The 115,343-nt window shown below is 47.8% G+C and carries 105 protein-coding genes (2 of these 105 cut by a window edge); 97 read left to right on the top strand and 8 right to left on the bottom strand.

The genetic code is table 11. The features are described from left to right. The 23 genes from murD to pyrE all read left to right on the top strand — a co-directional run. Positions 1–991: the 3' portion of a UDP-N-acetylmuramoyl-L-alanine--D-glutamate ligase gene (gene murD, locus ACFFLE_RS10200; RefSeq protein ID WP_380571717.1), read on the top strand. 344 nt of this gene lie to the left of the window's left edge; 991 of the gene's 1,335 nt are visible here — the last part of the coding sequence; the start codon falls outside the window, past its left edge; its stop codon occupies positions 989–991. Between the two features lie 17 nt (positions 992–1,008). Continuing rightward, entirely contained in the window at positions 1,009–2,166 is a 1,158-nt protein-coding gene (locus ACFFLE_RS10195) for a cell division protein FtsQ/DivIB (protein WP_380571715.1), read from the top strand. 109 nt (positions 2,167–2,275) lie between these two features. Continuing rightward, entirely contained in the window at positions 2,276–3,706 is a 1,431-nt protein-coding gene (gene ftsA / locus ACFFLE_RS10190; protein WP_380571713.1) for a cell division protein FtsA, read from the top strand. Between the two features lie 36 nt (positions 3,707–3,742). Then, positions 3,743–4,870: a cell division protein FtsZ gene (gene ftsZ, locus ACFFLE_RS10185; protein WP_380571711.1), complete on the top strand. Its 1,128-nt coding sequence runs from the start codon at positions 3,743–3,745 to the stop codon at positions 4,868–4,870. A 55-nt stretch (positions 4,871–4,925) separates the two neighbouring features. Beyond that, entirely contained in the window at positions 4,926–5,717 is a 792-nt protein-coding gene (locus tag ACFFLE_RS10180) for a purine nucleoside phosphorylase YfiH/LACC1 family protein (protein WP_380571709.1), read from the top strand. Next, positions 5,698–6,339, top strand: coding sequence for a YggS family pyridoxal phosphate-dependent enzyme (locus ACFFLE_RS10175; RefSeq protein ID WP_380571706.1), 642 nt, complete (start codon positions 5,698–5,700; stop codon positions 6,337–6,339). Before ACFFLE_RS10180 ends, ACFFLE_RS10175 begins: the two co-directional genes overlap by 20 nt. A 5-nt stretch (positions 6,340–6,344) precedes the next feature. Next, the gene (locus ACFFLE_RS10170; RefSeq protein ID WP_380571704.1) at positions 6,345–6,908 is read left to right on the top strand and encodes a cell division protein SepF; all 564 of its coding nucleotides are present in this window, start codon (positions 6,345–6,347) and stop codon (positions 6,906–6,908) included. An 11-nt stretch (positions 6,909–6,919) separates the two neighbouring features. After that, on the top strand, positions 6,920–7,225 hold the full coding sequence (locus ACFFLE_RS10165; RefSeq protein WP_380571701.1) for a YggT family protein: 306 nt from the start codon (positions 6,920–6,922) through the stop codon (positions 7,223–7,225). 102 nt (positions 7,226–7,327) lie between these two features. Then, positions 7,328–8,107, top strand: a complete 780-nt coding sequence (locus ACFFLE_RS10160; RefSeq protein ID WP_380571699.1) for a YlmH family RNA-binding protein — start codon at positions 7,328–7,330, stop codon at positions 8,105–8,107. Between the two features lie 26 nt (positions 8,108–8,133). Continuing rightward, positions 8,134–8,649 carry a DivIVA domain-containing protein gene (locus tag ACFFLE_RS10155; RefSeq protein WP_380571697.1) on the top strand — a complete coding sequence of 172 codons (516 nt, stop codon included), beginning with the start codon at positions 8,134–8,136 and terminating at the stop codon, positions 8,647–8,649. A gap of 268 nt (positions 8,650–8,917) precedes the next feature. After that, complete coding sequence (gene ileS, locus ACFFLE_RS10150; protein ID WP_380571695.1) at positions 8,918–11,656, top strand: isoleucine--tRNA ligase; 2,739 nt, start codon at positions 8,918–8,920, stop codon at positions 11,654–11,656. 9 nt (positions 11,657–11,665) lie between these two features. Further along, positions 11,666–12,151 (top strand): signal peptidase II, encoded by a 486-nt coding sequence (gene lspA / locus ACFFLE_RS10145; protein ID WP_380571693.1) that lies wholly within the window; start codon positions 11,666–11,668, stop codon positions 12,149–12,151. After that, positions 12,138–13,046, top strand: a complete 909-nt coding sequence (locus ACFFLE_RS10140) for an RluA family pseudouridine synthase (protein ID WP_380571691.1) — start codon at positions 12,138–12,140, stop codon at positions 13,044–13,046. The genes lspA and ACFFLE_RS10140 overlap by 14 nt, the downstream gene beginning before the upstream one ends. A gap of 199 nt (positions 13,047–13,245) precedes the next feature. Continuing rightward, on the top strand, positions 13,246–13,767 hold the full coding sequence (pyrR, locus tag ACFFLE_RS10135; protein ID WP_380571689.1) for a bifunctional pyr operon transcriptional regulator/uracil phosphoribosyltransferase PyrR: 522 nt from the start codon (positions 13,246–13,248) through the stop codon (positions 13,765–13,767). Between the two features lie 16 nt (positions 13,768–13,783). Beyond that, on the top strand, positions 13,784–15,136 hold the full coding sequence (locus tag ACFFLE_RS10130; RefSeq protein ID WP_380571687.1) for a uracil-xanthine permease family protein: 1,353 nt from the start codon (positions 13,784–13,786) through the stop codon (positions 15,134–15,136). Further along, positions 15,099–15,980: an aspartate carbamoyltransferase catalytic subunit gene (locus ACFFLE_RS10125; protein ID WP_380572127.1), complete on the top strand. Its 882-nt coding sequence runs from the start codon at positions 15,099–15,101 to the stop codon at positions 15,978–15,980. The genes ACFFLE_RS10130 and ACFFLE_RS10125 overlap by 38 nt, the downstream gene beginning before the upstream one ends. Next, entirely contained in the window at positions 15,980–17,251 is a 1,272-nt protein-coding gene (gene pyrC, locus ACFFLE_RS10120; RefSeq protein WP_380571685.1) for a dihydroorotase, read from the top strand. Before ACFFLE_RS10125 ends, pyrC begins: the two co-directional genes overlap by 1 nt. Positions 17,252–17,253: 2 nt before the next feature. Continuing rightward, on the top strand, positions 17,254–18,336 hold the full coding sequence (carA, locus tag ACFFLE_RS10115) for a glutamine-hydrolyzing carbamoyl-phosphate synthase small subunit (RefSeq protein ID WP_380572125.1): 1,083 nt from the start codon (positions 17,254–17,256) through the stop codon (positions 18,334–18,336). Beyond that, entirely contained in the window at positions 18,329–21,505 is a 3,177-nt protein-coding gene (carB, locus tag ACFFLE_RS10110; protein ID WP_380571682.1) for a carbamoyl-phosphate synthase large subunit, read from the top strand. The genes carA and carB overlap by 8 nt, the downstream gene beginning before the upstream one ends. Before the next feature lie 8 nt (positions 21,506–21,513). Next, entirely contained in the window at positions 21,514–22,263 is a 750-nt protein-coding gene (locus ACFFLE_RS10105; protein WP_380571680.1) for a dihydroorotate dehydrogenase electron transfer subunit, read from the top strand. Beyond that, positions 22,260–23,186, top strand: a complete 927-nt coding sequence (locus ACFFLE_RS10100; RefSeq protein ID WP_380571678.1) for a dihydroorotate dehydrogenase — start codon at positions 22,260–22,262, stop codon at positions 23,184–23,186. The genes ACFFLE_RS10105 and ACFFLE_RS10100 overlap by 4 nt, the downstream gene beginning before the upstream one ends. Beyond that, a complete protein-coding gene (pyrF, locus tag ACFFLE_RS10095; RefSeq protein ID WP_380571676.1) occupies positions 23,186–23,884 on the top strand; it encodes an orotidine-5'-phosphate decarboxylase in 699 nt (232 codons plus the stop codon). Before ACFFLE_RS10100 ends, pyrF begins: the two co-directional genes overlap by 1 nt. After that, a complete protein-coding gene (gene pyrE, locus ACFFLE_RS10090) occupies positions 23,885–24,499 on the top strand; it encodes an orotate phosphoribosyltransferase (RefSeq protein WP_380571673.1) in 615 nt (204 codons plus the stop codon). A 42-nt stretch (positions 24,500–24,541) separates the two neighbouring features. On the opposite strand, the gene ACFFLE_RS10085 is transcribed toward pyrE, so the two are convergent. Both ACFFLE_RS10085 and pulA read right to left on the bottom strand, forming a co-directional pair. Further along, the gene (locus ACFFLE_RS10085) at positions 24,542–26,224 is read right to left on the bottom strand and encodes a phospho-sugar mutase (protein WP_380571671.1); all 1,683 of its coding nucleotides are present in this window, start codon (positions 26,222–26,224) and stop codon (positions 24,542–24,544) included. Next, entirely contained in the window at positions 26,187–28,280 is a 2,094-nt protein-coding gene (pulA, locus tag ACFFLE_RS10080; RefSeq protein ID WP_380571668.1) for a type I pullulanase, read from the bottom strand. The genes ACFFLE_RS10085 and pulA overlap by 38 nt, the downstream gene beginning before the upstream one ends. A gap of 158 nt (positions 28,281–28,438) precedes the next feature. Here pulA and glgB point away from each other — a divergent pair, with 158 nt between their 5' ends. From glgB to glgA, 4 genes are read left to right on the top strand one after another with little or no spacing between them, the layout of a single operon-like run. Then, the gene (glgB, locus tag ACFFLE_RS10075) at positions 28,439–30,364 is read left to right on the top strand and encodes a 1,4-alpha-glucan branching protein GlgB (RefSeq protein ID WP_380571666.1); all 1,926 of its coding nucleotides are present in this window, start codon (positions 28,439–28,441) and stop codon (positions 30,362–30,364) included. 1 nt (position 30,365) lies between these two features. After that, positions 30,366–31,523, top strand: a complete 1,158-nt coding sequence (locus tag ACFFLE_RS10070; RefSeq protein WP_380571663.1) for a glucose-1-phosphate adenylyltransferase — start codon at positions 30,366–30,368, stop codon at positions 31,521–31,523. Beyond that, positions 31,516–32,616 carry a glucose-1-phosphate adenylyltransferase subunit GlgD gene (gene glgD, locus ACFFLE_RS10065; protein WP_380571661.1) on the top strand — a complete coding sequence of 367 codons (1,101 nt, stop codon included), beginning with the start codon at positions 31,516–31,518 and terminating at the stop codon, positions 32,614–32,616. Before ACFFLE_RS10070 ends, glgD begins: the two co-directional genes overlap by 8 nt. Before the next feature lie 24 nt (positions 32,617–32,640). Continuing rightward, positions 32,641–34,041 carry a glycogen synthase GlgA gene (gene glgA, locus ACFFLE_RS10060; protein WP_380571658.1) on the top strand — a complete coding sequence of 467 codons (1,401 nt, stop codon included), beginning with the start codon at positions 32,641–32,643 and terminating at the stop codon, positions 34,039–34,041. A 42-nt stretch (positions 34,042–34,083) separates the two neighbouring features. Here glgA and ACFFLE_RS10055 read toward each other — a convergent pair whose 3' ends face one another. Further along, positions 34,084–35,784 (bottom strand): Rqc2 family fibronectin-binding protein, encoded by a 1,701-nt coding sequence (locus ACFFLE_RS10055; RefSeq protein WP_380571656.1) that lies wholly within the window; start codon positions 35,782–35,784, stop codon positions 34,084–34,086. A 140-nt stretch (positions 35,785–35,924) separates the two neighbouring features. Between ACFFLE_RS10055 and gmk the strand changes: the two genes are divergently transcribed. The 10 genes from gmk to ACFFLE_RS10005 all read left to right on the top strand — a co-directional run bounded on the left by gmk (position 35,925) and on the right by ACFFLE_RS10005 (position 47,857). Continuing rightward, positions 35,925–36,548, top strand: coding sequence for a guanylate kinase (gene gmk / locus ACFFLE_RS10050; RefSeq protein ID WP_380571654.1), 624 nt, complete (start codon positions 35,925–35,927; stop codon positions 36,546–36,548). Beyond that, entirely contained in the window at positions 36,548–36,742 is a 195-nt protein-coding gene (gene rpoZ, locus ACFFLE_RS10045) for a DNA-directed RNA polymerase subunit omega (RefSeq protein WP_380571652.1), read from the top strand. Before gmk ends, rpoZ begins: the two co-directional genes overlap by 1 nt. Positions 36,743–36,812: 70 nt before the next feature. After that, positions 36,813–38,003, top strand: coding sequence for a bifunctional phosphopantothenoylcysteine decarboxylase/phosphopantothenate--cysteine ligase CoaBC (gene coaBC, locus ACFFLE_RS10040; protein ID WP_380571650.1), 1,191 nt, complete (start codon positions 36,813–36,815; stop codon positions 38,001–38,003). After that, a complete protein-coding gene (gene priA, locus ACFFLE_RS10035; RefSeq protein ID WP_380571647.1) occupies positions 38,003–40,384 on the top strand; it encodes a primosomal protein N' in 2,382 nt (793 codons plus the stop codon). The genes coaBC and priA overlap by 1 nt, the downstream gene beginning before the upstream one ends. Positions 40,385–40,396: 12 nt before the next feature. Beyond that, positions 40,397–41,341 (top strand): methionyl-tRNA formyltransferase, encoded by a 945-nt coding sequence (fmt, locus tag ACFFLE_RS10030; RefSeq protein WP_380571644.1) that lies wholly within the window; start codon positions 40,397–40,399, stop codon positions 41,339–41,341. Next, the gene (gene rsmB, locus ACFFLE_RS10025; RefSeq protein ID WP_380571642.1) at positions 41,341–42,636 is read left to right on the top strand and encodes a 16S rRNA (cytosine(967)-C(5))-methyltransferase RsmB; all 1,296 of its coding nucleotides are present in this window, start codon (positions 41,341–41,343) and stop codon (positions 42,634–42,636) included. Before fmt ends, rsmB begins: the two co-directional genes overlap by 1 nt. A gap of 2 nt (positions 42,637–42,638) precedes the next feature. Next, positions 42,639–43,742 (top strand): dual-specificity RNA methyltransferase RlmN, encoded by a 1,104-nt coding sequence (gene rlmN / locus ACFFLE_RS10020; RefSeq protein ID WP_380571640.1) that lies wholly within the window; start codon positions 42,639–42,641, stop codon positions 43,740–43,742. Between the two features lie 2 nt (positions 43,743–43,744). Further along, entirely contained in the window at positions 43,745–44,491 is a 747-nt protein-coding gene (locus ACFFLE_RS10015) for a Stp1/IreP family PP2C-type Ser/Thr phosphatase (protein WP_380571638.1), read from the top strand. Further along, positions 44,488–46,515 (top strand): protein kinase domain-containing protein, encoded by a 2,028-nt coding sequence (locus ACFFLE_RS10010; protein ID WP_380571636.1) that lies wholly within the window; start codon positions 44,488–44,490, stop codon positions 46,513–46,515. Before ACFFLE_RS10015 ends, ACFFLE_RS10010 begins: the two co-directional genes overlap by 4 nt. A 70-nt stretch (positions 46,516–46,585) precedes the next feature. Beyond that, positions 46,586–47,857: a cytochrome P450 gene (locus tag ACFFLE_RS10005; RefSeq protein ID WP_380571634.1), complete on the top strand. Its 1,272-nt coding sequence runs from the start codon at positions 46,586–46,588 to the stop codon at positions 47,855–47,857. A 145-nt stretch (positions 47,858–48,002) separates the two neighbouring features. Here the strand turns inward: ACFFLE_RS10005 and ACFFLE_RS10000 are convergent, their stop codons facing one another. Next, complete coding sequence (locus tag ACFFLE_RS10000) at positions 48,003–48,308, bottom strand: rhodanese-like domain-containing protein (protein ID WP_380571631.1); 306 nt, start codon at positions 48,306–48,308, stop codon at positions 48,003–48,005. Between the two features lie 87 nt (positions 48,309–48,395). Between ACFFLE_RS10000 and rsgA the strand changes: the two genes are divergently transcribed. From rsgA to ACFFLE_RS09980, 4 genes are read left to right on the top strand one after another with little or no spacing between them, the layout of a single operon-like run. Further along, positions 48,396–49,262 (top strand): ribosome small subunit-dependent GTPase A, encoded by an 867-nt coding sequence (gene rsgA / locus ACFFLE_RS09995; protein WP_380571628.1) that lies wholly within the window; start codon positions 48,396–48,398, stop codon positions 49,260–49,262. Then, a complete protein-coding gene (rpe, locus tag ACFFLE_RS09990; protein WP_380571626.1) occupies positions 49,263–49,907 on the top strand; it encodes a ribulose-phosphate 3-epimerase in 645 nt (214 codons plus the stop codon). A gap of 4 nt (positions 49,908–49,911) precedes the next feature. Continuing rightward, positions 49,912–50,538: a thiamine diphosphokinase gene (locus ACFFLE_RS09985; RefSeq protein WP_380571624.1), complete on the top strand. Its 627-nt coding sequence runs from the start codon at positions 49,912–49,914 to the stop codon at positions 50,536–50,538. A 12-nt stretch (positions 50,539–50,550) separates the two neighbouring features. Next, positions 50,551–51,252 carry a DUF554 domain-containing protein gene (locus ACFFLE_RS09980; RefSeq protein WP_380571622.1) on the top strand — a complete coding sequence of 234 codons (702 nt, stop codon included), beginning with the start codon at positions 50,551–50,553 and terminating at the stop codon, positions 51,250–51,252. A 47-nt stretch (positions 51,253–51,299) separates the two neighbouring features. Here ACFFLE_RS09980 and rpmB read toward each other — a convergent pair whose 3' ends face one another. Beyond that, positions 51,300–51,488 carry a 50S ribosomal protein L28 gene (rpmB, locus tag ACFFLE_RS09975; RefSeq protein WP_344701326.1) on the bottom strand — a complete coding sequence of 63 codons (189 nt, stop codon included), beginning with the start codon at positions 51,486–51,488 and terminating at the stop codon, positions 51,300–51,302. 203 nt (positions 51,489–51,691) lie between these two features. On the opposite strand from rpmB, the gene ACFFLE_RS09970 reads away from it, so the two are divergent. From ACFFLE_RS09970 to rplS, 20 genes are all read left to right on the top strand, one after another. Continuing rightward, a complete protein-coding gene (locus ACFFLE_RS09970) occupies positions 51,692–52,060 on the top strand; it encodes an Asp23/Gls24 family envelope stress response protein (RefSeq protein WP_344701328.1) in 369 nt (122 codons plus the stop codon). 21 nt (positions 52,061–52,081) lie between these two features. Further along, on the top strand, positions 52,082–53,731 hold the full coding sequence (gene fakA / locus ACFFLE_RS09965) for a fatty acid kinase ATP-binding subunit FakA (RefSeq protein ID WP_380571562.1): 1,650 nt from the start codon (positions 52,082–52,084) through the stop codon (positions 53,729–53,731). A 56-nt stretch (positions 53,732–53,787) separates the two neighbouring features. Further along, positions 53,788–54,453 carry an L-serine ammonia-lyase, iron-sulfur-dependent subunit beta gene (gene sdaAB, locus ACFFLE_RS09960; protein WP_380571560.1) on the top strand — a complete coding sequence of 222 codons (666 nt, stop codon included), beginning with the start codon at positions 53,788–53,790 and terminating at the stop codon, positions 54,451–54,453. Positions 54,454–54,464: 11 nt separating this feature from the next. After that, entirely contained in the window at positions 54,465–55,337 is an 873-nt protein-coding gene (sdaAA, locus tag ACFFLE_RS09955) for an L-serine ammonia-lyase, iron-sulfur-dependent, subunit alpha (RefSeq protein ID WP_380571532.1), read from the top strand. Further along, positions 55,337–57,304 carry an ATP-dependent DNA helicase RecG gene (gene recG / locus ACFFLE_RS09950; protein ID WP_380571406.1) on the top strand — a complete coding sequence of 656 codons (1,968 nt, stop codon included), beginning with the start codon at positions 55,337–55,339 and terminating at the stop codon, positions 57,302–57,304. The genes sdaAA and recG overlap by 1 nt, the downstream gene beginning before the upstream one ends. Positions 57,305–57,549: 245 nt before the next feature. Next, positions 57,550–58,122, top strand: a complete 573-nt coding sequence (gene fapR / locus ACFFLE_RS09945) for a transcription factor FapR (protein ID WP_380571404.1) — start codon at positions 57,550–57,552, stop codon at positions 58,120–58,122. Beyond that, positions 58,115–59,098 (top strand): phosphate acyltransferase PlsX, encoded by a 984-nt coding sequence (gene plsX / locus ACFFLE_RS09940; protein WP_380572123.1) that lies wholly within the window; start codon positions 58,115–58,117, stop codon positions 59,096–59,098. The genes fapR and plsX overlap by 8 nt, the downstream gene beginning before the upstream one ends. After that, positions 59,095–60,000: an ACP S-malonyltransferase gene (gene fabD / locus ACFFLE_RS09935; protein WP_380571315.1), complete on the top strand. Its 906-nt coding sequence runs from the start codon at positions 59,095–59,097 to the stop codon at positions 59,998–60,000. Before plsX ends, fabD begins: the two co-directional genes overlap by 4 nt. Then, positions 59,993–60,730 carry a 3-oxoacyl-[acyl-carrier-protein] reductase gene (gene fabG, locus ACFFLE_RS09930; protein ID WP_380571159.1) on the top strand — a complete coding sequence of 246 codons (738 nt, stop codon included), beginning with the start codon at positions 59,993–59,995 and terminating at the stop codon, positions 60,728–60,730. Before fabD ends, fabG begins: the two co-directional genes overlap by 8 nt. Positions 60,731–60,764: 34 nt before the next feature. Beyond that, positions 60,765–61,001 (top strand): acyl carrier protein, encoded by a 237-nt coding sequence (locus ACFFLE_RS09925; RefSeq protein WP_344701344.1) that lies wholly within the window; start codon positions 60,765–60,767, stop codon positions 60,999–61,001. Positions 61,002–61,097: 96 nt separating this feature from the next. Then, positions 61,098–61,865, top strand: a complete 768-nt coding sequence (rnc, locus tag ACFFLE_RS09920; protein WP_380570934.1) for a ribonuclease III — start codon at positions 61,098–61,100, stop codon at positions 61,863–61,865. Next, complete coding sequence (gene smc, locus ACFFLE_RS09915) at positions 61,865–65,419, top strand: chromosome segregation protein SMC (protein WP_380570931.1); 3,555 nt, start codon at positions 61,865–61,867, stop codon at positions 65,417–65,419. The genes rnc and smc overlap by 1 nt, the downstream gene beginning before the upstream one ends. Then, positions 65,416–66,522 carry a signal recognition particle-docking protein FtsY gene (gene ftsY, locus ACFFLE_RS09910; RefSeq protein ID WP_380570930.1) on the top strand — a complete coding sequence of 369 codons (1,107 nt, stop codon included), beginning with the start codon at positions 65,416–65,418 and terminating at the stop codon, positions 66,520–66,522. Before smc ends, ftsY begins: the two co-directional genes overlap by 4 nt. 16 nt (positions 66,523–66,538) lie before the next feature. After that, positions 66,539–66,850 (top strand): putative DNA-binding protein, encoded by a 312-nt coding sequence (locus ACFFLE_RS09905; protein WP_380572121.1) that lies wholly within the window; start codon positions 66,539–66,541, stop codon positions 66,848–66,850. Between the two features lie 11 nt (positions 66,851–66,861). Continuing rightward, positions 66,862–68,208, top strand: coding sequence for a signal recognition particle protein (ffh, locus tag ACFFLE_RS09900; protein ID WP_380570929.1), 1,347 nt, complete (start codon positions 66,862–66,864; stop codon positions 68,206–68,208). Between the two features lie 103 nt (positions 68,209–68,311). Further along, entirely contained in the window at positions 68,312–68,587 is a 276-nt protein-coding gene (rpsP, locus tag ACFFLE_RS09895) for a 30S ribosomal protein S16 (protein ID WP_380570928.1), read from the top strand. 5 nt (positions 68,588–68,592) lie between these two features. Beyond that, on the top strand, positions 68,593–68,820 hold the full coding sequence (locus tag ACFFLE_RS09890; protein ID WP_380570927.1) for a KH domain-containing protein: 228 nt from the start codon (positions 68,593–68,595) through the stop codon (positions 68,818–68,820). A 57-nt stretch (positions 68,821–68,877) separates the two neighbouring features. Continuing rightward, positions 68,878–69,372: a ribosome maturation factor RimM gene (gene rimM / locus ACFFLE_RS09885; RefSeq protein ID WP_380572119.1), complete on the top strand. Its 495-nt coding sequence runs from the start codon at positions 68,878–68,880 to the stop codon at positions 69,370–69,372. Beyond that, positions 69,369–70,034, top strand: a complete 666-nt coding sequence (trmD, locus tag ACFFLE_RS09880) for a tRNA (guanosine(37)-N1)-methyltransferase TrmD (RefSeq protein ID WP_344701360.1) — start codon at positions 69,369–69,371, stop codon at positions 70,032–70,034. The genes rimM and trmD overlap by 4 nt, the downstream gene beginning before the upstream one ends. A gap of 139 nt (positions 70,035–70,173) precedes the next feature. Then, positions 70,174–70,521: a 50S ribosomal protein L19 gene (gene rplS, locus ACFFLE_RS09875; protein ID WP_344701362.1), complete on the top strand. Its 348-nt coding sequence runs from the start codon at positions 70,174–70,176 to the stop codon at positions 70,519–70,521. A 38-nt stretch (positions 70,522–70,559) separates the two neighbouring features. On the opposite strand, the gene ACFFLE_RS09870 is transcribed toward rplS, so the two are convergent. Genes ACFFLE_RS09870 through ACFFLE_RS09860 form a run of 3 tightly spaced genes read right to left on the bottom strand, consistent with a single transcriptional unit; the run spans position 70,560 to position 74,479 of the window. Then, on the bottom strand, positions 70,560–73,151 hold the full coding sequence (locus tag ACFFLE_RS09870; protein ID WP_380572117.1) for a YfhO family protein: 2,592 nt from the start codon (positions 73,149–73,151) through the stop codon (positions 70,560–70,562). Between the two features lie 19 nt (positions 73,152–73,170). Further along, positions 73,171–73,548 carry a GtrA family protein gene (locus ACFFLE_RS09865; RefSeq protein ID WP_380570926.1) on the bottom strand — a complete coding sequence of 126 codons (378 nt, stop codon included), beginning with the start codon at positions 73,546–73,548 and terminating at the stop codon, positions 73,171–73,173. Next, entirely contained in the window at positions 73,535–74,479 is a 945-nt protein-coding gene (locus ACFFLE_RS09860) for a glycosyltransferase family 2 protein (RefSeq protein ID WP_380570925.1), read from the bottom strand. The genes ACFFLE_RS09865 and ACFFLE_RS09860 overlap by 14 nt, the downstream gene beginning before the upstream one ends. 103 nt (positions 74,480–74,582) lie before the next feature. On the opposite strand from ACFFLE_RS09860, the gene ylqF reads away from it, so the two are divergent. The 36 genes from ylqF to ACFFLE_RS09680 form a co-directional block, all read left to right on the top strand. Then, the gene (ylqF, locus tag ACFFLE_RS09855) at positions 74,583–75,437 is read left to right on the top strand and encodes a ribosome biogenesis GTPase YlqF (RefSeq protein ID WP_380570923.1); all 855 of its coding nucleotides are present in this window, start codon (positions 74,583–74,585) and stop codon (positions 75,435–75,437) included. After that, positions 75,434–76,195: a ribonuclease HII gene (rnhB, locus tag ACFFLE_RS09850; RefSeq protein ID WP_380570922.1), complete on the top strand. Its 762-nt coding sequence runs from the start codon at positions 75,434–75,436 to the stop codon at positions 76,193–76,195. Before ylqF ends, rnhB begins: the two co-directional genes overlap by 4 nt. A gap of 83 nt (positions 76,196–76,278) precedes the next feature. After that, positions 76,279–77,445 carry an ADP-forming succinate--CoA ligase subunit beta gene (gene sucC, locus ACFFLE_RS09845; protein WP_380570921.1) on the top strand — a complete coding sequence of 389 codons (1,167 nt, stop codon included), beginning with the start codon at positions 76,279–76,281 and terminating at the stop codon, positions 77,443–77,445. A 17-nt stretch (positions 77,446–77,462) separates the two neighbouring features. Beyond that, positions 77,463–78,371, top strand: coding sequence for a succinate--CoA ligase subunit alpha (sucD, locus tag ACFFLE_RS09840; RefSeq protein ID WP_344701374.1), 909 nt, complete (start codon positions 77,463–77,465; stop codon positions 78,369–78,371). A 153-nt stretch (positions 78,372–78,524) separates the two neighbouring features. Further along, the gene (dprA, locus tag ACFFLE_RS09835) at positions 78,525–79,337 is read left to right on the top strand and encodes a DNA-processing protein DprA (RefSeq protein ID WP_380570920.1); all 813 of its coding nucleotides are present in this window, start codon (positions 78,525–78,527) and stop codon (positions 79,335–79,337) included. An 88-nt stretch (positions 79,338–79,425) separates the two neighbouring features. After that, on the top strand, positions 79,426–81,492 hold the full coding sequence (topA, locus tag ACFFLE_RS09830) for a type I DNA topoisomerase (RefSeq protein WP_380570919.1): 2,067 nt from the start codon (positions 79,426–79,428) through the stop codon (positions 81,490–81,492). Between the two features lie 208 nt (positions 81,493–81,700). Then, a complete protein-coding gene (xerC, locus tag ACFFLE_RS09825) occupies positions 81,701–82,582 on the top strand; it encodes a tyrosine recombinase XerC (RefSeq protein WP_380570918.1) in 882 nt (293 codons plus the stop codon). A gap of 4 nt (positions 82,583–82,586) precedes the next feature. Continuing rightward, positions 82,587–83,126: an ATP-dependent protease subunit HslV gene (gene hslV / locus ACFFLE_RS09820; protein ID WP_380570917.1), complete on the top strand. Its 540-nt coding sequence runs from the start codon at positions 82,587–82,589 to the stop codon at positions 83,124–83,126. 14 nt (positions 83,127–83,140) lie between these two features. After that, positions 83,141–84,511 (top strand): ATP-dependent protease ATPase subunit HslU, encoded by a 1,371-nt coding sequence (gene hslU, locus ACFFLE_RS09815; protein WP_380570916.1) that lies wholly within the window; start codon positions 83,141–83,143, stop codon positions 84,509–84,511. Between the two features lie 19 nt (positions 84,512–84,530). Continuing rightward, positions 84,531–85,301 carry a GTP-sensing pleiotropic transcriptional regulator CodY gene (gene codY / locus ACFFLE_RS09810; RefSeq protein ID WP_380570915.1) on the top strand — a complete coding sequence of 257 codons (771 nt, stop codon included), beginning with the start codon at positions 84,531–84,533 and terminating at the stop codon, positions 85,299–85,301. Positions 85,302–85,448: 147 nt separating this feature from the next. After that, the gene (rpsB, locus tag ACFFLE_RS09805) at positions 85,449–86,228 is read left to right on the top strand and encodes a 30S ribosomal protein S2 (protein WP_344701388.1); all 780 of its coding nucleotides are present in this window, start codon (positions 85,449–85,451) and stop codon (positions 86,226–86,228) included. Positions 86,229–86,338: 110 nt separating this feature from the next. Continuing rightward, positions 86,339–87,217: a translation elongation factor Ts gene (tsf, locus tag ACFFLE_RS09800; protein ID WP_380570914.1), complete on the top strand. Its 879-nt coding sequence runs from the start codon at positions 86,339–86,341 to the stop codon at positions 87,215–87,217. Between the two features lie 68 nt (positions 87,218–87,285). Continuing rightward, positions 87,286–88,008, top strand: a complete 723-nt coding sequence (pyrH, locus tag ACFFLE_RS09795; protein ID WP_380570913.1) for a UMP kinase — start codon at positions 87,286–87,288, stop codon at positions 88,006–88,008. A gap of 15 nt (positions 88,009–88,023) precedes the next feature. Next, a complete protein-coding gene (frr, locus tag ACFFLE_RS09790) occupies positions 88,024–88,581 on the top strand; it encodes a ribosome recycling factor (RefSeq protein WP_380570912.1) in 558 nt (185 codons plus the stop codon). Positions 88,582–88,712: 131 nt separating this feature from the next. Next, entirely contained in the window at positions 88,713–89,462 is a 750-nt protein-coding gene (gene uppS / locus ACFFLE_RS09785; RefSeq protein WP_380570911.1) for an undecaprenyl pyrophosphate synthase, read from the top strand. 1 nt (position 89,463) lies between these two features. Next, complete coding sequence (locus ACFFLE_RS09780; RefSeq protein ID WP_380570909.1) at positions 89,464–90,252, top strand: phosphatidate cytidylyltransferase; 789 nt, start codon at positions 89,464–89,466, stop codon at positions 90,250–90,252. 22 nt (positions 90,253–90,274) lie between these two features. Next, positions 90,275–91,399 carry a 1-deoxy-D-xylulose-5-phosphate reductoisomerase gene (dxr, locus tag ACFFLE_RS09775; RefSeq protein ID WP_380570908.1) on the top strand — a complete coding sequence of 375 codons (1,125 nt, stop codon included), beginning with the start codon at positions 90,275–90,277 and terminating at the stop codon, positions 91,397–91,399. 4 nt (positions 91,400–91,403) lie between these two features. Then, positions 91,404–92,687 carry an RIP metalloprotease RseP gene (gene rseP, locus ACFFLE_RS09770; protein WP_380570907.1) on the top strand — a complete coding sequence of 428 codons (1,284 nt, stop codon included), beginning with the start codon at positions 91,404–91,406 and terminating at the stop codon, positions 92,685–92,687. Positions 92,688–92,698: 11 nt separating this feature from the next. After that, positions 92,699–94,387: a proline--tRNA ligase gene (locus tag ACFFLE_RS09765; RefSeq protein WP_380570906.1), complete on the top strand. Its 1,689-nt coding sequence runs from the start codon at positions 92,699–92,701 to the stop codon at positions 94,385–94,387. Between the two features lie 53 nt (positions 94,388–94,440). Next, positions 94,441–98,724 carry a PolC-type DNA polymerase III gene (locus ACFFLE_RS09760; RefSeq protein WP_380570905.1) on the top strand — a complete coding sequence of 1,428 codons (4,284 nt, stop codon included), beginning with the start codon at positions 94,441–94,443 and terminating at the stop codon, positions 98,722–98,724. A gap of 119 nt (positions 98,725–98,843) precedes the next feature. After that, positions 98,844–99,311: a ribosome maturation factor RimP gene (gene rimP, locus ACFFLE_RS09755; RefSeq protein WP_344701408.1), complete on the top strand. Its 468-nt coding sequence runs from the start codon at positions 98,844–98,846 to the stop codon at positions 99,309–99,311. 16 nt (positions 99,312–99,327) lie between these two features. Next, on the top strand, positions 99,328–100,380 hold the full coding sequence (gene nusA / locus ACFFLE_RS09750; RefSeq protein WP_380570904.1) for a transcription termination factor NusA: 1,053 nt from the start codon (positions 99,328–99,330) through the stop codon (positions 100,378–100,380). Positions 100,381–100,396: 16 nt separating this feature from the next. Continuing rightward, complete coding sequence (rnpM, locus tag ACFFLE_RS09745) at positions 100,397–100,681, top strand: RNase P modulator RnpM (RefSeq protein WP_380570903.1); 285 nt, start codon at positions 100,397–100,399, stop codon at positions 100,679–100,681. Further along, positions 100,678–100,986: a L7Ae/L30e/S12e/Gadd45 family ribosomal protein gene (locus ACFFLE_RS09740; protein WP_380570902.1), complete on the top strand. Its 309-nt coding sequence runs from the start codon at positions 100,678–100,680 to the stop codon at positions 100,984–100,986. Before rnpM ends, ACFFLE_RS09740 begins: the two co-directional genes overlap by 4 nt. Before the next feature lie 4 nt (positions 100,987–100,990). Then, positions 100,991–103,111, top strand: a complete 2,121-nt coding sequence (gene infB / locus ACFFLE_RS09735) for a translation initiation factor IF-2 (RefSeq protein WP_380570901.1) — start codon at positions 100,991–100,993, stop codon at positions 103,109–103,111. Positions 103,112–103,117: 6 nt separating this feature from the next. After that, positions 103,118–103,453, top strand: a complete 336-nt coding sequence (gene rbfA, locus ACFFLE_RS09730; RefSeq protein ID WP_344701417.1) for a 30S ribosome-binding factor RbfA — start codon at positions 103,118–103,120, stop codon at positions 103,451–103,453. Positions 103,454–103,502: 49 nt separating this feature from the next. After that, positions 103,503–104,405: a tRNA pseudouridine(55) synthase TruB gene (gene truB, locus ACFFLE_RS09725; protein ID WP_344701419.1), complete on the top strand. Its 903-nt coding sequence runs from the start codon at positions 103,503–103,505 to the stop codon at positions 104,403–104,405. A gap of 11 nt (positions 104,406–104,416) precedes the next feature. Next, positions 104,417–105,358: a bifunctional riboflavin kinase/FAD synthetase gene (locus ACFFLE_RS09720; RefSeq protein ID WP_344701421.1), complete on the top strand. Its 942-nt coding sequence runs from the start codon at positions 104,417–104,419 to the stop codon at positions 105,356–105,358. Between the two features lie 99 nt (positions 105,359–105,457). Beyond that, complete coding sequence (gene rpsO, locus ACFFLE_RS09715) at positions 105,458–105,727, top strand: 30S ribosomal protein S15 (RefSeq protein ID WP_344701425.1); 270 nt, start codon at positions 105,458–105,460, stop codon at positions 105,725–105,727. 105 nt (positions 105,728–105,832) lie between these two features. Continuing rightward, positions 105,833–107,944, top strand: a complete 2,112-nt coding sequence (pnp, locus tag ACFFLE_RS09710) for a polyribonucleotide nucleotidyltransferase (protein ID WP_344701427.1) — start codon at positions 105,833–105,835, stop codon at positions 107,942–107,944. Between the two features lie 5 nt (positions 107,945–107,949). Next, positions 107,950–108,207, top strand: a complete 258-nt coding sequence (locus ACFFLE_RS09705; protein ID WP_344701429.1) for a hypothetical protein — start codon at positions 107,950–107,952, stop codon at positions 108,205–108,207. Positions 108,208–108,225: 18 nt separating this feature from the next. Next, positions 108,226–109,908, top strand: a complete 1,683-nt coding sequence (locus ACFFLE_RS09700) for a ribonuclease J (RefSeq protein WP_380570899.1) — start codon at positions 108,226–108,228, stop codon at positions 109,906–109,908. 56 nt (positions 109,909–109,964) lie between these two features. Continuing rightward, complete coding sequence (locus ACFFLE_RS09695; RefSeq protein WP_380570898.1) at positions 109,965–112,391, top strand: DNA translocase FtsK; 2,427 nt, start codon at positions 109,965–109,967, stop codon at positions 112,389–112,391. Between the two features lie 10 nt (positions 112,392–112,401). Next, entirely contained in the window at positions 112,402–113,667 is a 1,266-nt protein-coding gene (gene yfmF, locus ACFFLE_RS09690; protein WP_380570897.1) for an EF-P 5-aminopentanol modification-associated protein YfmF, read from the top strand. Beyond that, a complete protein-coding gene (gene yfmH, locus ACFFLE_RS09685; RefSeq protein ID WP_380570896.1) occupies positions 113,654–114,937 on the top strand; it encodes an EF-P 5-aminopentanol modification-associated protein YfmH in 1,284 nt (427 codons plus the stop codon). The genes yfmF and yfmH overlap by 14 nt, the downstream gene beginning before the upstream one ends. After that, on the top strand, positions 114,930–115,343 hold the 5' portion of the coding sequence (locus ACFFLE_RS09680) for an SDR family NAD(P)-dependent oxidoreductase (protein ID WP_380572115.1). It continues 270 nt past the right edge of the window; only the first 414 of its 684 coding nucleotides appear in the window; the start codon lies at positions 114,930–114,932; its stop codon lies beyond the right edge, outside the window. Before yfmH ends, ACFFLE_RS09680 begins: the two co-directional genes overlap by 8 nt.

Genomic DNA, 115,343 nt, shown 5'->3' with positions numbered 1-115,343 from the left:
CACAGGCACCAACGGCAAAACCACCGTGACGCACCTGATTGGGGAAATGTTGGAACGTTCCGGTTTCGAACCCATATTGTGCGGCAACATAGGCTACCCGGCTTCCCAGGCTGCAAGAGAAGCTGTGCCCGGCAATATATTGGTTATGGAACTTTCATCCTTCCAGCTGATGGGTGTGAGGGACTTCCGTCCGGATACCGCGGTATTCACAAATATCTATGAAGCGCATCTTGACTATCACGGGTCGAAGGAAAACTATGTGAAAGCGAAGTTGAATCTGCTCAGGAATATGGGACAGGAAGAAAAAGTCGTCTTCAACGGCCGTCAACGGAATATGGTTGAAGATATGACGTGGCTCTCGATCGAATACTTTTCGACCGATGGTGACGCAGAAGCCATGATCAAAGATAATATGATCACCTACCAGAAGCGTTCACTGATAGGCGTTGATGAAGTGCTGCTGGAAGGCGAACACAACCATGAGAATATATTGGCGGCACTACTGGCCGCTAAAAACCATGGCGCTTCTGACACAGCAGTCATCGAAACCCTGAAGCACTTCGGGAGTATACCTCACCGTATGGAGTATTTGGGGCTTAACCAAGGTGTAGGCTATTATAATGATTCCAAGGCGACAAATAATCTGGCGACTTCCTTTGCACTGAAAAGTTTCCGTTCGCCCGTCATCTGGATTGCTGGCGGACTTGACCGCGGGCAGTCTCTTGAATCACTCGTGCCAGATCTTGAGCATGTGCGCCTGATCATCGCATTTGGGGAGATGAAAGAAAAATTCGTTTCATTGGCGGATGAACTCGGCATTGACTCGATTGTGGCGGAAAACCCGCATGATGGTGTCATAAGGGCAACAGCTCATGCACATCCGGGGGATGTTGTGCTTTTCTCTCCAGCATGTGCCAGCTGGGACCAGTACAAAGATTTCGAAGCCCGCGGTGATCATTTCAAAGAAGGGTTTACAGCACTCGACAACTGATAGAGAGGGGGAACTCCATGGACAATCATAATGATATAGATGAGCTGAAGCGGAAGTTGAAGCATAGAGAGCGCGAGCGGGATTCACGCGACTCAGAAGAACGGCTACAGCAGGATCCCCCCCCGCCAGTGGAAGCATCAAAAAAGAGTGCGGACAAAAATGTAGAGGCCATTGGCAACGGAAAGAGGAAAGTAGCATCTCGAAGCAAAGCAAGCAGAAAAGCAGCTCTTCCAGATGACGAAGTAGAAACCTTTCATCATGGCAAAACGATCTCCTTTAGGATGGATGAAAAGTCTACAAAAAATGATGGGTCCGAAAAAGGGAAGGGCGTACCGAAAAGAAAGAAAGTAAAGCTAAAAATGCCGGTACTCACCCGTGCCCATCTCTTCCTGGGTGTCATCATCACACTGCTCCTTGCGGCTGGTGGACTGATCTATTATGCAGCAAGCAGTGTAAGTGATGTAAAAGAGATTGCCTTAGAAGGCAATGAAATGATCAGCGATCAGGAAGTGATGGAGCGGCTCCAATTTGAAGAGGGCGACAAGATGTTCAGCGCCAACCTTTCCCGGGCTGAGGAAAACATTGCGATGCTTCCGGCAATTGACGAAGTGACGATTGAGAGGCAGTGGCTGAATACAATAAATGTTTCCATCTCAGAGCGCCAGTCAGTGGCCTATGTAGCATCAGGCGATGTGTTCTACCCTGTCCTCGAGAATGCCCAAGTGTTGAGGGGCCACCCGGCCATGCCTGAAACAGCCCCTATCCTCCATTTTTTTGAAGGTCAGGAATTCGATGCGCTAATCGATAATCTGAACAAGATGGAAAGGGATGTTCTTGAGGGGATTTCGGAAATCTATTACCGCCCCTCAGAAAATACCGACACCCGCATCCATATCTTCATGAACAATGGCCAGGAAATCGTCGCTGATTATCGTACAATCGATGAGAAGATGGATTACTACTTGAGCATGCAGGAAGAAATCGGGGAGCCTGGTGGGGGCATAATCGATATCGAAATCGGCAGCAGTTTCCTCCCTTATGGCAGCGAAGAGGCAGATGATGTGAAAAAAGGAATCTATGAGAACCCGGTGAAGCCTCGGTACATCGAAGATATCGAGGAGACTCTAGGTGACTTGAAGTCGCAACTGACGTCAATCGGCGAAGAAAATGAATGATTGCCGATCCGCATTTATACTGGACTATTATGTTTAAATAGTTCACAATGTAAAAAGTATACTGTAAACTATATAAGAGAGTGAAATGGCTTACTAGGAGGCAGAAGAGTTGAAGGAACATTATTATGTCGCCCTGGATATCGGCTCAAACAGCGTCAAAGCCGTAGTCGGCGAGAAATTCCATGACGGTGTCAACATCATCGGTACTGGACAGACGTATACTGATGGCGTATCCAAAGGGACGATAAGAGATTTTGACCTGACGAGAAGTGCAATTATAGATACTGTGAAAAAAGCAAAGATTTCATCTGGCGTCGATTTTGATGAGGTCTTTTTGAAAATGCCGATTGCGGGCATGGAATTGAAGTTTGCAGAGGAAGAAATCCGTTTTGGAGGCAATTCAACCGAAATAAACGGAACCCATATCGAAGATATGCTTGAAACAATCCGGGAACGGGTTGTGCAAAGTGATAAGGAAGTAGTGACCGTCTACCCGGTGTACTTCAAAGTGGACGACCTCCACGAAGTCTCCGATCCGAAAGAGATGATGGCTACCCAGTCACTCTTTGTCAGTGCGGGGATACTGCTTTCCAGCCGGACTGTTTTAATGAACGCGGTGAAGTGCGTGGAAGAAGCTGGATTGACTGTACTTGATGTCTATTCCGATGCTGTGAACTATGCGCATGTACTAAGCGAGTCAGAGGTCGAGCTCGGGGGCGTGGTCATCGATATCGGTCATGAACTGACGCAGTTTGGGTATTATGAGCGTGGTACGCTGAAAACCTCAGGCAGCCTTCCAGTAGGCGGCAAGCATATAACGAAGGATTTGTCTGAAGCATTCAATACTACCCTGGAGGCTGCAGAAAAAGCGAAACATCACTACGGGCATGCCTTCTATGATCTGGCCTCGGCTGAGGACATCGTGCGTCTGCCTCAGCGCGATGGCGAAGCTGATATCGAGATTACGCCTCAAGATATGTCAGACATCATAGAGATGAGGATGGAAGAAGTCTTCATGGATGTTTTTGGGGTCCTCCAGGAAAATCAGATCACCAAAGTAAGTGGTGGCTTTGTCGTTACAGGGGGCACAGCAAACCTTCTTGGCATCAAAGAACTGATGCAGGACCTCGTATCAGAAAAAGTCCGAGTTCATATACCGAATCAAATGGGTGCCAGGAAACCGGAGTTTTCGAGCGCCATCGCTACAGTTTCAAGCGGAATAATGTTTGATGAACTCCTTGAATATGTTACAATTGATAATTATGATACAGAGTCGGATACTGTCCGGCATGCCGCTGATGAGGAGTCATCAGGAAACTTCTTCACTGGACTCTTCAACAAGCGCAGAGAGCAGGAATCGCACGACGCGGACAGCGGATCTGTGGGTCAACCAAAAAACACTTCCGAAGGATACGCCGATTATTCATATGAGGATAGATCGGAAGACCTGGACAACCGGGATAGTGGAGACAAACGTCAGGGTGAAGACAAAAACTATCGTGGCTATATGAAAAAACTCTTTAAAAATCTGTTCGAGTAGAATCAGTAAGATGAATGACTGGGAGGAAATAAAATAATGTTAGAATTTGAGCAAGGCTTCAACCATATGGCAACACTTAAAGTGATCGGTGTCGGTGGCGGCGGTAACAACGCAGTCAACCGCATGATAGACGACGGTATGCAGAATGTTGAATTCATCGCCATCAATACAGATGGTCAGGCACTCAATCTGTCGAAGGCAGAATCGAAAATCCAGATTGGTGAAAAATTGACACGTGGACTGGGTGCAGGCGCTAATCCTGATATCGGGAAGAAAGCAGCTGAAGAATCCAGGGAACAGATCGAAGACGCGATACAAGGCGCTGATATGGTCTTTGTAACGGCAGGCATGGGCGGCGGCACGGGCACAGGTGCTGCCCCAGTTGTCGCTAAAATAGCAAAGGAGATGGGGGCGCTGACAGTCGGCGTCGTCACGCGTCCTTTCTCTTTCGAAGGCAGGAAGCGTCAAACTCAGGCATCAGCTGGAGTTGATGCCATGAAGGCGGCTGTCGATACGCTGATAGTCATCCCGAATGACCGCCTACTTGATATCGTCGATAAATCCACTCCTATGATGGAAGCATTCAAGGAAGCGGACAATGTGCTCCGTCAAGGTGTTCAGGGTATTTCCGACCTGATCGCGGTTTCAGGGGAAGTGAACCTGGACTTCGCGGACGTTAAGACGATCATGTACAACCAAGGTTCAGCATTGATGGGTATTGGTGTTTCAAGCGGTGAGAACCGTGCAATAGAAGCGTCGAAGAAAGCAATTTCCAGCCCATTATTGGAAACTTCCATTGTCGGAGCGCAAGGTGTGCTCATGAATATCACAGGTGGAGAATCCCTTTCCCTGTTTGAAGCCCAAGAAGCGGCGGACGTTGTACAGGACGCTGCAGATGAAGACGTCAATATGATCTTCGGTACGGTGATCAACCCAGAACTTGAAGATGAAATCATCGTAACTGTCATCGCTACAGGCTTTAACGAGAAATCTGTCAACCGTTCTCCTGAGAGGGAAGAGAAGAAGGATCCAATCATCCAACCGAACCCTTCCAGAAACGAAGAGCCTAGAGAGCGTGACTTCCAGTCTAGAGACAACACGCCGCAGGATGATGATTACGAAGTGCCTACGTTCTTAAGGAACCGTTCGAGACGCAGACGATAGAAAAGTTTTCAAGTCAGAAAGGTGTCCCTTTCTGACTTGTTTTGTGAGGTGGACCATGAAGTTCAATAACTATCGCCATCATGTTGGCAATAGTCTTGGCAATGTCACTTTCGGCTATACGAAGCGCACCGGCGGCACCAGCCCCTATCCATCAGGAGCGTTCAATATGGCTCTATACATCGATGATGATATTAAAAACATTCATCATCACCAGGATGTGCTGGCCAGCCATATCGGCTTTCCCCCGGAAAATTGGGTCGCTCCAATCCAACAGCATGGCGGTACCGTCAAAGAAGTCCATGCTGAAGATGGGGGATCCAATATTCGTAGACGCACAGATAAGCTTACAGGAGTAGACGCTCTATATACATATGATGCGGATACCCTGCTGGCCATGAATTACGCAGACTGTGTGCCTGTCTATGCCTTCAGTGAGACGGATGGTTTCATCGGGCTGGCCCATGCAGGCTGGCGGGGAACTGCATCAGAAATAACGAGAAAGCTGATTGGATCGTATCGTGGTGATCCGACAGACTTGAATATTGTTATAGGCGTGGCAATCAATGGAAGTTGCTATGAAGTGGATGAAACTGTCATCGATGCACTGGGGAGGACAAGTGTGCCTGATGGTGCCATCACCCGGACAGCGGAAGGCTTTAAGCTCGATCTGAAAAAGGTGAATGGACATCAGGCCCGGCTTGCTGGTGTACCGAATGAAAAGATTCATCTTACACCTCTCGGCACTGAAGATACCAGCACCTTCTTTTCATATAGGATTGAACAAGGCAATACGGGACGTGCCCTTGCCTTTATTGGGAGGAAGAACAATGATCAAAAAGAATTATGAAGATATTAAAAACGAAATCGGTGAAGCCGTCAACTTGATTGCAGTGACGAAATACCACACTGTGGATGAGGCGATGGAAGCTTATGAAGCTGGCATCCGTCACTTTGGTGAAAACCGTGTGGAAGGTTTCCTGGAAAAGCGCCAGGCACTTCCGGAGGATGCTGAAATACATTTCATAGGTACACTCCAATCCCGTAAGGTCAAGGAAGTCATTACGCATCTCAACTACCTCCATTCTTTGGATAGGGAAAGCATCGCGAAAAAAATTGAACAATACAGCGCTCATGCTGTAAAATGCTTCTTACAGGTGAATGTATCCGGAGAATCATCCAAACATGGATTGGCACCGGAAGATGTCCCCGATTTCCTGGAAAGAATGAAATCCTATGAAAAGGTGGAAGTCATCGGTCTGATGACCATGGCCCCGGACACGGACGATGCGACCCAGATAGAAGGTGTATTCCAGCGCCTGGCGGAGTTGCGTGATTCTCTTGCTGAAGTCAATGGGGATAACGTCCAGATCGACGAACTCAGCATGGGGATGAGCAACGATTACACCCTTGCAGTAAAGCACGGGGCGACTTATGTACGCATTGGCAGCAAACTAATGGGAAGCAGGTGAATGCCATGGCCATAAAAAAGTTTTTCAAGGACATCTTCATTGTGGAGTATGATGAAGAGGAGTCCGTGGAAGAAAGCAACAAGCCAAAACAGCAGAACAGCAAAGTGACGCAACTTGACCATTCAAAAAAGAAAAAAGTCAATGAAGGGTCTGTCGAACCTCGACAGATGGAGCAAGGCAGTGCCTCGGTCTCTCCATCATTCAGGAAGAAAGACCGCCGGTCCGGAGAACCAAGACACCAGAAGAAGCAATCCAATACAAGGGACAAGGAGACTACTTTGATGAGTGCTGAAGCAAGCAATACAAAAGTATGCCTATTTGAACCGAGAGTGTTCTCGGAAACGCAGGATATTGCAGATGAGCTTAAGAATGAACGGGCGGCTCTCGTCAACCTCTCCAAAGTCGATCACAGCCAGAAAAAGCGCATCGTTGACTTCCTGAGCGGCACGGTCTATGCTTTGGACGGAGATATCCAAAAGGTCGGCGCTGATATTTTCCTATGTACGCCAAATAGTGTCGGTGTTAAAGGGGAAATCAGCCAGGAAAAGAATCAGACTGAAGAAATGTAAGGAGAATGAGTTTGGATAACCAACTGTTAATAGATATAGTATTTTTCGTTCAAAGATTCATAAACACCATCTTTCCTATATTTTTCTGGGGGTTGATCATCTATATTCTGAGCTCTTGGCTGCCGGGCCTCCGGGAGTCTGCTTTCGGAAGAATCCTTGGAAAAATATATGAGCCGATACTTGAGCCGTTCAGAAGGCTCATCCCACCAATCGGGGGAGTGTTGGACTTGTCGCCGATTATTGCAATTTTGACCATGAATCTTTTCCTGAGCGGCCTGAATGCGATATTCAGGGTTATCGTACAGGCATTGGTCTGAAGAACCTGAATTACTAATGATGCCAGACGCCCTTATGATCTAATCGTTTCCCGATGATTATCATGAGGGCGTTTCCGATATTTCTACAGGAGGGGCTCTGGATTGAAGGAAGTCTACCAGCATTTCAGAAAAGAAGAATATGAAAAAATAACGTATTTCAATGGCAAGTTCGAGATTGCTGCGAGGGATTATTATCCGGTACTCCTCGATTTTTTAGATCCGAGGGAGCGGTTGATTGTCGAGAGTCTGTCTGGGCGTCACCCCGATCTGTACGTAGAGTTTTATGGTGGACCAGGTGAACGCGAGCGTCAAAGGGCGATGATTATTCCGGAATTTCTGGAAGTCACGCCTGAAGAATTTGAAATTGGCATCTTTGAAGTCGATTATCCCCAAAAATTCGTCAATCTTACACACCGCAACATCCTCGGCGCCATTATGAAAGTTGGAGTCGACCGTTCACTGATTGGTGATATAGTCGTTTCAGACCGCATTCAATTCGCTTATGCAGCACCGTATCGTCAAGTCTTCGAACAGGGGCTTGAGAGGATCAAAAATGCACCAGTCACACTTAACGATGTGCCGCACGCCGCGTTCATGGAAGCAGTTGATGAAGGAAAAGATAAACATATGCTCGTCTCATCCTTCAGATTGGACGCAATCATTTCAGAAGCCGTCGGTGAAGGGCGCTCAAAATCCAAGGAACGCGTGGAAAAAGGCAAGGTGAAGGTGAACCACACCCTGACTTCCAGTCCGGCGTTCCTGGTCGAATCCGGTGACATCATTTCTGTCCGGCATTTCGGTCGTTTTAAGATTACATCAATAATTGCTGAAACAAAAAAAGGTAAATATCGTCTTATGGCCCGGATATATAGGGACGGGTAGGGTATTAGTCAATTGAGGTGAAGAAAATGGATAGAGAAGAAGCTCTGAATCGTAAATTTCCAACAGTTTACCGTGGTTTGGATGAAAGAGAAGTAAGAGAGCATCTACAGGCAATGCAGTCTGAAATCGACAGTCGCGATGAGAAGATCAAGCAGCTAGAAGGCATGCTCGATGAAAAGGAAGAGAATCTGAACAGTTTCAGGACCGTCGAAACAAGCATCAACGAAGCCATCTTGACGGCGCAGCGGGCAGGGGATGAAGCGAAGCGCACTGCACAGGCGCGTTCAGAAGAAATCGTCCGAGCTGCGGAAGCTGAACGCGAACGCATCATTGATGATGCGCTTGCCAGAGCCCGGCATATCGCCAGCCAGACAGAAGATATGAAGAGGCAATCCAAAATTTTTCGTGCACGGTTCAAGATGCTCGTGGAGGCACAGCTCGACCTGCTGCAATCGGATGACTGGGATTACCTGCTCGATTTTGAGAAAAATCAGGAACACCGTGTCGATGATCTGGAGGATGCAGAACGCAACCAGGAATAATGATGTGTTGACGTATTGAAGGATATTTAGCATAATAATAGTATTGTTAGACAGGGAAGCATGCATTATGGATACAGCGACCGGGGGATGGTGGGAGCCCCGGCACATAAGATGCTTCTGAAATCACTAATGATGTATTTTAATGACTGTGACGAGTGGACTCTGGACCAGAGTCAATCAGGGTGGTACCGCGGAGAATTTCGCCCCTATTGACATTGGCCCAGAGTTTTTTTAAATCATCTACCAAATAGAAAAAGGAGTTTGGAAAATGGACTACAAAGATACACTGCTCATGCCGAAGACCAAGTTCAAAATGCGTGGCGGCCTTGTAAACAAAGAGCCGGAAATGCAGAAGAAATGGGAAGAACAAAATCTTTATGAGAAGAAATTGAAACTCAATGAAGGAAACACCCCTTATGTGCTCCATGATGGCCCGCCTTACGCCAATGGTGCTCTGCACATGGGACATGCCTTGAATAAGATCATCAAGGATATCATCATCCGCAATAAGCAGATGCGCGGTTACTACGCACCATATGTACCCGGTTGGGACACGCATGGACTGCCGATAGAACAGGCACTCACCAATAAAGGTGTCGATCGTAAAAGCATGTCGATCGAAGAATTCAGAAACAAATGCATCGAGTTTGCCGACACGCAGATCGATCAGCAGCGTGAAGGCTTCAAACGCATGGGGATCGATGGCGAGTGGGACAACCCCTATGTCACCTATAAACCTGAATTTGAAGCCGCACAGATCCGTGTGTTGAAGGATATGGTCGAGAAGGGTCTTATCTATAAGGGGAAAAAACCAATCTACTGGTCCCCGGTCAGTGAGTCTTCATTGGCAGAAGCGGAGCTTGAATATAAGGATAAGCGCTCTCCTTCAATCTATGTTGGCTTTAATGTGGCTGATGGCAAAGGCATACTTGATGAGGGCGTCCAGATGGTCATCTGGACAACGACGCCATGGACGATTCCATCCAATTCAGGCATTGCAGTACATCCCGAGTTGAACTATGTCCAAATCAATTATGAAGGTCAGGAATATGTGGTGGCTGAAGCGCTGCTCGATCATTTCTGTGAGGAAGTTGAATTCGATAAGGATAAAGTGACGCGTACAAAAGAAATCAAAGGTTCCGAGCTGGAATACGTCACAACCAAACACCCACTATATGACCGCACAAGCCTTGTCGTGCTGGGTGAACATGTCACAACAGAAGCAGGTACAGGATGTGTCCATACGGCCCCTGGACATGGTGATGATGACTTCATCATCGGCCAAAAATATGAACTCGATGTGATCAGTCCTGTAGACGATAAAGGTGTCTTCACGGATGAAGCGGGCAAGTATTCAGGACTTTTCTATGATGACGCCAATAAAGTGATCACGGAGGACCTTGAAGCAGCAGGTGCCCTGGTTAAGCTCGGCTTCTATACGCACTCTTATCCGCATGACTGGCGTACTAAAACACCGGTTATATTCCGGGCGACCCCGCAGTGGTTCGCATCAATCAAAAATGTCCGTGAAGATATCCTCCAGGCGGTCATGGACACTGAATTCCAAGTGGAATGGAACCAAAAACGCATGTACAACATGATTAAAAACCGTGGTGACTGGGTGATTTCCCGCCAGCGTGTGTGGGGTGTACCATTGCCGTTCTTCTATGCGGAAGATGGACAGGAAATAGTTGATGCAACAGCCATCGAGCATGTTGCCTCGTTGTTTGAAGTGCATGGATCGAACATCTGGTTCGAGTGGGATGCAAAAGACCTCCTGCCTGAAGGCTTCACACATGAAGGTTCGCCAAATGGTGAATTCACAAAAGAAAAGGATATAATGGATGTCTGGTTCGATTCTGGCTCCACCCATCGCGGTGTGCTGACAGTACGTGATAACTTGACATACCCGGCGGACCTTTATTTCGAAGGGTCCGACCAATACCGTGGCTGGTTCAACTCCTCAATCATCACCAGTGTGGCAACTAAAGGCATCGCGCCCTACAAAGAACTCCTAAGCCATGGGTTCGTCATGGATGGCCAAGGCAAGAAGATGTCCAAATCCCTCGGCAACGTCATCCTGCCAGAGAAGATCATGAAACAAATGGGGGCAGACATCATCAGGCTGTGGGTCATGTCTTCTGATTTTGAGGAAGATGTCAGAATTTCAGATGACATCCTGAAGCAGGTGTCCGAAGTCTACCGGAAAATAAGGAATACTTTCCGCTTCCTGCTAGGCAACGTATCTGACTTCAATCCTTCAACGGATGCAATCGCCTATGATGAATTGAAGGAAGTCGATCAGTTCATGTTGCAGCGCTTCAACGAAATGGTGAACCTGATGCGAGACTGTTATGACCGTTATGATTATGTCACCATGTACCAGTCCCTCCAGAACTTCATCAATGTCGACTTGTCGAACTTCTATCTCGACTACGGTAAGGACATCCTCTATATAGAGAAACAGGATGCCCATATACGCCGCAGCATGCAGACAGTACTGTATGCCATATTGACTGGATTGAACCGTCTGCTTGCACCTGTTCTGGTACACACGGCTGAAGAGATCTACCAGCATACTCCATATACCGAAATGGAAAGTGTTCACCTCGAGTACCTGCCTGAGGCGAAAGAAGTCGATACGGCACTCACTGCAAAATGGAAGCATTTCATGGATGTCAGGGATGATGTGCTGAAGGCACTTGAAGAAGCCCGTAATGACAAGGTCATCGGCAAGTCACTTGAAGCGAAAGTATATGTCACCCAGCCGAACGGTATGAATTATTCTGACATCAATGGCCGTCTCGAACAGCTCTTCATCGTCTCTCAAGTGGAAGTTGTAGAGTCACTTGAAGATGGTAAACAGTATGATAATATCAAAGTCAAAGTCGTACATGCTGAAGGCACACGTTGTGAGCGCTGCTGGAACTATTCTACAGCGCCATCCATCGATGGTGGCGAAGACGACATCTGTCCACGTTGCCGCAAAGTGGTGGATCAGCTCTAGGGGGCCGTTATGAAATCATATAGAATCATTCCAATGAGCTTGATTGGCCTAGCTGTACTGGCAATCGATCAGCTGACGAAATATCTTGTCGTGACTGGTATGCAGGAAGGGGAATCCATTCCAGTCCTCGGCAAGTACTTCATGTTGACTTCTCACCGCAACAGCGGAGCAGCATGGGGCATGTTCCAGGGCCAGATGCTGTTCTTCTACTTGGTGACGCTGCTGGTTCTGGGCATACTGGTCTACGTTTATGTCAAGGAAGCGAAAGGGAACACCCTGCTGCAGCTTGCGCTCACTTTGCTGCTGGCCGGCGCCCTCGGAAACTTCATCGATCGTATATTATTCCAGGAAGTAGTGGACTTCATCGATGTGCTGATCGTGTTCTATGATTTCCCGATATTCAACATTGCTGATAGTGCACTCACAATTGGTGTAATATTGATGATCTTGGAATTCTTTATAATAGGAAAAGGTGACACGGATGCAGGAAATTAAAGCAAATGAAATGGATAGTGGCCAAAGGATCGACAGGCTGCTGTCAGAAAAACTGGACGACACTTCACGCAGTGATATGCAGGGCAGGATCCGGGATGGACTTGTTGAAGTAAACGGTGAGGCCGTCAAGCCGAACTATAAGGTCAAGACCGATGATGTCATCATAGTCCACCCCCGCGAGCTTGTGGAGGCGGATATCTCCCCACAGAACTTGAACCTCGAAATCCTCTATGAGGATGATGATGTAGCCGTTGTGAATAAGCCAAAGGGCATGGTGGTCCATCCTGCTGCCGGACACCATTCGGAAACGCTTGTCAATGGCCTGATGTTTCAGCTTGATGACCTCTCTGGTATAAATGGCGAGTTGAGGCCCGGCATCGTGCATCGCATCGATAAGGATACGAGCGGGTTGCTGATGGTCGCAAAGAATGATGTGGCCCATCGCGCACTGGTCGATCAGCTCGTCGATAAAAGCGTCACCAGGAAGTATGTGGCACTTGTACACGGTACCATCCCACATGATAAGGGCACCATTGAAGCGCCGATCGGCAGAAATCCGAAGGAACGCCAGGAAATGGCGGTCATTGATTCTGGACGGGACGCCACAACGCATTTTAATGTGCTGGAAAGATATGAAGGGTATACGTTGATCGAATGCATCCTCGAGACGGGCCGGACCCACCAGATCCGTGTCCATATGAAATATATCGGCTATCCGCTCGTCGGTGATCCGAAATATGGCCCGAGGAAGACGTTGAATACAGACGGGCAGATGCTGCATGCAGGGACGCTCGGATTCATCCATCCAACAAGTGGGGAGTATATGGAATTCAACGATTCGTTGCCTGAACCATTCGAAGATGTATTGGAAACATTGACACCTTTATCAGATTAATGCTTGACTTCACTCTGTATTAAGGCTAGACTATTGAAGAAAAGTGAATATGAATGTCTTTAAAAGGAGTCCCGTGAGGCTTCAAAGACGTGATATAACCGGGTACACTTAGGGATAAGTGTATATTTATCAGGATACGTGTATACTCATGTCTTTGGACATGAGTATTTTTTATATATTTTTAAAGGAGAGGACTTAAATGGAAAAACGGACGATACTTGACGAATCGCAGATTACACGCTCGCTTACCCGCATGTCGCATGAAATACTCGAGCATAATAAAGGGACTAAAGGACTGGTGTTCCTTGGGGTCAAAACGCGCGGGGAGTATCTTGCGGAACGTCTTCAAAAGAAAATTACCGAGATAGACGGTGTGGAGATACCGACAGGGACGATCGATATAACAGGCTATCGTGATGACAGGAAGAAAGAACGCGCAGGCAGTGCCATAGACATCGGAGTGTCACTCGATGACAAGCATGTGGTCATCGTCGATGATGTGCTCTTTACGGGACGGACAATCCGCGCCGCGATGGATGCGATACTGAATGAAGTCAGGCCTTCAAAAATTTCCTTGGCTGTACTGATCGACCGGGGGCACCGGGAACTGCCGATACGGGCAGATTTTGTAGGCAAGAATATCCCGACTGCCAAAGAAGAGAAGATAGATGTCCATCTAGAGGAGCATGACGCAGTCAACGAAGTTCTATTAAGCAGATAACAGGAGGACGGCTGAAATGCAGACCAAAAAATCGCCAGAAGAAATCTACTCGAAAAGTGTCTCCCCGATATTGGATGTACAGGATAAGCCAAAGCCTGCCCAATGGCTGATGCTCAGTTCCCAGCATCTATTTGCAATGTTCGGTGCCACGGTGCTTGTGCCGTACTTGACGGGGCTGCCGGTATCCGCGGCTCTGATAGCAAGCGGCATCGGCACTTTGCTCTACATACTCATTACGAAAGGACAGATACCGGCATACCTCGGTTCAAGCTTCGCATTCATACTGCCCATTACAATTGCACTTGGGGCAAATAGTCTAGGTGAGGTACTGACAGCACTATTCTTCAGCGGAGTACTCTATATCATAATCGGCATTGCGATAAGAGGGTTCGGCATCGATTGGCTGATGAACCTGCTGCCTCCGGTAGTCGTCGGACCAGTCATCATGGTCATCGGGCTCGGGCTCGCACCGGTCGCGGTCGATATGGCGATGTATACGGATTCGGGCAATCGGGAAGGCTACAGCATGCTCTACATATTTGTAGCTGCGGTGACGCTCATCATCACCATCTGCGCTTCAATATTCCTGCGCGGGGTGCTCTCCCTGATCCCCATCCTGATTGGCATCATCGGTGGATACATTACAGCTGTACTGGTGGGCATCGTCGATTTCACCCAGATTGTGGAGACAGGCTGGTTCATGCTGCCTGACGTCCATCTTCCATTCGTTTCATACAATCCGACCTGGAACCTCGGGCTTATGGCCGTCATGCTGCCGATCGTGTTCGTCACAGTGAGCGAGCACATCGGCCACCAGATGGTCATCAATAAGATCGTCGGACGCAACTTCTTCAAAAAACCCGGGTTACACCGCTCACTGGTTGGAGACGGCATCTCGACGATGTTCTCAAGCCTGATTGGAGGACCGCCGACTACAACCTACGGGGAAAACATCGGAGTGCTTGCGATTACACGCGTATTCAGCGTGTGGGTCATCGGAGGAGCGGGTGTTCTTGCAGTCATACTCGGCTTCATAGGAAAGTTCACAGCCATTGTCCAGAGCATACCGACCCCCGTCATGGGCGGGGTATCGATCCTACTGTTCGGCATCATCGCCTCAAGCGGCTTGAGGATGCTTATTGATGAGCAGGTGAACTTGGATTCAAAACGCAATCTGGTCATATCTTCTGTAATCCTTGTTGTAGGAATCGGGAAAGCGCACCTTGATTTCACGATCGGCAATATACCTTTCAACCTTGAAGGGATGGCGCTTGCGGCTGTTGCAGGGATACTGTTGAATGCGATACTACCTAAGGAGGTGCCTGTTGATGATGGACAACCTGCTGTCGATGACACACCTGCAGACTGACGATATCATGCGGCTCATCAAACGCGCCCAGGCGATAAAGGGCGGAAATTTTGAACCATTTAAGGAAAAAAAGTATATCTCCAACCTGTTCTTTGAACCTTCCACACGGACCAAGGCCAGTTTCGAAATGGCAGAAAGCCGGCTCGGCATCCACTCAGTCCCCTTCAATGCGGACCACAGCTCGGTGCTTAAGGGGGAATCACTGTACGACACCTGCCGCACCATGGAGGCCATAGGATGTGATGCACTCGTCGTACGCCACGCCATGACCGCCTACTATGACGATCTGGATGGCCTGTCGATCCCAATCATCAATGGCGGCGATGGCAGCGGCTCACATCCGACCCAGTCGCTCCTCGACTTGATGACGATATATGATAGATTCGGTACTTTTGAAGGGCTGAAGGTGGTCATGGCTGGTGATATATCACACAGTAGAGTGGCCCGCAGCAACCAGCAGGCACTCGAGAAGCTTGGTGCTACGGTCGTTTTCAGTGGACCGGAAGCATGGCGCGACCCTGAGATGGATGGGGAGTACATGGATTTCGATGACGCGGTGGAATCATGTGACGTCATCATGCTGCTGCGTGTCCAGCACGAACGCCATGGCGATCAGACGGATTTTACGAAACGCAGCTACCATAACCAATACGGGCTGACCCTGAAGCGGTATCAAAAGATGAAGCAGGGGGCTATAATCATGCATCCTGCACCAGTCAACCGCGGCGTTGAAATAGATGGGCGTTTGATAGAAAGCCCACAATCAGTCATTTTCGAGCAGATGAATAATGGTGTATTCATGCGCATGAGTGTAATACAAGACATACTTAGGAGTGAAGGGTAATGACAGTACTTTTGAAGAATGGCACAGTGGTGACGGAAAATGGGGAGACTAGGATGGACATCCTTGTTGACGGGGGAGAGATAGTTGACATGGCCCCTCAGATCGAGCGGGGGGATGAGGTCATCGATTGTAGCGGCAAGCTCATCACGCCAGGTTTCGTCGATGTCCACGTTCACTTGAGGGAACCCGGAGGTGAGCATAAGGAGACGATTGAAACCGGCACAAGTGCTGCAGCACGCGGGGGATTCACTGCAGTATGCCCAATGCCGAACACACGCCCTGTACCAGACAACGAAAAGACGATGGCCGATATCAACAGGCGGATTGAAGAAAGCGCCAATGTAAAGGTGCTGCCTTATGCGTCCATTACGACACGGCAACTCGGCAAGAAACTGGTCGATTTTGACGCACTTAAAGCTGCCGGTGCATTTGCCTTCACAGATGATGGTGTTGGTGTCCAAAGTGCCGATATGATGCTTCGGGCAATGAAGGAGGCTGCCCGTACAGATATGGCTATAGTCGCCCACACTGAAGAGGATACACTGATCCACGGCGGAGCAGTCCATGAAGGCGGAGTCAGCCAAAGGTTGGGATTAAATGGGATTCCATCAGTGACCGAATCCGTACAAATTGCACGCGATGTGCTACTGGCGGAAGCGGCGGGCTGCCATTATCACGTCTGTCATGTAAGCACCAAAGAAAGTGTGCGGGTCATACGGGACGCCAAACGAGCAGGCATCCGGGTGACAGCGGAAGTGACGCCACATCATCTGGTGCTTGACGAAGGGGACATCAAGGAGGATGACCCGAACTTCAAGATGAACCCACCACTCAGAGCAGCGGAAGATCGTCATGCGCTAATTGAAGGCCTGAAGGATGGGACTATAGACTTCATTGCCACAGATCACGCTCCACACGCAGAGGAAGAGAAGTCCGTCGGCATGGAAACGGCACCTTTTGGCATCACCGGCAGTGAGAATGCATTCCAGCTCCTATATACAAAGCTTGTCAAGACAGGCGTGTTCACACTGCAGCAGCTGGTCGATTGGTTGACAGTCAAGCCAGCGGAAGTGTTTGGACTTGAGATGGGAGCGCTCAAAGTCGGCAGAGCCGCCGACATCACGATCATAGATCTCAATAAGACGTACGTCCTAGACAAGTCAAAATTTTTATCAAAAGCACGCAACACGCCATTCCACGGAATTGAACTGACTTCTGACATCTATATGACAATCGTCGATGGAATCATCACTTATAAGGGGGAAGCATGATGATTAAAGAGAGAAGATATCTTGTTTTGGAAGACGGTACCGTATATGAGGGGTATCCTTTCGGCGCCAATAAGGCAGCAGAAGGCGAGCTCGTCTTCAACACTGCCATGACTGGCGCTCAGGAAGTCATCACTGACCTCTCCTATACCGATCAGATCATCACCTTCAGCTATCCGCTGATCGGCAACACGGGCGTCAATATAGAAGACAACGAATCTCTGAAGGCGACGGCTAGGGGGGTTGTTGTAAGGGAAGCTTGTACAGACCCATCTAACTTCCGCACGACGGAGACGCTGGATACATTCCTGAAGCGACATGATATACCAGGAATCAGCGGCATCGATACGCGCAGCATCACAAGGAAACTAAGGGATGGCGGGGTCATGAAGGCAGTGATTACAGATGAGGCCTATCACGAAGACCTGATCGAGCTTCTGCAGCACTCCTCCTTCAGGACCGACCAGGTAAAGCGGGCATCCACCAAGAATCCGTATATCTCCACAGGTACCGGCCCGCGGGTGGTGCTGATAGATTACGGCAAGAAGGAAAACATCGTCAGACAGCTGAATGCACTCGACTGTGACGTGACGGTCGTACCGCACGATACAACGGCGGATGAAATCATCGAGATGAGACCTGACGGCATAATGCTGTCGAATGGTCCTGGGGACCCGGCCGATATACCCGACCAGGTCAAGACCGTCAAGGCACTCCTTGGCATCCCGCTCTTTGGAATCTGCCTTGGCCATCAGATACTCGGAATCGCATGTGGCGCTTCGACATATAAAATGAAGTTCGGCCACCGTGGCAGCAACCATCCAGTTAAGAATCTGGCCACCGGAAAGATTGAAATCACTTCACAGAACCACGGCTTTTCGATAGATGGTGCCTCACTGGTCGGTACAGGCCTAGAAGTCACCCACCTGGCACTCAACGACAGGACGATAGAAGGACTGCGCCACATTGAGTACCCGGCGTTCTCGGTGCAGTTCCACCCGGAAGCGGGCGCAGGTCCCCATGACTCTGAATACTTGTTCGAGGAATTTGTGGAATTGATGAAACAAAAGGAGGCCAACCATGCCTAAACGTCAAGATATAAAAACAATTCTGGTCATCGGCAGCGGTCCGATCATCATCGGCCAAGCTGCAGAGTTCGATTACGCAGGCACCCAAGCGTGCCTGGCATTGAAGGAAGAGGGGTACCGCGTCATTCTCGTCAACTCCAACCCAGCAACCATCATGACGGATAAGGAGATAGCTGATGTTGTATACATCGAGCCTCTGACGCCGGACTTCATCGCCAGGATCATCCGCAAGGAGCAGCCGGATGCACTATTGCCGACACTTGGCGGACAGGTTGGTCTGAATATGGCGGTCGAGCTCGATCGTCTGGGCATCCTCGAGGAAAATGGGGTGGAACTGCTCGGCACAAGACTCGAATCCATCAAGCAGGCAGAAGACCGGGATCTTTTCAGACAGCTGATGAATCAGATGGAAGTACCAGTACCGGATTCGGATATCATTACAACGCTTGAAGAAGCCAAAACATTCCAAGAGCGTGTAGGGTATCCATTCATCGTACGTCCTGCATTCACAATGGGCGGGACAGGCGGAGGCATCTGCCATAACGATGCGGACTTGAATGAGATTGTCGCAAACGGATTGAAATACTCTCCTGTCGGGCAGTGTCTTGTGGAAAAATCGATCGCAGGATTCAAAGAAATAGAGTATGAAGTCATGCGTGACTCGAACGACAATGCGATTGTCGTCTGTAATATGGAAAATATCGATCCCGTCGGCATCCACACCGGAGATTCCATCGTCGTCGCGCCGACCCAGACATTGACCGATAAAGAGCATCAGATGCTCCGGGACGTGTCGCTCAACGTCATACGCGAGCTGGGGATAGAAGGGGGATGCAACGTCCAGCTTGCACTCGACCCCCATTCCTTCGACTACTACATCATCGAAGTGAACCCGCGGGTATCGCGCTCATCCGCCCTTGCTTCCAAGGCAACCGGCTATCCGATCGCAAAACTTGCGGCAAAAATCGCCATCGGCATGACGCTTGATGAAATGATCAATCCGGTGACGGGTACAAGCTATGCTGCCTTTGAACCGACCCTTGATTATGTAGTGTCGAAGATTCCGCGCTTCCCGTTCGATAAGTTCGAAAAGGGAGAACGGAAACTCGGCACCCAGATGAAGGCCACCGGTGAAGTCATGGCTATCGGGCGGACATATGAAGAGTCCCTGCTGAAGGCAATCCGTTCCTTGGAATACGGCGTCCATCACCTCGGGCTGCCTAACGGAGACCAATTCGAACTGGACTACATCAACGACATGATAAAGAAGCAGAGTGATGAACGACTGTTCTATATCGGTGAGGCATTAAGGCGGGGCGTAGATAAGAAGACCATCCATGAATGGACGAAGATAGATCTATTCTTCCTGAGGAAATTTGAACACATCATCGAAATAGAGCATGAGCTGAAGGAGAACCCAGGGTCGCTTGATCATCTCAAATGGGCTAAAACCTATGGCTTCAGCGATAAGGTCATCGGACACCGCTGGAATATGGAGGAAGAGGAAGTCTTCGGCATCCGCAGACAGGAAGGCATCATGCCGGTCTACAAGATGGTCGATACATGTGCGGCTGAATTCGAGTCCAACACTCCATATTTCTATGGCACCTACGAACTTGAAAATGAATCAGCGGTCAGCACCAGGGAAAAGATAATCGTACTTGGAAGCGGTCCGATCCGAATCGGACAGGGTGTGGAGTTCGACTACGCCACCGTCCACGCAGTATGGGCAATCCAGGAAGCCGGTTATGAAGCGATAATCGTCAATAATAACCCCGAGACTGTCTCCACGGATTTCTCAATATCCGATAAACTGTACTTTGAACCGCTGACCCATGAGGATGTCATGAACATCATCGAGTTGGAACAGCCAAGAGGCGTAGTCGTCCAGTTCGGTGGCCAGACGGCCATCAATCTGGCTGACGGCTTGGAAGAAGCAGGGGTCAAGATCCTCGGCACATCCCTTGATGATCTGGACCGCGCCGAAGACAGGAAACGCTTCGAGGCACTGCTGCGCGATATAGATGTGCCCCAGCCTCTCGGCAAGACTGCCACGAACGAACAGGAGGCGCTTGAAAACGCTGAACTGATCGGCTATCCGGTTCTCGTCCGTCCGAGCTATGTCTTAGGAGGCCGTGCGATGGAGATCGTCCACAGCAGCAAAGAACTGAAAAATTACATGCGTGATGCCGTCAAGGCTTCACCGCAGCACCCGGTTCTGATAGACCGCTATCTGACGGGCAAGGAGATAGAAGTGGATGCGATCAGTGATGGTGAAAATGTCATCATCCCTGGAATCATGGAACATATCGAACGAGCCGGCGTGCATTCTGGAGATTCTATCGCGGTCTATCCACCTGTTACACTAAGCGAAACAGAGATCGATACGCTTAAGGACTATACGGTAAAATTGGCGCTTGGACTGAAGACAATAGGACTCATCAACATCCAGTTCGTTATCGCTGACGGTGAAGTGTATGTCCTCGAAGTGAACCCGCGCGCCAGCCGGACGGTACCGTTCATGAGCAAGATCACTGAAGTGCCGATGGCCGCCCTTGCCATGAAGGCGATACTGGGAGTGAACTTGAAGGATACTGGACACCCGATGGGATTGGCGCCATTCCAGGACGGTTATCACGTCAAAGCACCGGTCTTCAGCTTCAGTAAGCTGAAGAATGTGGACATCACACTTGGACCGGAAATGAAATCGACTGGTGAAGTCATGGGCAAGGATATGAGCTTGAACAAAGCATTGTATAAGGCACTGGCAGCAAGCGGGTTGGAAGTCAAGGACCATGGCACCGTTCTCTTCACTGTGGCGGATAAGGATAAGGAAGAAGCAGTGGCACTCGCCCAGAGACTGTCGCAATGTGGATTCAGGATAATGGCTACGGAAGGGACCGGAAAGGCGCTTGAGTCACGCGGCATTTCCTGCATCACCGTCGATAAGGTGCGGGAAAAGGAAAATAGTCTGCTTAAGGATATCCAAAACGGCAGCGTGCAGATCGTGATCAACACAATGACAAAAGGAAAGCAGGTTGAAAGGGACGGATTCAGGATCAGAAGGGAATCTGTAGAGAACGGTATTCCATGCCTGACATCACTTGACACGGCACGTACCTTGGTTGAAGTGATTGAAAGCATGACATTCAATATGGAAAAGATGTAGGTGATCATATGAAGACACTCATGACCATAATCGCCAATGACGAGATTGCCGATCGGATATTCGAGATGGAACTTGAAGGGGCGCTCACATCAGATATGAAGACGCCCGGACAATTCGTCCATGTGCGCATCGACGGGTCGACGGAGCATGTGTTGAGACGCCCCATTTCTATCGCCGGCATCGATCAGGAAGCTTCACGCTTTACCATCGTATATAGGGCGGATGGCGCAGGGACTTCAAAATTAGCGGCCAAGCGTGCCGGGGAGACGTTGGATATACTATCGCCCCTCGGCAACGGTTATCCGCTGGAACGTGACAGGCATGTACTCATAATAGGCGGGGGCATAGGTGTGCCGCCCCTTTATGAATTGTCCAAGCAGTTGAATGCCCGTGGCGTGAAAACCACCCATGTATTGGGATTCAATTCACAAAAAGATGTTTTCTATGAAGATAGATTCAGCGCACTCGGAGACACATATATTGCTACGGCTGACGGTTCTTATGGTATGAAAGGCTTCGTTACAGATGTCATCGAAACACTTGATGGGCCTTTCGACCGCTTTTATGCATGTGGACCGAAAGTCATGCTTGGGGCACTTTCCGAGACGATGGAAATTGATGGCTATATTTCGTTAGAAGAACGAATGGGCTGTGGCTTTGGTGTATGCTACGCGTGCGTATGTGAAACAACCCAAGGCGACTATATCAAGCTCTGCACAGAGGGTCCGGTCTTCAGGAAAGGAGAAATAGTGTTATGAACAAAGAGGCAATGCATATCTCCTTGCCGGGGTTGAACCTTAAGAACCCGGTGATGCCGGCATCCGGATGTTTCAGTTTCGGAGAGGAATTTTCACGGCTCTATGATCTTTCGCAACTCGGCGCAATAATGATCAAAGCTGCAACGCATGAAGCAAGAAAAGGGAATCCGACCCCACGTGTGGCAGAGACTTCAAGCGGCATGCTGAATGCGATTGGACTCCAGAATCCAGGAGTCGAGCACATCCTTCAGCATGAGCTCAAATTCCTGGAGCAGTACGATGTGCCCATCATAGCGAATGTTGCAGGCACTGAGATAGATGATTATGTGATGGTCGCGGATAAAATATCCAAAGCGGATAACGTCAATGCGCTGGAATTGAACATCTCATGCCCGAATGTCAAAGCTGGGGGTATCCAGTTCGGCACTGATCCTGAAACAGCCCGCCGGCTGACCGCTGAAGTCAAAGAGGCCTCTGATGTCCCTGTCTATGTAAAACTTTCGCCGAACGTCACAAACATCGTCGAAATGGCTAAAAGCGTCGGGGATATAGCCGATGGACTGACAATGATCAACACGCTTGTAGGCATGAGGCTCGACACGACAGGCCGGCCGATCCTATCCAACATCACTGGCGGATTGAGCGGTCCGGCCATCAAGCCGGTCAGCCTGAACATGATCTATCAGGTCCGGCAGCACATGCCTGATTTGCCGATAATCGGGATGGGGGGCATTTCAACAGTGGATGATATACTCGACTATATTTCAGTGGGTGCTGATGCTGTGGCGGTCGGCACGATGAACTTTACTGATCCCATGATCTGTCCAACTCTAATTGCAGGGTTGGAAGAACGCTTGAAAGATATGGGCATCCATCATATCCATGACTTGAAGGGGCGCGCCTACAAAAGGGAGGAAGACTAATGAACAGACCAATAGTTGCACTTGATTTCAGTACAATGGAGCAGGTGCGCGCATTTTTAAAACACTTCGATGAACCACTGTTCGTCAAAGTGGGTATGGAACTCTATCTGCAGAATGGACCGGAAGTCATAAAAGAATTGCGAAGCATGGGGCATGATGTCTTCCTTGACCTGAAGCTCCACGATATTCCGAATACAGTCGGCAAGGCGATGGAAGGGCTCGCTGCACTCGATGTCCAGATGACGAATGTCCATGCACAGGGGGGAGTAGCGATGATGAAGCGCGCTGCCGAATCGTTCAGGAACTATAATCCTGACGGGCTGCTCATTGCGGTTACCCAGCTTACATCGATGAGCGAAGAAGTGGTCCGGGAAGAACTGGGTTCCAGGTTGAGCCTCGATGAGAGCGTCGTTCATTTTGCCAAACTTGCGCAATCTGCAGGTCTTGATGGTGTCGTATGTTCTCCTCTTGAAGCAGAGCTTATACATGAAGCCTGTGGCAAAGAATTTATAACCGTCACCCCGGGGATACGCATGCAGTCGGATACGCAGGATGACCAGGTACGTATCATTACACCTGAAGGGGCTAAAAGTGCCGGGTGCGACTATATTGTGGTGGGGCGTTCCATCACCAGGGACCGGGATCCATCAGAAAAATACCATAGGATCAAAAAAGAATTTGAAAGTGGGGACAAATAGATGGAATTACGCACTGCAGAAATACTTCTTGATGTAGGAGCCGTAGAGCTGAGTCCTGAAGCACCTTTCACTTGGGCGAGTGGCATAGAATCTCCCATATACTGTGACAACCGCAAAATAATAGGGGATATAAAGGCAAGAAACGAGATTGCGGACGCATTCGCCTCAGTGATCAGAGAACACATGCCTGAAGCAGAAGTCATTGCCGGAACCTCCACCGCTGGAATTCCACACGCTGCGTTCGTCAGTGAGCGTCTGCAATTGCCGATGTGTTATGTGCGGGGAAGCAAGAAAAAGCATGGTAAGGGGAATCAGATTGAAGGCGCGGATATCTCCGGAAAAAAAGTGGTGCTCATCGAAGATCTGATTTCCACCGGTGGTTCAAGCATTGAAGCGGCTGAAGCCTTGAAGGAAGGTGGGGCTGATGTGCTTAAGGTGATCGGAATCTTCACCTACGGGCTGCCTCAAGCTACAGAAGCGTTCAATCAGTCGGGCTTTACCCTATATACATTGAGTAATCTCGATGCACTGGTCAAGGTAAGTGCCAATCGCGGCACGCTTTCTGATGGTCAACAGAAGACAATCATGGATTTCAAGACATCATTATCAAAATAAAAGCTCAAAATGGAACTTCAGTTCCATTTTGAGCTTTTTTCATCATACCCCAAAGATCATGTCATTTATGAATTTTGCCTCCTGTTCAATATGTTCACTGTCTAAAGAGGCGTAGAGTTTAATCTTCGGTTCCGTGCCTGACGGCCTTAGGGCGATCCAGCCATCCGCAAAATGAATTTTGATGACATCCGCCTGCGGGAGTTCAATCTTTTCTGTCCGGCCGTCCTGATATGTCCGGGTCTGAGTCTTAAAATCTTCAGACATGATCACTTCCCTCCGGTCGAGCTTTTTAGGGGTGTTGGTCCGGAACTGCCTCATGATTTCATTGATTTCCTCCTTGCCGCTGGTCCCTTCAAAGGTATGACTGAAAAGGACTTCCATGCGCCTGCCGTATGTTTCATAGATTGATTCCAATACATCCACAAGCGTCCGGCCTTCGTTCTTCAGCGCGCTTGCCATCGAGACGAGGTACGGTACAATCTGTATGGCGTCCTTGTCACGCACGAATGGTTCAAGGAGAAAACCGTAGCTTTCTTCATAGCCGAATATGAACTGTTTTTCGGGATTGTCCTCAAGCAATTTGATCTGCTCGCCGATATACTTGAAACCAGTCAGAACTTCTATCATCTCTGCACCTTTGTCTTCTGCAATCTTACGGCCCAAGTCACTTGTCACAATCGATTTGATGACGACCGGACTTGGTCCATCGTGGTTATCCAGGCGATGATTGAGAAGCAGTATACCGAGCTGGTTGCCGTTCAAATGGACATACTCACCATTATGCAGGACCTGCACTCCAATTCTGTCGGCGTCGGGATCTGTTGCAATGAGCAGATCGGCTTCGTTCTTGCTGCCGAGTGTCCGAGCCCCTTCAAACGCAGACTCGTTCTCCGGGTTTGGAGATTCGACTGAAGGAAAATCACCATCGGGGCGACATTGCTCTTCGACCAGTTGATAACCGTTGAATCCAAGTGTATCGAGCAGCTCGGGTACAATCGGTACACTCGTTCCATGAAGGCTTGTAAATACGACTTTAAGGTCAGATTTTGGAATTCCTGGAATGAACGCAGTGATTTTCTGTTTGTAATGCTCTTCCATTTCAGTGGAAATGTATCCAGCGTCTCCGTTTTCCAACGCTTCTTCAAATGGAGTGGAGGTAATGTTGAATATATCCTCTATCGCATTGATCTTGTCACTGAGTAGTGAAGCAGGCCGATCGATCAGCTGGGCGCCATCCGGACCGTACACTTTGATGCCGTTATACTCCGGTGGATTATGGCTTGCCGTTATCATGACACCGAGGTCCGCATCGTGTTCCCTGACATGGAACGAGAGCTCCGGTGTTGAAATATATTGTTTCGAGAGCTTGACTGAAACATTGTTGGCAGCAAGGACACTCGTCATGGCCTGGGCGAACTCGGGTGAAAAGTGGCGGGTGTCATAGCCGATGACGACGAGTGGGCCATCATGATCTTTAAGGCTATGTGCAATGCCGAGCGCCACTTTCTCGACTGTATATCGGTTCAGACGGTTCGGTCCGAGGCCGATTTTTCCTCTTATGCCTGCTGTCCCGAATGCAAGCGTACCTGTAAATGCGTCACTCTTCTCTTCTTCTGGTAGACGGTCGTACTGCTCCTGTGTGATGAAACTTCCCTCGATATGCTTTTCCCATTGTGTTCTTTCCACTTCAATCACCTTCCTGGTCTGTTGTGTATTGGTCGACATCGGCCATCTTCCTCAGTATAACGATTTCATACCCTTTGATGTAGAGGCTGTTGGCATATATGGCCTTATCATGCCAACGCTGGTTGGAGAGTATGATCCTATAGGACTCATCCGAGCCATAGCCGAGCTCGACGGATTTTTCCGTCGGGTTGATGATGATCATAAACTCGCTCGCCTCATAGCTGATCTGCACCCCGAAGGCTTGCGGCAAGTTGTTGAACGTCATGAACGTAAGCGCCTTTTTGATTTCATCGGGATTTTTCAGGCGGAAGACATCTTCTTCCAGTCTGAAACGAATCACTGCTTTGATGAATTCAATATTGTCCTGATACTTGGCTCTGCGGTTCCAATCCATGCGGTTCAGCAGATCACTTAGATTATAGGTATTCCCATGACCATACTTGGTTCTGAAGAATTCCTGTCCGGCATGCAGAAACGGTGTGCCGAATGATAGCAGGGTCAGTGCAGTTGCAAGCTGATGCTGGCTTTCAAGCACATACTGCCGCTTGTCCGAGGAGTACTTGAGGCGGTCATATAGCGTATGGTTGTCATGAACTTCCACGTAATTGATGCTCATACCCGGGTTGAATGCCTTGAAACTCCCTGTAAACATTTCTCTTATGGCCTGGGCGCCCTGACCATCACCATTTACATACCCCTTTTCGCTCAGTTCAAAATTGCTGCCTTTGATCGCATCTCGGAAATGATCGTTGAAGAAATGCACATTCGGAACACGATCTGCAAATTCAGGGAGTGTCTTCTTATGATACTCCAAGGCTGTCGGCAGGTCCCAACCTTCCCCGAGCAGAAATATTTCCCGGTCCTGTGCTTTTGAGATGTGTTCTATACCCTGCATCGTTTCGATGTCGAGTGCCCCCATAAGATCAAACCGATAACCGTCCACCCGGTAGAAATCGAGCCAGAACTCCATCGTGTCAAGGATGAAGCGGCGTGCCATCATTTTCTCTGAGGCGAAATCATTGCCGACTCCCGTGCCATTCGACAAGGATAGTTCAGCATTATGCCTGAAGTAATAGCCGGGCACCAATTTCTCGAAACTCGAGTGTTCCACCTTATATACATGATTCAAGACGACATCCAAAATGACTTTCATGCCATTCTCATGTAATGTAAGTATAAGTTTTTGGAGTTCAACGATGCGGCTGATTGGATCTGACGGATCAGTTGCATAACTGCCTTCAGGCACCATAAAGAAATGGGGGTCATATCCCCAGTTATAGCTTTTATCCCGGTTCAATTCATCGACGGTCGAAAAGTCATTGACCGGCATCAATTCTATGTGGGTGACCCCTAGCTCCTTCAGATAATTGAGCCCGCTGCTCAGGCGGTGGCCGGTCTTTGTATCTTCCGTCATCCCGAGATAGAGGCCTCTCCATGCTTCACTGACACCGCTGTTGGGATGACTGGTGATGTCTCTTACATGGGTTTCGTAGATGATTGCCGAATCATTCGGGATATCTGGTACATGATGTTTCCGGTAGTTGGGGTTGATGCGTTCGAAATCGACAACCATCGCCTCTTTTGCGTTGGCTGACACTGCCTTTACATACGGATCGATGACGAAATGCGTCACATGATTGTGGCTCACTTCGAAATGGTAATGCTTGCCGTGACAATCCTGGGAAATGACTTTTTCAAAGTAGCCGCCAATTTTATCCATGTTATAAGACTGGCCATCAAGAAGCAGTCTGCACTGGAAGACTGTCGGAGCAAACACCCTGAAAATGGTCTGTTCTTTTGTATAGATGGCACCCATCTGCTGATCGGTTGCATATTTCAGGTCGAATTCTGTAGAAAAGGTGTAGCGGCCCATCTTGAGTGGCGTGTGCTGCCCACCTATAATCAGAAAAGTGAAGTGATTGAGGTTCAAGGGGTGTGCCAGCGAAACGGTGGTGCACTTATTGCTGATATGGGTCGGATGGATTTCAAGTGCTTCGTCATTCTGCATCACAGAAATGGAGTCTGTATTTTTAGAACTGGCATTTTTTTTGACTATGGTAATCTGATCTGATGCATCTAGATATGCGTCATACATAAAGATCCTCCATCTGGTTGTAGTAAATGATTTTTGCATGTATAATTATTCTTTGAATAAATATTCTGAAATTGCTGTAAATGTATCATTCCAAATTTATAAGTTGCATCATCATAAAAATGGGTATGGACATAGTATAACGTAAAGGGGGAGATATTTTGAGTGCAGAGTGGTTGGAAATGGATAAATATCTGTTTCACCAGGGCACCCACTACAATGCCTACCAATTCATGGGGGCTCACGTTTTGGGTGATGAGGTGCGGTTCATCACCTGGGCGCCGAATGCTACGCACGTGCAGCTCGCGTGCGAGCACAATGACTACAGCGGTGAAGACATGGATTTTGAGCCTTTTGGCGATCAAGGTCTCTGGATCTTCAAAACCCCCAACATGAAAAAAGGGGAGGCCTATAAGTATAAGATTTATTTTCAGGGCACGTCCCATCTGAAATCAGACCCCTACGGATTCTACCATGAGCGGCGGCCGGCAACAGCCAGCATCGTCCATCACGATGATTTCACCTTTACGGATGATGGATGGATGTCGAAAAGGGGCCGGAGCAATGTCTATCAGGAGCCGATCAGCATCTATGAAGTCCATCTGGGGACTTGGATGAGACACACCGTGGACAGTGCAAATTATGGCACCGTCGATGAGCTGACTGATGCTGCCCATTTCAGCTATGATGAAATTGCCGAAGCACTGGTGCCATATGTGGAAAAAATGGGATACACACATGTAGAGTTCATGCCTTTGACTGAACACCCCTTTGACTTGTCCTGGGGGTACCAGGTGACGGGCTACTTCTCTCCGACCAGCCGTTTTGGGGAGCCGACTGGATTGAAGCGTCTGATCAACCGTCTGCACGAAGCGGGAATCGGTGTCATCATGGACTTTGTACCTGCCCATTTCTGTAAAGACGCGCATGGATTAAGGATGTTTGACGGCATGCCTGTCTATGAACATCCTGATCCGAGAATTGCTGAAAAACGTCAGTGGGGGACATTGACGTTCGATTACGGACGGCCTGAAGTACAATCTTTCCTCATCTCTTCGGCGATGTATTGGTTGCGTGAATTCCACATCGACGGGCTTAGGATCGATGCTGTCCACAGCATGATAGACCTGAACTTCGAAAACCATGAAGCCCAGGATAAAATCTATAACGAAGATGGCAGCGAAACCAACATTGCCGGGGTGGAGCTGCTGAAGAAATTGAATAAAGCTGCCTTCTTGTATGATGAAGCGCTCCTTATGATGGCGGAAGATTCTTCCGATGAGGCGAAGATTACCCACCCGGTCCATACCGGCGGGCTCGGTTTCAATTTCAAGTGGGATCTCGGCTGGATGCATGACCGGCTTGATTATATGGAACAGGATTTCTACGGACGGGCAAACATCCACAATAAGCTCACGTTTTCGATGGCATATAAGTATAATGAGAATTATTTGCTGCCTCTGTCCCATGATGAGGTTGTCCATGGGAAGAAATCCATAGTCGATAAGATGGCAGGAGACCAATGGCAGAAATTTGCGCAGACCCGATTGTTATATGGCAATCAGACTACAGAACCAGGGAAACAGCTGCTGTTCATGGGGCAGGAAATAGGGATGTTCCATGAGTGGAAGGATAAAGGACAGGTCGACTGGCACCTTCTCGAATATCCGTACCATCATTCCCTGCAGAAATATACTGCTGACCTGAACGCGTTATATAGGGCGCATCCTGAGTTCCATAAATGGGATTATGTGCCTGAAGGGTTCAGGTGGCTGCTTGTCGACGATAATGCGCATTCCGTCCTAAGCTATGTACGCAGATATAAGGAAACTTTTAAAATATGCATATTCAACTACCGTCCGGAAGTATATCATGATTTTAAGATTCCAGTGCCTGAACCCGGCGTCTACCGGGAAATCTTCAATAGTGATGAAGACAGATATTCAGGTTCCCACGTCATAAATGACGGCAGGCATTTTTCAATGGATGAACATTATATCCGTGAAGACCAATATATAAAAGTATCCATCGCACCACTTGCTTTTCAAGTATTCGATCTAGAAGATGACACAGACAGGAGGAAGTAATATGACATCTAATACTGTAGCCATGCTGTTGGCAGGGGGAAAGGGGACACGGCTTGGCGAACTGACGAAAGACATCGCCAAGCCAGCTGTACCATTTGGGGGAAAGTATAGGATCATCGACTTTACAATGAGCAACCTGGCCAATTCGGGTATTTCGACAGTCGGAGTGCTCGTACAATACTCACCCCTGATGCTCAACAAGCATATCGGCATCGGTAAGCCTTGGGGGCTTGACAGGCAATATGGAGGAGTCAGTGTGCTCTCGCCGCATTCCAACCGTGAGGGTAGCGCCTGGTTCAGTGGTACGGCGGATGCAATCGTCAAGAATCTGCATTTTATCGATCAATATGAACCTGATGATCTGATTGTCCTGAGTGGCGATCACATCTATCAGATGGATTACACCAAAATGCTCGAATTCCACCAGGCCAATGATGCCGATGCCACCATCTCGGCAATTGAAGTGCCCTGGGAAGATGCCAGCCGATTCGGCATTCTGAACACGAATGAGGATATGAGCATATATGAATTTGATGAGAAGCCCGAGGAGCCAAAGAACAACATGGCTTCAATGGGAGTCTACACCTTCAAATGGAAGACGATCAGACCGTACCTATTAGAAGATGAGGAGAATGAAGACAGTGACCACGACTTCGGGAAGGACATCATCCCGATGATGCTGTCAGATGAAAAGAGATTGTTCGCCTACAATTTTAAAGGTTACTGGAAAGATGTGGGCACAATCAAAAGTTACTGGGAAGCAAATATGGATCTGCTGAAAGACGATTTCCAAACCTTGCTGATGTCCAAAGAATGGCCCACTTATTCTAACGAAGAAAATCGACCACCGGAGTACATCGGAGAGACATCAGAGATAACAGATTCACTCATCTCCCCGGGTTCCTTCATTGAAGGGAAAATCGATAATTCGATACTCTTCATCGGTGTGGAGACGGGTAAAGGCTCCATTATAAAAGATTCCATCATACTACCTGATGCTGTGATCGGCGAAGGTGTCCGACTTGAGCGGGTGATCGTCACTTCGGGAGTCGAGGTGCCGGATGGCGCTGAAATACTCGCCAAGGATGAAGAACCTATCGTCATCAGTCATGATACTTTAAACGACTATCTGCCAAAGGGGGGCAATCATAATGGATAATGAAATATTGGGGCTGATCAATCTCCAGCCCGAACAGGATTACCTGGATGAATTGACTTATTTCAGGAGCGGCGGATCAGTGCCATTCATGGGACGCTACAGACTGATCGATTTCGCGATCACCAGCATGAATAATTCAGGCGTCAATGTCATTGGAGTATTTGCCGGCAACAAATTCAGGTCCTTGCTCGATCATCTGAACCGCAAAGAAGATTTTGGCATTGAGGGAAGACAATCCAAAATATTCGTCCTGCCCCCTGACTGGAACGATCCAACCGATGTATCGGAGGGAGATCTGAAGCACTTCCACAACCATTCGGACCTGTTCAGCCGTTTTAAAGGGAACCACGTGCTCATCTCAGGGTCCCAGTTCATATCGAATACCGATTATTCTGAAGCGGTGGAAGAGCACATCAAAAATGACAGGGACGTGACATTCGTTGCAGAAAAAGTTGAAACCCCTCCAGAAGGGCCGATTCTGCGACTTATTACAGAAGGGGATCAGGTCGCTGGATTTACACACGACCAGGAAAATCCGCACCTTTACACAGGCGTTTACATCATTAAAAAAACCGTCCTGATGAATATCGTCACATTCTGCATAAACAACTATAAGCCGAGTTTCTTCCATAATGGCATAAGGGAGAAGCTTGAAGAGTATAATACAGGTTTTTTCGATATAACGGCAAAGACACATTATTTCCATTCGATTGAAACATATTTCAACAACAGCATGGCATTGCTGGAAAAAGACCGCTACCGCAAATTCTTCTTCGGCAAGAACAAAGTGAAGACGAAAGTGAGTACCAGACCGCCTACGCTCTATAAAAAAGACAGCAACGTCAAAAAATCGATCGTGGCGAATGGCGTCACGGTCGAGGGCAAAGTGGAACGCTCGATAATCGGCCGCAATGTCAAGATTGGCAAAGGGGCGGTCATCAAGAACTCTATCATTTTTGCAAACTGTACAATCGAACCTGACGTGCATCTGGAGAATGTGATATTGGATAAAGACGTCAGGATTACAGAAGGGCGCCAGCTGATGGGTTCTGAAGAAAAGCCTTATGTCCTGGCCAAGCGTACAGAGATCTAATTTGAAATGGGAAGAAGTGACGGCATGAAACATGTACTTTTTGCTGCAAGTGAATGCACACCGTTCATCAAATCAGGCGGGTTGGCCGATGTCATCGGCAGCCTGCCGCAGGCACTTGTCAAGGAAGGGGCCGAGGTGTCGGTCATCCTCCCCTTATATAAGGAAATCATCCATTCCGAATATCGCCGGGAGATGGAGGAAGTGATGATCTACAATACGCCGGTGGGGTGGCGCAACCAGTATACCCGTATCCTGAAATATACGGATAGGAAAGTCACCTACTATTTTGTAGATAATGAATACTACTTCAACCGTGATGGCCTCTATGGATATATCGATGATGGGGAGCGCTTCGTCTACTTTTCGAATGCCATCATTGAATTTATGTACCGTATAGATGAAAATTATGACGTGCTCCATTGTCATGATTGGCAGACTGGGGCTGCTGTTGCAATCGGCAGCATCAAACGGCCACAGCCCGGCATGAAGATTGTCTATACGATCCATAATATTCAGTACCAAGGATGGATGGAGCCCTCCGCCTTCAGCGATATGTTCAACTTCGGCATGGAGCATTTCGCAGGATTCGAGTGGCAGGGTATGCTTAACATGATGAAAGCAGCCATCCATCATGCGGATGTCATTACGACCGTGTCCGAAACATATGCCGAAGAGATTCTGACGCCGTTTTTCGGAGAAGGCCTGGAAACCGTGCTTGAATACAGGAGGCATGATCTCCATGGTATTATCAATGGTCTGGATATGACAGAATATAACCCCCTGAGGGATGATGCACTTGACTATAGATACCGATCCTCATGCAAGACCAAACTGAAAAATAAGATGGCGCTGCAGAGTGCCCTCGGATTGGAAGTGGATGAAGCCATCCCCATGTATGGCATTGTGACTCGTCTCGTTTCCCAAAAAGGTCTCGATCTCATCACACATGTCATGCATGAATTCCTGATGGAGGATGTCCAGCTCGTCGTACTCGGGTCAGGAGATCAGCAGTATGAGGATTATTTCAGATCACTTTTCCAGAATTTCCCCGGAAAGGTGCATGCGACGATCGGGTTCAGTGAATCCTACGCCAGGAAAATCTATGCTTCCAGTGATTTCTTCATCATGCCGAGCCTGTTTGAACCGTGCGGCCTGGGCCAACTGATCGCGATCAGATATCTAACGGTTCCAATCGTCAGGGAAACGGGTGGATTGAAGGATACGGTCGTGCCATATAACGAATTCAACCATGTTGGGAACGGTTTTTCATTTGAAAAATATAATGCCCACGAATTGCTCGATGCCATGAGGTATAGCCGATCCATCTACCAGGATAAGGCGCATATGGATGCTTTGATCCATAACATGATGCAATCGGACTACAGTTGGGCAAAATCAGCTGAACGCTATATGAGCCTCTATTGAAGAAAAGCCACCTCCAAAATATTTTGGAGGTGGCTTTTTCCACTATGCTTCGGGTTGTGCCATTTTCATCACTTTTCCGCGGTCCGGAGTGACGTTTACGGTCTGCTGATCAGTATAGGTCACAAAGCCCGGTTTTGCGCCACTGACTTTATGCACATGGCGAACTTTGGTGAAATCGACAGGCACCGACTCCGAGTCCCGTGCCTTGGAGTGGTAGGCTGCTATCATCGCGGCATCCAGAATATCCTGCTCTTCTATTTCGCCCTCAGTATGCAGGATGACGACGTGGGAGCCTGGAATGTCCTTCGTATGGAACCACAGATGGTTGTTCTGAGCTTTTTTACTCGTCAGGTAGTCGTTCTGCTTGTTGTTTTTGCCGACCAGTACATCAAGTCCATTCGTCGTCCGATAAGGATGAAGCTGAATTTTATGCTTTTTCTTCTTCGGCTGTCTCCGATTGTTCTTGATGATGCCCTGCTCACCCAATTCTTCCCTTATCTCTTCAACTTCTTCTTGAGTGCTGATGCTTTCCATCTGATGGAGCAGTGAAGAGAGGTATCTAATGTCCTCATATGAGCGTTCCAGCTGTGTAGCGGCACTGCTTTCGCGCGTCTTCAGCTTATTGTACATCTTATAGTAGCGTTGGGCGTTTTCGCTCGCCGTGCGGTTCTTATCGAGGGGGATGATCAGAGGCTCATCGGTATAATAATCGATGACTTCGATGCTTTCATCGTATGGTTTGACCTGATGCATATAGGCAGTGAGAAGTTCTCCATACTTTTGGTATTCATCCATCTTCTCCGCTTCAGCAAGGTCTGCCTTGAGCTTTTCTATCTTACGTTCTGTACGGTCATATTCACGTTCGATCAGGTGGACATAATCCTGCGCCTTCTGTCTGATGAGTGACTTCCTGTACCTGTCATGGTAATAGTCGTCCATCAATCCGGAGAGCGAATCATATGTTGCATCCGGTGCACCGAGGTGACTGAGTGGAGTGAAATAGAATATTTCAGAGTCCCCGTCCGTATAGAGCACAGGTTTTATCTCTTCGGCCTGATGCATGGCCTCTTTTATTGCCGGTACGATGGTTTCAGTGGTGAAGTAGCCGGCGAGGTATTCGACTTCCTTGACGAAAAGGGGGCTGAATCCTTCTACATTATGGAGGATCTGCCGGCCTATCTTCCCTCTGTTGAAGTCGATGTGTGCGGTAACTGACTCTATATCCGCCGTCCTCGGATTGAGTTTCGGCTCAGTCGGCGGGGCCGAATACGGGAAGCCTGGCATGATGGTCCTGCTGTTGTTGTTCGGTGTGAGGTGTTTGATGCCGTCCTGGATGATGTAGTCGGCATCCGTTATGATGATGTTTGAATGCCGTCCCATGATTTCCAGGATGAGTATGCGCCTGATCGGGTCGCCAAGTTCATTCCGCGATTGGATGTGCATTTCAACCCGGCGGTCGTTTCCGACTTGTCTGATGGTTTCAATGATGCCGCCTTCAAGATGTTTTCTGGCAACACGCAGAAACATCGGCGGATCGAATGGAAATTCATATTTATGTTTTGTCAGGTGAAAACGTGCGTACATGGGATGCGCACTTATCAGAAGGTTGTGGTTTGCACCTTGTGCCCTGACTTTGAATATCATGCTTGTGTCATCCATCTGCTGTATCTTATTTATTTTCCCGCTGCGGAGACTATCCAACTCCCCCAATAGGGCGTGGACAAAATTACCGTCGAATGCCATGGTTTCATCCTCCTGTTTTAGACTAATGAACATTTTAACATGAATTGTACCTTGTTTGTCACAGGCCGTCATTTGATGATGAATTTTTCTCCTGGTTATGGTACATTAGGAGATAATCACAAATAGAAAGGTTACGTGTTATGACTTCAGAAAAGGGATTGCTGATTGTACTCTCCGGCCCATCGGGTGTGGGGAAAGGCACGGTCAGAAAGGCGATTTTCGATCATCCTGATACTGACTTCAAGTACTCGATCTCCATGACGACAAGGGAGAGGCGAGAAGGGGAGACGGATGGCGTCGATTATTTCTTCAAGAGCAAAGCAGAATTCGAAGCATTGATTGAAGCAGATAAATTCATTGAGTATGCAGAGTATGTGGGCAACTACTACGGCACTCCGGTGGATTATGTGGAGGAGACCATGTCAAAAGGACATGACGTATTCCTGGAGATAGAAGTCGAAGGGGCAAAACAGGTGAGGGAAAAGTTCCCTGAAGCCCTGTTCATCTTCCTGGCCCCACCGGACCTCAACCAATTGGAGCAGCGTCTTGTGAACAGGGGGACAGACTCTCCTGAGATCATCAAACACCGCATTGATGAAGCGAAAAGAGAACTTAAAATGATGAACCTTTACGATTATGTCGTAATCAACGACGATGTGGACACTGCGCGCGGACGGGTCCAATGCATTGTCGAAGCGTCCCATATGAAACGGGCACGTGTAGAATCCAAATTGAGAAAAATGCTACTGGAGGTCAATCAATAATGCTATATCCATCCATACACGATCTGAAGAAGAATGTCGACTCGAAATATCTGGTTGTGACGATGGCTGCCAAACGGGCACGTCATCTCCAGGATGAACCGGATGACCTTATCTTGGAAGAGTATAAGACTCTGAAGACGGTCAGCCGGTCGCTTGAAGAAATTGCTGCAAATAAAGTTAAGGCAAGAAACTAGCTGACAAATTTTGTCAGCTTTTTTTAACAGCCCATCGCGGTAGCGGGGCTATATTCAAAGAGGTGAGAGCATGGCAAATATCGTTATCGGCGTGACAGGCGGCATTGCTGCCTATAAGGCGGTCGACTTAACAAGTAAACTGATTCAAGGTGGACACCAGGTCCGTGTCGTCCTGACGGAAAATGCACTTGAATTCATCACGCCGCTCGCATTTCAGGCAATAAGCCGCAATCATGTATACACCGATACCTTCAAAGAGGAAGATCCGTCGGTGATTTCCCACATCAACATCGGAGAATGGGCGGATATCATAGCAGTAGTGCCGGTGACTGCAAATACAATCAGTAAGCTGGCCAATGGCATCTATGACAATATGCTGCTCAATGTGCTGGCGGCAAATCCAAAACCGGTGGTGCTTGCGCCGGCTATGAACGTCCATATGTATAACCAGCCCGCCGTACAGAGGAATATGGAAGTGCTTACTAGAGACGGATACCAATTCATCGATGCAGAATCCGGATTCTTGGCATGCGGCTATAATGCCAAAGGGCGCATGGCAAATGTACCGGATATAAAAGCCTATATAGAAGCCCAGCTTGAACGAGGTGATCGGATGACTGGCAAGAAAGTGCTGATAACAGCAGGACCGACACAGGAGCCTCTCGATCCTGTGCGTTATATCACCAACCATTCAAGCGGCAGGATGGGGTATGCCCTGGCCGAAGCGGCGGCTGATAGAGGGGCAAAAGTTGTATTGGTCAGTGGTCCGGTCAATCTAGACGCGCCCCGGGGCGTCGAAGTCGTCGATGTTGTAACGGCAGACCAGATGTGGCGCGCAGCAGACAGCCATATGGACGCTGACCTTGGCCTGTTCACCGCAGCAGTCAGCGACTTTGCTCCCGTCTCCATGCAGGACCAGAAGATGAAGAAGGAGCAGGGGACAGAGCAGATGACCATTGAGATGAAAAAGACACCGGATATATTGAAGCATGCCGGATTTCATGCCAAAGATATGTATGTGGCGGGGTTCGCAGCAGAAACGGAAAATGTCGAAGCGTATGCGCTGGATAAACTGAAACGCAAGAATGCCGACTGCATCATCATGAATGATGTATCCAATCCTGACATCGGCATGAACAGCCCGGATAACGAGGTGGTCATGCTATTTAGGGATGGGGAGCCGGTGCCGTTCGAAAAGATGGATAAGCAGTCGCTTGCTTCTGCCATCATGGATACGCTGCAAGACAGGTGGCTGGACTGATGTACGCTTCTGTAATAGTGGATATCCCGAGTAAAAGCGTAAACCAAGTCTTTGACTACCGTGTCCCGGAAGGCATGTTGGACATACTCAAAGTCGGCCACCGCGTACTCGTACCTTTCGGGCGACGTACCATCCAAGGGTATGTGATGAAGCTCAGTGAAATGACCGACTTCGATCTGGAGCGGATCAAGGAAATCGCACGTACGCTCGACATCGAGCCCGTGCTGACAGAAGAGATGGTGATCATCGCCAAACATCTCGCAGACTACTATATCGATCAGTATATAAGCGTCATAGAAACCATTTTGCCGGCAGCGCTGAAGGCAAACTACAAAAAAGTGCTGCGCTTGGCTGAAGGGCATGGGGCGACAGCAAAAAGACTCCTTGAATCCCATCAGCAGGGCGGAGAGGTGGAGACGAGGCGTCTGCCTGCCCCAGTGTTGGAGGAACTTGCCCCCCACCTCGCGTCTGGGGAAATAAAGGAAGAGACAGTGATCACGCAGCATACGAAAAAGAAGACGGCCCTTGCAGTCTATTCCCTGCGTCATCCTGAAGTCGAACTGTCACGCGCCAAAAAACAGCAGGAGCTGCTCGACGTGATCGAATCGAGTTCGGAACCAATCTTCATCAGGGACCTTGCCGCTGAAGGATTCTCCAACCATCTGGTTAATGAACTCGTCCGCAAAGGATATGTGGAGAAGGTCGAACGGCAGATGGAACGGGACCCGTATGCGGATAGGGTGTTTACATTGGACCCGCCGAAAGTGTTGAATGAAGAACAGCAGCATGCCTATGACCGCATCGCTGAAATGATGGATGCCGGTGAGCCGAGAACCTTCCTGCTCCACGGCATTACAGGCAGCGGCAAGACGGAAGTGTATCTTCAGGTCATCCAAAAGGTGATGGATGAAGGACGAAATGCCATCATGCTGGTGCCGGAGATCGCTTTGACCCCGCAGATGGTCAACCGCTTCAAAAGCCGGTTCGGTGATGATGTGGCGGTGCTCCATTCCGGGCTTTCCCACGGGGAGAAATACGATGAATGGCGCAAAATAAAAGAAGGCCGTGCACGTGTATCGGTCGGGGCCAGAAGCAGTGTCTTTGCACCCTTTGAGAATATCGGCGCCATCATAGTGGATGAGGAGCATGAAACGACATACAAGCAGGGGGATCGGCCCATGTACCATGCCACCGAAGTGGCGAAGTTCAGGAGCCGGTACCATAATTGTCCCCTGATACTTGGGACGGCCACGCCCAGCCTCGAAACATATGCCCGTAGTGAGAGGGGCGTCTATGAGCGGCTTGAACTGACGCAGCGGGCCGGGACGAAAGTACTGCCTGAAATCCACGTGGTGGATATGGCGGAAGAGCATCGCGGGGGCAACACCTCGATCATTTCACAGACGCTCAAGGAAGCCATCGACCAGCGCATCGAACGGGGTGAACAGACTGTGCTGCTGCTCAATAGGCGCGGGTATTCGAACTTTCAGATATGCCAAAACTGCGGCTATGTGCCAATCTGCCCAAACTGTGACATCTCGCTCACCTACCATAAATCAAACAGCAGTCTGCTGTGCCATTACTGTGGTTACGAATCGGCAGTCCGCCGTATATGTGAAAACTGCCAAAGTGACGATGTTACCTTCAGGGGGACGGGTACCGAGAAAGTGGAGGAAATACTGCGTGATATGTTCGACACTGAAATCGTCAGGATGGACAACGATACGACAAGGCGGAAGGGCATGCATGAAAAGCTGCTTGACCGGTTTGAAGAAGAAGAAATCCCCATCCTGCTCGGCACTCAGATGATCGCCAAAGGGCTCGACTATCCCAAGGTGACGCTTGTGGGCGTGCTGAATGCAGACACGATGCTCAATCTTCCTGATTTCAGAGCCAATGAAAAGACATATCAGCTGCTCACTCAGGTATCGGGCCGCGCAGGACGCCATGCTTTGTCGGGGGAAGTGATTTTCCAGACCTACAACCCGAGCCATTATGCAATCCAACTGGCCAAAGGGAACGATTACAGGCAGTTCTATGAAAAGGAGATGGCATTCAGGCGACTGGCACGCTACTCACCGTTTTATTTTCATGTCTTGTTCACCGTTTCGAGCGAGGATATCTCAAAATGTCTCAAAGCGACGAGCCATATCCATGATGCCCTGGTGGACGCTGTCTCGGACAAGTCCATCATAGTGGGACCATCCCCAAGTCCGCTTGAGAGGATCAACCGGCAGTATCGTTTCCAGATAATGCTGAAATATAAGAGGGAACCGGCACTGCTCGAAGTTTTGGGTGGATTGGATGAATATTATCATGAAGCATATCGTACGGAAGGTGTCTCACTCCGGATAGATGTGGATCCGCAAGTCATCATGTAGGAGGAATTTATAATGACGGAAACAATCATTTTTATGGGAACCCCGGATTTCTCGGTACCCATATTAGAGAAGCTCCACGAAAAGCATAATGTCGCGCTGGTCATCAGCCAGCCGGACAAGCCGGTCGGCAGAAAAAGGGTGCTGACCTCACCACCGGTCGCAGAAGCAGCAAAAACCCTCGATATCCCACTTTTCCAACCTCAAGACATCAGGCACGATGAAGCGGTGGATCAGATCAGGGGGATGGCTCCGGATCTGATCATCACTGCAGCCTATGGGCAGATCCTCCCAAAGGCGCTGCTAGACATTCCGCGTCTCGGGGCGGTCAATGTGCATGCCTCCCTACTGCCGAAACATAGGGGAGGCGCCCCAATCCATAGGGCGATCATGGAAGGTGATGCAGAAACCGGCGTAACACTTATGTATATGGCTGAAGGGCTCGACAGTGGAGATATCATCGCCAGTGTAAAGACCGGCATCACGCCTGAAGATGATACAGGAACATTACATGACCGCCTGTCACACCTTGGTGCAAAGCTTCTCAATGAGACACTTCCCGCCTTATTGGCAGGGACGAATTCCCGGGTACCACAGAATGAAGGGCAGGTCACAATCAGTCCGAACATTTCCAAAGAGGATGAACTGTTGGACTTTGAGGACAATGCAGAGCATCTGTTCAATCATATACGGGGATTGTCCCCATGGCCCGGCGCCTATACTGAAATGGATGGCAAACGTCTGAAGATATATGGTGCGCGGCTTCTTGAAAAGCATTCACAGCGTCAACCCGGCACCATCGATTCGGTGACGGAAGATGGCTTCACCGTGGTGGCAGGAGACCATCGACTCATCGAGGTCACACAAGTCCAGCTGGCTGGGAAAAAGCGGACCGATGCCTCGGAATTCACAGCAGGCAGGCAAAACTTAGAAGGCACAATACTTGGGGGTATCAGCTAATGTCATTACGTAAACTGGCCCTCGATGCATATGGCCGGGTGATGGATGAGGGGGGCTACTCCAACATCGTCCTGAACGATATAATCAAGAGCCATCCTCTAGAGGCGAACGATAAAGGGCTGCTGACTGAGATCGTCTACGGCACGATCGCAAAGCGGCTGCATATCCAATATCAGATCAGGCCTTTTATACGCACGAGGCTCAAGCGGTGGCAGCGTAATCTGATAGAGATTACAGTCTATCAGATCATATGGCTAGACCGTGTGCCGAACTATGCCGCGATCAATGAAGCGGTGAAGATCGCCAAAGCATCAGGCGGACCGAAAGACGCCAATGCCATCAACGGCATATTGAGGAATTTCGAAAGATCGCCGAGACAGGACGCCAATGCCATCAAAAGTGCCACAAAACGGTTGTCCATAGAGACGAGCATCCCTGAATGGATCATCTTCCATTGGAAGACCCACCACGGCATCGAGGGGGCCCGCCGGATAGCGGAAGCATTGGACAGTCGGCCCCAGATGTATATACGCACCAATACATCACGCATTACACGCGAGTCGCTCCTTTCGAAATTGACGGCAGAAGGCCTGGAGGCAACCCCTTCAGATATTCATCCCGACGCCATCGAAGTGGATGGGGATATCCTGAAATCAGAGGGCTATGAAGCAGGGTTGTTCAGCATCCAGGATGTCAGTTCGATGCTCGTCAACGAAGCCCTTGAACCAGCAGTGGATGATGTCATCCTTGATGCCTGCAGTGCGCCAGGCGGCAAAGGGCTGCACGCACTTGAGAAAGCCACCAGCGGCCATGTCGACCTGAGTGATGTACACACGCATAAATTGCCGCTCGTGACCCAACATGCCAAACGCCTGGGGCTGTCGAACCTCGAAGTTTTTCTGGCAGACGCAGCCTGTGATGAATACCCGAGACTATATGATAAAATCATAGTCGACGCTCCTTGCTCAGGTCTCGGGGTGATGCGCAGGAAGCCGGAAATCAGATACGAGCGCACGGCAGAAGATGTAGAAGCGCTTGTCAGACTCCAACTTGAAATTTTATCCAATGTGAAACAATACTTGAAAAAAGACGGCGTGCTCATATATTCGACATGCACCATCCATCAGATGGAAAATGAGAATGTGGCCTATACTTTCAAAAAGGAAAATGACGATATCGAGTTTGATCCATTCAGGTTGAAAGCATTCGATTTTGAAGGGCCATATCGCCAGATTCTGCCGCATGAAGCAGATACAGATGGCTTCTTTATAGCCAGATTCAGGAAGAAGGAATAGAAATGATAAAAAGACCAGAAAAGAAACCGATTAAAGATTTTCAGCTGCCGAACTTCGACCGACCGTCGATCTACACCTTAAACCTCGATGAGTTGGAGGCATTGGCAGTCGAATGGGGAGAAGAGCGGTATCGCGGTGCCCAAATATTCGAATGGCTCTATATTCACCGTGTAGACCAGTTTGAAGAAATGTTGAACCTGCCTAAGGAGATGCGCCAAAAATTGTCAGAGATGTACAGCATCGAGCCGCTGGAAACGGTGGTCAGGCAGGAAAGCAAGGATGGCACCATGAAGTTCCTGTTCCGCCTAAGGGATGGCTATACCATCGAAACTGTACTGATGCGCCATGATTACGGCAACTCCGTGTGCGTCACGACCCAGGTCGGATGCCGTATAGGCTGCAGTTTCTGCGCGTCGACGCTCGGGGGGTTGAAGCGTAATCTCGAAGCGGGTGAAATCGTCTCACAGATCGTCCAGATCCAAAAAGCACTGGACGAGACGGATGAACGTGTGAGCAGCATCGTCATTATGGGTATCGGTGAACCGTTTGAAAACTACAACCAGATGATGAAGTTCCTGCGTATCGTCAATCACGACGATGGCCTCAATATCGGCGCACGCCATATCACGGTATCCACAAGTGGCATAGTGCCCCGGATCTATGATTTTGCAGAAGAAGATATACAGATCAACTTTGCCGTGAGCCTGCATGCATCGGATAATGATATAAGGACACGGCTGATGCCGATCAATAAAGCCTATGATATAGAAAAATTGATGGATGCCTTGAAGTATTACCAGCAGGAGACCGGCCGCAGGATCACTTTTGAATATGGCCTTTTCGGTGGCGTCAATGACCAGCCTGAACATGCACGCGAGCTTAGTGAGTTGATCAGCGGGCTGAAATGCCATGTCAACCTCATACCTGTCAACCATGTGCCGGAGCGGAACTATGTACGTACTACAAGGGATGATATCTTCACATTTTTGGAGACGCTCAATGAGTGCGGTGTGAACGCGACGCTCAGAAGGGAGCAGGGTACCGATATAGATGCCGCATGCGGCCAGCTCCGTGCCAAGGAATCCAAGGAAGAAACGGGGGAATAGCAATGAAGGCAGTAGAAGAGAGCATCAAGGGAGACCACCGCAGCTTGAATGAAGATGCCACCGGCATCTTCTATAATGGAACAGATCAGATGCTGCTGCTCGTTTCGGACGGGATGGGTGGCCATGAGTATGGTGATGTCGCCAGCAGGTTCGCACATGATGAGGTGAAGGCGGCATGGGAAGAGCAGAATCTGTTCGACGTCGAGCAGGCGGTCGAATTTTTGAGGCATCTTGTGATGGATGTCAACCGCAGGATGCATGAATACCAGGAAGAATATGCAGAGTACCGCGGAATGGGCACGACCCTTGTCCTAGCGGCGGTGATTGACGAAACCCTGCTTATTTTGAATGTGGGGGATTCCAGGGCGTATGTGATGAACGCCCGCTCCATCGAACAGGTGACGAAAGACCACTCATTCGTCAACATGCTGGTCGATGCCGGAGAGATTACCGAAGCGGATGCCAAAATGCATCCCAAAAGGAATATAATCACAAAAGCACTCGGCACCGACCGCCTCATCCAGGCAGATGTCTTCAGGTTGCGCAATAAACAGTATAACCATCTCCTGCTTGCTTCTGACGGCCTGACGGATGAAATGGATAGTGGAGAAATCCATACAATCGTATCAAAGCCGGACGTTCCGCTTGAGGATAAGCCGGGACATCTTATAGAACGTGCACTCAAAAATGGCTCTACGGATAATATCAGCCTCGTATTGGCTGAACTGAAGGCAGGCAATCAGGTGTGATTGGAGAAATCGTTTCAGAGCGCTACAAGGTGATTGAATACCTCGGCGGCGGCATGAGCTCCGTTTACTTGGCTGAGGATATCATCCTGAACCGGGAAGTGGTCGTAAAGCTGATTAAAGTGGATCATCATAACCGCGAGAAATCCGTGGCGCGGTTCCAACGTGAAGTCGAAAGTACGATCCAACTTTCCCATCCTAACATTGTCAGCGTTCTGGACGTCGATGAGACGGATATGTATCACCTGCTCGTAACTGAAGTGATCCATGGTCCGACGTTGCAGCAGTTCATCGAAGATAATCATCCTGTGCCGGTAGCTGAAGTGCTGAGGATATGTGGGATGGTGCTGCGTGGCATCAGGCATGCCCACGGTGCAGGCATCATCCATAGGGATATCAAACCCCAGAACATTCTGATGGATGAAAAGGGACAGGTGAAGATTACAGACTTCGGCATCGCAAAGGCTCTAAGTGATACACGCATGACTGAAACCAACCAGGTCATGGGTTCTGTGCAGTACATATCCCCGGAACAGGCAAAAGGCCACCAGACGGATGAACGGACAGATATCTATTCATTCGGGATCGTATTGTTTGAATTGCTTGCCGGCCGGCTGCCGTTTGAAGGGGAAACTCCGGTTTCAGTCGCACTGAAGCATATCTCGGAACCCTTTCCGGATATACTGGAATTCAGGGATGTGCCGGAAGCGCTTGTCCGCATAATCGGTAAGTGTACTGAAAAGGATCCACGTAACCGTTATCGTCAAGTGGATGAAATACTCAATGACATCGCTGCATTCAATTCCGGTACAGTATCTGAACCCCACCCTGGGCCAAAGCCCCCAATCAGCCCTTACGGAGATAGGAAGAAGAATCGAAAGCTATGGCTCATTCCGTTGTTGGCAATGTTGCTTCTGCTGCCGGCATTGTTCTTTTTCCTTGTCATGGACCAATCGTCCACCCTCCCGGACATGACCGGTATGCCGATTGAAGATGCCGGACAGGTACTTGAAGAAAATGATTTGGAGATGGGTGAGACAATCGAGGCGTATGACCCTGAAATGAGTACTGGCTCGATCATCAGGACTGTACCAGGAGCTGGTGGGAAAGTAGATAAGGGCACTCCGATCGATATTATGGTCAGCCGTGGAGAAGCGCCCTATGAAATGGGGGACTTTGTCGGGGCATACTATGAAGATATCAAAAGTGATCTGGATGCACTTGGGTTCAGCAGTGTCGAAGTCGAAAAGATACCCGACGCTTCAAAGCCTGACACGGTACTCTCACAGTCCATTGGAGCTGGCATGGAAGTCACCCCGGAAGAACATGAGTTAGTGCTTGAAGTGTCTTCAGGAGTGGAGATGCCATCGTTGACAGGACTTTATCTTGATGATATGCGGGCTGATATCGAAGCGATGGAATTCAGCTCTTTTGAAGTGGAAGAAGTATACGACCCATCCGAACCCGGGACGATAATAGAACAGTCAATAGAACCAGATGTACTGGTCGACCCGTCTTCAGACAATTTGAAGCTGACCGTTTCAAGAGGCTTAGAGATGATAGAAGTGGAAGATTATAGGGGGCAGCAGCTGGAGGAGGCAGAGGCAGCGCTGATTGAGGCAGGATTTGAAGTGGATATCATCCAGGAAGCCCACAGCGCAGATTTTAAAGAGGGTCAGGTCATGGGGCAGTCTCCGCATTATGGGGAATTCACAAAAGGATCCACAATCGATATAATCAAATCCCTCGGACCCGAGTCCAAAGACGAGAAGCAATTCGCCAAAGAAATATTGATCCCATACGATGAAGATCAGGACGCGGACTCAAAAGAAGAACGCCCGGCCCGTACTGTGGAAATATACATTGACGATAAAGATAATGATATGGATGATGTATTCGATACATTGGAAATCGATTCGGATCATGAGTATACGGTCAATATGATCATTGAAGAAGATGAAACCGGCCACTACCGCATCGATGTCGATGGTGAGACCATCAAAGAGGATAAGGTCCCCTACAAATGATTGAAATGGTGGCATAAGCCCAATCATTTATATATAATGGATTAGGAATAATGAAATTGGAGGAGAACTTATGAGCACAATAAAGAGAGACAAAGGTCTCGATAACACGCTTAAGGCAATGAAGGAAGGTTACCTTTACACCACGAATCAAAGAAAGCGCCTTGGTGCAGAAAACATTTTTGAAACAAGGGGTCTCGGCGGTAAGCGCATCCTCGTCCTCAGTGGTAAAAAGGCTGCTGAAACTTTCTACGATAATGATAGGATCGAACGTTCCGGCACTCTGCCAAAGCGTATCGTGAACACTCTATTCGGTAAAGGTGCCATCCACACGACGACCGGCAAAAAACATATAGACAGAAAAGCACTCTTCATGTCGCTTATGACAGAAGGCAACCTGAAATACTTACGTGAACTTACACGCAACCACTGGTATATGAATACTCACCGCATGGAACAGATGGGCCGTGTAAACATCTATCGCGAATCCATCGTCCTGCTTACTAAAGTAGGTACCAAGTGGGCCGGTGTACAGGCACCGGAATCTAAGATTGAAGAAATCGCAACGGATATGGATATCATGATCGATTCCTTCAAAGGCCTAGGTTCCAAGTTCAAAGGCTACAGGGAGTCCGTCAAAGCACGTCACCGTGTTGAGGATTGGCTTGAAGATCAGATCATCCAGACCCGTAAAGGCAAGATCCATCCGCCAGAGGGAACGGCCCTCTATGAGTTTGCACATTGGGAAGACTACAAGGGTAACCCTATGGACTCAAGACTCTGTGCCATCGACCTGATGAACACGTTCCGCCCTCTCATTGCGATCAACCGTTTTGTATCATTCGGTCTGCATGCGATGAATGAACATCCAATTTCAAGGGAAAAAATCAACAACGAAGAAGATTATGCGTACATGTTCTCACAAGAAGTGCGCCGCTTCTACCCATTCGTGCCATTCCTGCCGGGCAAAGCGAAGACGGACTTCAACTTCGATGGACATGATATAGACAAAGACACTTTCCTTCTGCTCGATGTCTATGGCACCATGCACCGCGATGATGTCTTCGAAAACGCGAATGAATTCCGCCCAGAACGCTTCATCGACTGGGATGGCAGCCCATTCGACCTTATTCCGCAAGGCGGCGGCGACTACTACACGAACCACCGTTGTGCAGGCGAGTGGATGACAATCATCATCATGGAAGAGACGATGAAATATTTTGCCGGCAAAGTTTCATATGATGTACCTGAACAAGACCTCAGCATCGATCTGAACAGCATTCCAGGCTATATTAAAAGTGGCTTCATCATTGAAAACGTCAGGGAAAACATCGACCGCAAATAAATTCAAATGCCCCCTTCCGCCATATGGCGGAAGGGGGCATTCATTTATGGGCAAATTGTCATTAGGTCCTGCCTGTACCAAGAAATGGTGGCGCAATGAAAAAGGAGTCTCTCCCGGGTCGGGACAGACTCCTTCGTGCATATAGCTAGAATGTATCGAGTGGGCCGTCATAAGCCAGTATGCCGCCTTCGACATTCAACGCTTTGTAGCCGTTATCAAGTAAATGGTGCTGTACTTTCTCACTTCTCTTGCCGGATCTGCACATTACATAATACGTCTTGTCTTTATCGAGGGATGAAATGGCGTTCTCGAAGTCCGACATCGGATAATGTTCGGCACCAGGCACGAAGCCTGTCTCTTCCAGTTCATTCTTTTCCCTGACATCGATCAGGACTTTATCCTCACCTTGGATTACATCTTGCAGTTCACTAGCCTCAATTGACTCTGACATGGTAGTACCTCCTTTTATGGTGCTAGTGATATTTTATCATAAAGAGGGTAACTGTTATAATAAAGTAAAATCAATCAGGGGTGACGTATGCTTAAAGGAAGAATAATCAAAGCATTGAGCGGATTCTACTATGTAGAGGCTGAAGGGAGTATATACGCAACAAGGGCGAGGGGTCTGTTTAGAAAAACTAAGGAGTCCCCCCTTGTCGGCGATATTGTGACATTTCAGGTGGAGAATGATATGGAAGGGTATATAACGGCGATAGATCCCCGCAAAAACTCACTTGCGCGGCCACCAGTCGCCAATATCGATCAGCTGTTGATCACAATGAGCATGAAATCCCCTGAATTCAACTATTATCTTCTGGACCGATTCCTTGCTTACGCAGAAGCGCATGATATGGAGCCAGTCGTCATCATCACCAAGATGGACCTGGCTGATGACGATTTCGATGCTGAAGCGTTGAAATCGGTCTATAGCGGTATTTATCCGGTCCATTTCACCGACCGGGGCTCCATCGCCCGGGATCTGGAAATGATCTTCGAGGATAAGATCAGTGTCTTGGCTGGTCAGTCCGGGGTGGGGAAATCGACTCTACTGAATACATTCCTGCCAGCACTCGATCTTGAGACTGCAGAAATCTCCAACGCTTTAAATCGTGGAAAACATACGACGCGGCATGTGGAGCTGATGGATATTGCCGGCGGCAAGATTGCAGATACCCCAGGATTCAGCACGATAGAATTCACAGGTCTCGATAAATACAATCTCAAGTTCTGTTTTCCGGATTTCAATGTACACAGTGAAAAATGCAAATTCAGGGAGTGTCAGCACATCAAGGAACCTAAGTGCGGTGTCAAGGAAGCCGTGGCGAACGAAATGCTGGCCAAGACGCGCTATGACAGTTATGTAACGATTTATCATGAAATTGAAAACAGAAAGGTAAGATATTGAATGGATAAAATATTACCTTCCCTGCTTGCCGGGGATTTTGCGAATCTAGGACGCGATATCGGGAGGATGGAGGCAGCTGGTGCCGATATGTTCCATCTTGATGTCATGGACGGCCAGTTTGTGCCGAACATATCATATGGACTGCCTGTGATTGAAGCCATCAGTAAGGTCTCCAACATACCGATCGATGTGCATCTGATGACCCTTCAGCCCGACCAGTTCATAGAAGAACTGAAGCGGATGGGCGTCGCTATGGTGTCTTTTCATGTTGAAGCGACACATCATCCGCACCGACTGATCCAAAAGATCCAGCAAAATGGCATGAAGGCGGGTATCGCGCTAAATCCACATAGTGCCGTGTCTGAGCTTGAATACCTGCTGCCAGATCTTGATTTCGTCCTCATCATGACAGTGAATCCAGGCTTTGGCGGACAGGAATTCATCAGCCAGTGTGTGGGTAAGATCACCGAACTTGATGGGATGAGGAAAGCGCATAACTACCAATTTGACATCGAAGTCGATGGCGGCATAAATGATGAAACGGCAGCTATATGCAGAGATGAGGGCGCGAACCTGTTCGTCAGCGGTTCCCATCTGTTCAAAGCAGAGGACCCTGCCGCAGCAATCAGCCGGTTGAGAGGATGATGACATGCATATCAACGTGTTAGTCCGTGAATCTAAAAAGGGCATCATGGAAGCCATCAGGCCCGGCGAATGGGCCGGGGTGGATCGCGGTGCATATCTTCTGCTTAGGGAAGGCATCCACCCGAAGTATACTTATGGGGATTTCGATTCTGTAGATGATGGAGAATGGACGTTCATCACCAGACATATGGCGGTGACACCTGTGCCGACGCGCAAAGACGATACGGATTTGGAGATATGCCTGAAAGATCTTGTGGCAAAAGGCTACTTGAGCATAGATGTATACGGGGCGACGGGTGGCCGGCTCGACCATACTCTTGCCAACATCTTTCTGTTGACGCACAGCAGTTTCAGCAAGGCGAACATCAGGCTCATTGATCACCAGAACATCATGCAGCTGCTCCCGGCAGGCCAGCACACGGTAGCAAAAGCTGAAGGCATGCGCTATGTCTCCTTTCTGCCATTGGCTGCAGGTGGGAACTTGAGCTTGGAGGGGTTCGAATATGATTTGGACGAAGCCGAACTTGAAGTTGGCCGGACATTGACGATAAGCAACGAATTTAAGGAGGAATATGCTTCGGTGCATACGGATGCTACAATAATTATGATACAATCCAGAGATGACCGTTAAAGGAGGGACAGGATGATTTTAGCAGGTGCATTCACAAATGGTATGGCAATCATAGTCGGTGGATTGCTGGGTTTGATATTTACATTCATTCCGGCTCCCATAAAGGATTCCATAATGAAGATACAGGCATTGATCATTCTGACCCTGGGGATCCAGATGGTCGTCCAGGCTGATGATATCATCATAACATTACTCAGCCTGATTGTTGGGGTGGTCATCGGAGAAGTCATCCGTCTTGAAGAGATGCTGAACCGCTTCGGCCATTGGATGGAAATCAAGCTTGGCGACAAACATGCCGGTAACCTGTCACAAGGTTTCGTCTCCGGTACTCTGGTCTTCATTGTAGGGGCTATGGCAATTGTCGGAGGATTGGATGCAGGGCTCAGGGGCTCCAACGAAGTACTGATCACAAAATCGATCATGGACTTCTTCATCGCAATAGTCATGACGACCACCTATGGCCTCGGTGTCATCATCTCAGGCGTGCCGACATTCTTTTATGAATCCGGCATCATACTTTCTGCCCAGCAGATAGCCAAGTTCATACCGGACTTCATCCTCGATCAGATGATCCAGCAGGTGACGAGTACGGGTGGCGTAATACTTCTTGCGATTGCCTTAAATATGCTAAACATCACTAAAATGAGGGTGGGCAATATGATACCGGCAATATTTACAGCGATGCTGATGGTTTATCTCGTCAACATATTCTAAATAAAAAATCCATCCGATCAGATCGGATGGATTCAATATTGTCAAGATTATACGCGCTGGACTTTGCCGGATTTGAGTGCGCGGGCTGATGCCCAGACTCTTTTAGGCTTGCCGTCGACGAGTACCCTTACTTTTTGCAGGTTGGCGCCGAAAGTCCTTTTGTTGGCGTTCATAGCGTGTGAACGGTTGTTGCCTGTGCTTGCTTTACGGCCAGTGAAGTAGCATTCTTTAGACATATTGTCATCTCCCTTTATAAAGATTACCATAAATATTGATTATAGCTTTATTTGCATACTATAATATAATACATGATAAGAAAAGATTTTACAAGCGATATTCCGAGGGTACGCTAGGCGGCCGGCACTATGGTGTTATAGGCATACTTGTATTTATATGCGGTTTCCGCTTATAATTAAATGATGTATGAGGAGGAAAGACAATGACTCTTGAAATAAAAAATGAAATGGGCAGTATTGATATCGCCATGGACGTGATTGCGAATATTGCAGGCGGTGCAGTGGTGGAAAGCTACGGTGTCGTCGGTATGGCTTCTAAGCACCAGGTGCGTGACGGCTTTGCCGAACTCCTCGGCAAAGAGAACTATTCGCGCGGTGTCATCGTGGAAAACAATGAAGGCGAAGTGGATATCGATCTATATATAATCGTCAGCTACGGCGTCAAGATTTCAGAGGTGGCGACGAATCTGCAATCGACCGTCAAATATAAGCTCGAAAAGACACTTGGGTTGAACATAAAGTCAGTTAACATTCATGTTCAAGGTGTCAGAATCATCAATACTGAGGACTGATCAGGGAGGATTTACTAAGCAATGGATAAGATAGATGGTGTAATGTTTAAAAATATGATTTTAAGTGGGGCTGAGAACTTGCGGCAGCACGCCGAGTATGTGGATTCATTGAACGTCTTCCCGGTTCCGGACGGTGATACGGGCACCAATATGAATTTATCGATGACTTCAGGAGCCAATGAAGTGGAAGATAAAAGTGAAAGCCATATCGGAGATATCGGCAAATATTTTTCCAAAGGCCTGCTGATGGGTGCGCGGGGGAATTCTGGCGTAATACTCTCCCAGCTCTTCCGTGGGTTTTCCAAATCCATAGAGGATGAGGAGGAGATAGATGCCGCCACTTTTACAGCTGCGCTCAACGCCGGTGTACGTACTGCCTATAAAGCAGTCATGAAGCCTGTCGAAGGCACCATCCTGACAGTCGCTAAAGATTCTGCCGCAAAGGCTGAGGAATTGGCTGAAACAGAAACGTCACTCACCTCTTTGATGGAGGGCGTCATCAAAGAAGCGAAAGCATCATTGGACAGGACACCGGACCTGTTGCCGGTGCTTAAGGAAGTGGGCGTCGTAGATTCCGGCGGACAGGGGTTATTATATGTATATGAAGGCTTTCTTTCTGCATTGAAGGGCGAAAAGGTTGAAGCCAAGGATGAGCAGAAAAATATGAAGGATTTCGTTGATGATCATCACGAGTTCGATCAGTTCATGACGGCAGACGACATCGAGTATGGCTTCTGCACCGAATTCATGGTGCGCTTCGATGAGAAGGGCCGTGAGTTCAACGAAGATGCGTTCCGCGATGAGATGAGTGAATTCGGCGACTCTTTGCTTGTCATATCAGACGATGAGATCGTCAAAGTCCACGTCCATACTGAAACACCCGGCAAAGCGATGACTTATGGCGCCGAGTATGGTGAACTGATCAAGATGAAGATTGAGAACATGCGTGAACAGTTCAGGGAGATACAGGACAAGAAAGGTCCGGCCAAAACCGAGACGAAGGACAAGCAAACTTATGAAACAGCAATCATAACCGTTTCATCCGGAGAGGGCATCAATGAATTGTTCAGGAGCATCGGTGCGACGCATATCATAAACGGCGGCCAGACGATGAATCCCGCTACGGAGGATATCCTGAAGACGATAGAAGGGGAGGATGTCAAAAATGTCATCATCCTGCCCAATAATAAAAACATCATCATGGCAGCTGAGCAGGCACGTGATCTACTTGATATCCCGGCTGCCGTAGTACCGAGTACATCGATACCTGAAGGGTTGGCGAGCCTGCTGATGTATTCCCCGGATGCTGGATTGGAAGACAACACTACTGCAATGAAGGAAGCACTTGAGCACGTCAAGACAGGACAGGTCACATATGCAGTGCGCGACACCAAGATAGACGGCGTCGACATCAAAAAAAATCAGCACATGGGCATCAACAATGGCAAGATAACCGGCGCAGATGATTCCAGGGAAGCGGCATTGAAGCAGCTGCTTGAATCGATGATTGATGATGAGTCTGAAATCGTCACTGTACTGATCGGCGACGAAGGAGATCAGGATGAAGTAAACCGCATCATTGAAGCAGTTGAAGCAGAACATGACGAAGTGGAATTTGAAGTCCACGAAGGACATCAACCGGTGTACAGTTATCTACTTTCTGTAGAATAGTCATGAGACCCCATCGGTTCGCCTGGACCGATGGATTTTTTTATGGAGGGGATCGAATGAAGTATAAAAGTGTTTTTGACATCATCGGACCGGTAATGGTCGGGCCGTCTTCTTCACACACGGCAGGAGCAGCACGGATTGGTTTGCTCGCACGCAGTCTTTTTGGAGAACAGCCGGATCATGCGGATATCTATCTGTATGGATCCTTTAAGGATACTTACAGGGGACATGGTACGGATGTTGCATTGATTGGCGGACTGCTTGGGTTTGATACCGATGATGACCGCATCATCACCGCTAAAGATCATGCAGATGAAGCGGGTATGCATATACAGTTCATCGAAATGGAAGAGGAACGCTCCCATCCGAATACTGCATTGCTGCACCTGGTCAAGGGCTCAGACAGACTGACGGTTGAGGGGATATCGATAGGTGGCGGCAAGATTGAAGTGGTCAGCATCAACGACTACCCAATCAGTCTATCCGGCAATTACCCGGCCCTGCTGGTTTTCCATAAGGATACCTTCGGGACCATCGCCAGAGTCACGACAATTCTCGGAGGCCATCAGATCAACGTCAGCCAGATGAATGTCGCGCGCAAGGAAAAAGGGGATATTGCACTGATGACGATAGAGCTTGATGAAAAGATCAGCCAGGAGGTCATTGACGAAGTAGCTGCGGCAGAAGGTGTCGATCGAGTAATTGAAATGAAAGAAAGCTAGGGGGGACGAATATGTTTAGGACGATAGAGGAACTGATAGATAAAGCAACTGCCGAAAACAAAGCCATCGCCGACATTATGATCGAACAGGAAATGGAAGCGACGGGACGTTCCTATCTTGACGTCTATAAAGATATGGAACGCAATCTTGAAGTGATGGAGAATGCCGTTGAAGAAGGATTTGACGGCGTAACCAGCACTACAGGCCTGACCGGCATGGATGCTGTAAAGATGAAGAAATACATCGACAGCGGCAAAGGCTTGAGCGGAGATCTTACTCTGTACGCCATCGCCCACGCCGTGAGCACAAATGAAGTGAATGCTGCGATGGGTAAAATATGCGCTACACCGACCGCCGGCTCTGCCGGTGTCGTACCAGGCGTCCTGTTTGCGATGAAGGAAAAGCATGATGTTTCGCGCGAAGAGATGGTCAGATTCCTGTTCACTTCAGGTGCCTTCGGTTTTGTTGTAGCGAATAACGCGAGCATCTCCGGAGCTGCAGGGGGGTGCCAGGCAGAAGTGGGCAGTGCGAGTGCCATGGCAGCGGCCGCCCTTGTCGAAATGGCAGGGGGCACGCCTGAGATGAGCGGGCACGGTTTTGCGATCGCCCTGAAGAACATGCTTGGTCTTGTATGCGATCCGGTGGCAGGGTTGGTGGAAGTGCCTTGCGTCAAAAGGAACGCAGCCGGAGCCAGCAATGCTCTGACGGCGGCGGATATGTCGCTTGCCGGCATCGAATCCAGAATACCTGCTGATGAAGTGGTGGAAGCAATGTATAAAATAGGGCTCACCATGCCTTCTGCACTTCGTGAAACGGGGCGTGGCGGACTTGCCGGTACGCCGACTGGAGAGCGGCTAAAAGCTGAGATTTTCGGTGGCCAGTAATGATGCAGCTCTACCGGGTGTCAAAATCCTCGCGGCCGGTTGAAAAGCTCAAAGGTGTCGGACCGAAGTTGAATGAGAAGCTCAATGAACTGGAACTGACTGATTCAGACACCATCCTGTTCCATCTGCCGAGTGGCTATGAGAATCTCGCAGTGATGAACCTCAACGATGCCAAGCATAATGATAAAGTGACCGTTTCAGGGAGGGTCAGGACTGAACCCACCATCTCTTTTTTTCGGCGGGGGAAAAGCCGCCTGACTGTCTTTGTCGAAATTGATGGCTTGAATATAAAAGTGATCTTCTTCAATCAACCTTATTTGAAGGACAAACTGACCGTTGGAGAAACCGTCAATTTCACCGGTAAATTCGACAGGAACAGGCTTGAAATAAACGGTCAGAGGATGATTTTCGACCCTTCCGGCGGCTATCGCGTAAAGTATCCCCTCGGCGGGGTCATGCATTCAAAGACATTCAGCCGAATTGTTGCCCAGGTGTTTGAAGATGCTGAGTTCATCTACGATCTGCCGGAGGAATATAGGCGGAAATATCGATTGATGTCTATCAAGGAAGCTTTGTGGCATCTGCATTTTCCCGAAAATCCGCACGACATCAACGAAGCGAGGCGGACCATAAAATTTTATGAACTTTTTATATTCCAGCTGCAGCTTATGGAAAAGCGCCGCCGGGAAAGGGTGCGCAACGAACAATACATCATCGACTATGACATCAATGCCCTGAAGGCGTTCATCGCTACTTTGCCTTTTGAACTGACGGGAGATCAAAAGCGCAGTGTGAATGAAATTTGTAGGGACCTTAAGCAGAACATCTCGATGCACCGGCTCCTCCAGGGGGACGTGGGCAGCGGCAAGACGATTGTAGCGGGCTTGGCGAGCTATGCCGTCAAAACCATCGGGGAACAGACCGCATTGATGGTGCCTACTGAGGTGCTGGCCAATCAGCATTATCAATCCTTCCTTGAAATATTCGCCGGAGAGCTCAATATCGAAAAACTGACAGGCAATACATCACGTAAGGAAAAAGATCGGATACTCATTGAATTGGCACGAGGCGGAATAGACCTGATCATCGGCACCCATGCACTGATAGAAGACGATGTCGTATTCAAAAGCCTATCGCTGATCATCACTGACGAACAGCACCGCTTCGGGGTCAACCAGAGGAGACGCCTGAATGATAAGGCACTCAGAAAAAATGTCCTGTACATGACGGCAACGCCCATACCAAGGACGCTGTCCATAACCACTTTTGGTGATATGGATATTTCAGTCATCAGGCAGATGCCTAAGGGCCGTAAACCGGTACAGACATACTGGCGCCGCTTTGAAGAGACCGATGAAGTACTTCAGCAACTTTCAGAGGAAATCAAAAAAGGACACAGTGCCTATATCGTGGCACCGCTGATAGAAGAATCTGAAACGCTTGATTTGAAGAATGTCCAGGAAATCCACGAACTGTTCAAGAACCGTTTTGGTGAAAAGGATGTCGAACTTGTGCATGGCCGGATGAAACCGGATGAAAAAGCAGAGGGCATGGCGCGGTTTGAATCGGGCGAAAAACCCATACTGGTTTCAACGACAGTGATAGAAGTGGGCATCAACGTCCCGAGTGCGACATTCATGGTGATCTTCAATGCGGAACGTTTCGGACTCTCGACGCTCCACCAACTAAGAGGCCGGGTCGGTCGGAGCGATAAGCAGAGCTACTGTGTACTCATCAGTGATCCGAAGACAGAAAATGCAAAACTCAGGATGGATATCATGACCAGCACGACAGATGGCTTCGAACTGAGTGAACGTGACCTTGATATGCGTGGCCCTGGTGATTACTTTGGTGTGCGCCAAAGCGGTCTGCCCCAATTCAAAGTTGCAGATTTGGCGGAAGATTACAGAGTGCTTGAACATGCACGCCAAAGTGCAATAGAGTACGCAGAAAAACTGAGCTCGTAGAGTATCATTCCGTATGGAATTCGAAGGGGGCGACGGTCGGTGCCTTGCGCTGATCGGCCGCGAAACTCAAGCTCCAGACAATTCACTATATGGAAACATGTGGCCAATAAAATTGTAATAATAGATTGAAGCTTGCACTGTATAAACCATACAGTGCTTTTTTTTGAAAGGCCCACAAAGTGTTTGAAATCCACAAAGCACTTATATATACTGATTCTAGTACCAACTACTAAACGAGGTTGAATATGGTTAAATACAAAAAGACGGAACGGCAGGAACTGTTACTTGAGAGGGTATCTTCAGACCCGTTTTTGACTGATGAGCGTCTGGCTGAAATATTCAAAGTCAGCATCCAGACCATAAGGCTCGACCGCCTGGAACTCGATATCCCGGAAGTGCGCGAGCGCATCAAGCACGTAGCACGGGAAGAGACCGATAAGATACGGAGCCTGTCATTGCAGGAAGTCATCGGTGAAATCATAGACATTGAATTGAATGATCATGCCTTGTCCCTGTTTATAGCAGAGGAAGGCCATGTCTTCAAAAAGAACAAGATCGCCCGCGGCCATTATCTGTTTGCACAGGCAAACTCCTTATGTGTGGCTGTCATAGATCAGCCGCTGGCATTGACGAAAACGGCCCATATCGACTTTGTACGACCCGTCAAACTGGGTGATAAGGTGATATCAAAGGCAGTGGTCGAGAAGATGGATGGCCGGATCGCCACCATTCAAGTAGTATCCAAAGTGGAACAACGCCTTGTTTTTAAAGGACGTTTTGAAATGTATTATACAGGTGAAGGTGAATATGATGGTTAGAATTGCGGTGGATCTCATGGGCGGAGACAACGCTCCAAAAGAGATAGAGAAAGGCGTACTAAAAGCTGTTGAAGCGGATGATAGCCTTGAAATTCTCCTGTACGGGCTTGAAGGCTCCTATTCGGGAAACCATCCGAGGGTGACATTCATACCGGTCTCGCAGAAGATTGAATCGGATGACGACCCGGTCCGCTCAGTACGCCGTAAGAAGGACAGTTCCCTTGTGCGTGCGTGTAAAGCAGTGAAGGATAAAGAAGCGGATGCATGTGTATCGGCAGGAAACACGGGTGCCCTGATGAGTGCGGGACTGTTCGTGGTGGGGCGCATCAAAGGGATTGAGCGGCCTGCCATCGGCACTTTGCTGCCGACGACCGGTGGCGAAAGGAATGGCATGATGCTGTTGGACATGGGGGCGAACGTCGATAATAAACCCCAACATCTCCATCAATTTGCAGTGATGGCTGATTTGTATATGCGCGAGAATGAAGGGCGCAGCAATCCAAGGATCGGCCTCGTCAACAACGGCAGTGAAGATAACAAAGGAAGCGAGCTCACCAAAGAGACTTTCAAGCGTCTCAAGGAAAGCAACCTGAACTTCACAGGGAATTTTGAGACACGCGATATCTTCTCAGGTGACGTCGATATCGCTGTCACCGACGGATTTACGGGCAACATCATCCTGAAGACGATTGAAGGTACTGCCAAGGCATTGATGGGGGAAGTCAAGCATGCATTCCTCAAGAATGCCAAGAACAAATTGGCTGCCCTTATCCTGAAGAAGGATGTGCAATCCGTCAGGGAGCTTCTGGATTACAGGCAATATGGCGGAGCACCGCTGCTCGGCCTCGATGGCAATGTGCTGAAGGCGCATGGTTCAAGTGATGGAGAAGCAATCGTCTCAGCAATCCGTCAAGCAAAAAAAATGGCTGAATCCGATGCAATCGCCAAAATTAAAGAGAAGGTGGGAAATGAATGAAGAAGATGATTTTATTCCCGGGGCAAGGCTCCCAGTACGCAGGTATGGCGAAAGATATATATGAGCAGTCACCGGAAGGCCGGACATTGCTGGATGAGGTCTTTTTGAATGTTGATTTTGATTTGAAGTCGATAATGTTCGAAGAAGACGAGCGCCTCAACATGACACAGTATACTCAACCGGCACTATTTGCCCACAGTCTTGCGGTACTTGCGGCTACAGGCTTAAAAGGGGATGTTGTACTCGGCCACAGCCTCGGGGAGCTGCCTGCCCTTGTACATGCTGGGGTCATCACAGTTAAGGACGGAATTTCCATAGTGTCAAAGCGCGGTGAGCTTATGGCGCAGAGCGAAGGAGGCGGCATGGCTGCAGTGATCGGCATGGAGTATGCCCCTTTAAAAGAATTGTGCGACTCATTGTCGGATGATCAAAGGAAGATACAGCCGGCAAACATCAATGCGCCTGACCAGATAGTGATTTCGGGGGATGAAAGCTTGATTGATGATTTTGTCGAACAGGGCAAATCGTATGGGGCAAGACGCGTTATGAAATTGAATGTGTCGGGTGCATTCCACTCCTATCTTATGGAAGATGCACGGGAGGCATTCGCCTCCTTCATTAAAGAGATACCGTTTGCTACGCCGACCATACCGGTCATCCAAAACGTATCGGCAGCATCAGAGATGAATCCGGAGACGATACGCGCTCAACTGATCGATCAGCTTACCCATCCTGTGCGCTTCACCGAATCGATTCAGACAGCTTCTGAGATGGGTGTCGGTGAGGCGGTGGAAGTCGGCCCGAAAAAAGTTTTGAGTGGTCTGGTCAGGAAAATCGACCGCTCGATCAGCGTTTCACATATTGATACAATGGCACATGTAAAGGAGTTAGAAAATGGCTAAAACAGCACTTGTAACAGGAGCGTCAAGAGGCATCGGAAAAAGCATCGCACTTAAGCTCGGGCAGGCCGGCTACAATGTAATCGTGAATTATTCAGGATCGAAGGATAAGGCCGAAGCAGTTGTAGAAGCCATCAAAACAGAAGGCGGTCAAGCTGAGGCGATTCAATGTCAGGTCCAGGACCATGAAGAAGTCAAAGCGATGATCAAAGACATCACCGACCGGTACAAGGCAATCGACCTTGTCGTCAACAATGCCGGTGTGACCCAGGACAATCTGCTCATGCGCATGAAAGAGGACGAATGGGATAAAGTCGTTGATGTAAACCTAAAAGGCACGTTCAACGTCATCCAAAGTGTCTCACGTCCGATGATTCGCCAAAAAGGTGGAAGAATCATCAATATCTCCAGCATCGTCGGATCGATTGGAAACGCGGGCCAGACGAATTATGTCGCCTCCAAGGCTGGGATAGACGGCATCACAAAATCCGTCGCACGGGAACTCGCTCCAAAAGGCATCACGGTGAATTCTGTTTCCCCGGGCTTCATCGAAAGTGATATGACTGATATATTGTCCGATGAAGTTAAAGGGAAGATGCTTGAACAGATACCGCTTAGATTCTTTGGGGATGCCGAGGATATTGCAGAAACAGTCATGTTCCTGGCATCAGATAAAGCACGCTATATTACCGGCCAGACAATCCATGTAAATGGCGGTATGTACATGGGGTAAACCCTGTGATAATATTGGAGGGAGGTGAATTATAATGGCAAACTTCGACAAAGTAAAAGACATCATCGTCGACAAATTGGGAATTGATGAGGAGAAAGTGACTAAGGATGCATCATTCAAAGATGACCTCGGTGCTGACTCTCTGGATATCGCTGAGCTTGTGATGGAGCTCGAGGACGAGTTCGAGATGGAAATCCCGGACGAGGAAGCTGAGAAAATCAATACGGTAGGCGACGCCCTCAACTACATCGACAAACTAGAAGCGAAATAATGTTAAAATCCACTTTCAAAGTGGATTTTATTTTTGTTATAAAAACTTTTATTAAATATCTCATTCCTTTAGAATGAATTAAATGGAGGTAAACAGATGGATTTCAATGAAATAGAAAGACGGATCAATAAAGATCCGCATGCCAGACAGAGGCTTCAGGATTTCAGGAGGAAGTTTACAGATTTCATCGATCGGACAGGCATTTCCGTCGATGATGAAAGCCTGTATATCCAGGCATTTATGCATAGTTCCTATATAAACGACCTTCAACTGGACAAGATCCATAACAACGAACGGCTCGAATTTTTAGGGGATGCCGTACTAGAATTGATGGTTTCAGATTATATCTATAACCGGTTTGAAAAATTGCCGGAAGGCGATTTGACAAAACTGAGGGCCAATATCGTATGTGAACCATCACTTGTAGTATTTGCATCGAAACTTGATATGGCGCCACTCATACTGCTTGGCAGAGGTGAAGAGAAGACGGGTGGCAGGGAACGGCCGTCAATCGTCTCCGATACATTCGAGGCCTTCCTCGGGGCGTTGTATCTGGATCAGGGCACAGCTTCAGTCGTCAGTTTCCTAAAAGCACATGTATACCCTGAAATAGGCGATGACAATTATAATGCCGTAATGGATTATAAGACAGCGCTCCAGGAACGGATGCATCAAAAAAGTCAGCAAAGCGTCGAGTATCGCCTTATTGAAGCGACCGGACCGAGCCATGATAAGCGGTTCGTCACTGCGGTTTTTGCAGACGGCATCATGATAGGCAAGGGAAGCGGGCGTTCGAAAAAGGACTCCGAGCAGAAAGCTGCTGAATATGCACTTAAGAATTTTGATGATGGAGAGAAGGATTAATGGTTTATTTGAAAAAGATGGAAGCGCACGGATTCAAATCATTCGCCGATAAGGCGGACATCAGTTTTGATGCCGGGGTTACGGCTGTGGTCGGTCCAAATGGCAGCGGCAAAAGCAACATCACCGATGCCATACGCTGGGTGCTTGGAGAACAATCGGCACGTTCCATCAGAGGTGTCAAAATGGAAGATGTAATCTTCAATGGCACCACAGACCGCAAGGCGATGAATTATGCATATGTCCGGCTTGTGTTGGATAATGCATCACGCACTTTGCAGATGGATGCGGATGAAGTCCACATTACACGCAAGCTATACAGAAATGGCGACAGTGAGTATTACATCAATAAGGAACGCACCAGGCTCAAGGAAATAAATGAGCTTTTCCTTGATTCCGGTTTGGGGCGAAATGCGTATAATATCATTTCCCAGGGGGAAGTGGATGAAGTTTTGAAGGCTAAACCGGAGCAGAGAAGAGGCCTCATTGAAGAAGCGGCAGGCGTCATGAAATATAAATTGCGCAAAAAGGAATCCGAAAAAAGACTTGAAGAAACTGCAGATAACCTCGACCGGGTGCACGACATCATCCATGAACTCGAAGGCCGGGTACATAGGCTTGAGAAGGAGAGTGCAACTGCCGAGGAATATCTGGCGCTGAAAGAGGAGATGCGCAACAGTGACATAGAAGTGACGGTCTATGATGTAGAGACGCTTATGGCCATGCTTAATGAAGAGGCGATGGGTCTCCAGTCGTCAGAAGCTAAAATCAAAGAAATGCACAGCCGATTGGCGCACAAGGAAAAAAGGATGACCGAGATTGCCCGGCAACGTGATAGGCATGATGAGGAGAACGCCGAGCTAAACAGGCGTCTGGTTGATTTGACAAAGAAATTGGAGCAGGCCAGTGGTCGGATTGAATTGTATAAAGAACGGAAGGACACTAAAGGACAGACGAGTGAAGAACTGTCAAAACGACTCGCCACCCATCAGGCACGCGCTGCATCCATAGATTCAAAGCATCGCGAAACCTTAAAGAAAGCTGCTGAACTTTCGACCGCAGTCAACGAGTTGACTAGGGCTCAAGAAGAAATCGCCACACATAAAAAAGAACTTCTGGAGGATCATTCGGGTGAAATCGAAACGCTTAAGGACGAATACTATGATCTGATGGTGGAAAAGACGACACTTGAGAATGAATGCAGGCGGGCAGAATCCGAAAAGAGCAGGCTTGATGATAATATACGCCAGAAAAAGGAGCGGGTTGTAGAACTCGAGCAGCTCCAGGAGACGGAAGGCATCCAGCATGCCGAGGAGAAAGCCCGTCATGCAGAAATACTGGAGAAGGTGGATGCCAACCACAAAGCGTTGCAGGCGGCATCAGAGGCATTGAAAGCGCTCGAAGCGGACTACGACAACGAGAAGAATAGGCTTGATACTGCCAGACATTATATCGAGCAGCAGAAGTCGAAGGTTGATATGTTGAATGCCATGCATAATGAGTACCGTGGATATTATCCGGGTGCACGGTTCATATTGAAGAATAGGGCACAGTTGAACGGCATCATAGGGGCTGTTGGGGAGATGCTTTCAGCTGACAAGCGATATGTCAAGGCATTGGATACGGCACTCGGGGCACAGGCCCAAAACATCATCACGCACGACGAGCAGAGTGCCAAGGCAGCAATCAGTAGACTGAAGGCCGCCAAAGCCGGATTTGCTACATTCCTGCCAAGGACCACGATCCGTCAAAAGCATCTCCATAAGGATATTCGTGGCATACTGGAGCGCACAAGCATCAAGGTGCACGTCATGTCAGAAATCGCCGAACACGACGACTCTATAGCGGATATTGTGAGTCACCTGCTCGGTACGACACTTGTCGTGGAGACAATCGATGATGCCACTGCATTGGCTTCTGAAATCAACCATAGGCTGCGGATCGTCACATTGGATGGCGATACCATCATGCCGGGCGGAGCGATGTCCGGGGGGGCCAAAAGTGCCAAGGGTTCAATCATCGAGAACCAGCAGGAACTGCAGGAAACAAAGGAGAACCTGGAAGTCTACCGTATGAAAACCCGACAGATTGAGGCGACGGTGAAGCAGCTGGCTGACGACTTGACGAGTCAGATGGAGAAGAAAGATAAATTGGATCAGACCAGCCAGCAGCTGGCTGCAGAAAAAGACAAATATCATGGCAGCATCCTGAGGCTCGGCTATCAGCTTGAGGCGAGGGCGGACAATATAAGGATCCTGAGGGAAGAACTTTCAGGGCTCGGCGCACCAGAAGATACTGCAGAGAAGGAAGAGAGGATCGCCCAGATCGAGGTTTCACTCGACCATCTCGACCGCCGCATCGCGCAGATGAATGCATCGGATAAAGATAAGAAGGAAACGCTTCAACATCTGACTGACGAAGGTCACGCCACCAGCCGGGAGTTGGCAGCGGTGAAGGAGCGCCTCAGGCATGCACAAGATGAAACTTCCCGCCTTGAAGAAGAGCAGGAAGAAATAAACGCGCTGATCAATGAAGTCAAGGAACAGCAGAAAATGATCAGTGAAGATCTGAATGAGATGGATATTGAGCGTCTGGAGAAAGAACGGATAGCCCTCTCACAGGAAGTCGAGGCGCTCAACCACTCCGCAGAAGAGAAATCATCAGTCCTATATGCGCTCAGAAAGGAATATGAGGAACTGGAGTCAGACAGACGCGAACTCCTGCCGATGCGCGATGAACTGCAGGAGGCTTTCCACGCCCATAAAACAAAAAAAGAGAAGCTTGATATCCAGGTGGAACAAAAGATTGAATATCTGTCGGAAACGTATAAAATAACGTATGATAGAGCTAAAGAAACACATCAGGATCTGACGGATATCGATCAGAAACGAATGAAGATTTCTTTGAACAGGAAAAGCATCGATGAGCTCGGCCCGGTCAATCTGGCAGCGATAGAGGAATACGCGCGCGTGGGTGAACGCTATCAGTTCCTGAAGACACAGGAAGCAGATCTGCTCGAGGCAAGGGATACGCTGCTTGAAGTGATCCGTGAAATGGATGGCGAAGTGGCAGTGCGCTTTAAGGAAACGTTCAATCAGATCAATGCCCGTTTCGGTGAAGTGTTCCAAAAGATGTTCGGGGGTGGCCAGGCCGAATTGAGGTTGACCATAGAAGACGATTACCTCGAATCCGGAGTGGAGATATATGCCCAGCCTCCCGGCAAAAGATTGTCGACATTGTCATTGCTGTCAGGGGGAGAACGGGCATTGACTGCAATCAGCCTGCTGTTCAGCATTCTACAGGTCCGGGCCAGTCCGTTCATCATACTGGATGAAGTGGAGGCTGCCCTTGATGAGTCGAATGTGCTGCGCTATGCACAGTATCTGAAAGTCTTGGCAAAAGAGACGCAATTCATTGTAATCACCCACCGCAAAGGGACAATGGAAGAGAGCGATCGGCTGTTCGGGGTGACGATGCAGGAACGTGGCGTCAGCCAACTGATCAGCGTAGATCTCAAGGATTATGAAGAAAACATAAGAGAGGAAGAAACGGTGTGAGCTTATTTAAACGACTGAAAGACAAGTTCCAACCGAAGTCCAATGAAGTAAAGGATCTTTCGGATGAATCGCTCGAATCACAGACCGAAGCGCTTGATGACGGTCTGATAAGCATAGATGAATTCGAGGAATGGGAACAGGAACAGATAGGCTATAAATTTAAGGTAGGCCTCGAAAAGAGCAGGGAAAAGTTCCAAAGTGAAATCAATGAACTCATGGCCCGCTACCGTACCGTCGATGAGGATTTCTTTGAAGCGTTGGAGGAAGTTCTGATTTCGGCTGATGTCGGGTTCAATACTGTGATGGAACTGACGGATGAACTGCGTCATGTTGCAAAGGTGAACAACATCACAGACACCTCGGAGCTGCGTGAGACGATTGTTGAAAAAATGGTGGAGATCTATGAGCGAAATGATAATCTGCCGGAGACGGTCAATATCCAGGAGGAAGGCTTGACTGTCATCCTCGTTGTTGGTGTGAATGGTGTCGGCAAAACGACGAGCATAGGCAAATTGGCACATAAATACAAGCAAGAAGGCAAAAATGTAATGCTCGCAGCCGGTGATACTTTCCGGGCCGGTGCAATCAACCAGCTTAAAGTCTGGGGAGAGCGGGTGGATGTCGATGTGATCAGCCAGGCTGAAGGCAGCGACCCGGCTGCTGTCATGTTTGACGCGGTCAACGCTGCGAAGAAGCGGGGCACTGATATCCTTATCTGCGATACGGCAGGGCGCCTCCAAAATAAAGGGAATCTGATGAATGAACTTTCGAAAATGAAGAAAGTCATCCAGAAAGTTGTTCCCGAAGCACCCCACGAGTCTTTACTTGTACTTGATGCCACGACCGGTCAGAATGCATTAAGCCAGGCCAAATCCTTCAAGGATGTAACAGACGTCTCTGGCATTGTGCTGACCAAACTGGATGGTACAGCCAAAGGCGGTATCGTATTGGCCATCAAAAATGAGCTCGGCATTCCGGTGAAGTTCGTCGGGCTCGGTGAACAGCTTGATGATCTGCAGGAATTCAATGCAGAGAACTATGTTTACGGCTTGTTTGCAGATATGGTGTCGAATGCCGAAGGGGATGATGAAGAACGTGCTTGAAGAACTTGAACGCACCATGCGCATGAACTATCTCTATGATTTCTACCATACGCTGTTGACCAGCAGACAAAGAAAATATATAGAGCTTTATTACCTGGAAGATTTCACCTTCAGTGAAATTGCAGAAGAACTTGATGTGACAAGACAGGCAGTCTATGATAATTTGAAACGGTCGAAAGACTTGCTTGAACATTATGAAGAGAACTTGGGGATGTACAGGAATTTCATCTCCAGGCAATCACTGATAAAAGAACTTGGCGAAATATTGGGTGAGGACCGCTCCCATGATGTAAAAAGAATTCTCGAGACGCTTGAGGCGCTCGACTAGGAGGAGATATTATGGCTTTTGAAGGTTTAGGGGAAAGGCTCCAGGCAACTATGGACCGCATCAAGAGCAAAGGGAAGGTTTCGGAATCGGACGTCAAACTGATGATGCGTGAAGTCCGCCTCGCCCTTTTGGAAGCTGACGTCAACTTTAAAGTCGTCAAACAATTCATCAATCAAGTGAAGGAGCGTGCGCTCGGCACGGACGTTATGCAGTCGCTGACCCCGGGTCAGCAGGTCATCAAGATCGTCAGGGAAGAGTTGACTGACTTGATGGGTGGCGAGAACCAGAAGATCATCTTCAGCCAGAAGCCGCCGACGGTTATCATGATGGTCGGCCTCCAGGGTGCGGGTAAAACCACAACAGCCGGTAAATTGGCCCTTCACCTACGTAAACAATTCAATAAGAAACCGCTTCTGGTAGCTGGCGACATCTACCGACCGGCGGCGATCGATCAGTTGGAGACGGTCGGCAAGCAGATTGATGTACCCGTATTCTCGATGGGTGATCAGGTTAAACCGCAGCAGATTGTCACCGAGGCGATGGCACATGCGAAGGATGAGCATCTGGACACTGTAATCATTGATACTGCAGGACGCCTCCATATCGATGAAAACCTGATGAATGAATTGAAGGATATCAAAGGCATTGCAGAACCCGATGAAATCATGCTTGTAGTGGATGCCATGACGGGCCAGGACGCAGTCAATGTCGCGGAGTCGTTCAATGATCTCCTCGACATTACAGGTGTCACGCTGACTAAGATGGATGGCGACACACGGGGTGGTGCAGCCCTATCAATCCGTTCGGTCACCGAGAAGCCGATCAAGTTTGTCGGTATGTCGGAAAAGCTGGATGGTCTGGAAGCATTCCACCCAGATCGCATGGCACAGCGCATATTGGGCATGGGGGACGTATTATCCATCATTGAAAAGGCGCAGGCCAACGTCGATGAAGGAGATCAGAAGGCACTTGAGAAAAAGATAAAGGATCAAAGCTTCACGTTGGATGATTTCCTGGATCAAATGGATCAGGTGAAGAATCTTGGACCCCTCGATGAGCTCCTTAAGATGATGCCTGGCGCCAAGAAGATAAAGGGCCTTGACAGCATGCAGATGAGCGGCAAGGAAATCGATCACGTCCAGGCCATCATACGCTCCATGACCATGCAGGAGCGTGAAAACCCTGCAATCATCAATGCGAGCCGCAAGAAGAGGATCGCCAAGGGTTCAGGCCGCAGCCTGCAGGAAGTAAACCGCCTCCTCAAACAATTCGGTGAGATGAAGAAGATGATGAAGCAGATGACAAACCAGAAAGGAAAGAAGAAAAATCCTTTCGGCAACATGGGACTGCCATTCTAGATTGAAATTCGTAAAGTAAAAAGTCTTTACAGGATTTTAACCATCTGTTATAGTAGTAAAAGTGAAAACGAATAATACAGGAATTGAAAGGAGTTAATATAAGATGGCAGTTAAACTTAGACTGACACGCATGGGTTCTAAAAAGAAACCTTACTACCGCATTGTAGTTGCAGATTCCCGCAGCCCGAGGGATGGACGCATCATCGAGCAGATCGGTGCATACAATCCTATCTCAAAAGGGGACAACATTGTTGACCTCGATGAGGAAAAAGCCCTTGAGTGGCTTCAGAATGGTGCTAAACCAAGTGATACGGTACGTGACATCCTGAGCAAAAAAGGTGTTATGGAACGTTATCATAATGCAAAATATGGGAAATAGTCCCAATGCAGAAACTGCTTCAAACAATTCTTGAGCCGGTGCTTGAACATCCTGAGATGCTCACAATCGCTGAGGAAGAGACCGATCACGCAATCTCCTACAGCATTACCGTCCATAAAGACGATATCGGCCGTGTCATAGGCAAGCGCGGACGTATGATCAGGGCAGTGCGCACGATCATGTCCAATGCCAATCATGGCAGTTCAAAGAAAGTGTTTGTTGATGTTGACTAGGCACACCGCGAGGTGTGCCTTTTTTAATACAAGATATATGAAGAAATGGGGGATATGATGAGAATAAGTATAGGCCGGCTGGTGAATTTCCATGGTGTGAAAGGAGAAGTCAAAGTGCTCAGTGACTCTGATTTCTCAAAAGAACGATTCAGTCCAGGCAATATCGTGGAAATAGATGGGAAAGACTTTGAAATTGCACAGTATCGTACACACAAAAATTTCCATCTGCTGCAATTTGAAGGAGTATCGAGCCTCGATGATGTAGAGGAGTTGAAGGGCAAGGAAGTGATGCAGGAAGCTGATGCAGTCCAATTGCCGCTTGCGGAAAATGAATTTCATTACAAAGATATCATCGGTTTGGAAGCCAAGATTGAAGACTCCTTGAAATCGATTGGAACTGTTACTGACATCTTTGAAACAGGGGCCAACGATGTCTGGGTCGTCAAAGGAGAGCGGGAATATATGATTCCCTATATAGAAGACGTAGTTAAAAAGGTGGATCTTGAGGCAGGCCACATCATCATCCATCCCATGGAGGGACTGTTGGATTGAATATTCACTATTTGACGCTTTTCCCAGAAATGTACGATGGCATCCTAAACACTTCGATACTCGGCCGCGCCAAAGAAAAAGGCATCGTCGACTATCATACGATCAATTTCCGTGATTTTTCCGGCAATAAGCACAATAAGGTCGATGACTATCCATATGGCGGTGGCGCGGGTATGGTGCTTAAACCCGAACCTGTCTTCAATGCCATGGAATCCCTTGAACTCGATGATCCCCGGGTCATATTATTATGTCCGCAAGGACGCCCCTTCGACCAGAAGATGGCTGAGGAATTGAGCACAGAAAATGATATCGTCTTCATCTGTGGCCATTATGAGGGCTATGACGAGCGGATTAGAAGTCTTGTGACGGATGAGGTCTCCATCGGTGACTACGTGCTGACGGGTGGGGAACTCGCCAGCATGACGATGACGGACGCCGTAGTCAGACTGATTCCCGGCGTGCTGAACCGTGAAGAGAGTCATCAGGAGGATTCCTTCAGCACAGGGCTTCTCGAGCATCCGCACTACACCAGACCTCGAGAATATAGGGGTATGAAAGTGCCTGAGGTGTTGCTTAACGGCAATCATAAGCTGATTGAAGAATGGCGCCATGAAGAAAGTCTAAAGCGCACCAGGGAGAGACGTCCGGATCTACTCGAGTGATAAGGACATCCGATAATTTGCATTTAAGCCGTTGAAACACGGTGGCTATTGTGGTAATATTATACGAGTGTGAAACACACATATACACAATCATCCGCTGCTATAATCGGCAAGATAATTGGAAGAAGGAGAAGATAACATGTCACAGCAATTAATCAATGAACTGACGCAGGACCAGCTTAAAACTGACCTGCCTGATTTCAGGGCCGGAGACAACGTCCGTGTTCACGTACGTATCGTAGAGGGTTCCCGCGAGCGTATCCAGGTTTTCGAAGGTGTCGTAATCAAACGTCGCGGCGGTGGAATTTCCGAAACATTCACAGTCCGCAAAATTTCTTATGGCGTAGGTGTTGAACGTACATTCCCTGTACATTCCCCTAAACTCGAAAGAATCGAATTGACACGCCGTGGCCGTGTACGTCGTGCGAAGCTCTACTACTTGCGTAACCTGCGTGGTAAAGCTGCCCGTATCAGAGAACGCAGATAGAAAACGTAAAAAGCCTGACATTGAATGTCAGGCTTTTTTTATTTGCCTTTTTTACGGAAATCCTTTGCCGGGACCCAAAAAACGGAGAGAATCAGTGAGACTATACTGACCAGTAAAGTGGTCCAGTAATACGGTGGGGTATAGGAAATGGTGACAACACTGTCACCCTCCGTTTCAAATCCCGTCATCAAGTAGTTTGCCCTGAAAGTATCCAATTTACCGGAAGCATCTCCAGTAGCAGTCATGCCTTCCCTGAAGATCATGGGCACAGTTATTAAACCAGGTTCAGGGTCGTCGAGTTCTATGATGTAGGAATTTGCCTTTTCGGTCACGGTATAACTTGGAGGCTCTTTTCTGCTCTGCTGTTCAAGTAAATCATAATCTTCGATGTACACGCCTTCAATGTCCACGGCATATCGGCCTTCTGGAAACGAAATAGGGATCTTATCCTTCAGTTTGACCCGGTAGAGCAGGTCATCCGCATACGTACGGTATTTGCTGGTGGCAAATAACCTTTCATTCGGATAGCCGTCAACATCGATGGTGAACCGCTTGATTGGCTCCATGAGTTCGATGGACATTTCAATGTATACATCACTTTCTTCAGCAGCTTCAATATTGGAAAAGTCGAACATGAAACCGCCGTCGTCTGAAGGGATCTCCAGAATGCCGTTTGTATAGGAGGCATTCTGTGGTGCAATTTCTATCTCGCCCATTATATTTTCAGGGGACGGCTCAGAAGCATTTGGAGGCCTTGCGTCGGTCACTATTCCTTTTAGCATGGCATGCTCACGCTCCAGAGGGCCCTCCAGTTCATCCGGGTCATAGATGCGGGAGGCTTGCCTGACGAAGGGAAGTGGCAGAGTGTTCTCATATACCGTATAAGTGCCATCCTCCTTGATGGGTGAAAACTTGAGCGGTATGCCGTAATGGTGCTTGCCGCGCATCATATAATCGACGTTGAAGAGGGAGAATAGATTGCTCCGCGACTGGAATGTCGAGTAGCGGCTAATGGATTCATAACGGATATTGACCTTCAGGTCATTATAATAGAAGTCGATGATTTCGCCGTCTATGATGCTCGAATAGAGGCTGGTGCCGTTGAAATCCATATATAGTGGCGTATTATCCTGTTCTTTGACCTTGTAGTCTATCTTCTGTTCAGGCTGTTTCCTCTGTTGTATCCAATCGATGTTATATTCCTGGAGGTCACTCGCGTAGTGGTTGCTGTTGATATAGAACAGGTGATTGCGGTCAGTGATGCCATCGTGGTAGATCTGTGATTCGGTGTGCGAAGCGGCGACCATCATGACGTAGGTGATGATGGCAGAGATATGCGCGGACTGAACCAGGGGTCTGTTTCCCCATCTGAAGTACAATAGGTAACCCAAGAACTGGATCAGCGGAATGATCCACACCCAAATTACAATGTCACCTTTAATCCAGGCGGAAAGTGCAATGATGATATAGACTGGGATGAGGCTTGTGAGATACTGCTTGAGCGGGATGGTCCTGAATTTTGACAGATATAGTGCAATCAGTGCAGCCTGGAAGAAGACGAGCATATAATGCCATCTTTTCTGGGGTTGCTGGAAACCGTTGAAGAAAGTGTCGACGTACGGCGACAACGTAAATAGCATGAAGACGATCGTCAGCACTGCAAACAGCCGAAAGAAATAGTGGCGGTAGAGCTTCATGGTGAATAAAGCCTGGAGAGCCAGGAACAGGATGATTATCAGATAGTTTTCATAAAATATGTTGTCCTGCCATCCTAGCTCCGAGACAAGCGGTACAGTGACTTCATACTCCCTGTCGTCATTATTGAAGAACCCGCGCACAGCATGGAAGAAGGCGACGCAGGAAATGCCCGCGCCGAGTAGGCCGGACGGGATGGCCCGCTTCAACGTATCGATCCGGGAAGCGTCACCGCTCTTTTTAAAGAACAGGCGCACGCCCAAGTAGACAAGGGCGATGATGAATTGGTAATAGGCAAAATAGAAATTGTTTATCATCGTGGCTGCAACGGCAAATATAAATAACCCGCGTCTGCCTTTTCTGATGAGTATCTCGATTGCCCAAAGAGTCAAAGGCAGCCAGATGAAGACGTCGCTGAAAAAGGACCAGAAGATGGTGAACCTGAAATATGTGGGGGATGCAGCGAAAATGAACCCCCCGACCAGTGCAGGGATAGGGGCGCTTCCGATCGACTTCAAAAAGCGGTATGTAAAATAAATGATCAGGAATGTTTTCAGGATGGAGATGAAAAATGCGTTATACGCCCAAAAATCGATGCTTGCGACATCTAAGCCAATGAAGAACTCCGCCACACGCACCAGAATCATGTTGATATGATGGATGATGTTTGTCGAATAGTAGTAGGCGAGATCCGTGTAGAAATCCCCACCCAGGCCAAAATCGGTGTCATAGAACAATGTACCCTCCCTGAATTTTTCGTAGAGGTATAGCTGCATGGGGAGCATCTGCTCCAGACCGTCGTTGGCACCCGTCATGAACACCTTCAATTTATCGTCAGTCGGTGACAGGAAGCGCCACACGAGATAAGAATGGGATAGCACCGAGAGTACACTGATGAGGACGATGAGATGTATGGCTGAAAAAGGCGCCTTCATTTTCTTCAATTTACTCCTCCTAACCTTTCAGGATCCATCGGGTGACGATGTATGTGAACGGTACAGTGATGATCAGTACGGGCAGCGGTGCGAAAGGCTCGGACCAGCCGAAAGATTCAACGAACAGGTAAAGTAGAGCGGTCTGGAGCCCCATATTGAAAACCTGGCTTAGTGGAAATTTCAGGAACTTTGCCAACGTCGGCCGCACTTTATATACATACCGGCAATTCAGGAAGTAGGAAATGATGAAGGCTACAGCGAAGCCCGTGAGATGCGCCGCTAGATAAGGTGCCCCCATCTTTACCAACAGAATGTAGAGCGCATAGTAATTGATGGTGTTGATAAGGCCGACGAAAATGAAACGGAGCACTTCATTGATATCACTATTCTGTTCCATGATGGCCCCCTTGTGCCGAATCGCTGTCTGAAGACGTCTTGACGATATATTTCGGGCGGTCTTTGGTCTCTATATAGATGCGTCCGACATATTCACCGATGATGCCAAGCGAGAACAGCTGGATACTGCCTAAAAGCAACAGGCTGGCGATGATCGTGAAGTAGCCTGGGACATCGATGCCATTAACCATAATATTGACGAACATGTACAATATATAGATGAGTGAGACAACCAGAACAGCCAACCCCAAATAAAAACAGCTCCTCAGTGGCCGATGATTGAACGCACTGATGCCATCGATTGCGTAATCCAAAAGTTTGAGTGGATTGAATGTACTGATTCCTGAACCCCGCTCGATATGATCGAATTCGACCACAGTCTTATTGAAGCCCACCCATTCGAATATCCCCTTAGAAAATCGGTTGTTTTCGCTAAGCAACAGTATCGCATCAGCTACTTTCCTTGATATGAGGCGGAAATCACCCTCCCCATCGACAAGTTTCACTGTACTCGTAACGTTCATCAGGCGATAGAATAGCTTTGAGGGCAGGCGTCTGGAGAGTGGTTCTTCCACCCTGTTGCGCTTGGCGACCACTTGATCGAATCCTGTTTCGTAGGGCCTGATTAAATCTGGAATGAGGGAAGGTGGGTGTTGCATGTCGCCATCCATGATGACGATTGCGTCCCCCCGTGCCATTTTGAGGCCGGCAAGAAGAGCCGCCTCTTTACCGAAATTACGCGAAAATGAAACGAATCTGATGTTCGGGTTGGAGAGCCCCCTGATTTTTGACAAGGTGCCATCTTGTGAGCCGTCATCGATGAAGATGATTTCATAGGTATGTTCGATTACCTGCATGATTGATGAGATTTCTGCATCAAGCATCGTAATATTTTCTGCTTCATTGAAAACCGGAATTACAACCGAAATCATCGACCCTCACCTCCCGTCGTTTATTAAATGATGATTGTATTATATAATACAGGGATGAATTAATGAAATAAAATAGAGGATTTATAGATAGGAGTGCTTTTATATGAGCATAAACTGGTTCCCGGGCCATATGGCCAAAGCGAGAAGGGAAGTGGAAGAGAACTTGAAGAAGGTGGATGTGGTGATCGAAATACTGGATGCCCGCATCCCAGATTCAAGCCATAACCCCATGATGGATGAAATCACAAAGCATAAACCCCGTGTCGTGGTGTTGAACAAGGTGGATATGGCCGACCCTAAAGCTACGGACCGCTGGTTATCTAAGTTCAGGAGTAAAGGGAAATATCCCGTCGCCCTAGATGGCCGCCACAATCAGATAATCAAAAAAATCGAGCCGTTGGCGGTAAAGGCGACTGCCGACGACTTCAATAGAATGGAAGAAAAAGGCATCAGGCGGCGCGCCATAAGGGCCATGATCATAGGCATACCGAATGTGGGCAAATCCACAGTCATCAACAATATTGCCAAAAAGAAAGGTGCGAAGACAGGTAATACCCCAGGCGTCACTAAACAGCAGCAATGGATCAAAGCCGGACAGCAGATGGAGCTGCTGGATACGCCAGGTATCCTTTGGCCGAAATTCGAGGATGAGGCTACAGGAAAGAAACTTGCCTTGACCGGTGCAATCAAGGACACGGTAGTGCCACTTGATGAAGTTGCAATCTTTGGCATGCAGTATCTGCTTGAATGGGACCCGGAGCGCTTTAATGCATTCTACAACATTTCTGTCAGCCAAGATGATGACATCGTCACAGTATTCGATGCCATAGGCAAGTCAAGGGGTATGAAGGCAAGCGGAAATGAGATCAACTATGAAGCTGTGACCAATCGGGTCATCCACGATATCAGAAATGGCAAGATTGGCCGCTATACATTCGATAAGGTGGATACACAGTGAAGAAGATATCAGAGGTCGAAACAGAACTGAGAGGCTATACAACAATTGATGAATTGAACAGGTCCCCATGGCGGGATGACCCGAGGAAAGGCGTAGCCAAATCATTAGAACGCCATAGGAAGAGGCTGGAAAATGAAGCCCTGATGAGAAAGAAATATGAACACATGAGCCGATACGAACATAATCTAAAAGCCAAGGCCGAGTATATTGCAGGTGTCGACGAAGCTGGGCGCGGCCCCATTGCGGGGGAAGTGGTGGCAGCGGCGGTCGTTCTGCCGGAAGGTTTCATGTTGCCCGGCCTGGATGATTCAAAGAAGCTTTCCCTGAAAAAAAGGAGGGCCTTCCGTGAGATAATCATGGCGGAGGCGGACTACGGGATAGGCACCGCAAGCGTCGATGAGATAGACCGGCTCAATATCTATCAGGCAAGCCGTCTGGCGATGGAGCGTGCCGTTGACAAGCTGGCGACTGCCCCCGACCATCTTCTTGTGGATGCGATGACGATCGACATGGGAATTGAAGAGACCTCAATCATAAAAGGGGATGCAAACTCCGTCTCGATTGCTGCTGCCAGCGTGCTCGCCAAAACGGAAAGGGATCTATATATGGAGCATCACGAGACGGTTTATCCAGGTTACGGATTCGCAGCCCATAAAGGATACGGAACAACCGAACATCTGGCTGCACTTGACTCATTCGGGCCGTGCGAAATACATCGTCATACATTTGAACCGGTGAAATCCATACGGTCAAAATAATAATTTTTGGAATGCAGTTTACTTTAATGAACACCTTTTCTATAATTGGGGGGTAAGGTTAAAAAAGTCTTAGGAGGATGAACATGAATATCCATGAGTATCAAGGGAAAGAAATCTTTCGCTCCATGGGCGTGGCCGTGCCTAACGGCAGTGTAGCCTATACACCTGAGGAAGCAGTGGAAGCAGCTAAAACACTGGACTCTGATGTATACGTCGTAAAAGCACAGATCCACGCGGGCGGACGCGGTAAAGCAGGCGGTGTTAAAATCGCCAAAACGCTGGATGAAGTGAGGGAGTACGCCAAGGAACTGCTCGGCAAAGTGCTCGTTACCCACCAGACCGGTCCTGAAGGAAAAGAAGTTAAACGTCTCCTGATCGAAGAAGGGTGCGACATCCAGAATGAATTCTATATCGGTTTAGTCGTAGACCGTGCAACAGACCGCGTCGTATTGATGGGTTCTGAAGAAGGCGGTACTGAGATTGAGGAAGTTGCTGAAGCGACTCCTGAAAAAATCTTCAAGGAAGTCATCGACCCTGTAGTCGGACTCATGCCTTATCAGGCCAGAAGACTTGCCTTCAACATCAACATTCCAAAGGAATCTGTCGGCAAGGCGGCTAAATTGATGCTCTCCCTATACAAAGTATTTACTGAAAAAGACTGTTCCATCATGGAAATCAACCCACTTGTCACAACAGGCGAAGGTGAAGTACTCGCATTGGATGCGAAAGTGAACTTTGATGAGAACGCGCTCTTTAGGAATAAAGATATAGTAGAACTCCGCGACTTGGATGAAGAAGATCCAAAAGAGATTGAAGCATCCAAATATGACCTGTCCTATGTCGCGCTGGATGGTAACATCGGTTGTATGGTGAACGGTGCCGGTCTTGCTATGGCAACAATGGATACCATCAACCACTTCGGCGGTGAGCCTGCCAACTTCCTTGATGTAGGAGGCGGTGCTACAACTGAGAAAGTAACTGAAGCATTCAAGATCATCCTCGGAGATGAAGGTGTTGAGGGTATTTTCGTCAACATTTTCGGTGGCATCATGAAATGTGACGTCATCGCTGAAGGTGTTGTGGAAGCGGTCAAAAATGTCGGACTTGATATCCCATTGGTTGTGCGTCTGGAAGGCACCAACGTTGAAAGGGGCAAGGAAATCCTTGCACAATCCGATTTTGATATAATTTCTGCACAGACGATGGCTGAAGGTGCCAAGAAGATCATCGAAGCGGTCAATAATAAATAAAAACGGAGGAATCTACTGTGGGCGTATTTATCGATAAAAATACTAAAGTACTAGTTCAGGGCATCACCGGAGCAACTGCACTGTTCCATACAAAGCAGATGCTTGAGTATGGTACCCAGATTGTTGCAGGGGTGACACCAGGTAAAGGTGGCCAGGAAGTAGAGGGCGTGCCAGTATTCAATACTGTTGAAGAAGCGAAGAAAGAAACAGGTGCATCAGTATCTGTCATCTATGTGCCGGCACCTTTTGCGGCCGATGCGATAGTCGAATGTGCCGATGCAGAACTGGATATGGCGATCTGTATCACTGAGCACATTCCTGTGCTTGATATGGTTAAAGTCAAGCGTTATATGGAAGGCAAGAAAACGCGTCTTGTCGGACCGAACTGTCCAGGCGTAATCACCGCCGACGAATGCAAGATCGGCATCATGCCAGGATATATACACAAAAAAGGTCATGTCGGCGTAGTAAGCCGCTCCGGCACATTGACATATGAAGCGGTGCACCAATTGACTGAAGCTGGAATCGGACAGACTACTGCAGTCGGTATCGGTGGTGACCCGGTAAACGGCACGAACTTCATCGACACGCTAAAAGCGTTCAATGAAGATCCTGAGACAGAAGCTGTTGTCATGATCGGAGAAATCGGCGGTACGGCAGAAGAAGAAGCGGCAGAGTGGGTCAAAGAAAACATGAACAAGCCTGTCGTAGGATTCATCGGTGGGGTGACAGCTCCTCCAGGCAAACGTATGGGCCACGCAGGGGCGATCATTTCCGGTGGTAAAGGTACAGCTGATGAAAAAATCAAAACGATGAACGCATGTGGTATCGAAACGGCTGATACGCCTTCTGAAATCGGTGAAACTCTAATCAACCGCATCAAGAAGGAAGACGGCCTTTACGAAAAATGCCTCACTGTAAAATAAACGACATATAAATCATATGAACGACTACGAAAAAGCAGAACCCTATATAGGGTTCTGCTTTTTTTGGCAGTTATTTCCATAGGGTTTAACATAAATGTCATGGGGTGTCGGATTAATTCTCCTATAATTCAAAAAGAGATGGGAGGAATGTAATTGGAATATTTAAAATTAAGCTTTGCAGGAGTTACTGTACAGGAGTACAGGAAATATATTGTAGGAAGTGCATCCCCGCCGAAAGGACTGTCGGAAAAGATTTCCCATGCACGGGAAATGGAGGGGGAAGCGCTGTTTAAAATCTTAAGGGAACAGCGCATTGGATATGTTACGATTGATGACGCGGATTATCCAGCACTTCTAAAGGAAATATATGATCCCCCCTACATACTTTATTATCGCGGTGACCTGACACTTTTTTCACATTGCAAGCTAGCTGTAGTGGGGAGCCGGAAGGCAGGATCTTATACACGCCGGGCATTGGATGGTATCATACCAGGACTTGCACAAGAGCTAGCGATTGTTTCCGGCCTCGCCTATGGCGCTGATGCCATTGCGCACGAAGCGGCTATGAAAGATGGCAGGGCTACAATCGGTGTGCTGGCGTTTGGGCATGACGTGCATTACCCCAAAAGCACCCAACATGTCCGCACCCTCATGGAAGCGCATCATCTGGTCATAAGCGAGTACCCTCCCGGCACTTCGATAGAGAAGTGGCGGTTCGTTGCGCGTAATAGGATCATAGCGGGAATGTCGGTGGGCGTGCTGGTCACTGAAGCTGAAGTCGGCGGTGGCAGCATGATCACACTGGAGATGGCTTTGGATGAAAACCGCATTGGATTCTGCATACCTGGAAATATTCATTCACCGCTCTCAAAAGGCACAAATATAAGAATACAGGATGGTGCCAAAATGGTGCTTGATCCGAGTGATATAATGGAAGAGGTTTTCTTCGGCCAACAAAGCAAATGAAAATATTAAAAATAATTATAGTTGACAAACAATTTTAATTCACTGTATTATTTGGATTTGAAAACACAAATAAGGAGGCGGACGGCTTATGGCAGATAATCTGGTAATAGTGGAATCGCCTGCTAAAGCAAAAACAATAGAGAAGTATCTCGGGAAAAGGTATAAAGTCGTTGCGTCCATGGGGCATGTCCGCGATCTGCCCCGCAGTCAGACAGGAATCGATACTGAAAACAATTATGAACCTAAATATATTACGATAAGAGGCAAAGGCCCTCTTCTCAAAGAGTTGAAGAAAGAAGCAAAGAAAGCGAAAAGGATATACTTGGCGAGTGACCCGGACCGTGAAGGCGAAGCCATAGCATGGCACCTCAGTCACGCTTTAGGGGACGATAAGGAATACTACAGGGTAGTGTTCAATGAAATAACTAAAGAAGCCGTCAAAGAAAGTTTCAAGCAGCCTGGGGAAATCAATCAGCAGTTGGTGGATGCCCAGCAGGCCAGGCGTATACTTGACCGCCTTGTGGGCTACAACATCTCTCCAGTCTTATGGAAGAAGGTCAAAAAAGGGTTGTCTGCAGGCCGTGTCCAGTCCGTTGCCCTAAAACTGATCATAGACCGGGAAAACGAAATAAGGAATTTCAAACCGGAGGAATATTGGACGATTACAGGACTCTTCAATTATTCAAAAAGTGATTTTGAAGGAAAGTACAACCGCCTTGAAGACGCCAAGATGAAACTGAAGACGAAAGATGACGTCGAACATGTGTTGAAACAGCTGAAAGGAAACGACTTCACTGTAGAATCTGTACAGAAGAAGGAGAAGAAAAGGAATCCTTCCAAGCCTTTCACTACATCTTCCCTGCAGCAGGAAGCAGCCCGTAAGCTGAACTTTAAGGCACGTAAGACGATGATGGTCGCCCAACAGCTCTACGAAGGAATCGATATTAAAAAAGGAGGCACTGTCGGGCTCATCACCTATATGAGGACAGACTCCACCCGCATCTCGCCGGTCGCCCAGAAGGAAGCCATCGAGTATATCGAAGCGGAGTACGGCAAGGAGTTCATCGGCAAAAAGCCCTCAAAGGCGCAGGCGGAAGGAAGCCAGGACGCCCACGAAGCTGTAAGGCCGACCAGTGCCAACCGGTCTCCAGCCAATATGAAGCAGTACTTATCCAGAGATCAGTATAGGCTCTATAAGCTTATATGGGAGCGTTTCATCGCCAGCATGATGGCACCGGCGATATTGGACACTGTACGCATGGAGATGTCTAATAATGGAGTCATCTTCCGCAGTAACGGTCAGACGATCAAATTCAAAGGATTCATGCAGATCTATATTGAAGGAAATGACGATGGGGAAGAAGAGTTGGAGAACAAGCTGCCGGATATCAAAGAAGGCGAAACGGTCGTTTCAAAAGATATCAAGCCCAATCAGCACTTCACCCAGCCACCCCCTAGGTTTACGGAGGCGCGCCTTGTGAAAACGTTGGAGGAGCAGGGTATAGGGCGCCCTTCAACCTATGCTCCAACCCTCGATACAATCCAGAAACGGAATTACGTCAAAATCGATCAGAAGCGTTTCTTCCCGACTGAACTTGGTGAGATCGTCAATGAATCGGTGACACAATATTTCCCTGATATAATTGAAACCGAGTTTACGCGGACTATGGAAAAGAGCCTAGACGACATCGCGGAAGGCGATGCATCATGGGTGGCAGTCATCGACGAATTCTATAAAAGCTTCGAGCCTCAGGTGGCACGTGCTGATGAAGAAATGGAAAAAATAGAAATAAAAGATGAGCCGGCCGGTGAAGATTGTGAGAAGTGTGGTTCTCCAATGGTCTACAAGATAGGGCGCTATGGTAAGTTTATGGCATGCTCAAATTTCCCCGATTGCCGCAATACGAAAGCAATCGTCAAAGAAATAGGCGTTACCTGCCCTAAATGTGAAAAAGGCCAGGTCGTTGAGCGGAAGTCCAAGAAAAATCGGATATTCTATGGTTGCGACAGATATCCCGAATGTGATTTCATTTCCTGGGACCGCCCGATCGGACGGAATTGTCCAAGGTGCGACCACTATCTGGTAGAGACGAAAAAAGGCAAGACAGCAAAAGTTAAATGTACAAACTGTGACTATGAAGAGAAAGCGGAGTAGATGAATACCCATCTTTGTATGGGTATTTTTCTATGACCTCCATAAAATATTGGAAATATTCGTATTTCTTTGTGCATTTCAAAGGAAAATAGGTTATTATATACTATTGGAGCTACAGACATTGATTGAACGGTGGAATCAGCATAACGCTATCAATTGATGCTGGCGGCTTAATTGTGATAAGATTCTGATAAAAGGGGGTGTGTTCATGTCCCATCTTGAGAAATTCCTTGAACAGCTTCTATATCAGCGTAATTTATCACCACATACTGTAGAGGCATATAGGATAGATATCGCAGAGTTCTTTAAGTTCCTTGATCAGGAAGGACTTGAATATGCTTCTTTCAAGTACATGGATGCAAGAAACTATTTGAATATGCTCTATAAAAAAGGGTTGAGCAAATCCACCGTGTCCCGTAAAATTTCTTCCCTGAGAAGCTTCTATAATTATCTTATGGACAAGGGAGAGCTTTCCGGCAATCCGTTTACGAATCTGCCAAACCCGAAAAAAGAGAAGCATCTTCCAGGATTCATGTATGAAAACGAAATTGAAAAACTATTCGATTCATTGGATAAAGATGCAAAGATGTATGAACGTGACTTGGCGATACTCGAGTTGCTCTACGCAACCGGGATGCGCGCATCTGAACTACTCGGGTTAAAGATTAGTGATATAGATTTCAATCATGGACTTTTGAAGGTGCGGGGCAAAGGGAATAAGGAACGTGTCCTTCCCTTTGGTGAACATGCTGGTGAGGCATTGAAGAATTATGTGGATAAACATAAGGCTGTGATAGAAGCTAATGGAAGACTTTGGGTCAACTACAGGGATGGCCCACTCACCGATCGCGGCTTGCGGTATGCAATCGATATGATGGTGAAGAAGAGCGCGAGTGATTTCCACCTCCATCCCCATAAGATCAGGCACAGTTTTGCAACCCATATGTTGAACAATGGTGCAGATCTAAGGGCGGTCCAGGAGCTTCTGGGGCATGAATCATTATCCACGACACAACAATATACTCATGTTTCCAAAGAACAATTGAGGAGAACTTACTTGAAGCACCATCCAGCGAATCAGAAGAGGTGACAACATGGCAATAAAAGGAACGACGATATTCGGCATCAGTCATAAAGGGAAAATGGCAATGGCCGGTGATGGCCAGGTAACTCTCGGCAACCAGGTCGTCATGAAGCACTCGGCAAGGAAAGTGAGACGGCTTTTCGATGATAAGGTAGTCGCGGGATTTGCAGGGAGTGTGGCTGATGCATTCACATTGTTTGAAAAATTCGAAGCGAATCTCTACGCTTACAATGGCAACCTGACAAGAGCGGCAGTTGAGCTTGCCAAGGAATGGCGCGGCGATAAAATCCTGAGGCAGCTTGAGGCGATGCTTATAGTGATGGATAAGGAAACCATGCTGCTGGTCAGTGGTACAGGCGAAGTCATAGAGCCCGATGACGGCATACTGGCCATAGGCAGCGGCGGTAATTTTGCATTGAGTGCGGGACGCGCAATGAAGAAGCATGGCGACAACCTTGATGCCGAAACAATCGCCCGCGATAGTCTGCTGATCGCCAGTGAAATCTGCGTGTTCACGAATGACCATATAATTGTAGAAACGATAGACTAAAGGAGCGTTTTGAAGTGAAAGATAATCTGACGCCAAGAGAAATAACAAAGCGGCTCGATGAGGATATCATCGGTCAGCATGAAGCAAAGCGCAAAGTGGCAATCGCCATGAGGAACAGGCATCGCCGCATGCAGTTGGACGATTCCCTGAAAGCTGAAGTGGTGCCAAAAAACATCTTGATGATCGGCCCCACCGGTGTCGGCAAGACAGAAATAGCAAGAAGGATGGCAAAGCTCACCGGAGCACCCTTCTCTAAAGTGGAAGCGACAAAATTCACGGAAGTCGGCTATGTTGGCCGCGATGTGGAAAGTATGGTACGTGATCTGGTCGAAGCCAGCGTAAAAATCGTCAAAGAAGAAAAGATGAGGCTCGTGGAGGAAGATGCGGAGAAACTTGCTGAAGAACGTCTGATCACCTTACTTGCCCCCGGCGAAAAAAGGAACAAGCAGAGCTCCAACCCTTTCGAAATGTTCATGAACCAGCAATCGGATGAACCGGCCGAAGAAGTGACCCCTGAAGTCAGGACGAAGCGCATGAACCTGAGGGAGAAGCTCGCAGCAGGCCAACTGGAAGATACCGATGTAACGATTGAAGTGGAGCAGGAACAGAATCCGACGGGGATGATGATGCCTGGTATGGACAATAGTGGCATGCAGGATATGCTGAAGCAGTTCATGCCGAAGAATAAGCATAAAAGAACCATGCCTGTCAGCAAAGCCCGGGGATATCTGAAGCGGCAAGAAGCAGAAAAGATAATCGACACCGACAGTGTGAACGATGAGGCAATCTCCTTGGCAGAAACCATGGGCATCATATTCATCGATGAAATGGATAAGATCGCAAAAGGTGGACAGAATTCAGGCGATGTTTCGCGTGAGGGCGTACAGAGGGATATCTTGCCTATCGTGGAGGGCAGTACGGTTCAGACCAAGTATGGCCCAGTAGCCACAGAACATATCCTTTTCATAGGTGCAGGGGCATTCCATGTGGCAAAACCAAGCGATCTCATACCTGAATTGCAGGGGCGATTCCCGATCCGGGTGGAATTGGATAAACTTAAAACTGAAGATTTCGAGAAGATCTTGAAGGAACCGAAAAGTTCTTTGGTCAAGCAGTATGAAGCATTGCTTGCGACAGAAGGCGTCACGATATCCTTCACTGAAGCAGCCATCCATACGCTTGCCGAAATTGCGTTTGAAGTCAACAGCGGAACCGATGACATCGGGGCGAGGAGGCTCCACACCATATTGGAGACGCTACTGGAAGAACTACTGTTTGAAGCAAGCGGTATGCAGGGGGCCCATGTGGAAATCACAGAGCAATACGTTTTATCGAGACTCGACAACATAAAGTCAGATAAGAATCTGAGCGCATTCATATTATAAATCTAAAGGAGAATCAGCAATGGAGAATTTATTGCAGAAAACACGGGAAATTAACAAACTTATTCAAAGCCAAGAAGGTGTCAAGGTAGATTTCAAGGAAGTATCCGAAAAACTGAGTGGGGTCATTGAATGTAATGTCTTCATCGTCTCGCGTAAAGGCAAGCTTCTTGGATATGGCATCAACCAGAAAATCGAAAATCCAAGAATATACGATATGCTTGAACAGAGAAGGTTCCCGCAAGAATATGTGGACATGATCATGAAGATCAGCGAAACGAAAGAAAACATCAGCTTTGATGATGCGATGACAGTCTTCCCGACTGAAGATTCCTTCCAGGACTCTGAAACATGTATCGTACCAGTATTCGGCGGGGGAGAGCGTCTGGGTACGCTCGTTCTCGGACGCGTAACCGAGAAGTTTGAAACGAGTGATCTCGTATTGGCAGAGTACGCGGGTACAGTGGTCGGCATGGAGATACTCCGTGAAAAGCAGGAAGAAATGGAACAGAAAGCAAGGGATAAGGCAAGCATATCCATGGCGATCCGCTCCCTGTCATATTCTGAGCGCGAAGCTATCGAACACATTTTTGATGAACTCGGCTCCGATGAAGGTCTGCTTGTCGCCTCAAAAGTGGCTGACCGCGTCGGCATCACCCGCTCCGTGATCGTAAATGCACTGCGCAAACTTGAAAGTGCAGGTGTCATAGAGTCAAGATCACTCGGAATGAAAGGGACATTCATCAAAGTTAAAAAAGAGGATTTCCTGCCAGAGCTCAGAAAAGGCAGCTGAATCAAAGTTTGATTTATCGGCTAAAGTATGGTATATTATTTAACGGCTGAAAAAGCCCATTACGCACAGTCCGGTGAAGTGGAAACAGGTGCCTTACGGTCGTTTCCATAGCTGTACTGGAGGAAAAACCAGAGGAGGAAATCAATTATGGCAGTAATTACTATGAAGCAACTGCTCGAAGCTGGTGTGCATTTCGGTCACCAGACGCGCCGTTGGAACCCTAAGATGAAGAGATACATCTTCACGGAAAGAAACGGCATCTATATCATCGACCTGCAAAAGACGGTTAAAAAAGTAGGGGAAGCTTATGAGTTTGTAAAAAGCGTCTCTGAAGAAGGTGGCAAAGTACTATTCGTAGGTACTAAAAAGCAAGCACAGGATTCAATCAAAGAAGAGGCTGAGCGTGCTGGTCAACTTTACGTCAACCAAAGATGGCTCGGTGGTATCCTGACAAACTACAAAACAATATCCAAGCGTATCCGCCGCATCTCTGAAATCGAAAAGATGGAAGAGAATGGTACATTCGATGTACTGCCTAAAAAGGAAGTAGTCGAGTTGCGCAAGGAATATGCACGTCTCATCAAATTCCTTGGTGGTATACGTGAAATGAAAGAGATGCCAAAAGCACTCTTCATCGTTGACCCAAGAAAAGAACGCAATGCGATTGCTGAAGCGAAAAAACTTGGTATCCCTATTGTCGCAATGGTGGATACGAACTGTGATCCGGATGAAATCGACTATGTCATCCCGGCTAACGATGACGCTATCCGTGCAGTAAGGCTCATGACCAGTAAAATGGCTGATGCAGTACTTGAAGGACAACGCGGCGTTTCAGATGATGAGATTGCTGAAGAGCAGAATATCGACATGACAGAAGAAGACTCTGAAGAAACCACTGAAACGGTTGAAGCTGGCGAAAGCAAATAGAGACATGTTCAAACGGTGATAAGTTATTTATTCTTATCACCTTTTTTAAAAGGTGGGAGCCTTTGCCCTAAGGCATAAACTCCCGAATTTAAAGACCAGGAGGATTATAAATGGCTATTACTGCAAAAATGGTTAAAGAACTACGTGAAAGAACAGGTGCTGGCATGATGGACTGCAAGAAAGCACTCCAGGAGACTGACGGCGACATCGATAAAGCAGTAGATTATCTACGCGAAAAAGGTATGTCCAAAGCAGCCAAGAAGGCGGATCGTATCGCGGCTGAAGGCCTTGTACACGTTGCTTCCAAAGGCAACGATGGCGTAATCGTAGAAATCAACTCAGAAACAGACTTTGTTGCACGCAACGAAGAGTTCCAGAAGTTGGTTCAAGATATCGCTGAGCATATTCTGATGACTAAACCACATGATCTCGATGAATTGAACGCGTCAGAGATGAATGGTAAAAAGGTTGACGATGCGATGAAGGAAGCTGTCGCGAAGATTGGTGAAAAACTCACATTGAGAAGATTTGCATTGGCTGAAAAGACAGATAATGATGCATTCGGCGAATATCTTCATATGGGTGGACGCATCGGCGTACTTACGTTGGTTGAAGGTTTTACAGATGTAGAAGCAGCTAAAGATGTAGCGATGCATGCAGCAGCACTGAACCCAAAATATGTTTCCAAGGACGACGTGTCACAAGAAGAGCTCGACCATGAAAGAGAAGTCCTCAAACAACAGGCTCTTAATGAAGGAAAACCTGAAAACATCGTAGATAAGATGGTTGAAGGCAGAATGCGCAAATACCTCGAAGAAATCTGTATCGTGGACCAGCCTTTCGTCAAAGATTCCGATCAGACTGTTGAAGAGTTCCTCAAATCCAAAGGCGGCAAACTTAAAAACTTCATCCGTTTTGAAGTTGGCGAAGGTCTCGAAAAAAGAGAAGAAAACTTTGCTGATGAAGTAATGGGTCAAGTGAATAAGTAAGGAAAAGACACTTCGGTGTCTTTTTTTCTAAATTGATTTCATATAAAAATTAAGTAAGGATGGGACTTATGCCTGAAACTTCCAAATTTAAACGAATCGTATTGAAATTAAGCGGCGAAGCATTGGCTGGAGAAGATGGCTTCGGAATAAATCCGGTGGTCATCAAAAATATTGCAAAGCAAGTTTACGAAGCAAAGGAACTTGGTGTGGAAATCGCTGTAATCGTCGGCGGCGGCAATATATGGAGAGGTAAAGTTGGAAGTGATCTGGGCATGGACCGCGGCACGGCAGACTATATGGGAATGCTCGCTACAGTGATGAATTCCCTGGCGCTCCAGGACAGTCTTGAGCAACTTGAGTGTGAAACACGTGTGCTTACATCAATCGAGATGAAGCAAGTTGCTGAACCATATATCAGAAGAAGGGCAATCAGGCATCTGGAAAAGGGTCGTATCGTCATTTTTGCAGCCGGAATCGGCAACCCATACTTCTCAACAGACACAACAGCGGCACTCAGGGCAGCTGAAGTCGAAGCGGATGTCATATTGATGGGCAAAAATAACGTCGATGGTGTCTACTCTGCAGATCCAAAGACGGATTCAAACGCCCATAAGTACGAAAAGTTGACCTATATGGAAATGCTGCAGGAGAATCTGCAGGTCATGGATGCGACAGCTTCATCCTTCTGTATGGACAATGACATACCACTTGTGGTATTTTCGATTACAGAGCAAGGCAACATTAAACGTGCAGTATCGGGTGAGACCATCGGTACAGAAATTACAAAATAACAGGAGAGAAACCAAATGAGTGAATCGATTCTTAAGGACGCTAAACAAAAGATGGGTAAATCATTGGATAACCTGAACAGGGAACTCGCCACCATCCGTACAGGCCGTGCGAACTCAAACATGCTCGATCGTGTAATGGTGAATTACTATGGTGCGCCGACCCCAGTGAATCAGCTTGCAGGCATCGCTGTGCCGGAAGCAAGGATGCTTACTGTCACGCCTTATGACAAAAGCTCCGTAGATGATGTCCTGAAAGCGATACAACAGGCAGACTTGGGTGTAAATCCGACAAGTGATGGTACAATGATCCGCATCACAGTGCCCCAACTTACAGAAGAGCGCCGTAAAGAATTCGTCAAAGATGCACGCAAGGAAGGCGAGAATGCTAAAGTCGCAATCCGGAATGTAAGGCGTGAAGCAAATGACGAATTGAAGCGTCTTGAAAAAGATGGTGAACTGACTGAGGATGACCTCAGAAGCTACAGTGACGATGTGCAGCAGCTTACAGATAAGCACATTAATGAAATTGATGCCATTTGTGACGAAAAAGAAAAGGATATTATGTCAGTCTAAACCAAATGACATTTTAAGGCAGGAGTTTCCTGCCTATTTTTTTATGCCTCCGATATATGGTAGAATAAATTGATTGAGGACTCTTTATTATAAATGTATACTAATAATTATAATGCTCCAGGAGGATTGTTATGTTTCGTAGGAAGAAGCAAGAAATAAAGACAGAAAAGGGGCTGCCTGAACATATCGCCATCATCATGGATGGAAACGGCAGATATGCCAAACGGAAAAACAAACCAAGAGTGAGCGGCCACTACGAAGGCATGCAGAACGTCAAACGTATAACACGTCATGCTTCCGATTTGGGTATAAAGTATCTCACCCTATATGCTTTTTCCACAGAAAACTGGTCCCGGCCAATCAGTGAGGTCAATTACCTGATGAAGCTGCCAGGTGATTTTCTCGGCACTTTCCTTCCTGAATTAGATGAGAAGAACGTCAGGGTGACGACAATCGGACGTCTTGAATCCCTGCCGGAGCATACGCAGAGAGCCGTTCAGCATGCTGTTGAAAAGACACGTGGCAATACAGGGCTGAACCTGGTTTTTGCGCTGAACTACGGCGGACGCGACGAGCTCCTTGAAGCCTTCAAGTGCATAGGCGCCAAAATAGAAAAAGGGGATGTGTCACCTCAGGATATCACCGCAGAAATGGTAGATGATCATCTGATGACCACTGACATACCCGACCCGGAGATGCTGATTCGCACAAGTGGCGAATATAGGCTGAGCAACTTTTTATTATGGCAGTCATCATACAGCGAATTATTTTTTACAGAAACACTTTGGCCAGAATATTCAGTTGATGAACTAGATCAGATGATTTCACAGTATTGTAGACGTGAGAGACGATTTGGGGGACTTGGCCAAGAGGAGGAGTAACATGAAGACAAGAACCATCACCGCAATCATCGCGTTACTTATATTTGTGCCAATCGTCGTATGGGGGGCTTGGCCACTTCTGATTGCCGTTTTTCTACTTGCCTATACAGCACTTTATGAAATTTTGAAGATGAACCGCATCCACATATTTTCCATACCTGGAATCTTATCCATGGTGGCACTCTTCATCATTATGATGCCCCAGGCATCCTATATGCCACACATATCAGTTTTTCAGGTTGACCTGATCATCGTGATGGCGCTGTTGATGTTGAGTTTTACCGTCATCAGCAAAAACAGATTTTCGTTTGTGGACATGGGTTTTTGCGTGCTCGCTGTAGCTTATGTCGGCATCGGATTCATGTACTTCTATGAGACACGGGAAGCAGGCCTCATCTACATACTCTATGCACTACTCATTGTCTGGGTGACGGATACTGGTGCATATTTATTCGGCAGAGCATTCGGCAGGCGTAAATTATGGCCGCAGATCAGTCCCAATAAGACGATAGAAGGATTTTTGGGAGGTATATTTTGCAGTGTCCTGCTCGGTCTATTGTTTTACTTCATGGGATGGATCGAAGGCGTACAAATTATGCTCTTCCTATTGCTGACGATGATACTCAGTATGTTCGGACAGCTTGGGGATCTGGTCGAATCTGCCCTTAAGAGACATTTTGACGTTAAAGACTCGGGCAGGCTACTTCCGGGACACGGTGGTGTTCTTGATCGCTTCGACAGCTTTATTTTTGTATTGCCTCTTATGAACATACTGCCCCTTATAACTTAAGTATAGAACTGGGTGAAAATAAATGAAGACTATTTCAATATTAGGCGCTACAGGTTCAATAGGGACTCAAGCTTTGGACGTCATCGCCCAAAACCGTGAGCATTTCAAAATCGGTAGTATTTCCGTAGGCGGTAATATAAAAAAGCTTGAAGAAATACTCGAACAGTTTGAACCGAAGCTTGTGAGCGTCAAGGACGATTCCGACAGACGGGGACTGGCACAGAAATATCCACATATCGAGTTCACTTCAGGGGCTGGGGGCCTCATCGAAGTGGTCTCGGATGATTCCGATATGGTTCTGACCGCAATCATGGGAAGCGTTGGTCTGGAACCGACATTGCATGCGATAGAGCAGGGTAAGGACATCGCTTTGGCAAACAAGGAAACGCTTGTTGCAGCCGGCGAAATCGTCATGTCGAAAGCGAAAGCAAAAGGTGTGGCGATTATTCCTATCGATTCTGAGCACTCAGCAGTTTTCCAGTGTCTGCGTGGTGAAAACCTAAGTGAAGTGAAGAAAATCATCCTCACCGCAAGTGGCGGTTCGTTCCGGAATCTGTCCCGAAGCGAATTGTCGGATGTCTCGCTAGAAGATGCACTCAATCATCCCAACTGGTCGATGGGCAAGAAAATCACCATCGATTCAGCGACGATGATGAATAAAGGGCTTGAAGTGATAGAAGCTAAATGGCTTTTTGATGTCGATATCAATCAGATTTCTACGATTCTCCATAAGGAGAGTACCATACACTCTATGGTGGAATTCGTAGATAACAGCATCATGGCACAAATGGGCACACCCGATATGCGGACAGCCATCCAATTTGCATTCAGTCATCCTCGAAGGATGGCGATGGACAACCCGATGGATTTTTCAGCCCTTAGCCAACTGAATTTCAAACCAATGGACCTGGACCGTTTTCGGATGCTTGCCTATGCATATGAAGCGATGGAAGCAGGCGGCACAATGCCGGCAGTAATGAATGCTGCAAATGAATATGCTGTCGGACGCTTTTTAGACGGTGAAATTTCATTTACCGGAATAGAGGAAATCGTCAAATCCCGCATGGATGACCATGCGGTCGTCGCAAATCCCGACCTGGAAACGATTCTGTACTATGATAAATTGTATAAAGCAGATATGAGGTGATTGTATGACCGGCATTTTAGCTTTTATAGTAGTTTTTGGTGTGCTGGTTACAGTTCACGAACTTGGGCACCTCATTTTCGCCAAACGGGCAGGCATAATGTGTCCGGAGTTCGCCATAGGCATGGGGCCTAAAATATTTTCCCACAAATACAATGACACGCTTTATACAGTGCGCCTACTGCCGGTTGGGGGATATGTCAGAATGGCCTCCGATGAAATGGAAGTCAATCCACTCAACGCCGGTATGCGTGTTCAATTAAAGACTGACGGAGAAGACCGCATCAGTCATATAATACTCGATGATAAGCATAACTTCACACAAGTCGAAGAAGTTGAAGTCATCCAGTCGGACATCACCAAAGAAATGTTCATTAAGGCTATACGTCTACATGACGGAGAAGAAGTCGTCTATACATTTTCTGATGAGGCATATTTTGTACAGAATTCCGAATTGGAGCGCATTGCTCCGAGAGCCGCGAGGTTCGAGTCCAAATCGGTGGGGCATCGCCTGATGACTTTGGCGGCGGGGCCTTTGATGAACTTCGTATTGGCTTTTGCATTGTTCACAGTGTTGTTCTACATCAATGGCAAGCCAGTGGAAGAGGCTGTCGTAGGCTTTGTTGCAGAAGATACACCGGCTGAAGAAGCGGGCTTGAAATCAGGTGATCATCTTGAAACGATCAACGGTCAGGAAGTGGACAGTTGGGAGCACATGTCGACCATTATCCAACAAGAAGGCGAAACCGAACTCGACATAACAGTTGTGAACGATGGTGAATCACGCACTGTTGAAATGACACCGATAGTTGAAAAGACGGAACTTCCAGATGGTGAAACGAGGGAAAGGCTGGTCATCGGGATAGGGGCCGAGATGGAGCGCGGCGTGATATCTCCAATATTGTGGGGCGCCGAGCAGACATACGAAATGGGGACGCTTATATTCACGCTTGTAGTGCAGATGTTCATCAGTATTGCTGACGGGACCTTCTCCTTCGATATGCTGAACGGACCGGTCGGCATATATAAAGTGACTGAAGATGTAGCAGCCCAAGGCCTGATGACACTCATGCGCTTCACTGCGATACTGAGTGTCAACCTGGGTATAATGAACCTGCTGCCGATACCCGCATTGGATGGAGGACGGATATTATTCGTACTATATGAAGGGATATTCAAAAAACCTCTGAACAGGAGAGTTGAACTGAACATTCAGTTGATTGGTGTACTATTCTTGCTGATCGTAATGGTATTAGTAACTTGGAATGACATAAAAACATTTTTCCTTTAGGAGTGAAGTGAATGAGACAATCTAGAATGTTTATACCAACAATGCGCGAAACCCCGCAAGATGCAGATAGCCTGAGCCATCGCCTGATGCTCAAGGCTGGCATGATCAAGCAGATGGCCAGCGGCGTATACACGTATCTGCCTATAACGAAACTGGTATTGAACAACATCGAGCAGATCGTCAGAGAAGAGATGAATGCCATCGAAGGTGTAGAGATACACATGCCTGTACTGCATCCGAAGGAGCTTTGGCAGGAATCAGGCCGATGGGAAGCGTACGGCAGTGAGCTTATGCGGCTCGAAGACCGCCATGGTCGTGAATTTGCCCTTGGGCCTACGCACGAAGAGATTGTAACTGCTCTGTTGCGTGATGAGCTTAAAAGCTATAAAAAACTTCCTCTTACAGTCTTTCAGATCCAGACGAAGTTCAGGGATGAACTGCGTCCAAGGTACGGCCTGTTGCGCGGACGTGAATTCATTATGAAGGACGCCTATTCATTCCACAGTAATGAAGACTCCCTGGACGAGAAATATCAGGACATGTATATGGCCTATTCCAAGATTTTTTCTCGGGTAGGACTTAATTACCGTGCTGTAGAGGCAGACTCAGGTGCGATAGGGGGCAGCCATACCCATGAATTCATGGCGCTCGCAGACATCGGGGAGGACACGATTGTCTATACCGAGGAAAGCAACTATGCGGCCAATATAGAAAAAGCAGGATGCCCGATACCAGAGGCAAAAACAGTGGAAAGCACTAGGGAAATCGAAAAGGTGGCGACGCCTGAAGTCAAGACATGTAGCGCTTTAGCTGATTTCCTTGATATCAAGCTTGAGGAGACCACTAAAACGATGATCATGAAGATCGATGAGCGGTACGTCATGATACTGCTCAGGGGAGATCACGAGTTGAATGATGTCAAAGTCAAGACTCATTTCGCCACAGATGATATACGCTTTGCGACGGACGAAGAAATTAAGGGCTTGATGCAGGCGGATCCCGGCAGTCTGGGTCCTGTGGATGCAGAGATTGAAGTCTACCTTGACCATCAGGTGAAGAACATGCAGGATTATCCGACTGGTGCAAATGAAAGTGGATATCATTTCATCAACGTCAACCATAAGCGCGACTTTGAGATTGGCGGTTATGGTGATTTCCGCTTCATTATTGAAGGGGAAATGGCTCAGGATGGCAGTGGACCGGTGAAGTTCATGAAGGGTATAGAAGTGGGCCAAGTATTCAAATTGGGCACAAAATATTCCGAAGCGATGAACTTGAATGTGTTGGATGAGAATGGACGCAGTACACCCGTGCTCATGGGATGCTACGGCGTCGGGATTTCCAGGACCTTGTCGGCGATTGTTGAGAGCCACCATGATGAGCGCGGCATCATCTGGCCTAAGTCGGTGACGCCGTTCGATGTGCACATTGTCACTCCAAACCCTAAAGATAAAGAGGCTGAAGCAATCGCAGAAGAACTGTATACAACACTTGGTGCTGACTACCGGGTGCTGTACGACGACCGTAAAGAACGTGCCGGAGTCAAGTTTGCAGATTCCGACCTGATCGGTCTGCCGTTTAGGGTAGTAGTGGGACGCGGCGCGAAAGAAGGCATTGTAGAAATCAAACCGAGAAGCAGTGATGCATCCATCAATCTGCCGGTGGGCGAACTGAAACAGTATCTTGAAGATAATTATTAACAGGGGGAGCGCGTAAATCATCGATTTACGCGCTCTTTACAGGAGTGTTGTAAGTGAAGGGAAAAGATCAGTTTAACATTTTGCTGAAGCAGGCGGGGATCAGTGGAAATGATAATTATTTATCTACAGGAACCCTAAAGAAAGTAGTGTCAAATGATGCTGAAAGAGTCTGGGAGTTCCATATCCATTTTGAAGAAATGATACCTGTCGCGCTCAGGAACATGATGGAAAAGAGCATAGAAACAGCTTTTTCCAATATAGCACGGACCCAATTGATCATCACGGCAGATCATTATACAGATAAAGATATAATCGATTACCTTGAATATGCGCTTGATTCCATCGGGATCAATCAGAACATCAAGTTCCAGCTGCTTAATTGTGACAAACAACTCAGCGACGGGACATTGATTTTTTCTGTCCAGAATGACATTGAAGTGGCCCATTTCAATAAAAACATAAATGGTAACCTGAAGAACGCCTATGTTGCCTGCGGCATGCCTATAGAAGGGATTGAATTCCAAAAGGATGCAGAACTTGATTCGAGTCGGCGGACACAGCTTGAAGAACGCCTCAGAGAAGAGAAGACTGAATTGGTGCAGGGCTTCATAGAACAGCAGAAACATTTTGAAACGGATATGAAGAAGAAGCAGGAAGAGACCATAAAGCAGATCGGCAAAGCAATCACCATGAAAGACATCAGGCCGCTTGAAACAGTTGTCGAAGAAGAGTTCAATGTAAAAATTGAAGGCGTCATATTCGATAAGGAGGTACGTGAACTCCGGACAGGCCGTAAAATCCTCCAGTTGAAGCTTACCGATTATACGGACTCCATCGCCGCCAAAATGTTCTCGAGGCACGGCAAGGAAGATGAAGCAGTTTTTGAGGCGTTGGATAAAAATGATTGGGTGCTCATTGAAGGTAATGTCGAATACGACGAATTTTCCAAAGATATGGTGCTTATGATCCGCAGTTTGAATGTCTTCAATAAGCCGGAGAAAAAGGACGGCAGCACTGATAAGAGGGTAGAGCTCCACCTCCACTCTGAAATGAGCCAGATGGATGGGTTGAGGAATATCGGGGAATATGTAGAGCGGGCAAAAGATTATGGTCATACAGCGATTGCCGTTACTGACCACAATAATGTGCAGGCTTTCCCCGACGCCTATTATGCCGCAAAAGCCAACGGATTGAAGATGATTTATGGGATGGAAGGGTTGCTCGTCGACGATGGGGCAGCAATTGCGTATAAACCGCAGGACATAGTACTCGATCAACATGAATATGTCGTATTCGACGTCGAGACGACCGGCCTGTCCTCCAAGTATGACCGCATCATCGAACTTGCAGGGGTAAAAGTCAAAAATGGCGAAATCATAGACCGTTTCGAAAGATTCAGCAACCCCAATGAACCGCTCACTGAGACCATCAAGGAAATCACCGGCATTACTGATGATATGCTGCAGGATGCGCCACCAATTTCAGAAGTGATCACCGATTTCAAGGAATGGGTGGGGGATGCGATATTCGTCGCCCATAACGCAAGCTTCGACATGGGCTTTATAGAGGCTGCATACAGTAAAGAGGGGCTTGCTCCATATACTAATGGCGTCATCGATACGCTTGAACTATCCCGTTCCATAAACAAGGACTTCAAGAAGCACGGTCTGAATATACTCGCCAAACGGTATAATGTCGAACTGACACAACACCACCGTGCAATATATGACGCCGAAGCGACCGCCTATATATTCATCAAGATGTTATCGCAGCTTAAAAAGGCAGGTATAGAGAATCATAACCACATCAATGAAAAGTTAGCGGATCAGGATTCCTATAAACGCGCGATGCCGACCCACGTAACGATCCTTGTAAAAAACCAGGAAGGTCTCAAAAATTTATTCAAGATAGTATCGCAGTCTTTGACAGATAACTTCTACAAAACGCCACGCATCAGGAAACAGTTATTGGACAAATATCGGAGTGGTCTGCTCATCGGTAGTGCATGTGATTCAGGTGAAGTGTTCACTGCCATGATGCAGAAGTCATACGAGGCGGCAAAGAAGGTAGCGCGTTTCTATGATTATCTCGAGATATTTCCTAAAGCACTCTACAGCAGGCTGTTGGAGCGTGAAATCGTCCGCAGTGAGGCGACTTTGGAAGAAATCATCGAAAACATCATCAGATTGGGTAACGAGCTTGATAAACCTGTAGTAGCCACCGGCAATACCCATTACCTGGATGAGTCGGATAAGTTGTGCCGCGATATCCTAGTGAAGAGCAACCCTGGAAATCCGTTATCGAGAGGTAACTTGCCTGATGCGCATTTCAGGACTACAGACGAAATGCTGGATGCATTCTCATTCCTTGAAGAGGCGGTGAAGCGGGAGGTTGTCATTGACGCACCAAACCGGATTGCCGATAGTATAGAAGAAGTGGTGCCCATCAAAGATAAGCTCTACACCCCGAACATAGAAGGGGCCAACGATCAAATCCGGGAACTCAGCTACAGCAATGCCCGCGCCCTATACGGTGAGGAATTGCCGGAGATCGTTACAGATCGCCTTGAGAAAGAACTGGACAGCATCATCGGAAACGGTTTTGCCGTCATCTACCTCATCAGCCAGAAACTCGTCAAGAAGTCACTTGAAGACGGTTATCTGGTCGGTTCACGCGGTTCAGTCGGTTCCAGTTTTGTCGCCACGATGACGGAAATCACTGAAGTGAACCCACTGCCACCGCACTATGTCTGCCCTAACTGCCGGACGAGTGAATTTTTTGTGGATGGCAGTGTAAGTTCTGGCTATGACCTGCCTGATAAATCTTGTGACACCTGCAATTCTCCCTTGATAAAAGAGGGGCAGGATATTCCATTTGAAACTTTCCTTGGATTCAAGGGGGATAAGGTTCCGGATATCGACTTGAACTTCAGTGGGGATTACCAGCCTGTGGCCCACAACTATACTAAGGAACTATTTGGCGAAGACAAAGTGTTCAGGGCAGGCACCATCGGTACAGTTGCGGAGAAGACGGCGTTCGGTTATGTCAAAGGCTATATGAACGATAATGGCCTCCATCGGAGGGGGGCTGAAATCGATCGGCTCGTATTGGGATGCAGCGGTGTGAAGCGGACGACCGGACAGCATCCAGGTGGCATCATCGTCGTTCCGGATTACATGGATATATATGATTTTACGCCAATACAGTACCCGGCTGACGATGTGGAATCGGAATGGAAGACCACGCACTTCGACTTCCATTCGATCCACGACAACCTCCTAAAGCTGGATATTCTGGGCCATGATGATCCGACCATGATACGCATGCTTCAGGACCTATCCGGCATCGATCCGAAGACGGTGCCCGTCGACGATGAAGAAACGATGTCACTATTCAATTCACCGGATGCGCTCGGTGTTTCTGAAGAAGATATCCTGTGTCGTACAGGGACGCTTGGTGTGCCTGAATTCGGTACTGGTTTCGTACGCCAGATGCTTGAGGATACAAGACCTTCAACATTCAGTGAACTCGTCCAGATATCCGGGCTATCCCACGGTACAGACGTGTGGCTCGGCAATGCGCAAGAGCTGATCAGAAACGGTACATGTGACTTGAAAAACGTCATCGGGTGCCGTGATGACATCATGGTCTATCTGATGTATCAGGGACTTGAGCCTTCTCTCGCCTTCAATATCATGGAGAAGGTGCGTAAAGGTAAAGGCCTGACCGAGGAGCATGAAACAGCGATGAAGGAACAGGGCGTGCCCGAGTGGTACATCAGCTCCTGCAAGAAGATCAAATACATGTTCCCGAAAGCACACGCCTCCGCCTATGTTCTGATGGCGGTCAGGATCGCCTACTTTAAAGTGCACCACCCCCTTTATTATTACGCGAGCTACTTTACAGTCCGTGCTTCGGACTTCGATTTGCTGACGATGGTCAAGGATGGTACGACAATCAGGCATAACGTCAAGGAAATGAATCAGAGGTTCCAGGAGCTCAGCAAAAAGGAAAAAGATACACTGGTGGTTCTTGAAATCACCAATGAGATGGTGCAGCGTGGCTACAAGATAAAACCGGTAAGCGTCGAGAAGTCGGATAGCTTTGAGTTCAAGATCGAAGACAACGCACTGATTCCGCCATTCATAGCTGTGCCGGGACTTGGTGCCGGAGTGGCAAAACGCATTGTGGAAGCGCGCGAGGACGAACCGTTCATCTCGAAAGAAGATTTGAATAAACGGGCTGGCGTGTCCCAGAAAGTAGTCGATTACCTGACTGAATTGGGCAGTCTCGACCATCTGCCGGACAAGGCACAGTTGTCGATTTTTGATATGTAGACTCAAGTTGCAGGCTAAAATGCACTGTGGTATAATAGCTATGATATTAAATACCACGTTACGCGGAGAAGAACGGGCTAGCCCGTTCTTCTCTTAGTTTTGAAGGAGGGGAATGGGCAGTGAATCGCACTGAAAAGAATGTATTGGAGCATGCTCGACCAGTGGTTGTGGAGATGGGGTACAAACTCATTGAAGTGGAGTATGTCAAAGAAGGGAAGGACTACTTTCTGAGACTCTACCTTGATAAGAAAGGCGGCATCACCCTTGAGGATTGCGCCCAGGTGAGTGAAGTATTGAGTGAAAAACTTGATGAATGGGAAATTATCCAAGGGGGGTATTTCCTTGATGTCTCGTCACCAGGTGCAGAGCGCCCGATCGAGGATGACGAAGATCTAGAAATGACGCTGGAGCAGGGTATCTATGTAAAGACCTACCAGCAGATCGACGGAGAGAAGGAATGGACTGGAATATTGAAGGCCTATGATCCGACTTCCGTGACGATAGAATATAAAGTTAAAACACGTAAGAAAACAGTGACAATAGACCGAAGCAAGATCGCAACAATTCGAAAAGCGGTAATATTATGATTGGAGGCGCTTATTAGTGAACCAGGAGTTATTGAATGCGATAGACTACCTCGAGAAGGAAAAAAGCATTCCAAGGGAAGTGCTGGTAGAAACCATCGAGGCAGCGCTTTTGACAGCGTATAAAAAGAATTACTCCCAGCATAGGAATGTTAAAGTCGACCTGAATATGGATAACGGTACATATATAGTGGTATCCAGAAAAGATGTTGTGGAGGAGGTTGAAGACCCGACCGGGGAAATTGACCTTGAAACAGCCCGCACCGTTAATCCGGCATATGAGGTCGGCGATCCTTATGATGAGGACGTCACGCCGAAGGATTTCAATAGGGTGGGCGCCCAAGCCGCCAAGCAGGCGGTCATGCAGCGCCTGCGGGATGCTGAACGCGGCATCCTCTATAATGAATTCATCGATAAGGAAGATGAAGTGTTAACGGGTCTGATCGACCGTGTGGACCATCGTTTCGTCCACATACAGTTGGGCAGGACTGATGCAGTTTTGAGTGAATCCGAAAGGATGCCGAATGAGTCCTATCGTCCGAACGACAGGATTAAAGTCTACGTGAATAAAGTCGAACAGACTACCAAGGGACCACAGATCTTCGTTTCACGGACCCATCCGAACCTCCTGAAACGGCTGTTTGAGAAAGAAGTGCCAGAAATTTACGACGGCACAGTCGAAATCACCAGTGTAGCCAGGGAAGCCGGGGAACGTTCCAAAATAAGCGTTTACGCGAAGAACCCGGATGTCGATGCTGTAGGTTCGTGTGTAGGCGCCCGGGGAGCACGTGTCGAAGCAATCGTCAATGAACTTTCAGGCGAAAAGATCGACATCGTCCTATGGGATGAAGACCCGAAAGTATTTGTCAAAAATGCGCTCAGCCCTTCGCAGGTGATCGATGTAGTGGTCGACGAAGAGAATCAATCGACGATGGTCATCGTACCGGATAATCAACTTTCCCTGGCGATAGGCAAGCGTGGACAGAACGCACGTCTTGCAGCTAAACTTACAGGATGGAAAATTGATATCAAAAGTGAATCAGATGCCAGTGAAGAGGGCATCCTAGAATAGATGACGGGTGATTGTTATGAAAAGGAAAATACCTCTTAGAAAATGTATCCTGACCAATGAAATGCATCCAAAAAAAGAGTTATTACGGATTGTTTCGACCAAAGAAGGCGAAGTATTCGTCGATCCGAGCGGCAAGAAGAATGGCCGTGGCAGCTATGTAGTGAAAAACCTTGAAGCTGTCGAAAAAGCCAGGGAAAAAGAAGTGCTGGAAAACAGGCTCGGCTTTGACAAGGAAACGCTTGCCCCAATCTATGATGAAATCATCCGGCTCATCTACAGGGAGGACATCCCTAAACGATGACGGACAAGCTATTGAATATGCTGGGTTTGGCAAAGCGTGCCGGGAAACTGACGGCGGGCGAGGAAAAGACGCTGGAAAACATCCGTTCCAAAAAAGCTGCAGTGGTCTTCCTCGCTGCTGATGCTGGCGCAAACACAAGGAAAAAGATCCACGATAAGTGCAGGACATATGATATACCGCTGATCGATCATTACACCAATGAGTCCTTGAGCAACGCAACAGGTGCAGCCAACAGAGTTGTACTTTCAGTGACAGATCCAGGCTTCGGCAGAAAGATGTTGGAGCTTAAAGAGAAAGGAAAGTGATTCAATGAGTAAAATCAGAATTTACGAATACGCGAAGGCGCATGGAGTCGCAAGTAAAGTAATAATCGAATTCCTCCAGGCAAGAGGAATTGAAGTGAATAGCCATATGAAATCTCTTGAAGATAATGAAGTAGAAGTGCTCGATAAAGAATTCGGCAAAGCAAAAGGTGCGGAAACGAAAAAAGCAGAAGAGCCTAAAAAGGATGCAAAAGCATCTACACAGAAAAAAGAGCAGGGCAATAGAAATAAGCCGCGTGAAAATAAACCGAACCAAAGGCAACAGAGGAATAGGGCGCCCGGCATACATGGCGGTAAAAGGCGGAAACAGAATAAGCCGAACGCCAAGCAGCCTGAGCCCCAACCAAAAAAAGAACTGCCTAAAGAGTTCAAGTACCAGGAAGGCATCACGGTTGGCGAACTTGCCGAGAAAATTGGCGTAGACGCATCTAAAATCGTTAAAGACCTCTTCATGGTCGGTGTCGTAACAAACATCAATCAGGCCCTGGATAATGAATCCGTTGAGCTGATAGCAAGTGAACATGGATTCACTGCGGAGTTGGAAGTGGTCGTAGACAATACGGACCTTGAAAACTATTTCGATCTTGAAGGCGAAGAATTGACTGAGGAACGCCCAAGCGTTGTTACGATAATGGGCCACGTCGACCATGGCAAAACGACATTGCTCGACTCCATCCGCCACACTAAAGTGACAGCCGGAGAAGCCGGGGGCATCACCCAGCATATCGGTGCCTATCAGATTGAATCAGGCGGCAAGAAAATTACGTTCCTCGATACGCCTGGTCACGCAGCGTTCACAACCATGCGTGCACGCGGTGCTCAAGTCACGGACATCACAATCCTTGTCGTAGCAGCTGATGATGGTGTCATGCCCCAGACTATTGAAGCCATCAACCATGCTAAAGCAGCTGAAGTGCCAATCATCGTGGCAGTCAATAAAGTCGATAAGCCAACGGCCAACCCGGACCGTGTCATGACGGAACTTGGTGAATATGGCCTTTATCCTGAAGATTGGGGCGGTGACACGATTTTCGTTCCTCTATCCGCCCTAAGCGGTGACGGCATCGAAGACCTTCTTGAAATGATTACCCTAGTCGGAGAAGTATCCGAACTTAAGACAACAAGTGACCGTCCAGCCATCGGCACTGTAATTGAAGCTGAACTGGATAAGTCAAGAGGCCCTGCGGCTTCCCTGTTGGTCCAGCACGGGACACTCAAAGTCGGTGATTCACTTGTCGTCGGCAGCACTTTCGGTAAAGTCAGAGCCATGGTTGATGACCTTGGCCGGCGCATCCAGGAAGCGGGCCCTTCGACACCTGTTGAAATCACTGGACTCAACGACGTACCGGAGGCTGGCGACCGCTTTGTAGTCTTCAAAGACGACAAGACTGCGCGCAGCATCGGAGAGGCGCGCAGTGAAGAGAAGGTCATGAATGATCGCGAACAGACTTCAAAAGTAAGCCTTGAAAATCTGTTCGAACAGATGAAAGAAGGGGAGATGAAAGATCTCAACCTCATCATCAAAGGAGATGTGCAAGGTTCCGTGGAAGCACTGAGCGCTTCATTGATGAAAATTGATGTCGAAGGCGTCAATGTCCGCATCATCCATACAGGGGTTGGGGCAATCAATGAATCTGACGTCACCTTGGCTTCAGCTTCAAACGCCATCATCATCGGTTTCAATGTGCGCCCTGATGTCAATGCCAAGAAAGCGGCAGATCAGGAAAAAGTGGATCTCAGATTGCACCGCGTCATCTACAGTGTCATTGAAGAAATCGAAACTGCGATGAAAGGCCTGCTTGACCCGATCTTTGAAGAAAAAGTCATCGGCAATGTCGAAGTCCGTCAAACATTCAAAGTATCCAAAGTGGGTACGATTGCAGGGTCATACGTCACTGACGGTAAAATCACCCGCGATTCAGGTGTAAGAGTCATCAGAGAGGGTATAGTGGTCCATGAAGGCGAATTGGATACCCTCAAGCGTTATAAAGATGATGCCAAGGAAGTGACTGCAGGTTACGAATGCGGCATTACGATCAAGAATTTCAACGACCTTAAAGAGGGAGACCAGATCGAACCTTATATCATGGTTGAAATTGAAAGGTGATAACTTATGTCTAACAGACAAGAGCGAGTGGCTGAAGAAGTCAAGAAAGTCGTGAGCGAAGCGCTCCGGACGAAGGTTGCTGACCCGGATATAGGGATGGTGACGGTGACAGATGTTGAACTGACCAAAGAGATGGAAGTTGCGACTGTATACTTCACCTCACTCAACGATGACCGGGAAGCAGTACAGGCTGCACTCGGCCGGGCCAAAGGCCTGATCCGTTCGGAAGTGGCTAAGGAAATACCCATACGGAAGGCTCCTGAACTGGAGTTCAAGTATGATACTTCCATCGAGTATGGCAGCAAGATAGATGCACTGCTTAATGAAATAAAAGACAAATAAAACCTGGGGCCCCCCAGGTTTTTATTTATATACGGAGGTCTATACAACAATGCATGGTGTAATCCCGGTAAATAAGGACAAAGGACTGACCAGCCATGATGTGGTGATGCGTATGCGCAGAATCCTCGGCATGAAGAAAGTAGGACATACAGGGACGCTCGACCCTGAAGTGACTGGAGTGTTGCCCATCGTCGTCGGTGAGGGCACAAAACTGACTGAATACTTGCAGACAAAGAAAAAAAGCTACCGTGCGCGTGTGACTTTGGGCTATTCGACAGATACTGAAGATCAGACGGGACAGGTGGAGAACCGCAACGTGACTGACGGCATTACTGATGCAATGATCGATGAAGCGATAGTGACTTTCCAAGGAGATTATACGCAACGGGTGCCCAGGTATGCATCTGTCAAAATAAACGGAAAGAAACTGTATGAGTATGCACGTCAAGGCATAGAAGTGGAAAGGCCGTTAAGGACCGTCAGCATCTTTCAGATTTCACGTATAGGAACTATCGAGAGGGATAGTGGTCTCATCCACTTCGATATTGATGTAACGTGTTCGAAGGGGACCTATATACGTACATTGGCAGTAGACATTGGGAGAAGTCTCGAAACAGCGGCCCATATGTCTGCTCTGATCAGAACGGAATCATGCGGTATCACTTTGAATCAATCTGCAACCCTAGAGGAATTGAAGTCAGGGGATGCCGCAGCACATCTCATTCCAATCCGGAAGTTGATAGAAGAATTGCCGACTGTAGATATAGAAGATGAAAATTTCCTGAAAAAAATCCTGAATGGGCAAAAGGTGTATAAATCTGCTATTATGGAAATGGTAGAAGACAGGACTGACAAGGTTGTCTTCAGAAATGAAGGCAAAGTTATCGGCATCTACCATGACCATCCTGAAAAACAGGAAATGATGAAACCCTACAAAATGTTCAATTTATAAGAGGCGATGTAATGGAAACTATAAGATTGCACCATCCACAGGAAAAAGAAAATATGAATTTGCCGGCATCTGCTGCAGCTATCGGCTTTTTTGATGGGCTTCATAGAGGCCATCAGGATGTACTCGGCACGATGATCGCCAAAGCAGAAGAAAATGGTCTTAAGAAGGCCGTCATAACGTTCGACCCCCACCCATCGGTAGTATTGAATCCGAAAAAAAGACGGACGACCTATCTGACCCCGCTTGATGTCAAATTGGAGATGCTTGAGGATATGGGCGTGGATTATTGCTTTGTCATCAATTTTTCGAGCGCACTTGCGGGATTGTCCCCAGACACTTTCGTATTCCAGTACATAATCGACATGAATATCAAGGAAGTCATTGCAGGTTTCGATTTCACTTATGGTAGGTATGGTGCAGGAAACATCAGCACCCTATCTGAGTACGGGGCGTTCCATACGACAGGTGTTGAAAAACTGGCTGTCGATGGCGAAAAGATATCGACCACAAAGATCAGAAAAGATCTGCTTACGCATGAACTTGAAAGTGCCAATCATGCTTTAGGCCGTCCCTATGAGGTCAGAGGTGTAATCGTGCAAGGAGAGAAGAGGGGACGGACCATCGGCTTCCCGACTGCGAACATTGAGCCGGAGTACCGCTATCACCTACCTGCTAAAGGTGTGTACGCCGTGACGTTCAGGCTCGATAATGAGGAAACTGTATACAAGGGCGTCTGCAATGTAGGTGTCAAACCGACTTTCCACGATAACCTCGAGCGGGTGAGTGTAGAGGTGCACCTTTTTGATTTCGACCGCAGCGTCTACGGGGAAAATGCCACTGTACACTGGCATCATTTCATAAGAGAGGAAAGGAAATTCTCCGGAATCGATGAGCTCACTGATCATATATCAAGAGATAAACAAAAAGCGATTAAGCTGCTTGAAAACCTATAGCATTTAACGTATAATGAGCCAAGTGCCCTAATCTTGGCAGAGAGCAACTCCGGCATCTGCTCGGATAGCGGTGAACAATAAAAAAAGGAGGCGTTTTTAATGGCTATATCACAAGAACGCAAAAATGAACTGATACAAGAATACCGTACACACGAATCCGACACAGGATCTCCAGAAGTACAGATTGCAGTATTGACTGCTGAAATCACAACACTGAACGAACACCTGCGCATCCACAAGAAGGACCACCACTCAAGAAGAGGTCTTCTTAAAATGGTCGGCCGCAGGAAACATTTGCTGAACTACCTGCGTAAAAAAGACATACAGAGATACCGTGAACTCATCAAAAGACTCGGTCTCCGTCGCTAATAACAGCTTGAGCATATCCTTTGGATATGCTTTTTTTTATGTATATTCTCCATTAAAAGTGATATGATTGGATTAAGTAGCCTTACTAAGGAGAGAAGACAAATTATGACAGAAACAACGAAGAAAGTGTATGAAACAGAGTGGGGGGGACGCAAGCTGACAGTCGAATACGGCGAGCTTGCCAAACAAGCCAATGGTGCAGTGCTCATACGGTACGGCGAGACGGTCGTGCTTACCACCGCCACTGCTTCCAAGGAACCGAAAGATCTTCCTTTTTTCCCGCTGACAGTCGCATATGAGGAAAAGCTGTATGCTGCGGGTAAAATTCCTGGCGGATTCAACAAGCGTGAAGGTCGTCCAAGTGAGGAAGCGACACTCACAAGCCGCCTGATCGACCGTCCGATCAGACCGCTCTTCCCAGAAGGGTATAGGCATGACCTGCAAGTCATGTCCATAGTCCTCTCGGTAGACCCGGATGCTTCTCCTCAAATGGCGGCGATGCTTGGGTCATCCCTTGCACTTGGAGTCAGTGATATCCCCTTCAAGGGTCCTATAGCCGGAGTGACGATCGGCCGGATCGACGGGGAATTTATCATCAATCCATCGGTGGAGGAGCTTGATCGTTCTGACATCGACCTTCAAGTTGCCGGCACTAAGCATGCTGTCAACATGGTCGAAGCAGGCGCACGTGAAGTGTCTGAAGAGACGATGCTGAAAGCAATTATGTTCGGCCATGAAAGCATCAAGAAATTGGTCGCTTTCCAAGAAGAGATATTAGCGGAACTGGACATAGAGAAAACACCCTTTGAAGTACCGGAGCCGGACTTTGACCTGCAAAGCGACATGGAGGAGAAAGCGAAAACGATGGGTCTCTATGAAGCAATTCAGGATCCAGACAAAAAAGAGCGTGATGCGGCGATAAAAGCTGCCAAAGAGCGCATCCTAGAAACGCTGGATGAATCTGCCGAAGATTATGAAATCATTTACAAAGAAGCGGCTTCTATAGTAGAAACGCTCCTGAAGGATGAAGTGAGACGTCTCATCACAGAAGAGAAAATACGACCTGACGGCCGGCAACCATCTGAAATCCGTTCACTGGATTCACAGGCTGGCTTGCTGCCTCGTGCACACGGCTCAGGCTTATTCACCCGCGGCCAGACTCAAGCTTTATCCATATGTACGCTTGGCGCCCTTCGAGAACATCAGATTATAGATGGGCTCGGGGTCGACGAAAACAAACGTTTTATGCACCATTATAACTTCCCGAACTTCTCAGTAGGCGAAACTGGACCGATCAGAGGACCAGGTCGCCGCGAAATCGGTCATGGTGCACTTGGTGAACGTGCCCTTTATCAAGTGATACCGGATGAATCCGATTTTCCATACACAATCAGACTAGTGTCTGAAGTGCTGGAGTCCAACGGTTCAAGCTCACAGGCGTCAATCTGTGGCTCGACGCTTGCTCTGATGGATGCGGGTGTGCCTATAAAGGCGCCTGTGGCCGGCATTGCGATGGGGCTCGTCAAAAAGGACGATAACTACACAATCCTATCGGATATCCAGGGCATGGAAGATGCCCTTGGGGATATGGACTTCAAGGTTGCAGGTACAGAAAATGGCATTACAGCCATCCAAATGGACATTAAAATTGATGGACTGGATGAAGATATCCTGAGTGAGGCATTGGAGCAGGCAAGAGCAGGCCGTGCCGAAATTCTGGACAACATGCTTGCAACGTTAAGCGAACCACGTCAGGAGTTGAGCAAGTATGCTCCAAAAGTTGAAGTCATGCATATCAAGCCGGATAAGATCCGTGATGTGATCGGGCCAGGTGGTAAAAAAATCAATGAAATAATTGATGAAACCGGCGTCAAACTCGATATTGAGCAGGACGGAACGGTGCTGATCGGACATAGCGACCCTGAGATGATAGAGCGGACTAAAGAAATCATCAGAGAACTGACACGCGTTGCAGAAGTCGGTGAAGTCTACATGGGCGAAGTGAAACGCATTGAAAAGTTTGGGGCTTTTGTCGAACTGTTCAAAGGCAAAGATGCGCTTGTCCATATTTCACAGCTTGATACCAAACGCGTCGGCAAAGTGGAGGATGTCGTTAAGATGGGCGACAAATTCCTTGTGAAAGTAACGGAAATCGATAAACAGGGCCGCGTCAACGCGTCCCGCAAGGCACTGCTCGAAGATAACAAAGGAGAGTAACCGAATTGATTTTTAATAAAGTAGATATAAATGATTTGGAACATGAAGCCACCGGTCAACTGAGGATTAAAGATGACGATGGGGTGAAGATCATATTTACAGATCTGGCACTTGGCAACAAGCTTAGGGAGTTCCATACCAAAGATAAGCCGATCGACCATCTCATTCTGAAAAACAGCGATGAAACGCGCTATGACACAAAGAACGTAAAAGTATCCCATATCACAATCGATGGGAAGTTCTACCATGCCACATTCAAGTAGGCTATAGGAGGAAATATTTTGAACGGAGCTAAACAAGAAGCGAATACGGAAGCTAAAGTGAAAATCATACCACTCGGCGGTGTCGGTGAGATCGCCAAAAACATGTACGTCGTTGAAGTTGATGACGAGATGTTCATACTCGATGCAGGGTTGATGTTTCCGGAAGATGAAATGCTCGGTGTAGACATTGTCATACCGGACATCACCTATGTACAAGAGAACAAACATAAGCTGAAAGGAATCTTCCTATCCCATGGGCATGAAGATTCCATCGGCGCAATACCGTATATTGTCGGGTCTTTAAACGCCCCAATTTATGGTTCCAAGTTAACCTTGGCGCTTGTAAAAGATCGCCTGAGGGCTAAAGGCGTCAATAAGAAAATCAAGTTCCACACGATAAACAGCCAATCACGCATGAAATTCAAAAATGCTGAAATGGTGTTTTTCGAAACAAGCCACAGCATCCCGGATTCATATGGCGTCAGTATAGAGACTAAGTACGGTTCAATCGTCTATACTGGAGAATTCAAATTCGATCAGAGTTTGACGGGGGATTACAGCTACAATATGGGTAAGATGTACGATATTGCGAAAAAAGATGTGCTTGCTCTGATCAGTGATTCCACGGAAGCGGAAAAACGCGGCTATAACACACCGGAAAATGTGATTGAAGAACACATACTGGATGGATTTGCACGGGCCAGGGGCAGAATCATCGTCTCCTGCTATGCTTCAAACTTTGTCCGCATACAGCAAGTGCTGACGAATGCCGCAAAGAATCGACGCAAAGTCTCTTTCCTTGGCCGCACGTTGGAAAATTCCTTCAAAGTGGCCCGGAATCTTGGTTACTTCGATATCCCTGAAGGTCTTCTCGTGCCAAGCCATGAGATAGAAGACTATCCGGATAACGAAGTGGTCATCATTGCAACAGGTTCTCAAGGTGAACCGATTGAGGCATTGGGTATGATGTCCCGTGGCCAGCATGAAGTGACCAACATAAAAGAAGGGGATATCGTCTATATACTGACGACACCATCTTCCAATATGGAGGTGGTGCTGTACAGTACGATGAACGAACTGGTGAAGGCTGGTGCTGAAATAGCCACCCCTGAACAGAACATCCACGCTTCTGGCCATGGCCTGAGCGAAGAGCTGAAGATGATGCTTAATGTCATGAAACCGAAGCATTTCATACCGGTTCAAGGTGAGTTCAAAATGCAGATTGCCCATGCAAAACTCGCCGCTGAAACTGGTGTCGCACCAGAGAATATATTCCTTCTCGAAAAAGGTGATGTTGTCAGCTACGATGGAAAACAGATGATCAGTGCGAATAAGGTGACTGCCGGTAATGTGTTGATTGACGGCAGTGGCGTCGGCGATGTGGGTAATATTGTACTTCGTGATCGACGACTTTTAAGTGAAGATGGCATCTTTATAGCCGTAGTGACGATAGATCCCAAAAAACGTCAGATCATGGCCGGTCCGGAGATCCAATCCAGAGGCTTCGTCTACGTGAAGGAGAGTGAAGACCTTCTTAAGGAAGCGGAAGAACGCGTCCATAAGATTGTCTTGGATGCCCTTGATGAGAAGAAGATTGAGTGGAGTACATTAAAGCAGAGCATACGAGATGATCTCGGTAAGCATCTGTATGATAGTACAAAACGCCGTCCGATGATCATCCCGATAATATCTGAAATATAAACCATCAATGAGACTGCCAGTTTTGGCAGTCTCATTATAAATAGGGGGAAATGTCCATGGCCAGAAAGCCAAACAGAACCAAAAAGGCGGGTAGGGCCGTAAGAAAGAAAAAAGACAATAGAAGCTATTACTCCATTTCGGCATTTATCCTCATCGTACTTCTGTTCATCACACTGTTCCAACTCGGGGCTGTAGGCACATATCTGGATGCTTTATTTGCTTATCTTTTCGGAACGAGCCGGTATTTTACATACCTGATGCTGTTTCTCATGAGCATCTACTTGGCGGCAGAACAGAAATTGCCGCTTACACGCCGTATGGGAGGATACTTGCTGCTCCAGTTCGGTCTGTTATTTTTATTCCATTCGGCACTGTATATTACAGACAGGGCGAGCATTGAGAACTTCTATACTTTCAATGATACTCTGGAAACCATTCAGGCTGAGGGCATCATGCATTTCTTCGGAGGTGGGATTATAGGGCAGATATTGTTTGCCTTCTCTTCGACGGGTGTCTCCCTGGTGGGCACTTTGTTGCTCGGCCTAATCTTTTTGTATTTCAGCTACTTGATGATCACTTCAAAAGATATCGAGCAATCCCTATCCAATGATCTGGTCAAAACATCGAAAATGTTGAAAGTCACTGCCAAAAGAACTGCAGTGGGTATCGCACGCCTATTTTCGTTCACTGTAGACCTGATTCAGAAAGGGTACAGCAAGCTGACCGACAAACGTGTCGAGAGCACTGCTCGACAGATCAATAAAAATGAGGGGGTAAAAGGTAAGGAAAAACCGCAGACAGAAACAAAACAAAGACCAAGACAGCTGGAAGACTTCAGCGCCGATGAATCAATCATTGAGACCATGCATGAATACGAACATCAAGAAACCCAATCAGATGCTACAGATTCCGACAACAGCCACAATCAGCCAAAACCTTATGATGAAACAAAAGAGAAAGCTGGAACCTCACAGGAGGATTGGAGCAGCAAAGAACAGGATGTTTCAGAAGAAAGTGATGCTGGAGCGGAGGGTGATGGTGATTCTGATATTTCAACCTTCGACGACGATGAATTGGATCAATTGAAGCAGTATGAACTCCCTTCAATAACGATGTTGAAGGATGCGGAAGTATCCGAGACCGTAAGCAACAAAGAAGTCCTGAAACAAGGCAGGGTTTTGGAAGATACGCTGAAAAACTTCGGAGTCAATGCTAAAGTTTCAAAAATCCGTATCGGCCCAGCTGTGACCCAATTTGAAATACAGCCGGACATCGGCGTGAAAGTCAGCAAGATCATCAATCTGCAGAATGATATCGCACTCAGCCTTGCTGCTAAGGATATAAGGATTGAAGCCCCGATACCGGGTAAATCGGCAGTCGGTATAGAAGTGCCTAATTCTGTAGTCAGTATGGTGACGCTGCGTGAAGTGCTCAAACGTAAGACTTCTGATAATCCGTTGGAAGTGGCACTCGGGAAAGACATCTCAGGGAGTCCGGTCATGGCTGAACTCAATAAGATGCCCCACTTGCTGGTCGCAGGTGCGACGGGCAGTGGTAAATCAGTCTGCATAAACGGCATCATCCTGAGCATCCTGATGAACGCCAAACCGCATGAAGTGAAATTGATGATGATCGATCCGAAGATGGTGGAGTTGAATGTCTATAACGGCATACCGCATCTATTGAGTCCGGTCGTAACGAATCCTCAAAAGGCGAGTGACGCCCTGAATCGGATCGTCAGCGAAATGGAACGGAGATATGATTTATTCTCCCATTCCAACACACGCAATATCGAGGCATATAACCAATATCTGGAGCGTGAAAGCGACACGCCGGAGAAGGTCCAGAAACTGCCTTATATCGTGGTCATCATTGATGAGCTGGCAGACCTCATGATGGTTGCCTCCAAAGAGGTTGAAGCCGCCATCACACGCATCGCCCAAATGGCACGTGCAGCCGGCATCCACCTCATCATCGCAACCCAAAGGCCTTCAGTCGACGTCATTACCGGTATCATCAAAGCGAACATACCTTCAAGGATTGCCTTTAGTGTAAGTTCACAGACCGATTCAAGAACCATCCTCGATTCACAAGGTGCTGAGAAACTATTGGGCCGCGGCGATATGCTGTATCTGCCTTCAGGGAAATCAAAACCGACGCGTGTCCAGGGTGCTTTCCTCTCAGATGGGGAAGTAGGGGACATCGTACACTTCATAACAAGCCAGATGAAGGCCAATTATGAGAAATCGATCATGAACCAACCAGTACAGAAGGAACAAAAGGAATCTGAAGATGAACTCTATCCAGATGCCAAATGGTTTGTAATCGAGCAGCAGCGTGCCAGCGCATCACTGCTCCAGCGACAGTTCAGAGTTGGTTACAACAGGGCTGCAAGGCTGATTGATGACCTTGAGGGAAATGGTGTCATCGGTCCGAGCAGTGGCAGCAAACCGCGCAATGTACTTATACAGAATGAAGAATAGGGAGTTTTCCATGTATACAGTGAATAAGAATCTATTGAATAATGTGCCATCAGTAATCGTAGAAACCGACAAATTCAAGACCATCACCATCCAACTGGTCTTCAGAAGCATATCAGAGCGTGAGCGGGTGACGAAGCGGAATCTTCTTTCCCGCATGATGATAAAGCGGACCGATACTTTCTTAAAGGAAGCAGATCTCTTGAACCACCTCGCCTATCTTTATGGCGCCCACCTCACCTCCACCACAGGACGGAAAGGGAGGGACCATACAGTAACCATCGGCATGGAGTTAGTGAACGACAAATTCATCTATGAAGATATGGATATCGTCGGTGAGATGTGCAAACTCCTAAACGAAGTATTGCAGTCTCCATTCAATTACGATGCATCTGACGAGGATTTCTTCAATAAGGAGAAACGCCTGTACCGAAACCGTCTGAAAAGCATGAAGGACAATCGTGCCCAGGCAAGCTTCCAGGCCATGGTCAATCTAATGTTTGAAGAGGAGGACTACAAGTACTTTTCGTTTGGTGTCCTTGAAGATGTTGAATCCCTTACACTCGAAGACATCAAAGAAGAACATTCCCGCATGATGGCTGAAGATGAACTGAAGATTCTTGCAGTCGGTGCGGTAGATGAAGACATAGAAGATAAGCTTAGCAAGATTCATCAACGCGAAGCGCTTGTGGAACTCAAGCATCAACCTTATCCGGACAAGGCAATTGAACAGGTAAAGAGAGAAACAGACGCCCAAAAGATTGAACAGGCTAAACTGAACATGGGCTTCCGCGTTTCAGACTTGGATCTTCAAGAAAGGATGGCATTCAATGTCATGAACCAGATGTTCGGCGGTTCTGCCTCCTCACTGCTTTTCCAGAATATACGGGAGAAAATGAGCCTTGCCTATCAGATAAGCTCCCAAATCGACATCCGTAACGGGTATATGTTCGTCATGGGTGGCGTAGATCCTAAAAACACCGAAAAAGCCGAGACTGCGATTTTGCGAGAGCTTGAGACTCTGCAGCGGGGTGAATTCGAGGATGATTTCGTAGAAGAAGTGAAACGTATGATGCGGGTCAACAGAAAAGAAGTGATGGATAAACCGAAAGGACTGTTGGCATTGGAGTACAATCGCATGCTTCAGGATGAACATTCCTCTTCATGGGAGGAACGTCTGGCGGCGGTTGATAGTGCCATGATAGCCGATGTCAGCAAAAGGGTTGTGCTGGACACGGTCTATGTACTTACAAGGAGTGAAGAAGATGAACAAAATTGATTATCCGAAAATAGATGAACAAGTCTACAAGCACGAGTGTGACAATGGCCTGACTGTATTTGTCATCCCTAAACCAGGCTACAGTAAAAAGTTCGCAACATATACGACGAAATATGGTTCGATGGATGATCATTTCATCGTGGGCGGGGAAGAATATAGAGTGCCGGATGGCATTGCCCATTTCCTTGAGCATAAAATGTTCGAGAAGGAAGACGGCGATGTCTTCAATCTTTTCTCCAAATATGGTGCCAATGCCAATGCCTTCACTTCCTACGACCGCACTTCCTATCTCTTCAGTGCCACAGAATCATTCGATCAGAATCTGAAGCTGCTCATGGACATGGTCGAGCAGCCCTACTTCACCGAAGAGACAGTCGAGAAGGAAGTCGGCATCATCAATGAAGAGATCAAGATGTACCAGGACAATCCGGGCTACAGGCTCTACTTTGAAACCCTCAATCAGATGTATCACAACTTGCCTGTCAAAGTGGATATAGCAGGTACTGAGGCGTCAATCAGTAAGATTACCGCAGACCATCTCTTTTTATGCCACAAGACATTCTACCATCCGTCCAATATGGTGATGATACTCGTCGGTGATTTTGACGTAGATGGATTAATCGATTATATTGATGCGCATCAGAATCGTCGGAAGATTGAACCACTCCCTAAACTTGAGAGGGTGCTCCCTTTGGAACCTAAGGAGATTGTTAAGCATAAAAACATCTTGACGATGGATGTTGAAGAAACCAAATCGATGATTGGCTTCAAGTACTATCAGGAAAATGACGACACTGAAAATCGCCTTAAGCGCGATCTATCGATGATGTTCGCATTGGACATGGTCTTTGGGGAACAGTCAGATTTCTATTATGAGCTTATGGATAAAGGACTCATAGACGATTCGTTCAATTTCAGCCACATTGAAGAAAGTGATTTTTCCCATGCCTTTTTTGCTACGAATACTGAAGAGCCAGATGCATTTGCCGCAGAAATCCGCAATATCATCGAATCGGTCAAAACGGGTGGCTTCTTTACAGAAGAGAAACTCATGAACCAGAAAAGGGAAGTGATAGGGGATTACCTGGCCAGCTTGAATTCTCCAGAGTATATCGCAAACCAATATACAAAATATTACCTGGATGGCTATGACCTCTACAAATTGCTTGAAGTAATCGAAGAAATCACCATCCAGGAAGTGGAGACCCACTTTATCGATGTCATGGATCCCGAATACATGGTAGAGTGTATATTGAAACGTGATGTCTAGATATGTCATAGTAGGCAGCACTGGAGATATCGGAAAGAAGCTGCATGAGCAGTTGTCGACTGAAGAGACCATCACTTTTTCCAGGGAGAAAGAGCCGGAATACGACAGCACGCACCATTTTCTGGATCTCAGCTATGCGCAGGATAAGGCCGTCATTGAAAGCTTCTTTGATGGGGTGGATGGCATCGATGGATTGATATGGTGTCCGGGCTATAGCTTATTCAGCCTGGTACAGGACACCGCTCTCGATGAAGTCGACAACCAGTACAACATATCCATTCGTAATCTTGTCGCCTTCATACAAGTGCTGTTGCCGAAACTCAGAAGACGAAAAGGCAGGATCATCGTCATCACTTCCATATGGGGGCGTCATGGCGCGAGTTATGAAAGCATATATGCTTCCATG

It is taken from the genome of Salinicoccus siamensis, assembly GCF_042429615.1.
GTDB classification, from domain to species: Bacteria; Bacillota; Bacilli; order Staphylococcales; family Salinicoccaceae; genus Salinicoccus; species Salinicoccus siamensis.
The sequence above is the reverse complement of the archived record's forward strand: the minus strand, read 5'-3'. Positions and strand labels throughout refer to the sequence as shown.

Excerpts from the sequence above, each read along its gene's own strand:
- ACFFLE_RS10195 (WP_380571715.1), top strand. The coding sequence starts at position 1,009 with ATGGACAATCATAATGATATAGATGAGCTGAAGCGGAAGTTGAAGCAT.
- ftsZ (WP_380571711.1), top strand. The coding sequence starts at position 3,743 with ATGTTAGAATTTGAGCAAGGCTTCAACCATATGGCAACACTTAAAGTG.
- ACFFLE_RS10180 (WP_380571709.1), top strand. The coding sequence starts at position 4,926 with ATGAAGTTCAATAACTATCGCCATCATGTTGGCAATAGTCTTGGCAAT.
- ACFFLE_RS10175 (WP_380571706.1), top strand. The coding sequence starts at position 5,698 with ATGATCAAAAAGAATTATGAAGATATTAAAAACGAAATCGGTGAAGCC.
- ACFFLE_RS10170 (WP_380571704.1), top strand. The coding sequence starts at position 6,345 with ATGGCCATAAAAAAGTTTTTCAAGGACATCTTCATTGTGGAGTATGAT.
- ACFFLE_RS10155 (WP_380571697.1), top strand. The coding sequence starts at position 8,134 with ATGGATAGAGAAGAAGCTCTGAATCGTAAATTTCCAACAGTTTACCGT.
- ileS (WP_380571695.1), top strand. The coding sequence starts at position 8,918 with ATGGACTACAAAGATACACTGCTCATGCCGAAGACCAAGTTCAAAATG.
- lspA (WP_380571693.1), top strand. The coding sequence starts at position 11,666 with ATGAAATCATATAGAATCATTCCAATGAGCTTGATTGGCCTAGCTGTA.
- ACFFLE_RS10140 (WP_380571691.1), top strand. The coding sequence starts at position 12,138 with ATGCAGGAAATTAAAGCAAATGAAATGGATAGTGGCCAAAGGATCGAC.
- pyrR (WP_380571689.1), top strand. The coding sequence starts at position 13,246 with ATGGAAAAACGGACGATACTTGACGAATCGCAGATTACACGCTCGCTT.
- ACFFLE_RS10130 (WP_380571687.1), top strand. The coding sequence starts at position 13,784 with ATGCAGACCAAAAAATCGCCAGAAGAAATCTACTCGAAAAGTGTCTCC.
- ACFFLE_RS10125 (WP_380572127.1), top strand. The coding sequence starts at position 15,099 with ATGGACAACCTGCTGTCGATGACACACCTGCAGACTGACGATATCATG.
- pyrC (WP_380571685.1), top strand. The coding sequence starts at position 15,980 with ATGACAGTACTTTTGAAGAATGGCACAGTGGTGACGGAAAATGGGGAG.
- carB (WP_380571682.1), top strand. The coding sequence starts at position 18,329 with ATGCCTAAACGTCAAGATATAAAAACAATTCTGGTCATCGGCAGCGGT.
- ACFFLE_RS10105 (WP_380571680.1), top strand. The coding sequence starts at position 21,514 with ATGAAGACACTCATGACCATAATCGCCAATGACGAGATTGCCGATCGG.
- ACFFLE_RS10100 (WP_380571678.1), top strand. The coding sequence starts at position 22,260 with ATGAACAAAGAGGCAATGCATATCTCCTTGCCGGGGTTGAACCTTAAG.
- pyrF (WP_380571676.1), top strand. The coding sequence starts at position 23,186 with ATGAACAGACCAATAGTTGCACTTGATTTCAGTACAATGGAGCAGGTG.
- pyrE (WP_380571673.1), top strand. The coding sequence starts at position 23,885 with ATGGAATTACGCACTGCAGAAATACTTCTTGATGTAGGAGCCGTAGAG.
- ACFFLE_RS10085 (WP_380571671.1), bottom strand. The coding sequence starts at position 26,224 with ATGTCGACCAATACACAACAGACCAGGAAGGTGATTGAAGTGGAAAGA.
- pulA (WP_380571668.1), bottom strand. The coding sequence starts at position 28,280 with ATGTATGACGCATATCTAGATGCATCAGATCAGATTACCATAGTCAAA.
- ACFFLE_RS10070 (WP_380571663.1), top strand. The coding sequence starts at position 30,366 with ATGACATCTAATACTGTAGCCATGCTGTTGGCAGGGGGAAAGGGGACA.
- glgD (WP_380571661.1), top strand. The coding sequence starts at position 31,516 with ATGGATAATGAAATATTGGGGCTGATCAATCTCCAGCCCGAACAGGAT.
- glgA (WP_380571658.1), top strand. The coding sequence starts at position 32,641 with ATGAAACATGTACTTTTTGCTGCAAGTGAATGCACACCGTTCATCAAA.
- ACFFLE_RS10055 (WP_380571656.1), bottom strand. The coding sequence starts at position 35,784 with ATGGCATTCGACGGTAATTTTGTCCACGCCCTATTGGGGGAGTTGGAT.
- gmk (WP_380571654.1), top strand. The coding sequence starts at position 35,925 with ATGACTTCAGAAAAGGGATTGCTGATTGTACTCTCCGGCCCATCGGGT.
- rpoZ (WP_380571652.1), top strand. The coding sequence starts at position 36,548 with ATGCTATATCCATCCATACACGATCTGAAGAAGAATGTCGACTCGAAA.
- coaBC (WP_380571650.1), top strand. The coding sequence starts at position 36,813 with ATGGCAAATATCGTTATCGGCGTGACAGGCGGCATTGCTGCCTATAAG.
- priA (WP_380571647.1), top strand. The coding sequence starts at position 38,003 with ATGTACGCTTCTGTAATAGTGGATATCCCGAGTAAAAGCGTAAACCAA.
- fmt (WP_380571644.1), top strand. The coding sequence starts at position 40,397 with ATGACGGAAACAATCATTTTTATGGGAACCCCGGATTTCTCGGTACCC.
- rsmB (WP_380571642.1), top strand. The coding sequence starts at position 41,341 with ATGTCATTACGTAAACTGGCCCTCGATGCATATGGCCGGGTGATGGAT.
- rlmN (WP_380571640.1), top strand. The coding sequence starts at position 42,639 with ATGATAAAAAGACCAGAAAAGAAACCGATTAAAGATTTTCAGCTGCCG.
- ACFFLE_RS10015 (WP_380571638.1), top strand. The coding sequence starts at position 43,745 with ATGAAGGCAGTAGAAGAGAGCATCAAGGGAGACCACCGCAGCTTGAAT.
- ACFFLE_RS10005 (WP_380571634.1), top strand. The coding sequence starts at position 46,586 with ATGAGCACAATAAAGAGAGACAAAGGTCTCGATAACACGCTTAAGGCA.
- ACFFLE_RS10000 (WP_380571631.1), bottom strand. The coding sequence starts at position 48,308 with ATGTCAGAGTCAATTGAGGCTAGTGAACTGCAAGATGTAATCCAAGGT.
- rsgA (WP_380571628.1), top strand. The coding sequence starts at position 48,396 with ATGCTTAAAGGAAGAATAATCAAAGCATTGAGCGGATTCTACTATGTA.
- rpe (WP_380571626.1), top strand. The coding sequence starts at position 49,263 with ATGGATAAAATATTACCTTCCCTGCTTGCCGGGGATTTTGCGAATCTA.
- ACFFLE_RS09985 (WP_380571624.1), top strand. The coding sequence starts at position 49,912 with ATGCATATCAACGTGTTAGTCCGTGAATCTAAAAAGGGCATCATGGAA.
- ACFFLE_RS09980 (WP_380571622.1), top strand. The coding sequence starts at position 50,551 with ATGATTTTAGCAGGTGCATTCACAAATGGTATGGCAATCATAGTCGGT.
- rpmB (WP_344701326.1), bottom strand. The coding sequence starts at position 51,488 with ATGTCTAAAGAATGCTACTTCACTGGCCGTAAAGCAAGCACAGGCAAC.
- ACFFLE_RS09970 (WP_344701328.1), top strand. The coding sequence starts at position 51,692 with ATGACTCTTGAAATAAAAAATGAAATGGGCAGTATTGATATCGCCATG.
- fakA (WP_380571562.1), top strand. The coding sequence starts at position 52,082 with ATGGATAAGATAGATGGTGTAATGTTTAAAAATATGATTTTAAGTGGG.
- sdaAB (WP_380571560.1), top strand. The coding sequence starts at position 53,788 with ATGAAGTATAAAAGTGTTTTTGACATCATCGGACCGGTAATGGTCGGG.
- sdaAA (WP_380571532.1), top strand. The coding sequence starts at position 54,465 with ATGTTTAGGACGATAGAGGAACTGATAGATAAAGCAACTGCCGAAAAC.
- recG (WP_380571406.1), top strand. The coding sequence starts at position 55,337 with ATGATGCAGCTCTACCGGGTGTCAAAATCCTCGCGGCCGGTTGAAAAG.
- fapR (WP_380571404.1), top strand. The coding sequence starts at position 57,550 with ATGGTTAAATACAAAAAGACGGAACGGCAGGAACTGTTACTTGAGAGG.
- plsX (WP_380572123.1), top strand. The coding sequence starts at position 58,115 with ATGGTTAGAATTGCGGTGGATCTCATGGGCGGAGACAACGCTCCAAAA.
- fabD (WP_380571315.1), top strand. The coding sequence starts at position 59,095 with ATGAAGAAGATGATTTTATTCCCGGGGCAAGGCTCCCAGTACGCAGGT.
- fabG (WP_380571159.1), top strand. The coding sequence starts at position 59,993 with ATGGCTAAAACAGCACTTGTAACAGGAGCGTCAAGAGGCATCGGAAAA.
- ACFFLE_RS09925 (WP_344701344.1), top strand. The coding sequence starts at position 60,765 with ATGGCAAACTTCGACAAAGTAAAAGACATCATCGTCGACAAATTGGGA.
- rnc (WP_380570934.1), top strand. The coding sequence starts at position 61,098 with ATGGATTTCAATGAAATAGAAAGACGGATCAATAAAGATCCGCATGCC.
- smc (WP_380570931.1), top strand. The coding sequence starts at position 61,865 with ATGGTTTATTTGAAAAAGATGGAAGCGCACGGATTCAAATCATTCGCC.
- ACFFLE_RS09905 (WP_380572121.1), top strand. The coding sequence starts at position 66,539 with ATGCGCATGAACTATCTCTATGATTTCTACCATACGCTGTTGACCAGC.
- ffh (WP_380570929.1), top strand. The coding sequence starts at position 66,862 with ATGGCTTTTGAAGGTTTAGGGGAAAGGCTCCAGGCAACTATGGACCGC.
- rpsP (WP_380570928.1), top strand. The coding sequence starts at position 68,312 with ATGGCAGTTAAACTTAGACTGACACGCATGGGTTCTAAAAAGAAACCT.
- ACFFLE_RS09890 (WP_380570927.1), top strand. The coding sequence starts at position 68,593 with ATGCAGAAACTGCTTCAAACAATTCTTGAGCCGGTGCTTGAACATCCT.
- rimM (WP_380572119.1), top strand. The coding sequence starts at position 68,878 with ATGAGAATAAGTATAGGCCGGCTGGTGAATTTCCATGGTGTGAAAGGA.
- rplS (WP_344701362.1), top strand. The coding sequence starts at position 70,174 with ATGTCACAGCAATTAATCAATGAACTGACGCAGGACCAGCTTAAAACT.
- ACFFLE_RS09870 (WP_380572117.1), bottom strand. The coding sequence starts at position 73,151 with ATGAAGGCGCCTTTTTCAGCCATACATCTCATCGTCCTCATCAGTGTA.
- ACFFLE_RS09865 (WP_380570926.1), bottom strand. The coding sequence starts at position 73,548 with ATGGAACAGAATAGTGATATCAATGAAGTGCTCCGTTTCATTTTCGTC.
- ACFFLE_RS09860 (WP_380570925.1), bottom strand. The coding sequence starts at position 74,479 with ATGATTTCGGTTGTAATTCCGGTTTTCAATGAAGCAGAAAATATTACG.
- ylqF (WP_380570923.1), top strand. The coding sequence starts at position 74,583 with ATGAGCATAAACTGGTTCCCGGGCCATATGGCCAAAGCGAGAAGGGAA.
- sucC (WP_380570921.1), top strand. The coding sequence starts at position 76,279 with ATGAATATCCATGAGTATCAAGGGAAAGAAATCTTTCGCTCCATGGGC.
- topA (WP_380570919.1), top strand. The coding sequence starts at position 79,426 with ATGGCAGATAATCTGGTAATAGTGGAATCGCCTGCTAAAGCAAAAACA.
- xerC (WP_380570918.1), top strand. The coding sequence starts at position 81,701 with ATGTCCCATCTTGAGAAATTCCTTGAACAGCTTCTATATCAGCGTAAT.
- hslV (WP_380570917.1), top strand. The coding sequence starts at position 82,587 with ATGGCAATAAAAGGAACGACGATATTCGGCATCAGTCATAAAGGGAAA.
- codY (WP_380570915.1), top strand. The coding sequence starts at position 84,531 with ATGGAGAATTTATTGCAGAAAACACGGGAAATTAACAAACTTATTCAA.
- rpsB (WP_344701388.1), top strand. The coding sequence starts at position 85,449 with ATGGCAGTAATTACTATGAAGCAACTGCTCGAAGCTGGTGTGCATTTC.
- tsf (WP_380570914.1), top strand. The coding sequence starts at position 86,339 with ATGGCTATTACTGCAAAAATGGTTAAAGAACTACGTGAAAGAACAGGT.
- pyrH (WP_380570913.1), top strand. The coding sequence starts at position 87,286 with ATGCCTGAAACTTCCAAATTTAAACGAATCGTATTGAAATTAAGCGGC.
- frr (WP_380570912.1), top strand. The coding sequence starts at position 88,024 with ATGAGTGAATCGATTCTTAAGGACGCTAAACAAAAGATGGGTAAATCA.
- uppS (WP_380570911.1), top strand. The coding sequence starts at position 88,713 with ATGTTTCGTAGGAAGAAGCAAGAAATAAAGACAGAAAAGGGGCTGCCT.
- ACFFLE_RS09780 (WP_380570909.1), top strand. The coding sequence starts at position 89,464 with ATGAAGACAAGAACCATCACCGCAATCATCGCGTTACTTATATTTGTG.
- dxr (WP_380570908.1), top strand. The coding sequence starts at position 90,275 with ATGAAGACTATTTCAATATTAGGCGCTACAGGTTCAATAGGGACTCAA.
- rseP (WP_380570907.1), top strand. The coding sequence starts at position 91,404 with ATGACCGGCATTTTAGCTTTTATAGTAGTTTTTGGTGTGCTGGTTACA.
- ACFFLE_RS09765 (WP_380570906.1), top strand. The coding sequence starts at position 92,699 with ATGAGACAATCTAGAATGTTTATACCAACAATGCGCGAAACCCCGCAA.
- rnpM (WP_380570903.1), top strand. The coding sequence starts at position 100,397 with ATGAAAAGGAAAATACCTCTTAGAAAATGTATCCTGACCAATGAAATG.
- ACFFLE_RS09740 (WP_380570902.1), top strand. The coding sequence starts at position 100,678 with ATGACGGACAAGCTATTGAATATGCTGGGTTTGGCAAAGCGTGCCGGG.
- infB (WP_380570901.1), top strand. The coding sequence starts at position 100,991 with ATGAGTAAAATCAGAATTTACGAATACGCGAAGGCGCATGGAGTCGCA.
- rbfA (WP_344701417.1), top strand. The coding sequence starts at position 103,118 with ATGTCTAACAGACAAGAGCGAGTGGCTGAAGAAGTCAAGAAAGTCGTG.
- truB (WP_344701419.1), top strand. The coding sequence starts at position 103,503 with ATGCATGGTGTAATCCCGGTAAATAAGGACAAAGGACTGACCAGCCAT.
- ACFFLE_RS09720 (WP_344701421.1), top strand. The coding sequence starts at position 104,417 with ATGGAAACTATAAGATTGCACCATCCACAGGAAAAAGAAAATATGAAT.
- rpsO (WP_344701425.1), top strand. The coding sequence starts at position 105,458 with ATGGCTATATCACAAGAACGCAAAAATGAACTGATACAAGAATACCGT.
- pnp (WP_344701427.1), top strand. The coding sequence starts at position 105,833 with ATGACAGAAACAACGAAGAAAGTGTATGAAACAGAGTGGGGGGGACGC.
- ACFFLE_RS09695 (WP_380570898.1), top strand. The coding sequence starts at position 109,965 with ATGGCCAGAAAGCCAAACAGAACCAAAAAGGCGGGTAGGGCCGTAAGA.
- yfmF (WP_380570897.1), top strand. The coding sequence starts at position 112,402 with ATGTATACAGTGAATAAGAATCTATTGAATAATGTGCCATCAGTAATC.
- yfmH (WP_380570896.1), top strand. The coding sequence starts at position 113,654 with ATGAACAAAATTGATTATCCGAAAATAGATGAACAAGTCTACAAGCAC.